At 38.3% G+C, this 115,343-nt stretch carries 123 protein-coding genes, 1 pseudogene and 2 other annotated features (1 of these 126 running past the window's edge); of the genes and pseudogenes, 18 read left to right on the forward strand and 106 right to left on the reverse strand.

Annotated elements, in window-relative coordinates:
• Positions 1-226 precede the first annotated feature (226 nt).
• Positions 227-886, forward strand: a complete 660-nt coding sequence (locus tag ACIQLB_RS13205) for a hypothetical protein (RefSeq protein ID WP_400726307.1) — start codon at positions 227-229, stop codon at positions 884-886.
• Between the two features lie 907 nt (positions 887-1,793).
• Here the strand turns inward: ACIQLB_RS13205 and ACIQLB_RS13210 are convergent.
• Entirely contained in the window at positions 1,794-2,468 is a 675-nt protein-coding gene (locus ACIQLB_RS13210) for a KinB-signaling pathway activation protein (protein WP_400726310.1), read from the reverse strand.
• A gap of 153 nt (positions 2,469-2,621) precedes the next feature.
• On the opposite strand from ACIQLB_RS13210, the gene gerD reads away from it, so the two are divergent.
• A complete protein-coding gene (gene gerD / locus ACIQLB_RS13215) occupies positions 2,622-3,254 on the forward strand; it encodes a spore germination lipoprotein GerD (protein WP_400726313.1) in 633 nt (210 codons plus the stop codon).
• Between the two features lie 56 nt (positions 3,255-3,310).
• Here gerD and ACIQLB_RS13220 read toward each other — a convergent pair whose 3' ends face one another.
• From ACIQLB_RS13220 to ACIQLB_RS13590, 75 genes and pseudogenes are all read right to left on the reverse strand, one after another.
• Positions 3,311-4,363, reverse strand: coding sequence for a P-loop NTPase (locus ACIQLB_RS13220; RefSeq protein ID WP_400726316.1), 1,053 nt, complete (start codon positions 4,361-4,363; stop codon positions 3,311-3,313).
• 71 nt (positions 4,364-4,434) lie between these two features.
• Positions 4,435-5,148 carry an N-acetylmuramoyl-L-alanine amidase gene (locus tag ACIQLB_RS13225; RefSeq protein ID WP_400726319.1) on the reverse strand — a complete coding sequence of 238 codons (714 nt, stop codon included), beginning with the start codon at positions 5,146-5,148 and terminating at the stop codon, positions 4,435-4,437.
• A gap of 179 nt (positions 5,149-5,327) precedes the next feature.
• Positions 5,328-6,278, reverse strand: coding sequence for a DUF4822 domain-containing protein (locus ACIQLB_RS13230; protein WP_400726322.1), 951 nt, complete (start codon positions 6,276-6,278; stop codon positions 5,328-5,330).
• Between the two features lie 223 nt (positions 6,279-6,501).
• Positions 6,502-6,894: a 30S ribosomal protein S9 gene (gene rpsI, locus ACIQLB_RS13235; RefSeq protein WP_004233744.1), complete on the reverse strand. Its 393-nt coding sequence runs from the start codon at positions 6,892-6,894 to the stop codon at positions 6,502-6,504.
• Between the two features lie 25 nt (positions 6,895-6,919).
• Positions 6,920-7,357, reverse strand: coding sequence for a 50S ribosomal protein L13 (rplM, locus tag ACIQLB_RS13240; RefSeq protein ID WP_049662886.1), 438 nt, complete (start codon positions 7,355-7,357; stop codon positions 6,920-6,922).
• A 302-nt stretch (positions 7,358-7,659) separates the two neighbouring features.
• Complete coding sequence (gene truA / locus ACIQLB_RS13245) at positions 7,660-8,400, reverse strand: tRNA pseudouridine(38-40) synthase TruA (RefSeq protein ID WP_400726327.1); 741 nt, start codon at positions 8,398-8,400, stop codon at positions 7,660-7,662.
• A gap of 15 nt (positions 8,401-8,415) precedes the next feature.
• A complete protein-coding gene (locus tag ACIQLB_RS13250; protein WP_400726330.1) occupies positions 8,416-9,213 on the reverse strand; it encodes an energy-coupling factor transporter transmembrane component T family protein in 798 nt (265 codons plus the stop codon).
• Positions 9,210-10,082, reverse strand: coding sequence for an energy-coupling factor ABC transporter ATP-binding protein (locus tag ACIQLB_RS13255; protein WP_400726332.1), 873 nt, complete (start codon positions 10,080-10,082; stop codon positions 9,210-9,212). The genes ACIQLB_RS13250 and ACIQLB_RS13255 overlap by 4 nt, the downstream gene beginning before the upstream one ends.
• Complete coding sequence (locus tag ACIQLB_RS13260) at positions 10,058-10,903, reverse strand: energy-coupling factor ABC transporter ATP-binding protein (protein ID WP_400726335.1); 846 nt, start codon at positions 10,901-10,903, stop codon at positions 10,058-10,060. The genes ACIQLB_RS13255 and ACIQLB_RS13260 overlap by 25 nt, the downstream gene beginning before the upstream one ends.
• A gap of 513 nt (positions 10,904-11,416) precedes the next feature.
• On the reverse strand, positions 11,417-11,797 hold the full coding sequence (rplQ, locus tag ACIQLB_RS13265) for a 50S ribosomal protein L17 (RefSeq protein ID WP_012296051.1): 381 nt from the start codon (positions 11,795-11,797) through the stop codon (positions 11,417-11,419).
• Between the two features lie 56 nt (positions 11,798-11,853).
• The gene (locus ACIQLB_RS13270) at positions 11,854-12,798 is read right to left on the reverse strand and encodes a DNA-directed RNA polymerase subunit alpha (RefSeq protein WP_004233733.1); all 945 of its coding nucleotides are present in this window, start codon (positions 12,796-12,798) and stop codon (positions 11,854-11,856) included.
• 139 nt (positions 12,799-12,937) lie between these two features.
• Positions 12,938-13,327, reverse strand: coding sequence for a 30S ribosomal protein S11 (rpsK, locus tag ACIQLB_RS13275; RefSeq protein ID WP_049662876.1), 390 nt, complete (start codon positions 13,325-13,327; stop codon positions 12,938-12,940).
• 25 nt (positions 13,328-13,352) lie between these two features.
• Positions 13,353-13,718 carry a 30S ribosomal protein S13 gene (gene rpsM, locus ACIQLB_RS13280; RefSeq protein WP_049662875.1) on the reverse strand — a complete coding sequence of 122 codons (366 nt, stop codon included), beginning with the start codon at positions 13,716-13,718 and terminating at the stop codon, positions 13,353-13,355.
• A gap of 24 nt (positions 13,719-13,742) precedes the next feature.
• Positions 13,743-13,856 (reverse strand): 50S ribosomal protein L36, encoded by a 114-nt coding sequence (gene rpmJ, locus ACIQLB_RS13285; RefSeq protein ID WP_000868344.1) that lies wholly within the window; start codon positions 13,854-13,856, stop codon positions 13,743-13,745.
• Positions 13,857-13,893: 37 nt separating this feature from the next.
• A complete protein-coding gene (gene infA / locus ACIQLB_RS13290; protein ID WP_004233690.1) occupies positions 13,894-14,112 on the reverse strand; it encodes a translation initiation factor IF-1 in 219 nt (72 codons plus the stop codon).
• Between the two features lie 86 nt (positions 14,113-14,198).
• A pseudogene (locus ACIQLB_RS13295) lies at positions 14,199-14,276 on the reverse strand (type I methionyl aminopeptidase); the annotation flags it as partial.
• 250 nt (positions 14,277-14,526) lie between these two features.
• Positions 14,527-15,180 carry an adenylate kinase gene (locus ACIQLB_RS13300; protein WP_400726345.1) on the reverse strand — a complete coding sequence of 218 codons (654 nt, stop codon included), beginning with the start codon at positions 15,178-15,180 and terminating at the stop codon, positions 14,527-14,529.
• Positions 15,181-15,250: 70 nt separating this feature from the next.
• A complete protein-coding gene (gene secY / locus ACIQLB_RS13305) occupies positions 15,251-16,546 on the reverse strand; it encodes a preprotein translocase subunit SecY (protein WP_400726348.1) in 1,296 nt (431 codons plus the stop codon).
• Positions 16,546-16,986 (reverse strand): 50S ribosomal protein L15, encoded by a 441-nt coding sequence (gene rplO, locus ACIQLB_RS13310; RefSeq protein WP_010860592.1) that lies wholly within the window; start codon positions 16,984-16,986, stop codon positions 16,546-16,548. Before rplO ends, secY begins: the two co-directional genes overlap by 1 nt.
• Before the next feature lie 34 nt (positions 16,987-17,020).
• Positions 17,021-17,203: a 50S ribosomal protein L30 gene (rpmD, locus tag ACIQLB_RS13315; protein ID WP_323654726.1), complete on the reverse strand. Its 183-nt coding sequence runs from the start codon at positions 17,201-17,203 to the stop codon at positions 17,021-17,023.
• A gap of 13 nt (positions 17,204-17,216) precedes the next feature.
• Positions 17,217-17,720 (reverse strand): 30S ribosomal protein S5, encoded by a 504-nt coding sequence (rpsE, locus tag ACIQLB_RS13320; RefSeq protein ID WP_049662867.1) that lies wholly within the window; start codon positions 17,718-17,720, stop codon positions 17,217-17,219.
• A 21-nt stretch (positions 17,721-17,741) separates the two neighbouring features.
• Complete coding sequence (rplR, locus tag ACIQLB_RS13325) at positions 17,742-18,101, reverse strand: 50S ribosomal protein L18 (RefSeq protein ID WP_400726352.1); 360 nt, start codon at positions 18,099-18,101, stop codon at positions 17,742-17,744.
• 32 nt (positions 18,102-18,133) lie between these two features.
• Positions 18,134-18,673, reverse strand: coding sequence for a 50S ribosomal protein L6 (rplF, locus tag ACIQLB_RS13330; protein ID WP_400726355.1), 540 nt, complete (start codon positions 18,671-18,673; stop codon positions 18,134-18,136).
• A gap of 30 nt (positions 18,674-18,703) precedes the next feature.
• Entirely contained in the window at positions 18,704-19,102 is a 399-nt protein-coding gene (gene rpsH, locus ACIQLB_RS13335; protein ID WP_370043874.1) for a 30S ribosomal protein S8, read from the reverse strand.
• A gap of 29 nt (positions 19,103-19,131) precedes the next feature.
• Positions 19,132-19,317: a type Z 30S ribosomal protein S14 gene (locus tag ACIQLB_RS13340; protein WP_004233656.1), complete on the reverse strand. Its 186-nt coding sequence runs from the start codon at positions 19,315-19,317 to the stop codon at positions 19,132-19,134.
• Positions 19,318-19,338: 21 nt separating this feature from the next.
• Positions 19,339-19,878 (reverse strand): 50S ribosomal protein L5, encoded by a 540-nt coding sequence (rplE, locus tag ACIQLB_RS13345; protein ID WP_008181719.1) that lies wholly within the window; start codon positions 19,876-19,878, stop codon positions 19,339-19,341.
• Between the two features lie 27 nt (positions 19,879-19,905).
• Entirely contained in the window at positions 19,906-20,214 is a 309-nt protein-coding gene (rplX, locus tag ACIQLB_RS13350) for a 50S ribosomal protein L24 (RefSeq protein ID WP_053596063.1), read from the reverse strand.
• A gap of 35 nt (positions 20,215-20,249) precedes the next feature.
• Positions 20,250-20,618, reverse strand: a complete 369-nt coding sequence (rplN, locus tag ACIQLB_RS13355) for a 50S ribosomal protein L14 (RefSeq protein WP_376074144.1) — start codon at positions 20,616-20,618, stop codon at positions 20,250-20,252.
• Positions 20,619-20,661: 43 nt separating this feature from the next.
• On the reverse strand, positions 20,662-20,925 hold the full coding sequence (rpsQ, locus tag ACIQLB_RS13360) for a 30S ribosomal protein S17 (RefSeq protein ID WP_049662854.1): 264 nt from the start codon (positions 20,923-20,925) through the stop codon (positions 20,662-20,664).
• A gap of 18 nt (positions 20,926-20,943) precedes the next feature.
• Positions 20,944-21,144 (reverse strand): 50S ribosomal protein L29, encoded by a 201-nt coding sequence (rpmC, locus tag ACIQLB_RS13365; RefSeq protein WP_049662852.1) that lies wholly within the window; start codon positions 21,142-21,144, stop codon positions 20,944-20,946.
• Positions 21,134-21,568, reverse strand: a complete 435-nt coding sequence (gene rplP, locus ACIQLB_RS13370) for a 50S ribosomal protein L16 (RefSeq protein ID WP_010860599.1) — start codon at positions 21,566-21,568, stop codon at positions 21,134-21,136. The genes rpmC and rplP overlap by 11 nt, the downstream gene beginning before the upstream one ends.
• 1 nt (position 21,569) lies before the next feature.
• Positions 21,570-22,223, reverse strand: coding sequence for a 30S ribosomal protein S3 (gene rpsC, locus ACIQLB_RS13375; RefSeq protein ID WP_049662850.1), 654 nt, complete (start codon positions 22,221-22,223; stop codon positions 21,570-21,572).
• 3 nt (positions 22,224-22,226) lie between these two features.
• Entirely contained in the window at positions 22,227-22,571 is a 345-nt protein-coding gene (gene rplV, locus ACIQLB_RS13380; RefSeq protein WP_004233639.1) for a 50S ribosomal protein L22, read from the reverse strand.
• A 22-nt stretch (positions 22,572-22,593) separates the two neighbouring features.
• Positions 22,594-22,872 (reverse strand): 30S ribosomal protein S19, encoded by a 279-nt coding sequence (rpsS, locus tag ACIQLB_RS13385; protein WP_049662848.1) that lies wholly within the window; start codon positions 22,870-22,872, stop codon positions 22,594-22,596.
• A gap of 60 nt (positions 22,873-22,932) precedes the next feature.
• Complete coding sequence (gene rplB / locus ACIQLB_RS13390) at positions 22,933-23,763, reverse strand: 50S ribosomal protein L2 (RefSeq protein WP_049662846.1); 831 nt, start codon at positions 23,761-23,763, stop codon at positions 22,933-22,935.
• A gap of 47 nt (positions 23,764-23,810) precedes the next feature.
• Complete coding sequence (gene rplW, locus ACIQLB_RS13395) at positions 23,811-24,095, reverse strand: 50S ribosomal protein L23 (RefSeq protein ID WP_370043879.1); 285 nt, start codon at positions 24,093-24,095, stop codon at positions 23,811-23,813.
• Positions 24,095-24,718, reverse strand: coding sequence for a 50S ribosomal protein L4 (rplD, locus tag ACIQLB_RS13400; RefSeq protein ID WP_376074146.1), 624 nt, complete (start codon positions 24,716-24,718; stop codon positions 24,095-24,097). The genes rplW and rplD overlap by 1 nt, the downstream gene beginning before the upstream one ends.
• Before the next feature lie 26 nt (positions 24,719-24,744).
• Complete coding sequence (gene rplC, locus ACIQLB_RS13405; protein ID WP_400726369.1) at positions 24,745-25,374, reverse strand: 50S ribosomal protein L3; 630 nt, start codon at positions 25,372-25,374, stop codon at positions 24,745-24,747.
• A gap of 45 nt (positions 25,375-25,419) precedes the next feature.
• Positions 25,420-25,728, reverse strand: coding sequence for a 30S ribosomal protein S10 (gene rpsJ, locus ACIQLB_RS13410; protein ID WP_004233624.1), 309 nt, complete (start codon positions 25,726-25,728; stop codon positions 25,420-25,422).
• Between the two features lie 381 nt (positions 25,729-26,109).
• Positions 26,110-27,426 carry a Na+/H+ antiporter family protein gene (locus ACIQLB_RS13415; RefSeq protein WP_400726373.1) on the reverse strand — a complete coding sequence of 439 codons (1,317 nt, stop codon included), beginning with the start codon at positions 27,424-27,426 and terminating at the stop codon, positions 26,110-26,112.
• Between the two features lie 166 nt (positions 27,427-27,592).
• Positions 27,593-29,560, reverse strand: coding sequence for an FtsX-like permease family protein (locus ACIQLB_RS13420; RefSeq protein WP_400726376.1), 1,968 nt, complete (start codon positions 29,558-29,560; stop codon positions 27,593-27,595).
• Positions 29,550-30,311: an ABC transporter ATP-binding protein gene (locus ACIQLB_RS13425; protein WP_400726379.1), complete on the reverse strand. Its 762-nt coding sequence runs from the start codon at positions 30,309-30,311 to the stop codon at positions 29,550-29,552. Before ACIQLB_RS13425 ends, ACIQLB_RS13420 begins: the two co-directional genes overlap by 11 nt.
• A gap of 96 nt (positions 30,312-30,407) precedes the next feature.
• Positions 30,408-31,424 carry a sensor histidine kinase gene (locus tag ACIQLB_RS13430; RefSeq protein WP_400726719.1) on the reverse strand — a complete coding sequence of 339 codons (1,017 nt, stop codon included), beginning with the start codon at positions 31,422-31,424 and terminating at the stop codon, positions 30,408-30,410.
• Between the two features lie 6 nt (positions 31,425-31,430).
• Positions 31,431-32,114: a response regulator gene (locus tag ACIQLB_RS13435; RefSeq protein WP_400726722.1), complete on the reverse strand. Its 684-nt coding sequence runs from the start codon at positions 32,112-32,114 to the stop codon at positions 31,431-31,433.
• A gap of 405 nt (positions 32,115-32,519) precedes the next feature.
• The gene (gene tuf / locus ACIQLB_RS13440) at positions 32,520-33,707 is read right to left on the reverse strand and encodes an elongation factor Tu (protein WP_053482817.1); all 1,188 of its coding nucleotides are present in this window, start codon (positions 33,705-33,707) and stop codon (positions 32,520-32,522) included.
• Between the two features lie 139 nt (positions 33,708-33,846).
• Positions 33,847-35,925: an elongation factor G gene (gene fusA, locus ACIQLB_RS13445; protein ID WP_400726383.1), complete on the reverse strand. Its 2,079-nt coding sequence runs from the start codon at positions 35,923-35,925 to the stop codon at positions 33,847-33,849.
• A 42-nt stretch (positions 35,926-35,967) separates the two neighbouring features.
• A complete protein-coding gene (rpsG, locus tag ACIQLB_RS13450; RefSeq protein ID WP_036123710.1) occupies positions 35,968-36,438 on the reverse strand; it encodes a 30S ribosomal protein S7 in 471 nt (156 codons plus the stop codon).
• A 148-nt stretch (positions 36,439-36,586) separates the two neighbouring features.
• The gene (rpsL, locus tag ACIQLB_RS13455; protein ID WP_400726388.1) at positions 36,587-37,006 is read right to left on the reverse strand and encodes a 30S ribosomal protein S12; all 420 of its coding nucleotides are present in this window, start codon (positions 37,004-37,006) and stop codon (positions 36,587-36,589) included.
• A gap of 98 nt (positions 37,007-37,104) precedes the next feature.
• A complete protein-coding gene (locus ACIQLB_RS13460) occupies positions 37,105-37,353 on the reverse strand; it encodes a ribosomal L7Ae/L30e/S12e/Gadd45 family protein (RefSeq protein WP_053482819.1) in 249 nt (82 codons plus the stop codon).
• Between the two features lie 138 nt (positions 37,354-37,491).
• Positions 37,492-41,178, reverse strand: coding sequence for a DNA-directed RNA polymerase subunit beta' (gene rpoC, locus ACIQLB_RS13465; protein ID WP_400726391.1), 3,687 nt, complete (start codon positions 41,176-41,178; stop codon positions 37,492-37,494).
• Positions 41,179-41,385: 207 nt separating this feature from the next.
• Positions 41,386-44,961 carry a DNA-directed RNA polymerase subunit beta gene (gene rpoB / locus ACIQLB_RS13470; protein WP_400726394.1) on the reverse strand — a complete coding sequence of 1,192 codons (3,576 nt, stop codon included), beginning with the start codon at positions 44,959-44,961 and terminating at the stop codon, positions 41,386-41,388.
• 242 nt (positions 44,962-45,203) lie between these two features.
• On the reverse strand, positions 45,204-45,806 hold the full coding sequence (locus ACIQLB_RS13475; RefSeq protein WP_400726397.1) for a class I SAM-dependent methyltransferase: 603 nt from the start codon (positions 45,804-45,806) through the stop codon (positions 45,204-45,206).
• Between the two features lie 76 nt (positions 45,807-45,882).
• A complete protein-coding gene (rplL, locus tag ACIQLB_RS13480) occupies positions 45,883-46,242 on the reverse strand; it encodes a 50S ribosomal protein L7/L12 (protein WP_400726400.1) in 360 nt (119 codons plus the stop codon).
• Positions 46,243-46,314: 72 nt separating this feature from the next.
• Positions 46,315-46,815 (reverse strand): 50S ribosomal protein L10, encoded by a 501-nt coding sequence (gene rplJ, locus ACIQLB_RS13485; RefSeq protein WP_134022296.1) that lies wholly within the window; start codon positions 46,813-46,815, stop codon positions 46,315-46,317.
• Between the two features lie 32 nt (positions 46,816-46,847).
• Positions 46,848-46,994 (reverse strand) — a sequence feature (ribosomal protein L10 leader region).
• A 61-nt stretch (positions 46,995-47,055) separates the two neighbouring features.
• Positions 47,056-47,754, reverse strand: a complete 699-nt coding sequence (gene rplA / locus ACIQLB_RS13490) for a 50S ribosomal protein L1 (RefSeq protein WP_400726404.1) — start codon at positions 47,752-47,754, stop codon at positions 47,056-47,058.
• Between the two features lie 119 nt (positions 47,755-47,873).
• On the reverse strand, positions 47,874-48,299 hold the full coding sequence (rplK, locus tag ACIQLB_RS13495) for a 50S ribosomal protein L11 (protein WP_004233593.1): 426 nt from the start codon (positions 48,297-48,299) through the stop codon (positions 47,874-47,876).
• A 226-nt stretch (positions 48,300-48,525) separates the two neighbouring features.
• Positions 48,526-49,059: a transcription termination/antitermination protein NusG gene (nusG, locus tag ACIQLB_RS13500; RefSeq protein WP_049662801.1), complete on the reverse strand. Its 534-nt coding sequence runs from the start codon at positions 49,057-49,059 to the stop codon at positions 48,526-48,528.
• Positions 49,060-49,438: 379 nt separating this feature from the next.
• The gene (secE, locus tag ACIQLB_RS13505; protein WP_053596042.1) at positions 49,439-49,624 is read right to left on the reverse strand and encodes a preprotein translocase subunit SecE; all 186 of its coding nucleotides are present in this window, start codon (positions 49,622-49,624) and stop codon (positions 49,439-49,441) included.
• A 48-nt stretch (positions 49,625-49,672) separates the two neighbouring features.
• Complete coding sequence (gene rpmG / locus ACIQLB_RS13510) at positions 49,673-49,819, reverse strand: 50S ribosomal protein L33 (RefSeq protein ID WP_082337404.1); 147 nt, start codon at positions 49,817-49,819, stop codon at positions 49,673-49,675.
• A gap of 76 nt (positions 49,820-49,895) precedes the next feature.
• Positions 49,896-50,543, reverse strand: coding sequence for an RNA polymerase sporulation sigma factor SigH (sigH, locus tag ACIQLB_RS13515; RefSeq protein WP_053482827.1), 648 nt, complete (start codon positions 50,541-50,543; stop codon positions 49,896-49,898).
• A 68-nt stretch (positions 50,544-50,611) separates the two neighbouring features.
• A complete protein-coding gene (locus ACIQLB_RS13520) occupies positions 50,612-51,124 on the reverse strand; it encodes an NYN domain-containing protein (protein WP_400726725.1) in 513 nt (170 codons plus the stop codon).
• A gap of 2 nt (positions 51,125-51,126) precedes the next feature.
• A complete protein-coding gene (rlmB, locus tag ACIQLB_RS13525) occupies positions 51,127-51,879 on the reverse strand; it encodes a 23S rRNA (guanosine(2251)-2'-O)-methyltransferase RlmB (protein WP_400726411.1) in 753 nt (250 codons plus the stop codon).
• Entirely contained in the window at positions 51,879-52,298 is a 420-nt protein-coding gene (locus ACIQLB_RS13530) for a Mini-ribonuclease 3 (RefSeq protein WP_400726414.1), read from the reverse strand. Before ACIQLB_RS13530 ends, rlmB begins: the two co-directional genes overlap by 1 nt.
• Before the next feature lie 5 nt (positions 52,299-52,303).
• A complete protein-coding gene (gene cysS, locus ACIQLB_RS13535) occupies positions 52,304-53,704 on the reverse strand; it encodes a cysteine--tRNA ligase (RefSeq protein ID WP_400726417.1) in 1,401 nt (466 codons plus the stop codon).
• Positions 53,701-54,351 (reverse strand): serine O-acetyltransferase EpsC, encoded by a 651-nt coding sequence (epsC, locus tag ACIQLB_RS13540; RefSeq protein ID WP_400726420.1) that lies wholly within the window; start codon positions 54,349-54,351, stop codon positions 53,701-53,703. Before epsC ends, cysS begins: the two co-directional genes overlap by 4 nt.
• Before the next feature lie 199 nt (positions 54,352-54,550).
• Positions 54,551-54,769: a binding site (T-box leader), on the reverse strand.
• Between the two features lie 50 nt (positions 54,770-54,819).
• A complete protein-coding gene (gene gltX, locus ACIQLB_RS13545; protein ID WP_400726423.1) occupies positions 54,820-56,280 on the reverse strand; it encodes a glutamate--tRNA ligase in 1,461 nt (486 codons plus the stop codon).
• 91 nt (positions 56,281-56,371) lie between these two features.
• Positions 56,372-56,848 (reverse strand): 2-C-methyl-D-erythritol 2,4-cyclodiphosphate synthase, encoded by a 477-nt coding sequence (gene ispF / locus ACIQLB_RS13550; protein ID WP_370044013.1) that lies wholly within the window; start codon positions 56,846-56,848, stop codon positions 56,372-56,374.
• Positions 56,849-57,124: 276 nt separating this feature from the next.
• The gene (gene ispD / locus ACIQLB_RS13555; protein ID WP_400726729.1) at positions 57,125-57,817 is read right to left on the reverse strand and encodes a 2-C-methyl-D-erythritol 4-phosphate cytidylyltransferase; all 693 of its coding nucleotides are present in this window, start codon (positions 57,815-57,817) and stop codon (positions 57,125-57,127) included.
• A gap of 12 nt (positions 57,818-57,829) precedes the next feature.
• A complete protein-coding gene (locus ACIQLB_RS13560) occupies positions 57,830-58,915 on the reverse strand; it encodes a PIN/TRAM domain-containing protein (RefSeq protein ID WP_400726426.1) in 1,086 nt (361 codons plus the stop codon).
• Between the two features lie 527 nt (positions 58,916-59,442).
• The gene (radA, locus tag ACIQLB_RS13565; RefSeq protein ID WP_400726429.1) at positions 59,443-60,819 is read right to left on the reverse strand and encodes a DNA repair protein RadA; all 1,377 of its coding nucleotides are present in this window, start codon (positions 60,817-60,819) and stop codon (positions 59,443-59,445) included.
• Between the two features lie 480 nt (positions 60,820-61,299).
• Positions 61,300-63,744, reverse strand: a complete 2,445-nt coding sequence (locus tag ACIQLB_RS13570) for an ATP-dependent Clp protease ATP-binding subunit (RefSeq protein WP_400726432.1) — start codon at positions 63,742-63,744, stop codon at positions 61,300-61,302.
• Complete coding sequence (mcsB, locus tag ACIQLB_RS13575; protein ID WP_400726434.1) at positions 63,734-64,843, reverse strand: protein-arginine kinase McsB; 1,110 nt, start codon at positions 64,841-64,843, stop codon at positions 63,734-63,736. Before mcsB ends, ACIQLB_RS13570 begins: the two co-directional genes overlap by 11 nt.
• The gene (locus ACIQLB_RS13580) at positions 64,840-65,388 is read right to left on the reverse strand and encodes a UvrB/UvrC motif-containing protein (protein ID WP_370043903.1); all 549 of its coding nucleotides are present in this window, start codon (positions 65,386-65,388) and stop codon (positions 64,840-64,842) included. The genes mcsB and ACIQLB_RS13580 overlap by 4 nt, the downstream gene beginning before the upstream one ends.
• 14 nt (positions 65,389-65,402) lie before the next feature.
• The gene (locus ACIQLB_RS13585; RefSeq protein WP_053482840.1) at positions 65,403-65,873 is read right to left on the reverse strand and encodes a CtsR family transcriptional regulator; all 471 of its coding nucleotides are present in this window, start codon (positions 65,871-65,873) and stop codon (positions 65,403-65,405) included.
• Between the two features lie 282 nt (positions 65,874-66,155).
• Positions 66,156-66,461 carry a magnetosome magnetite crystal formation protein family gene (locus ACIQLB_RS13590; protein WP_400726439.1) on the reverse strand — a complete coding sequence of 102 codons (306 nt, stop codon included), beginning with the start codon at positions 66,459-66,461 and terminating at the stop codon, positions 66,156-66,158.
• Between the two features lie 120 nt (positions 66,462-66,581).
• Between ACIQLB_RS13590 and ACIQLB_RS13595 the strand changes: the two genes are divergently transcribed.
• Positions 66,582-67,265, forward strand: a complete 684-nt coding sequence (locus ACIQLB_RS13595; protein ID WP_400726442.1) for a class I SAM-dependent methyltransferase — start codon at positions 66,582-66,584, stop codon at positions 67,263-67,265.
• A 54-nt stretch (positions 67,266-67,319) separates the two neighbouring features.
• The gene (gene corA / locus ACIQLB_RS13600; RefSeq protein WP_400726445.1) at positions 67,320-68,279 is read left to right on the forward strand and encodes a magnesium/cobalt transporter CorA; all 960 of its coding nucleotides are present in this window, start codon (positions 67,320-67,322) and stop codon (positions 68,277-68,279) included.
• 126 nt (positions 68,280-68,405) lie between these two features.
• Here corA and ACIQLB_RS13605 read toward each other — a convergent pair whose 3' ends face one another.
• Complete coding sequence (locus tag ACIQLB_RS13605; protein WP_400726448.1) at positions 68,406-68,615, reverse strand: hypothetical protein; 210 nt, start codon at positions 68,613-68,615, stop codon at positions 68,406-68,408.
• A 296-nt stretch (positions 68,616-68,911) separates the two neighbouring features.
• On the opposite strand from ACIQLB_RS13605, the gene ACIQLB_RS13610 reads away from it, so the two are divergent.
• Positions 68,912-70,222 (forward strand): protoglobin domain-containing protein, encoded by a 1,311-nt coding sequence (locus ACIQLB_RS13610; protein ID WP_400726451.1) that lies wholly within the window; start codon positions 68,912-68,914, stop codon positions 70,220-70,222.
• Between the two features lie 48 nt (positions 70,223-70,270).
• Here ACIQLB_RS13610 and ACIQLB_RS13615 read toward each other — a convergent pair whose 3' ends face one another.
• From ACIQLB_RS13615 to adh, 5 genes are all read right to left on the reverse strand, one after another.
• A complete protein-coding gene (locus ACIQLB_RS13615; RefSeq protein WP_400726454.1) occupies positions 70,271-70,750 on the reverse strand; it encodes an acyl-CoA thioesterase in 480 nt (159 codons plus the stop codon).
• A 67-nt stretch (positions 70,751-70,817) separates the two neighbouring features.
• Positions 70,818-72,245 (reverse strand): aldehyde dehydrogenase family protein, encoded by a 1,428-nt coding sequence (locus tag ACIQLB_RS13620; protein ID WP_400726457.1) that lies wholly within the window; start codon positions 72,243-72,245, stop codon positions 70,818-70,820.
• Between the two features lie 42 nt (positions 72,246-72,287).
• Positions 72,288-73,247 carry a DUF4003 family protein gene (locus ACIQLB_RS13625; RefSeq protein ID WP_400726460.1) on the reverse strand — a complete coding sequence of 320 codons (960 nt, stop codon included), beginning with the start codon at positions 73,245-73,247 and terminating at the stop codon, positions 72,288-72,290.
• Positions 73,248-73,449: 202 nt separating this feature from the next.
• Positions 73,450-73,809, reverse strand: a complete 360-nt coding sequence (locus tag ACIQLB_RS13630) for a DUF779 domain-containing protein (RefSeq protein ID WP_370043911.1) — start codon at positions 73,807-73,809, stop codon at positions 73,450-73,452.
• Between the two features lie 21 nt (positions 73,810-73,830).
• A complete protein-coding gene (adh, locus tag ACIQLB_RS13635; protein WP_400726463.1) occupies positions 73,831-75,351 on the reverse strand; it encodes an aldehyde dehydrogenase in 1,521 nt (506 codons plus the stop codon).
• A 358-nt stretch (positions 75,352-75,709) separates the two neighbouring features.
• On the opposite strand from adh, the gene rluF reads away from it, so the two are divergent.
• Positions 75,710-76,411 (forward strand): 23S rRNA pseudouridine(2604) synthase RluF, encoded by a 702-nt coding sequence (gene rluF, locus ACIQLB_RS13640; protein WP_400726466.1) that lies wholly within the window; start codon positions 75,710-75,712, stop codon positions 76,409-76,411.
• 22 nt (positions 76,412-76,433) lie between these two features.
• On the forward strand, positions 76,434-77,153 hold the full coding sequence (locus tag ACIQLB_RS13645; RefSeq protein ID WP_400726469.1) for a DUF6904 family protein: 720 nt from the start codon (positions 76,434-76,436) through the stop codon (positions 77,151-77,153).
• A 103-nt stretch (positions 77,154-77,256) separates the two neighbouring features.
• On the opposite strand, the gene ACIQLB_RS13650 is transcribed toward ACIQLB_RS13645, so the two are convergent.
• From ACIQLB_RS13650 to ACIQLB_RS13710, 13 genes are all read right to left on the reverse strand, one after another.
• On the reverse strand, positions 77,257-77,751 hold the full coding sequence (locus tag ACIQLB_RS13650) for a cupin domain-containing protein (protein ID WP_400726472.1): 495 nt from the start codon (positions 77,749-77,751) through the stop codon (positions 77,257-77,259).
• Between the two features lie 127 nt (positions 77,752-77,878).
• Positions 77,879-78,583 (reverse strand): ABC transporter ATP-binding protein, encoded by a 705-nt coding sequence (locus ACIQLB_RS13655; protein ID WP_400726475.1) that lies wholly within the window; start codon positions 78,581-78,583, stop codon positions 77,879-77,881.
• Positions 78,583-79,362, reverse strand: a complete 780-nt coding sequence (locus ACIQLB_RS13660; RefSeq protein ID WP_400726478.1) for an ABC transporter ATP-binding protein — start codon at positions 79,360-79,362, stop codon at positions 78,583-78,585. Before ACIQLB_RS13660 ends, ACIQLB_RS13655 begins: the two co-directional genes overlap by 1 nt.
• Entirely contained in the window at positions 79,362-80,297 is a 936-nt protein-coding gene (locus tag ACIQLB_RS13665; protein WP_400726481.1) for a branched-chain amino acid ABC transporter permease, read from the reverse strand. The genes ACIQLB_RS13660 and ACIQLB_RS13665 overlap by 1 nt, the downstream gene beginning before the upstream one ends.
• 13 nt (positions 80,298-80,310) lie before the next feature.
• Positions 80,311-81,186, reverse strand: a complete 876-nt coding sequence (locus tag ACIQLB_RS13670; RefSeq protein ID WP_400726484.1) for a branched-chain amino acid ABC transporter permease — start codon at positions 81,184-81,186, stop codon at positions 80,311-80,313.
• A 357-nt stretch (positions 81,187-81,543) separates the two neighbouring features.
• Positions 81,544-82,767 carry an ABC transporter substrate-binding protein gene (locus ACIQLB_RS13675; protein WP_400726487.1) on the reverse strand — a complete coding sequence of 408 codons (1,224 nt, stop codon included), beginning with the start codon at positions 82,765-82,767 and terminating at the stop codon, positions 81,544-81,546.
• Positions 82,768-83,259: 492 nt separating this feature from the next.
• Positions 83,260-83,862, reverse strand: coding sequence for a class I SAM-dependent methyltransferase (locus ACIQLB_RS13680; protein ID WP_400726490.1), 603 nt, complete (start codon positions 83,860-83,862; stop codon positions 83,260-83,262).
• Positions 83,863-83,950: 88 nt separating this feature from the next.
• Positions 83,951-85,732 (reverse strand): CotH kinase family protein, encoded by a 1,782-nt coding sequence (locus tag ACIQLB_RS13685; protein ID WP_400726493.1) that lies wholly within the window; start codon positions 85,730-85,732, stop codon positions 83,951-83,953.
• Between the two features lie 46 nt (positions 85,733-85,778).
• Complete coding sequence (locus ACIQLB_RS13690) at positions 85,779-86,462, reverse strand: DUF4956 domain-containing protein (protein ID WP_400726496.1); 684 nt, start codon at positions 86,460-86,462, stop codon at positions 85,779-85,781.
• 14 nt (positions 86,463-86,476) lie between these two features.
• Positions 86,477-87,178, reverse strand: coding sequence for a polyphosphate polymerase domain-containing protein (locus ACIQLB_RS13695; protein WP_400726499.1), 702 nt, complete (start codon positions 87,176-87,178; stop codon positions 86,477-86,479).
• A gap of 12 nt (positions 87,179-87,190) precedes the next feature.
• Positions 87,191-88,054: a peptidylprolyl isomerase gene (locus tag ACIQLB_RS13700; RefSeq protein WP_400726502.1), complete on the reverse strand. Its 864-nt coding sequence runs from the start codon at positions 88,052-88,054 to the stop codon at positions 87,191-87,193.
• Between the two features lie 126 nt (positions 88,055-88,180).
• Entirely contained in the window at positions 88,181-89,608 is a 1,428-nt protein-coding gene (locus ACIQLB_RS13705; RefSeq protein WP_400726505.1) for a HAMP domain-containing sensor histidine kinase, read from the reverse strand.
• Positions 89,592-90,278: a response regulator transcription factor gene (locus ACIQLB_RS13710; RefSeq protein ID WP_400726508.1), complete on the reverse strand. Its 687-nt coding sequence runs from the start codon at positions 90,276-90,278 to the stop codon at positions 89,592-89,594. The genes ACIQLB_RS13705 and ACIQLB_RS13710 overlap by 17 nt, the downstream gene beginning before the upstream one ends.
• Before the next feature lie 273 nt (positions 90,279-90,551).
• Here ACIQLB_RS13710 and ACIQLB_RS13715 point away from each other — a divergent pair, with 273 nt between their 5' ends.
• Positions 90,552-90,887, forward strand: a complete 336-nt coding sequence (locus ACIQLB_RS13715; protein ID WP_053482858.1) for a heme oxygenase — start codon at positions 90,552-90,554, stop codon at positions 90,885-90,887.
• Between the two features lie 116 nt (positions 90,888-91,003).
• Here the strand turns inward: ACIQLB_RS13715 and ACIQLB_RS13720 are convergent, their stop codons facing one another.
• Positions 91,004-92,023: a YeiH family protein gene (locus ACIQLB_RS13720; protein ID WP_400726512.1), complete on the reverse strand. Its 1,020-nt coding sequence runs from the start codon at positions 92,021-92,023 to the stop codon at positions 91,004-91,006.
• Between the two features lie 113 nt (positions 92,024-92,136).
• Between ACIQLB_RS13720 and ACIQLB_RS13725 the strand changes: the two genes are divergently transcribed.
• Complete coding sequence (locus tag ACIQLB_RS13725) at positions 92,137-93,018, forward strand: LysR family transcriptional regulator (RefSeq protein WP_400726515.1); 882 nt, start codon at positions 92,137-92,139, stop codon at positions 93,016-93,018.
• Between the two features lie 20 nt (positions 93,019-93,038).
• Here ACIQLB_RS13725 and ACIQLB_RS13730 read toward each other — a convergent pair whose 3' ends face one another.
• Complete coding sequence (locus ACIQLB_RS13730) at positions 93,039-93,959, reverse strand: LysR family transcriptional regulator (RefSeq protein WP_400726518.1); 921 nt, start codon at positions 93,957-93,959, stop codon at positions 93,039-93,041.
• A 124-nt stretch (positions 93,960-94,083) separates the two neighbouring features.
• On the opposite strand from ACIQLB_RS13730, the gene ACIQLB_RS13735 reads away from it, so the two are divergent.
• Together ACIQLB_RS13735 and helD are read left to right on the forward strand one after the other, a co-directional pair.
• Positions 94,084-95,274, forward strand: a complete 1,191-nt coding sequence (locus ACIQLB_RS13735) for a coenzyme F420-0:L-glutamate ligase (RefSeq protein WP_400726521.1) — start codon at positions 94,084-94,086, stop codon at positions 95,272-95,274.
• Positions 95,275-96,552: 1,278 nt separating this feature from the next.
• Positions 96,553-98,859, forward strand: coding sequence for an RNA polymerase recycling motor HelD (gene helD, locus ACIQLB_RS13740; RefSeq protein WP_400726524.1), 2,307 nt, complete (start codon positions 96,553-96,555; stop codon positions 98,857-98,859).
• A 62-nt stretch (positions 98,860-98,921) separates the two neighbouring features.
• Here the strand turns inward: helD and ACIQLB_RS13745 are convergent, their stop codons facing one another.
• The 5 genes from ACIQLB_RS13745 to ACIQLB_RS13765 form a co-directional block, all read right to left on the reverse strand.
• On the reverse strand, positions 98,922-99,677 hold the full coding sequence (locus tag ACIQLB_RS13745) for an amino acid ABC transporter ATP-binding protein (RefSeq protein ID WP_387084875.1): 756 nt from the start codon (positions 99,675-99,677) through the stop codon (positions 98,922-98,924).
• Positions 99,678-99,690: 13 nt separating this feature from the next.
• Positions 99,691-100,392, reverse strand: coding sequence for an amino acid ABC transporter permease (locus ACIQLB_RS13750; RefSeq protein ID WP_370043935.1), 702 nt, complete (start codon positions 100,390-100,392; stop codon positions 99,691-99,693).
• 12 nt (positions 100,393-100,404) lie between these two features.
• Complete coding sequence (locus ACIQLB_RS13755) at positions 100,405-101,112, reverse strand: amino acid ABC transporter permease (protein ID WP_400726529.1); 708 nt, start codon at positions 101,110-101,112, stop codon at positions 100,405-100,407.
• Positions 101,113-101,250: 138 nt separating this feature from the next.
• Entirely contained in the window at positions 101,251-102,120 is an 870-nt protein-coding gene (locus ACIQLB_RS13760; protein ID WP_400726531.1) for a transporter substrate-binding domain-containing protein, read from the reverse strand.
• A gap of 13 nt (positions 102,121-102,133) precedes the next feature.
• Positions 102,134-103,297, reverse strand: a complete 1,164-nt coding sequence (locus ACIQLB_RS13765) for an acyl-CoA dehydrogenase family protein (protein WP_400726534.1) — start codon at positions 103,295-103,297, stop codon at positions 102,134-102,136.
• A 269-nt stretch (positions 103,298-103,566) separates the two neighbouring features.
• On the opposite strand from ACIQLB_RS13765, the gene ACIQLB_RS13770 reads away from it, so the two are divergent.
• A complete protein-coding gene (locus ACIQLB_RS13770) occupies positions 103,567-104,313 on the forward strand; it encodes a hypothetical protein (RefSeq protein WP_400726536.1) in 747 nt (248 codons plus the stop codon).
• 99 nt (positions 104,314-104,412) lie between these two features.
• On the opposite strand, the gene ACIQLB_RS13775 is transcribed toward ACIQLB_RS13770, so the two are convergent.
• Complete coding sequence (locus tag ACIQLB_RS13775) at positions 104,413-104,787, reverse strand: VOC family protein (RefSeq protein ID WP_400726539.1); 375 nt, start codon at positions 104,785-104,787, stop codon at positions 104,413-104,415.
• 479 nt (positions 104,788-105,266) lie between these two features.
• Here ACIQLB_RS13775 and ACIQLB_RS13780 point away from each other — a divergent pair, with 479 nt between their 5' ends.
• A complete protein-coding gene (locus ACIQLB_RS13780; RefSeq protein WP_400726541.1) occupies positions 105,267-107,216 on the forward strand; it encodes a methyl-accepting chemotaxis protein in 1,950 nt (649 codons plus the stop codon).
• A 56-nt stretch (positions 107,217-107,272) separates the two neighbouring features.
• On the opposite strand, the gene ACIQLB_RS13785 is transcribed toward ACIQLB_RS13780, so the two are convergent.
• On the reverse strand, positions 107,273-107,692 hold the full coding sequence (locus ACIQLB_RS13785) for a VOC family protein (RefSeq protein WP_400726544.1): 420 nt from the start codon (positions 107,690-107,692) through the stop codon (positions 107,273-107,275).
• Positions 107,693-108,311: 619 nt separating this feature from the next.
• On the opposite strand from ACIQLB_RS13785, the gene guaC reads away from it, so the two are divergent.
• Positions 108,312-109,295: a GMP reductase gene (gene guaC / locus ACIQLB_RS13790; RefSeq protein ID WP_400726547.1), complete on the forward strand. Its 984-nt coding sequence runs from the start codon at positions 108,312-108,314 to the stop codon at positions 109,293-109,295.
• A gap of 415 nt (positions 109,296-109,710) precedes the next feature.
• Positions 109,711-111,447, forward strand: a complete 1,737-nt coding sequence (locus ACIQLB_RS13795; protein WP_400726550.1) for a methyl-accepting chemotaxis protein — start codon at positions 109,711-109,713, stop codon at positions 111,445-111,447.
• Positions 111,448-111,603: 156 nt separating this feature from the next.
• Here the strand turns inward: ACIQLB_RS13795 and ACIQLB_RS13800 are convergent, their stop codons facing one another.
• On the reverse strand, positions 111,604-111,828 hold the full coding sequence (locus tag ACIQLB_RS13800) for a phosphate-starvation-inducible protein PsiE (protein ID WP_400726553.1): 225 nt from the start codon (positions 111,826-111,828) through the stop codon (positions 111,604-111,606).
• A 236-nt stretch (positions 111,829-112,064) separates the two neighbouring features.
• Here ACIQLB_RS13800 and psiE point away from each other — a divergent pair, with 236 nt between their 5' ends.
• Entirely contained in the window at positions 112,065-112,520 is a 456-nt protein-coding gene (gene psiE / locus ACIQLB_RS13805) for a phosphate-starvation-inducible protein PsiE (protein ID WP_400726556.1), read from the forward strand.
• A 142-nt stretch (positions 112,521-112,662) separates the two neighbouring features.
• On the opposite strand, the gene ACIQLB_RS13810 is transcribed toward psiE, so the two are convergent.
• Complete coding sequence (locus ACIQLB_RS13810) at positions 112,663-112,824, reverse strand: hypothetical protein (protein WP_400726559.1); 162 nt, start codon at positions 112,822-112,824, stop codon at positions 112,663-112,665.
• Positions 112,825-113,251: 427 nt separating this feature from the next.
• Between ACIQLB_RS13810 and ACIQLB_RS13815 the strand changes: the two genes are divergently transcribed.
• On the forward strand, positions 113,252-114,259 hold the full coding sequence (locus ACIQLB_RS13815) for an HAAS signaling domain-containing protein (RefSeq protein ID WP_400726561.1): 1,008 nt from the start codon (positions 113,252-113,254) through the stop codon (positions 114,257-114,259).
• A 266-nt stretch (positions 114,260-114,525) separates the two neighbouring features.
• Positions 114,526-115,343, forward strand: partial view of a M14 family metallopeptidase gene (locus ACIQLB_RS13820; protein ID WP_400726564.1) — the 5' portion only. The gene runs 373 nt beyond the window's last position; only the first 818 of its 1,191 coding nucleotides appear in the window; it begins with the start codon at positions 114,526-114,528; its stop codon lies off the right edge, out of view.

A 115,343-nucleotide genomic window follows, 5' to 3' on the forward strand; every position in this document is an offset into this window, starting at 1 on the left:
TTGATGTCCAAAATTTTGTTTCGTTCACCAACTCAAGGTTAGCTACTAAAAACTTTATTGATTACGTTTTGCTTGTTCAGTTTTCAAGGTTCATTTTTTCGTTTACTGCGTCACCTCTTGGCGACTTATACATAATAACATCGATTATTCATGAAAGTCAACATTAAATCATAAGTTTTTTTAAGAACTTTATTTTTTCGTTTAAAAATATAGAAACGAGGTTGTTATGATGGTTCGTAAAACGTTGATTTCACTGATTTTTATCGTAATACTGTTTGTCTTTATAAAGCCGATAAATTCTACTATGATTTCTGTATTTAACATCGCTGATGCTCCAGCAGTTGTAACAAAAGGACATTATGGTACATCACTTATTGTCGAAATTTCTTTCTCTGATGAAACCCTGTTGGACTGGCTTAAAACTGTAAAAGAACCTTATCCGCTTCTTTTGTTAGATGCTGCATGGATTGAACGTTCACCCGAGCACCTAAAAGTCATTCAAGAACGAAAACTACCTAGAGGATTATTAGGGCCAGAGGATTCCGTGGATAAGCCAATTGATTTTGCCGTTGTTCAAAAAGATATTAATACTTACGAAAAGCATTTTCAAGAAACCCCACTTTGGTTTGCAACACGAAATCACCAGTATTCGCAGGATTTACAAAATAACTTATTTCAACAGCAGATGAATATACTTTCTCCCTCTCTAATCTGGAAAGGTGAAAAAACACCTAAATTACAAAAGGGAGATTTTGTTTTTATGTCTTTACACCAAAATAATAAAATCCCGATTAAAGAGCTGAATACATTTCTACAACAAAATAAATTTATGTCGATTGAGGAAAATATATTCGGTTATAAAGTTCAAACTAAAAAATCACCATAAAGTGAAACTTTAATCCGTGGGGATTTTCTTCATCCCCACGGATTATTAGTCTTCACCAATCGGGCTTTTACGGGCAGTTAACCTCCCATAATTTTTTGCTTCCGGTTAAATCTCAAGGTTGTACCGATGCTTCTCTTTCGGTACACAATTACTGCCCGTTAATGCGGGGTAAAGTGAAACTTTAATCAGTGGGGTTTTCTTCATCCCCACTGATTATTAGTCTTCACCAATCGGGCTTTTACGGGCAGTTAACCTCCCATAATTTTTTGCTTCCGATTAAATCTCAAGGTTGTACCGATGCTTCTCTTTCGGTACACAATTACTGCCCGTTAATGCGGGGTAAAGTGAAACTTTAATCAGTGGGGTTTTCCTCATCCCCACGGATTATTAGTCTTCACCAATCGGGCTTTTACGGGCAGTTAACCTCCCATAATTTTTTGCTTCCGATTAAATTTCAAGGTTGTACCGATGCTTCTCTTTCGGTACACAATTACTGCCCGTTAATGCGGGGTAAAGTGAAACTTTAATCAGTGGGGATTTTCTTCATCCCCACTGATTATTAGTCTTCACCAATCGGGCTTTTACGGGCAGTTAACCTCCCATAATTTTTTGCTTCCGATTAAATCTCAAGGTTGTACCGATGCTTCTCTTTCGGTACACAATTACTGCCCGTTAATGCGGGGTAAAGTGAAACTTTAATCAGTGGGGATTTTCTTCATCCCCACGGATTATTAGTCTTCACCAATCGGGTTTTACGGGTAGTTGATCTTCCACCTATCTTCTTTACTTTCGCTAAATTTTACGGCAGGAGTCTTGTACCTGACGCTTCTCTTTCGGTAATTACTGCCCGTTAATGCGGTATAACAAAGAAGTTGCCCCCAACTAATAGAGGCAACTTCTTTTGTTATTATGCATTTTTAGCTTGTTCACGACGCGCTTTGCGGCGTGCTTCTAATCTTTGACGATCTTCTTCGGATTTTGCATTATATTTTGGTAATACTAATAATTGATAAGCATTTACAGCGAGTAACGGGAAGAGTAGTAATGCAACATACTCGTTAATATTTTCATCGCGACCCATTAATGCAATTGTCCATTCCAGAGTTGTAACGACAATCATAAAAAATATAGCGGAAATGAAAACATGTTTTTTTCCTGTTAATTTTACTTTTTGAGCGGCTGTTGCTATAGCACCTAATAGTAATACAATTAACAAGCCAACATAGAATAACCAGCTTTGTCCATCTTTTACACCTGGTATAAAGCGGAAGAATATAATATCAAAAATAGTAAAAGCAATTAATAATAGCTGTACCCAATTCCATAGTGTAAGTGTTCTAAAAATATTAACCCCTACTTGATGAAGCGTTAAATAAGCAAAAAAGCCTGCTTGTGCAATAACACTCATTGTAAATCCTAAGAAAACCATCCATAAAAGCCCGGCAAAAAATTCACCCCAGTGACCATTTGTTATATATGGCTGGAAGAAGTCCCATCGAATAAATAAACTGCAAATTCCGTTGACTGCGCCACCAACGAGCATTGCAAAGAAGAAAAACTTTGCCCAATTTCGTATCGTCACAACTAAAAGTCCCCCAATTTCTCAATATATATCTGTACTTATTTTAACAATGCATTGTTAAAAAAGCTATTTCTCATCGTAACCAATACATAAAGTCATCATAAATGTGAACAATAATTGAAAGAGTCTATTTATAGAAAGGACTGATGATTGATGCGAAAATTCATCTTACTGCTAATTCTAATGCTGTTTCTTTCTGCCTGTTCACAAGAAAAAGCCTCTACCATGTCCTATGAAGAAATAAAAAAAATAATGATCGACTCTTTACAAACCGAGGATGGTAAAAAGGCGCTGCGAAAGCTTTTAGAGGAACCAAGTTTCCGTGAATTATTAGTTTTGGAGCATGATGAAGTGAAGAAGGCTACTGAGACTACCTTGCTTTCCAAAGAAGCAGAAGACTTTTGGAAGAAAACGTTCGAAGATCCAAAATTCAAGGAAACCGTAGCTAAAAGTATGCAGAAGCAACAACAGGATATTATGAAGGAATTAATAAAAGACCCCTCTTTCCAAAAAGATATGGAGGCTTTCTTCGGTCAGCCAGATATGCAAAAGCAGTTAGAGACTATTCTAAAATCCTCCAATATGAGAAAACAAATGGAGGAAGTCGTCAAGGAAACGATTGAAAGTCCGCTTATGCAAACAAAATGGCAGGAGCTTATTAGGAAGAGCGGCGGCGAGACAGGTAAAACTGGTGGTGAGAAAAAAGAAGCTGGCGGCGGGAAAAAGGAAGCTGGCGGTGGTTCTGGTGGCGGAGGCTCAGACTCGGAGCAATCAAGCTCACAATAACCCTTTATATTTAAAAACGGATTTCCTCCATTGTTTGAGGAAATCCGTTTTCATTATTAATTTAATTTATTGATGATGTTCGTCGCGATGTCTAAATAGATTTGTCCTGTTGTGTGTTTTTCAGCATAAACAGAAGGTGCAAAATCTTCTTCTGACCAGTCAGGCTGACCAAGAGGAATTTGACCAAGTAGCTCTGTACGTAGTTCTTCTGCTAACTTTGGACCTCCACCTTGACCGAATACGAATTCACGGTCACCTGATTTCGATTCATACCATGCCATGTTTTCAATAACACCTAAAATCTCATGGTCTGTTTGTAAAGCCATTGCACCTGCACGAGCTGCAACAAACGCTGCCGTTGGATGCGGTGTTGTTACGACGATTTCTTTTGACGAAGGAAGCATTTGGTGAATATCTAATGCAACGTCACCTGTACCTGGTGGTAAATCCAATAGTAGATAGTCTAGCTCACCCCATTCTACATCACGGAAGAACTGATCTAACACTTTACCTAACATTGGTCCACGCCATACAATTGGTGCATTATTTTCAACAAAGAAGCCCATTGAAATCATTTTCACACCTAAACGATCAACAGGAAAAATTCGATTGTCTACCACTTTGGGCATATCTGTAACACCCATCATATCAGGCACACTGAACCCATAAATATCAGCATCAATCAAGCCAACCTTCTTACCTAAACGCGCTAATGCAACAGCTAAGTTAACTGATACTGTAGATTTCCCTACACCGCCTTTACCAGAGGCAATTGAAATAACTTGTACTGTGCTAAGTGGAGATAAAATATCTTGTGCCTCAGCCTCAGTTGCTACGCCACGGAAGCTCTGTAGTTTTTCTGTTGACAGCTCTTCGAAACGAATACCAACTGTATTTGCACCCGCTTCCTTCAATACTTCAACAATTTTCATTTGTAGCTGTAATTGTTCAGGTGTATTTGTTTTAGCAATCGCAATTTTTACACTGACGTGATTCTTCTCTTCTTTTATCGCTACGTTTGTAATACCGTCTGTTTCTGCAAATGATTTATGTAAAAATGGATCTTGTAGTTGTCCTAGTATTTCTCGTACTTGTTGTTCAGTTATCACGACGAACACTCCCCTTATATTATCTCAATGTTAGTATATCATAATGGCTTGATTTACGTTGTGTAGTTGCTCTATTCAATTTTAGCTAATAAATACTCTTCTATACCTTCAACAATAGCATCTCCCATTTTTTCTTGGTATTTCTTATCGGTTAATAGTGCGCGTTCCTCTTCATTACTTATAAACCCTGTTTCTACTAGTGCAGCAGGTACCTCAGCTTTTTTCAGTAAATAAATTTGTTTTATAGACATTGCTTCCCGGTCTGTATTTTTCAAATTAGTGCGAATGGAATCTTGAATGCTCTTTGCTAATAATTCACTTTCAGCATGTCCTTCTTTATGATAAAACACCTGTGCACCACGCCACTTTGTTTCAGGAATGGCATTTGCATGAATTGTAATAAAAAGATCCGGTTTTTCTTTTTCTACTATGTCTTTTCTTAAAAAGATGTCCTGCTTCTTTCGTTCTCTCAATGTTCCAAACTTTTCTGACGACGCGTGCTCATCAATAACATCTCCATCTTTTGTTCGAGTCATTACAACTGTTGCGCCTTTTTTCTTTAATTGCTTCTCCACATGCTGAGCAATTGCAAGTGTAATATCCTTTTCAATTACTTCGCCCTTTGAAGCACCTCCATCCTGACCTCCGTGTCCCGCATCAATGACAATTTTTACGCCACCAAGTGGGTCCGGTAAGAAGAAGTTACGGTTCGAAGCATTCGTTTCATATGCCACGACCACTATACTCATTAGCATAATTACTCCTAGTGCAAGCCAGCGCTTCACCCATATCCACCACCCTTTTACAGATAGTGTACGAAGTTAGTGATTGAACTATGCCAGAAAGTAAAAAAAACTCTCAAGTATTAAAGTTGAGAGTTTGAACTTGTAATGGAAGACACTTTTTTAGTAATGCTAAAACGGCATTAATCCATTAACAATACAAGGACTAATGCCGTTAATTTTTATTTTAGTGTAAATTCTGGTTTAAAGTTGCCTTTATAAGGTTCATGCTCAACGAATATTGTTATATCCTTACCGTCTTTATCTTTACCAGTTCTGATATATGTGAATTTCTTATTATTTAGCTCAGTAATTTCGAGTACAGCACCATATTTATTTTCACCAATCGAAACATGAGCTCTTAATTTATTCCCATCGATCACATTAAAGTATCCATAGTCGCCACGACTTTTACCTGTTTCAGGATTGAAAAATTCATATTTATTCGTATTAGCATCATATTTCGCAATGCTAATAAAATTTGTATTATATTGTGTTACATCATTTTTGTTTGCATCTAATACAACCGTTCCTTGCCACAGCGTACCAGCTAAAATTTTGTCTCCATCCACGTCCTTAACAATAGGGCCTGTAGACTGATTTAATTTTTTATCTGGTGCTGTAAATGTTAGGTGTTTTTCCTTATAAGGAGTATGCTCAACGAATACCTCTACATCGCTACCATTTGCATCTTTCCCCACTCGTTTATAAGTAAACATATTATTTGTTAGCTTAGTAATATCCACGACTTCTTGGTAATTTTTCGTTTCTGAGATCAATATTCTATGCTTTCCGTCATTCGTAATAAAGAAAATTCCTTTATCGTCGATGCTTCCAGCTGTATTTGGATCGAAGAATTCATAGCGTCCTGAATCATCATCATATTTCGCAAGGCCCATTAAATTTGAATTCTCTGCTGTTAAATCTTTATTGTTTTTATCGTAAACTTTTGTAGCTTGCCAATCTGTACTACTGAGAATTTTGGCATTCGCTTGACCTTTTGTTATTTCTACCTGTCTTTGATCTGCATTATTTCCTGTTTTTACTTCCTCAGTTTTTTTCACGTCAGTTTTATTTTGACATGCACCAAGAAGTGCCATTGCTGCAAGTGATAATATTAATAACCTTTTCATATATTGACCTCCATTTTCAGAATAAACAACCTAAAAGTAGTATCAGCCATATCTATGTAAAATACACATCACAATTGCTACTTCAAGACAATAACATTGCTTCAGGATATCTTGAAATCCTTGAACGTGAAGTATCAAGAACTAAAGTGTAGCATTTTCCAAATAAAAAACCCTTTCTCGAAAATTCGAGAAAGGGCTTGAAAACGTTGATATAACAACGATATTAACGTTTTGAGAACTGAGGTGCACGACGAGCGCCGCGTAGACCTGGTTTTTTACGTTCTTTCATGCGTGAATCACGAGTAAGTAATCCAGCAGATTTTAATGCAGCACGGAAATCTGGGTCTACTTGAAGTAGAGCACGAGCGATACCGTGACGTACTGCACCAGCTTGACCAGTGTATCCACCACCGTTAACGTTTACGTGGATATCATAGCTTCCTGTAGTTTCAGTAGCTACTAATGGTTGTTTAATTACTTCACGTAATGCAGCGAATGGTACGTATTCTTCGATTTCACGTTTGTTGATAACAATTTTACCTGTACCTGGTACTAAACGTACGCGAGCTACAGAGCTTTTACGGCGACCAGTGCCGATGTATTGAACTTGTGCCAAAGTAATATCCTCCTCTTAATTTATATTATCCGCGAAGCTCGTATGCTTCTGGTTTTTGTGCAGCATGTGGATGCTCTGTTCCAGTGTAAACATTAAGTTTAGTGAACATTTTGCGACCTAAAGAGTTTTTAGGAAGCATCCCTTTAATTGCTAATTCGATCATTCTTGTTGGGTACTTATCTAGCATTTCACCAGCAGTACGAGTTTTTAAACCACCCGCAAATTGAGTATGGTGACGGTAAAGTTTACCCTCTAATTTGTTACCAGTTAAATGGATTTTGTCAGCGTTGATGATGATTACGTGATCACCTGTGTCAACGTTTGGTGTGAATGTTGGTTTATGTTTACCACGTAAGATAGCAGCTACTTCAGAAGCTAAACGTCCAAGAGTTTGGCCTTCTGCATCAACTACTAGCCATTTACGGTCTACTTCGTGACCTTTAGCCATGAATGTTGTACGCATGTATATATCCTCCTAATCAATTCGATTACCGTTATTTTTCATTAGACTACACTATAAGTTTTCGGGGCTTATTTGTGGTGGTAATGAAAATACCATCTGTTATCATATAATGAATGACTTTTAAAGTCAAGCAATTTCAATAAACACCTGGAGAAGTTGTTCAGATTCATTTCTTGGTTAAATTAGGGCTTTTATTAGCCTTCATTTTTAATATAATGTTATTTCGTTTCAAGATTTCTATAACATTCGCGGGCACAATTCAAAATCCGGACGCAATTACAACGCTATGGTGACGAACCCTTTTAATAGAATACTTTCTCAAGATACAGACCTTGAGGAGGTGCAGTTTTACCTGCTTTATCGCGATTCATAGATTTAACGACTAACTCCATGTTCTCAATGTCACGGCGTCCTATACCAACTTCCCACAGTGTGCCTGCAATAATACGAACCATGTTATATAAGAAGCCATTTCCTTCAATCACCATATGAAGCTCTTCACCATACCATTCAAATTGTAGTGAAGTTACTGTCCGTACCTTATCTTTGACACTTGTATTGGCTGCACAAAAGCATGAAAAATCATGGGTACCGATAATAGCTTTTGCTGCCTCCTGCATTGCCTCAACATTTGGTTTCACACCATTTGTCTCTACAGTGTAATGTCTGCGGAATGGACTCTGTACAGGCTCACATGACCATATATATCGGTACCGCTTCCCTGTTACACTGTAGCGCGCATGAAAGTCTACAGCAACTTCTTCAATCAACATTACCCGAATATCTCTTGGCAGTTGAACATTCAATGCCTTCATGTATTTATCTACTGGAATCGCGAGTGGTGAATCAAAATGCAATGTTTGACCTGTTGCATGCACCCTTGCATCTGTACGTCCACTAGCTGTTACCTTTATCTTTTCCCCTTTATGCATAATGGCTAGAACACGCTCAAGCTCTGCCTGTACTGTGCGTTCTCCAGGCTGTACTTGATAGCCAGAAAATTGCGTTCCATCATAACTTATAATTGCTTTTAATCGTCGCATAAAGCTTACTCCTTTTTAACTTCTATAGAAGAATAGTAAAGCGGCCATCGCTACTAAAAACACAAGGGAAAATGTATCACTCATATCCCACTTTAGCTTGCGATACCTTGTACGCCCTTCGCCTCCACGGTAACCTCTTACTTCCATAGCTGTTGCTAAGTCCTCAGCTCGTTTAAAAGCACTTACAAAGAGAGGTACCAGTAATGGCACAACCGCTTTAATACGATCCTTTATTGGTCCAGAAGATAAATCCGAACCACGTGCCATTTGTGCTTTCATAATTTTATCTGTCTCATCCATTAACGTTGGTATAAAGCGCAATGAAATAGACATCATCAGAGCTAACTCATGTACAGGTACTTTCACCGCTTTTAATGGATTTAGCAGTACTTCAATGCCATCGGTAATGGAAATCGGTGACGTTGTAAGCGTTAAGATAGATGTCATAAACACTAGAACTAGGAAACGTATCGAAATAAATATCCCTTGTCGGATACCTTCCTCATAGATAGTGATAAACTTCCACTCAAATACTGGGGCACCTTCTTTCGTCATAAATATATGAATCAAGAAGGTAAATGCCATTAAAAAAAGTACTGGCTTTAGACCATTAATTAAAAAATACAGACGAATACGTGATACTAGCACAATGAGTAAGGTAAAAGCCAATAGCAAGGCATATGTCACTATGTTGTTTGCTAAAAAAACAATAATAATGAATGCAAACACAAATATAAGCTTTGATCGTGGATCGAGCTTATGAACTGGAGAATCCCCTGGAAGGAAGCGCCCAAATATCATTTTCTCCATCATGACTGTCCACGCCCCTCTCTTAGCACTCGAGCAATTTCAGTGGCCAGCTCTTCTTCGGTTAAGCATATCTTTGAGAAGGTTTTGTTTATCATTTTTTCGATTTTTTGTTGAAAGCGTACGATACGAGGTGGTTCTAAGCGGAAATTTTTTAATGTCTCTACATCTTTGAAAATTTCTTGTGGTATGCCACTTAGTACATTTTTTCCTTCATGCATAATGACAATATTGTCTGCATAACGAGCTGCGTCCTCCATACTGTGCGTAACGAGTATCGTCGTTAGGCCACGTTCCTTGTGTAGCTTATAAAACATATCCATAATCTCTTTCTGACCGCGTGGATCAAGCCCTGCAGTTGGTTCATCTAAAACAATAACTTCAGGTTCCATCGCTAAAACGCCAGCGATTGCTACCCTGCGCATTTGTCCACCCGATAAATCAAAAGGTGATTTTTCAAGTACGTTCTCTGGTAAGCCTACTAAGCCTACAAGCTCTTTTGCTCGCGCTTCAGCTTCTTGCTCTGATACACCAAAGTTCATAGGACCAAACATGATATCCTTTAATACGGTTTCTTCAAATAGCTGATGCTCCGGGAATTGAAATACAATACCTACCTTTTGACGTACAGCCTTCAAATTCTTCGCCTTTTTTCCAGCTACAACAATGCGATCTCCAATATGTACTTCCCCAGAAGTTGGTCTTAGAAGTGCATTAAAATGCTGAAGAATTGTCGATTTACCGGAACCGGTATGTCCGATAATTGCCTGATACGTATGTGAAGGAATTTCAAAATCCACATCGAATAATGCACGTTTTTCAAAAGGTGTACCTTGTGAATAGGCATAGCTTACTTGTTGAAGTTTGATGTCCATAAATCATTCACCAACTCTTCTTCTGTCATATGTTGCCCCATTAACGGAACACCTTCCTTTTGCAATAACTTTGATAACTTCATGGCAAATGGCAAGTCTAGCCCAAACTCAACTAACTTGTCCCCAAGTGCAAAAATTTCAGCAGGTGTACCCTCAGCAAATTTCTGTCCATCATTCATAAAGAGTACACGATCTGCCAGCATGGCTTCCTCTAAATCATGCGTAATAGATATTACCGTTAACCCTGTTTCAGCACGCAAAGTTTGAACTGTTTGTAATACCTCAGCACGCCCCTGGGGATCTAGCATAGACGTTGCCTCATCTAAAATAAGGAGCTTGGGTTTCATCGCAAGTGCACCTGCAATCGCAACACGCTGCTTTTGCCCGCCTGATAAATGATGTGGCTCATGATCTAAAAAATCACTCATTTTTACTTGTTCGAGTGCTGCATGTACACGTTCTACCATCTCTTCAAACGGTACTCCGTTATTTTCAAGAGCAAAAGCAACATCATCCTGCACTGTCGCTCCAACAAATTGATTGTCTGGATTTTGAAAAACCATGCCCATCTGTGAGCGGCTTGCCCATAAGTTTTCTTCACTTAATGGTTCACGTAATATACGTACATCGCCCTGTTGGGGGTAAAGCAAACCATTCATAAGCTTTGCAATAGTGGATTTACCGGAACCGTTATGGCCAACAATGGCAATCCATTCCCCTTCCTGTACCGCAAAGCTTACATTTTCAACAGCATTGCGATTTTCTTTTTCTTCTGGTGTATATGAAAATGTCACATTATTTAATGATAAAATTTCTGGCATTTCTAGAACTCCTCTCTACATGCTCAGCTCTACTAACTAACTTACACTTTTTTATGTATGAATTCTACTACAATAAGTATGTCGATAAAAGAAAAGTGCTAAAATCACTTTTCATATATTTCACTTGAAATATATAGGGATAAATATAATTTATAGGTTATTTTTTCAAGAATACATCAAATATTGGAGTGAGGCACCCCAAACATTCTGGCGAGCGCTATTATAAAACGAGTATATAAAAAAAAGCACCACTAAATTGGCGCTATCATACTTCCTTAAAAAATAAAAAAGCGCGCACCTCATTCGATAGAAATGCGCTAGTCGTTACATTTTCAAGAAACACGGGTGCTCAAGCCCTTGTTCCCTCTGAATGAGGTGCGGAGAGCTAAACGAGACGCCACACAACAGTGTCCGCTCATCATAACGCTCAGCTTAATTATTTGTCGTATAAATCATTTTATAAAGAAAGAGGGTGGTGATTCCACCCTCTTCACCACTTGTCTTCTCTTATGATTAAACTAATTCAATCACAACAACAGGTGCACCGTCACCACGACGAGGACCTACTTTAAGAATACGAGTGTAACCACCTTGACGTTCTGCATAACGTGGTGCAACATCATCAAATAACTTTTGAAGTGCAAATGATGTTGTTTCGTTACCTTCTGCATCTGTAGTTGTTACTAGTTCACGACGGATGAATGCAGCAGCTTGACGGCGTGCATGTAAATCTCCGCGTTTACCTAAAGTAATCATTTTTTCAACAGCTTTACGTACTTCTTTAGCGCGAGCCTCAGTAGTTTCGATACGCTCGTTGATGATTAAATCAGTAGCTAAGTCACGTAACATCGCTTTACGTTGAGAACTTGTACGACCAAGTTTTCTGTAACCCATGGATGTTTCCCTCCTTTATAAAGAATATCTGATCTTATAAGTTTTGTTTAAATCGCTTAGTCTTCTTTGCGTAATCCTAAACCAAGCTCTTCTAACTTCGCTTTTACTTCTTCTAATGACTTACGTCCAAGGTTACGAACTTTCATCATGTCGTCTTCTGACTTATTCGCAAGTTCTAGTACTGTGTTAATACCAGCGCGTTTTAAGCAGTTATAAGAACGAACAGAAAGATCAAGTTCTTCGATAGTCATCTCTAAAACTTTTTCTTTTTGATCTTCTTCTTTTTCGACCATGATTTCAGCAGTTTGTGCCTCATCTGTCATGCCCACGAAGATGTTTAGATGCTCGGTTAAAATTTTTGCTCCGAGCGAAATCGCCTCTTTCGGACCGATGCTACCATCTGTCCACACATCAAGAGAAAGTTTATCGTAGTCAGAAGACTGACCTACACGAGTATTTTCCACTTGGAAATTGACGCGTGATACTGGAGTGTAAATAGAGTCGATCGGGATCACGCCGATAGGAAGATCCTCACGTTTGTTTTGATCAGCAGGAGTGTAACCACGGCCGCGTTGAGCGTACATACGCATACGTAAATGACCGTTTTTAGCGATTGTTGCAATATATAGATCCGGGTTTAAAATTTCTACATCACTGTCATGTGTAATGTCAGCAGCTGTAACTGTACCATCGCCTTTTACATCAATCTCAATAACTTTTTCTTCGTCAGAGTAGATTTTAAGAGCTAGTTTTTTCACGTTCAAAATAATTGAAGCTACATCCTCTACAACGCCTTCTACAGTTGAGAATTCGTGAAGAACACCGTCAATTTGAATTGAAGTGACAGCAGCTCCTGGTAATGAAGACAGAAGGATACGACGTAAAGAATTACCCAAAGTGTTTCCATATCCGCGTTCAAGCGGTTCTACAACAAACTTTCCATATTTGGAATCTTCGCTGATCTCCACCGTTTCAATCTTTGGTTTTTCAATTTCGATCATTTTATTTACCCTCCTTCAAAACATCGAATGTATAGGTTCTTTCCATCATAGATTCGATCGTCATTGACGTATCGTTTATTATCTGCACAAGACAGTCTGTACAAAAAATGATGTTCTCATACAATATGAGACGCACCCATTACACGCGACGACGTTTTGGCGGACGGCAACCATTATGAGGAACTGGAGTAACGTCTTTAATAGCAGTTACATCTAAACCAGCAGCTTGAAGTGCACGAATTGCAGCTTCACGACCTGCACCAGGACCTTTAACAGTTACTTCCAACGTTTTCAGACCATGTTCAAGGGATGCTTTAGCAGCAGTTTCTGCAGCCATTTGAGCAGCGAATGGTGTAGATTTACGTGAACCACGGAAACCAAGAGAACCAGCACTTGACCAAGATACAGCGTTACCTTGCATATCTGTAATCGTTACGATTGTATTGTTAAATGTAGAACGAATGTGTGCGATACCAGATTCGATATTCTTTTTCACACGACGTTTACGAGTTTGTTGTTTACGAGCCATGTTAAGAAGGAACCTCCTTTACTTATTATTTTTTCTTGTTCGCAACTGTTTTACGAGGACCTTTACGCGTACGCGCATTGTTCTTCGTATTTTGACCACGAACAGGTAAACCACGACGGTGACGGATACCACGGAATGAACCGATTTCCATCAGACGTTTAATATTTAATGAAGTTTCGCGACGTAAGTCACCTTCAAGTTTGTATGAGTCTAATTGTTCACGGATTTTGTTTAACTCATCTTCAGTTAAGTCGCGTACGCGTGTATCTTCTGAAATACCTGCGTCAGCTAATACTTTCTGAGCTGTAGTTTTACCAATACCGTAAATGTAAGTTAATGAAATTACCACGCGTTTGTCGCGAGGAATATCAACACCAGCAATACGTGCCATGTACGTTGTGCACCTCCTTTGGAATTATCCTTGTTTTTGTTTGTGTTTAGGATTTTCACAGATTACCATTACTTTACCGCGTCGGCGAATTACTTTACATTTTTCGCAGATCGGTTTCACAGATGGTCTCACTTTCATCTAACCTAACCTCCTTAGTAGTCCGGAGCGCAAAAGATTATTTAAAACGGTATGTGATACGACCGCGAGTTAAATCATAAGGAGATAACTCGATAGTAACCTTATCTCCAGGTAGAATGCGGATAAAGTGCATACGAATCTTACCAGATACGTGTGCTAAAATCACATGTCCATTTTCTAATTCTACCTTAAACATCGCGTTTGGCAAAGTCTCAACAACTGTTCCTTCGACTTCAATTACATCATCTTTCGCCATCTACTCTGTCTCCTCTCTATATGCAAATTAAAGTTCTCATCGTTACATCAAACGGATATCTGCTGCAACTATAGAAGCAACCTCGTTTCAACATATGTTTGGATTGTATGAGAGATGTTTGAAAGACGCTCGTCTGGTTTCGCTTCACACAATCCACGGAATATACAGAACCATTAAGGGCACTGAACCTCCCATGTTTACACGAATACCGGAATGTCTTTGATGAGATATTCATACCCGTTACACAGATGCTTCCACGAAACCCATTATACTCTTCCAAAAGTAATGTTGCACTTTTTAAAAGAAATATATACCGGGCACAATATGCTTTTGCAACTCTCAAAAAAAATTATGTTTCGGTGTTGCTCCCGCATGCCTCCCGCGGAAGCAGTATTCTGCGCCCGGAGCCGGGTATCAGCTGCGGCTGCCCTGTAATAGAGCATCAAGATCAGCAAACACTTTGTTAATATCCTGCTGTCCATCAATATTTGTTAACACACTTTTTACTTCATAGTAGTCAAGTAAAGGTTGTGCTTGTTTCATATTTACTTCCAGACGGTTTGCAACCGTTTCAGGATTATCATCCGCTCGTGTATAAAGCTCGCCACCATCTTTATCACATTTTCCTTCCTCAGCTGGAGGATTGAAAATTAGATGATAAGAGGTACCACAAGTTTTACAAATACGACGACCTGATAGACGAGCAACTAGCTCATCTTTTTCAACTTGGATGTTAATTGTATGTTCAATAGCTTTACTAAGATCAGCAAGAATGCTGTCTAAAGCTTCAGCTTGAGGAACAGTACGTGGGAATCCATCTAATAAGAAGCCCTTTTCACAATCAGGTTTAGCAAGTCGTTCACGAACAATACCAATCGTTACTTCATCAGGTACTAGAGCACCTTGATCCATAAACGATTTAGCCTGTAAGCCTAGTTCTGTACCATCTTTAATAGCAGCACGGAACATATCGCCTGTAGAAATATGAGGAATCGCGTACTTCTCAACAATTTTATCTGCCTGTGTACCTTTACCAGCACCTGGCAGACCCATTAAAACGATATTCATACGGAAATAGTCCTCCCACAAAAGGTTTGCTGATTTCAGGAAACGATAGAACGTTCCCTAAAAACCAACATTACTTCATAAAGCCTTTGTAGTGACGTTTAACAAGTTGAGATTCTAGCTGTTTCATCGTTTCGAGCGCTACGCCGACTACGATAATAATACTAGTACCACCGATCTGCACTGTGGCAGGTAGATTCATAAAGTTCATGATAATCATCGGCATTACTGCAATAACAGTTAAGAAAATCGCACCGACAAATGTCAGACGATATAACACGCTTGTTAAATACGTTTGAGTACTTTCACCCGGACGAATACCCGGAATGTAAGCACCTTGCTTTTTCAAGTTATCTGCCACATTTTCTGGATTCACTTGTACGAATGCATAGAAATATGTGAACGCGACGATCAATACAATGTAAATAATCATCCCAACAGGATTAGTGTAATTAAACGTGTGTTCAATGAATGTTGATACAGGACCATCACCAAAGAATGGAGCTAATACACGTGGTGTTGTCAGAAACGCTGATGCAAAGATTACCGGAATAACCCCTGCAGCATTTACTTTTAACGGTAAATGCGTTTGTTGACTACCTGTTTGTTGGTTGCGTCCAGTAACTCGTTTGGCATATTGAATTGGAATTTTACGTAGTGCTTGTTGCACGTAGATAACTCCAACAACAACTGCAAGCATAACTAAAACAAGCAATCCAAGAATTACTAGATTGATAAATAGTTTATCACCAGCACCCTCGATTTGCTGTGCATAGATTTGGTTAATGGCATTCGGTAATGCCGCAGTAATACCTGCGAAAATTACAATCGAAATACCATTCCCAACGCCATGTGCAGTAATTTGTTCAGCAAGCCATACTAGGAATGCTGTACCCGCTGTTAATACAATCGAAATTGTAACATAAGTTAAAATTCCCTCTTCTTTAATCAATGATCCGCCATACATTCTATTAAAGCCAAATGACATTGCAAATGATTGGATAAAGGCAAGAATAATTGTAAAGTAACGAGTAAATTGAGCAAGTTTTCGTCTTCCGACTTCACCTTGCTTTGCCCACTCAGCAAATTTCGGTACTACGTCCATTTGCAATAACTGAACAATGATTGAAGCAGTGATGTAAGGCATAATTCCCATCGCAAAGATAGAGAAGTTCTTTAAAGCACCACCGCCAAAAGTATTCAGGAAACCAACGAGATTGAACTCATCAGTTGCCTTTAATACATTAGCGTCAACGTTTGGTACTGGTACGAACGTACCAATACGGAAAACGATTAACATTAAAAGAGTAAAAATGATTTTATTTCGTATATCTCGAACACGCATAAAGTTAGAGATCGTCTGAAACATTAAATCACCTCAGTAGTTCCGCCGGCATTTTCAATTGCTTCTTTAGCCGAAGCTGAGAATTTATGAGCTTTTACTGTAAGCTTTTTGTTAAGAGTTCCGTTTCCAAGAACTTTAATTCCAGCTTTTTCATTGCTCACTAAACCTGTTTCAAGTAATAATGCAGTTGTTACCTCTGCACCATCTTCAAAACGGTTTAATGTGTCAAGATTAACGATCGCGTACTCTTTACGGTTAATGTTAGTAAAGCCGCGTTTCGGTAAACGACGGAATAAAGGGTTTTGACCACCTTCGAATCCTGGGCGTACACCGCCGCCAGAACGAGAGTTTTGACCTTTATGACCTCTACCTGCAGTTTTACCGTTACCAGAACCGATACCGCGACCTACGCGGTTACGTACTTTACGGGAACCTTCTGCTGGTTTTAACTCATGAAGTTTCATATTGGATGGCACCTCCTTGTTCGTTAATTAAAAATTAGTTTTCTTTTACAGTAACTAAGTGAGCTACTACATCAATCATACCGCGAGTTGCTGCATTGTCAGCTTTCTCAACAGTTTGGTTTAATTTACGTAAACCTAGAGCTTCAACAGTTTTGCGTTGTGCTGGTTTAGAACCAATCACAGATTTTGTAAGGGTGATTTCTAATTTGTTAGCCATTATCTTTCCCCCCTTATCCTAATATTTCTTCCACTGATTTACCACGTAATTTAGCTACGTCCTCTACGCGTTTTAATTCAGTTAAACCTTGAACAGTTGCACGCACCATATTGATTGGTGTGTTAGTTCCAAGAGATTTTGAAAGAATATCAGTAATACCAGCAAGTTCTAGTACGGCACGTACTGGACCACCAGCGATAACCCCTGTACCAGGAGCAGCAGGTTTAATTAGGATTTCTCCTGCACCAAAGCGACCTTGCACTAAGTGTGGAGTTGTTCCACCTACGCGTGGCACTTCGATTAAGTTTTTCTTCGCATCTTCAACAGCTTTACGGATAGCATCTGGCACCTCTTGAGCTTTACCAGTACCGAATCCAACGTGACCGTTTTTATCGCCAACAACAACTAATGCTGTGAAGCGGAAGCGACGTCCACCTTTAACAACTTTAGCAACACGGTTAATAGTAACTACGCGTTCTTCAAGTTCTCCAAGTTTGTTTGCGTCAATTCGACTCATGAAATGTGTCCCTCCTTTTTATTAAAATTCTAAACCGTTCTCACGTGCAGCTTCAGCTAAAGCTTTTACACGTCCATGATATAAGTAACCACCACGGTCAAATACTACAGCAGTAATATTTTTTTCCGTAGCGCGTTTTGCGATTGTTTCACCGACTTTAGTTGCAGCATCAACATTGCTACCAGCAGCTTCAAAAGCATTTTCTTGAGAAGATGCGCTAACAATTGTTACGCCTGCTACGTCATCGATAAGTTGAGCGTAAATGTTCTTGTTTGAACGGAATACGTTTAAGCGTGGACGCTCAGCAGTACCCGAAATTTTAGAACGTACGCGTGCATGACGTTTTTTACGAACCTGATTTTTATCTTGTTTCGTAATCACAAGGGTCACTCCTTTCTAATGCTTAGGCAGCATTATTTACCTGTTTTACCTTCTTTACGACGAACATATTCGCCTTCATAACGGATCCCTTTACCTTTGTAAGGCTCTGGTGGACGCACGTCACGGATGTTAGATGCAAGAGCACCAACGCGTTCTTTGCTAATACCTTTAACGATGATCTTAGTGTTAGAAGGAACTTCAACTTCTAGACCATCTTCAGGTGTGAACTCAACTGGATGTGAATAACCTACGTTAAGAACAAGTTTTTTACCTTGTAATTGCGCACGGTAACCTACACCGATTAGTTCTAATGATTTTTCGAAACCTACAGAAACACCAGTAACCATGTTCGCTAATAGCGCACGAGTTGTACCGTGGTTTGTGCGGTGTTCTTTTGAGTCAGAAGGACGAGATACAGAAATCGCATTACCTTCTTGCTCAATTTTCATATCTTGGTGGAAAGAACGAACAAGTTCGCCCTTAGGACCTTTAACGGTAACTGAGTTGTCAGCTGCAACAGTAACAGTTACGTTAGCTGGTACCTCGATAATTTTTTTACCTACACGAGACATTTAGTTGCACCTCCATTCATTTATTGCTAATTACCAAACGTATGCTAAAACTTCGCCGCCAACTTGTTTAGCGCGAGCTTCTTTATCTGTTAATAAACCTTGTGAAGATGACACTAAAGCGATACCAAGACCGTTCAGTACTTTAGGCACTTCATTTGTTTTTGCATATACTCGTAGACCAGGTTTAGAAATACGTTTTAAGCCAGTGATAACGCGCTCGTTATCTTTACCATATTTTAAGAAAATACGGATAATACCTTGCTTGTTGTCTTCCACGTATTCTACGTCACGTACGAAACCTTCACGCTTTAAAATTTCAGCGATTTCTTTTTTCACGTTGGAAGCTGGTACTTCTAACTTCTCGTGACGAACCATGTTCGCATTACGAATGCGAGTAAGCATATCTGCAATCGGATCAGTCATTGTCATTACATTTACCTCCTTCCCAAATTAGGGGATTACCAGCTGGCTTTTTTCACGCCAGGAATTTGTCCCTTATATGCAAGTTCTCGGAAACAAATACGGCAAAGTTTAAATTTACGATATACAGAGTGTGGACGGCCACAGCGTTCACAACGTGTATATTCTTGCACTTTAAACTTTTGCTTACGTTGTTGTTTAACGATCATAGATTTTTTAGCCACGTTTTCGCCCTCCTTGTTTAATTACTTTTGGAACGGCATACCGAATTGTGTCAATAACTCGCGAGCTTCTTCATCAGAATTCGCTGTCGTTACGATCACGATGTCCATACCGCGTACTTTTGAAACTTTATCGTAATCGATTTCTGGGAAAATTAATTGCTCTTTAACACCTAAAGTGTAGTTACCGCGACCATCGAATGCTTTTTTAGAAACACCACGGAAGTCACGTACACGTGGTAGTGAAATTGAGATTAATTTATCCAAGAATTCATACATACGCTCACCGCGTAATGTAACTTTAGCACCGATAGGCATACCTTCACGTAGACGGAAACCAGCGATCGATTTTTTCGCTTTAGTTACAACTGGTTTTTGACCAGTGATAATTGTTAATTCTTCTACAGCTGCATCTAATGCTTTTGAGTTTTGAACTGCATCACCAACACCCATGTTGATAACGATTTTGTCAACTTTCGGCAATTGCATAACTGATTTATATCCAAACTTGCTCATAAGAGCAGGAGAAACTTCATTTAAATATTTTTCTTTTAGGCGGCTCATTTGTGTACCTCCCTTCTTTTATAGAAATTAGTCGATTACTGCACCTGATTTTTTTGCAACACGAACTTTTTTACCGTTTTCGATTTTATAACCTACACGAGTCGGCTCGCCAGATTTAGGATCGATTAGCATTACGTTCGAAACGTGAATTGCAGCCTCTTGGCTTACAATTCCACCTTGTGGATTCAATTGGTTAGGTTTTACGTGTTTTTTCACGATGTTTACACCTTCAACAAGAACGCGATCTTGTTTAGGGTAAGAAGCAAGGATAACGCCTTCTTTGCCTTTGTCCTTACCAGTGATAACCTTAACCTTGTCACCTTTTTTTACATGCATGCTGTCGCACCTCCTTGATTGGCACTATCATGAAATTAAAGAACTTCTGGAGCTAGAGAAACGATTTTCATGAAGTTGCTGTCACGTAATTCACGTGCAACAGGTCCGAAAATACGAGTTCCGCGTGGTGATTTATCATCACGAATAATTACACAAGCATTTTCATCAAATTTGATGTACGTACCATCTTTACGACGTACGCCTGATTTAGTACGAACGATAACAGCTTTAACAACGTCACCCTTCTTAACAACGCCACCTGGTGTTGCTTTCTTAACTGTACAAACAACGACATCACCGATGTTAGCAGTTTTACGGCCAGAGCCACCAAGGACTTTAATTGTAAGAACTTCACGTGCACCTGAGTTGTCAGCAACTTTCATACGACTTTCTTGTTGGATCACTTAGGTTACCTCCCTTCGGAAATTGGTTGTTCCGAAATAGTTATTAAATAATAACCGCTTTTTCTACAACTTCAACTAGACGGAAACGTTTAGTAGCTGATAGCGGGCGAGTTTCCATGATACGTACGATATCACCGATTTTCGCTGTGTTTAACTCATCATGAGTCTTAAACTTTTTAGAGTATTTTACACGTTTACCATAAAGCTTGTGCTTTTTGTGAGTTTCAACTAAAACAGAAATAGTTTTGTCCATTTTATCTGAAACAACGCGGCCCGTGTAAACTTTGCGTTGATTACGCTCAGTCATACTTGAAAACCTCCTTTATCAGTTATTTGCACTGATTTCTCTTTCACGAATAACAGTTTTCATACGCGCGATTGCTTTACGCACTTCACGAATACGAGCTGTGTTTTCTAATTGACCAGTCGCCAATTGGAAGCGAAGGTTGAAAAGCTCTTCTTTCAGTGATTTCACTTTCAATTCTAATTCAGAAGTGGCAAGGTCACGGATTTCATTAGCTTTCATTAGATTCACCACCAGTTTCTTGACGTTTTACGATCTTACATTTAACAGGAAGCTTATGTGATGCTAAACGAAGTGCTTCACGTGCGATCTCTTCAGATACACCAGCGATTTCGAACATTACTTTTCCTGGTTTTACTACTGCAACCCAACCTTCAGGAGAACCTTTACCAGAACCCATGCGGACTTCTAGAGGTTTTTTAGTGTAAGGTTTGTGCGGGAAGATTTTAATCCAAACTTTACCGCCACGTTTCATGTAACGAGTCATCGCGATACGTGCAGATTCGATTTGACGGTTAGTAATCCAACTAGCTGTTTGAGCTTGTAAGCCCCATTCGCCGAAAGATACTTCTTTACCGCCTTTCGCTTCGCCACGCATGTTTCCGCGGTGTTCACGACGGTATTTTACGCGTTTAGGCAATAACATATTATTTGCCTCCTTCCACAGATTTCTTCGTAGGAAGAACTTCACCACGGTAGATCCATACTTTAACGCCTAATTTACCGTAAGTAGTGTCAGCTTCTGCGTGTGCATAGTCGATGTCAGCACGTAGAGTATGAAGTGGAACAGTTCCTTCACTATAGTGTTCAGCACGCGCGATATCAGCGCCACCTAAACGACCAGATACTTGTGTTTTAATTCCTTTTGCACCAGCACGAATTGTGCGTTGGATCGCTTGCTTTTGCGCACGACGGAATGATACACGGTTTTCTAATTGACGAGCGATGTTTTCAGCTACTAGACGAGCGTCAAGATCAGCACGTTTGATTTCGATAATGTTGATGTGTACACGTTTACCAGTTAAATCGCTAAGGTATTTACGAAGATTCTCAACTTCAGAACCACCTTTACCGATTACCATACCTGGTTTCGCAGTGTGAATTGTAATGTTTACACGGTTTGCAGCGCGTTCGATTTCTACTTTAGAAACAGAAGCGTCTTTAAGAGCCGTTTCAATATATTTACGCACTTTGATGTCTTCGTGAAGTAGAGTTGCATAGTCTTTTTCAGCGTACCATTTTGACTCCCAGTCACGAATAATACCAACGCGCAGTCCTATTGGATGTACTTTTTGACCCATGGATTAACCCTCCTTCTTCTCAGATACCACTAGAGTAATGTGGCTTGTGCGTTTGTTAATTGCGCTTGCACGTCCTTGTGCACGTGGACGGAAACGTTTTAATGTTGGACCTTCATCAACGAATACTTCAGAAACTACTAAAGAGTTGATGTCAAGATCGTAGTTATGCTCAGCGTTAGCAACTGCAGATTTTAATACTTTTTCAACGACTGGAGACGCCGCTTTTGGAGTATGACGTAAAATTGCAACTGCCTCACCAACTTGCTTGCCTCGAATTAAGTCTACAACTAGACGGACTTTACGAGGAGCAATGCGAACAGTACGAGCGATAGCTTTAGCTTGTGTCATTAGGATTTACCTCCTCTCAAAATTAGCGTCTTGTTTTCTTGTCGTCTGCACCGTGACCTTTGTAAGCACGTGTTGGTGCAAACTCACCAAGTTTGTGGCCTACCATATCTTCAGTTACGTATACAGGAACGTGTTTACGTCCATCATAAACAGCAATCGTTAAACCGATGAAAGTCGGGAAAATTGTAGAACGGCGAGACCAAGTTTTGATAACTTGTTTTTTCTCAGAAGCCTCTTGCGCTTCCACTTTTTTCATTAAGTGGTCATCAACAAAAGGTCCTTTTTTCAAGCTGCGACCCATGTAGGAACCTCCCTTCGTGATTCCACCACGGCTCTCACATAGAACCGTAGTTTAACCACATTATTTTTTACGACTACGGATGATGAATTTATCCGATTTGTTTTTCTTCTTGCGAGTTTTGTAACCAAGTGCTGGTTTACCCCAAGGAGTCATTGGTGATTTACGTCCGATTGGAGAACGTCCTTCACCACCACCGTGTGGGTGATCGTTAGGGTTCATTACAGAACCACGAACTGTTGGGCGTTTACCTAACCAACGGCTACGACCTGCTTTACCGATGTGTACTAGTTCGTGTTGTTCGTTACCAACTTGACCGATTGTAGCGCGGCAAGTAGCTAACACTAAACGTACTTCACCAGATTGTAGACGAACGATTACGTATTTGTCTTCACGACCAAGTACTTGTGCAGAAGTACCAGCAGAACGTACTAATTGTCCACCTTTACCAGGTTTTAACTCGATGTTATGGATTGTAGTACCCATTGGAATGTTTGCTAATGGTAATGTGTTACCTACTTTAATATCAGCATCTGGACCAGATACGATTGTTTGACCAACCTCTAGACCTTTAGGTGCTAAGATGTAAGCTTTTGCTCCATCAGCGTAGTTGATTAATGCGATATTCGCAGAACGGTTTGGATCATATTCAATAGTAGCAACTTTAGCCGGAATGCCATCTTTTACACGTTTGAAATCGATAACACGGTATTGCTTCTTATGTCCACCGCCATGATGACGAACAGTGATTTTACCTTGGTTGTTACGACCAGCTTTGCGTTTAGTTGGTTCAAGCAATGATTTCTCAGGCTTGTTAGTTGTAATTTCCGCAAAGTCTAAAGACGTCATATTACGACGACCATTAGAGGTAGGTTTATACTTTTTAATCGCCATTGTGTTTCCCTCCTTCTTGATTGTTCAAATCATAAATCCATAATGGATTACACTTCGAATAATTCGATTTCTTTGCTATCAGCAGTTAATTTAACAATCGCTTTACGACGTTTGTTAGTGTAACCACCATAACGGCCAACGCGTTTGAATTTACCTTTGTAGTTAAGAACGTTTACTTTCTCAACTGTTACACCAAAGATTTCTTCTACAGCGTCTTTTACTTGAGTTTTGTTAGCGCGAGTGTCTACTTCGAAAGTATACTTTTTCTCTGCCATAAGTTCTGAAGAACGCTCAGTAATGACCGGACGTTTTAAAATATCACGTGCTTCCATTATCCAAGCACCTCCTCAACTTTTTCTACTGCAGATTTCGTGAATACAACTTTATCATGACCTAATAGATCAAGAACGTTGATTCCATTTGCAGTTAAAACTGTTACACCAGGGATGTTACGAGCAGATAATGCTACGTTTTCATCTAGGTCAGCAGTTACGAATAAAGATTTTTTCTCTAAAGAAAGATCTTTAAGGATTTTTGTGAATTCTTTTGTTTTTGGTGCTGCTAGTGAAAGAGCATCAAGAACTAAGAAGTTCTGTTCTACAACTTTAGCTGATAAAGCAGATTTAAGAGCTAAGCGACGAACTTTTTTAGGTAATTTGTAAGAATAGCTACGTGGAGTTGGGCCGAATACGACACCACCGCCGCGCCATTGTGGAGAACGGATAGAACCTTGACGAGCACGACCAGTTCCTTTTTGACGCCATGGTTTACGACCACCACCAGCAACTTCAGAACGGTTTTTAACCTTATGATTACCTTGACGAAGAGAAGCGCGTTGTGCCACTACAGCGTCGAATAATACTGCTTCATTTGGCTCGATTCCGAAAATCGCATCGTTTAATTCGATTTCACCAACTGAAGCACCTGTTTGACTAAGTATAGATACTTTTGTCATTCCTGTTTCCTCCTTTCCTTAGGTGATTACTTAGCTTTAATTGCAGTTTTAACTGTAACTAGAGCTTTTTTAGAACCAGGAACATTACCTTTAACAAGTAGTAAGTTACGTTCCGCATCAACTTTCACGATTTCTAAGTTTTGGATTGTAACTACAGTGCCACCCATTTGACCAGGTAATTTCTTTTGTTTGAATACGCGGTTCGGAGCAACTGGACCCATTGAACCAGGACGACGGTGGTAACGAGAACCGTGGGCCATAGGACCACGAGATTGACCATGGCGTTTAATTACACCTTGGAAACCTTTACCTTTAGTAACACCTGTTACATCAATTACATCGCCTTCTGCGAAAATTTCCACTTTGACTTCTTGACCAACTTCGTATTCTCCCACGTTTACGTTGCGGAATTCACGAATGAAGCGCTTAGGAGCAGTGTTCGCTTTTGCTACGTGACCTTGTTCTGGTTTGTTAGAAAGCTTAACACGCTTGTCTTCGAAACCAACTTGGATCGCTTCGTAGCCGTCTGTTTCAACAGTTTTCTTTTGAAGCACTACGTTTGAAGCAGCTTCGATAACTGTTACCGGAATTAAATCACCGTTTTCAGCGAAAACTTGTGTCATACCAATTTTTCTACCTAAGATTCCTTTAGCCATTTGTCACACCTCCTGTAAGTTTTAAAAAAGTTATATTTTTTACCATTAAAGTTTGATTTCGATATCAACGCCAGATGGTAAATCAAGTTTCATTAACGCATCAACAGTTTGTGGTGTTGGGTTAACGATATCGATCAGACGTTTATGCGTACGCATTTCGAATTGTTCACGAGAATCTTTGTACTTGTGAACAGCACGAAGAATTGTGTACACAGACTTCTCAGTTGGAAGTGGAATCGGACCTGATACACTTGCACCTGAACGTTTTGCAGTTTCCACAATTTTTTCAGCAGACTGATCTAAAATACGGTGATCATACGCTTTTAAACGAATACGAATCTTTTGTTTTGCCATTATTTTCCCTCCTTCTCGCCTATTTTCTAGACATTCTCCACGAAAATTCTCCAACACACCGCCATGGCAAAGCGGCCGGGTGTGTCGGCAACCTCTCGTTTCATCGCAGTCAAAGACCAACATTCAACATTATACACAATAAAAAAAGAATAAGCAAGTCTTTTCGCTAAATTCTTTTAAATGTTGCAGATATTCTTGTACTACTATTATTCACTCATTTTTTTCGCTTATCTAAGCCGTTTATTAGTATATAAAATTTCAATAGACTTTGCAACACATAAGGCTGTTATATCAACGTTTTCGGACATTTCTAACAATTTAGCGATACCAATATGTAAAAAAAGCAGTCTCTACTATTTAGAAACCGCTCTTACTATTACTTTATAAGAAGAACACACATGCAATCCAGCCAAATATAATAAGTGGAATGTTAATAAAAATAAACGTGGGCACACATGTATCCCAAATGTGATTATGCTGTCCATCTACATTTAAACCTGCAGTTGGTCCAAGAGTAGAATCTGAAGCAGGAGAACCTGCATCACCTAAAGCACCTGCTGTACCTATTAGACAAATAATAGCCAAAGGGCTCATTCCTAATCCTTGTGCAAGAGGAACAAATAAGGTCGCAATGATAGGTACTGTCGCAAAGGAAGATCCGATTCCCATCGTCACAATTAAACCAATGACCAACATAATCAATATAGCTAGACTCTTATTTCCTTGAAGAATTGTTAAAGAGTTTGAAATTAAGCTATCTACATGACCCGTAGCTTTAATAACAGATGCAAAACCATTTGCAGCGATCATAACAAAACCAATAAAGGCCATCATCTTCATTCCCTCTGAAAGAATCTCATCTGCCTCTTTCCATTTAAGTGCACCAGTAAAATACATCATCATAATTCCTGCAAAAGCACCTACAATCATCGAATCCGTATAAATTTGTGCACATAGAGAGACAATTAAAGCCACAGTCGTAGAAAAAATAACGAACTTACTGACATGAACATTTAAAGACTCTGTCTCAACATCATTATTTTGATATTGTCGAGGTTTTCGATATACGAAAAAGGCTACACATAATCCAATTAACATCCCCAGAACGGGTATAGCCATCGCTACTGGTACATCACGTGAAGATGCTTCCATACCTGCCTTGATTACTTGAGTAGAAACGATATCTTGGAAAATAGCTCCGAAGCCAGCAGGTACAAAACTATACGTGCCTATTAAACCAACGGCAATTAATGTAGCGATAATTCGTCGGTCTACCTCTAGCATATTTAAAACCTTTAAAATAGGAGGGATCAATAATGGGATAAAGGCTATATGAATTGGAATTGCGTTTTGTGAGAAAATAGACATCATAAAAATCAGTAGGAAAATTAAAACCTTCACTAAACCTTTTCGATTACTTGTACCGTTTTTATTTAATATCTTTAATATCCCTGCAATCATTAATTCAGGAATTCCCGTTTTTGAAATGGCAATAGCGAAACCACCAAGCAATCCATAACTTAAAGCAATCGTTGCGCCTGCTCCTAATCCTTCTGTAAATGATTGTACAGTTGCCTCAATACCCATGCCGCTTGTTAGACCACCTGCAAAGGCCCCTAATACAAGAGAAAGAACCACATTGATACGGAGCAAGCTTAATATTAACATGACAGCTACTGCCACAATTACTGCGTTCATTTCAACACTTCGCTTTCGTACACTAGATTACTAACACACTAAACTTTAATCGTCTAATAGTTGAAAGTCAAGATGTTTTTATGCCCCTATAATAATTTTCCAAATTTAAATGACACGAAAAAACAGTATGATCTTAAATAACCATACTGTTTTAGATTTCTTCCTATTATAATGATTCACGAATGACTTTTTTATAATAACCAACAGAAAGCACAGCGAAAATAGCATATAACGCTATATAGCAGGTCATAGCAATCCATAATGGTGCGGTTAACTCTGAGCCAAATAAAAACCAACCTGACTTAACAGCAAAGTAACTATGAAGCAGCCCTATTATTAATGGAACACCAAAATTAAAGGCTTGTTTCATATAGATACCTTTCATAATATCTTTTTCAGCGAAGCCAATCTTTCTTAATATCGTATAAGAACCTCGCTCCTCTTCAGCCTCAGACATTTGCTTAAAGTATAAAATACTACCGGTTGTCATTAAAAATGCTAAACCTAAAAATGCTGCGGTAAATATTGTAATTCCTAATGTTTCAATATTCCCCTTTCGTTCTTCTTCATAGGATTGTATAAAGTTTGAATAATTTTCGCCATTTGATTGCATATATAAACTCTCGGCTAAAGCTAAGTCACTTTTATTCTTTAAATTAATAGAAGTTTGTTTGTGCCATTCAGAAGTGCTTGAATGAGTAGCTAATTTTTCAAACAATGCATCAGGGATTACGAAAATTGGCCCCCCAGGCCCAGAAGTTACAGTGCCACTTATAATACTTTCATGTTGAACATCTTTTACATGAAGCGTCTCTTCCATAGTTTCCTCTGGACCTCCTGTAGTGACAACTACATCACGATCCTTTTCAAGCGGAAACATCTCTGCCATATAACCACCATAGTTTGTTAATATAACATCATTATCCGAAACGGCAGCTTCGGGAACTATTTGTTGATAATCAGAAAGTGGCATTGTATAAATGATTCCTTCTAAACCAAAAAGGGGATTATCCTCATTTTGCTGACTTTCAGATAATAATTGTGTAAACGAAGCTGAAACACTCTGTAATCGGAAATCTCTTTTATCAAAAGCAATATTATTCTCTTCCAGCTTCTTTAAAAACTCCTGACCATGTTCTTCAAGTAATACATAATCACCAGGTACTTGGCTATATGCTGACGATTCTGATGAATAATACGAAATATAAGCTAAGGTTGTAACCCCAAGTGAAACACCCGTTAAAACCGTAATAAGCGTTAAGGATTTCGCATTACCCTTCATACGATGCATAATCGGTGTTAATGCTAATACATCACGGACCGTTAGATGCCCACTTTTCTTAAGACGAATTGAATTCATAATAAATGCTACAGAGAAACGGAAAACAAGGAACGTTCCGCCAATGGTAGTGGCTAAAATAATCATCATATTAAGCGGTAAATTACCCTGAGAGTTAATATCGAAGAGCTTCGTTGATGCATAGTAGCCATATGCAATTAGTACAAGCCCCAAAAAACCAATGAACATTTGTAATGGGCTGAAACGTTTTACGCGCTCATCGGCTTGCTTGGAAGCACTGAATAATGATAGTAATGATACGCGGTAAATCATCCAAGCCATTTGTACAAGTACAATAACTAGTAGAATGGCAAATACTACGATAGACTGCTGTAATGCCTCTGTACTAAATGTCATCGTCACAAGTGCCTCTTTTTCGAGTACCCGCAGTAATATCATTGCAAATAAGCGCGAACTAAAGAACCCTGCAAGCATCCCTAAAACGATTGCTCCTACAAATAAGAGGATACTTTCTACCGCTAATAAGCGTATGATAAGCCCCTTTGTCATCCCTATTAGCTGATACAAGCCTATTTCCTTACTGCGACGCTTCATAAACAGATGGTTGGCATATAGGACGAAAAACAAGACAATAAAGTACAGCATATATGTTGCCGCAGCAAATCCTGCTTTGGCCGTACCGCTCTTGTCTACTGTAGCCAACACTTCAGCATTATTTTGCAATGTCACAAAAGAAAAATATAAAGTAACACTAAAAATAAGTGCGAAAAAATATAAATAATAATGCTTCATATTTTTCTTCATACTGCGTAACACGAGCTTACTAAGACTCATAGCCGTCACCGCCTAGCACACTTTGCGTATGCATGATTTCTTGGAAAAATGCCTGTCTCGTTTTATCTCCTTTATATAGCTCACTATAAATAAGTCCGTCCTTCAAAAATAAAACACGAGTACAAAAACTCGCTGCTACTGCATCATGCGTAACCATCATAATCGTTGCTTTTTTTGACTCATTAATACTTTGTAGATTTTTTAAAAGTGCAGTGGCTGATTTTGAATCAAGTGCGCCTGTTGGTTCATCAGCAAACACAAGTGAAGGATTTGTAATTAGTGCCCGAGCCGCTGATGTACGTTGCTTTTGACCACCTGATATTTCGTTTGGATATTTATTTAAAATCTCAGTAATACCTAATAAATGTGTAAGCTCCTTTACACGGGTCTCTGCAACAGCCTTTGGTAGCCTACCAATAGCTAATGGTAGTAGAATGTTTTCTTTCACCGTTAGTGTATCTAATAAATTATAGTCTTGGAATATGAATCCCAATTGTTCACGACGGAAATTAGCTAACGCCTTCTCCTTCATACCACGTAAGTTTTGACCATTTATTTCAATAACACCTTCTGTTGCAAAGTCAATCGAACACAGAACATTTAAGAGTGTTGTCTTCCCAGAGCCTGAAGGTCCCATAATGCCAACAAATTCACCTTGATTCACTTCTAAATCAATACCCTTTAAAACCTCTTGGGCTGTTGATTTTTTACCATATACTTTTTTTACTTTACGACCAATTAAAACCGCCACTTGTAAACGCCCCTTTCTATAGTTCAAGTGTACCCTGTCTATGTCGCCAATTCGTGCGTTTTACATGACAATATAAAAAGGTAGGTGACAATTTCGTCATCTACCTGTTAGTTTGACATATTCATTTTGTAATGGAAAACGTAATGTAAATATCGAACCTTCACCCACACTAGATTGGGCAGTAATACGAACGCCAATTTTCTGCGCCACATTATGTGCTAAGTATAGACCCATACCTGTTGATTGTGCAGACTCTCTTCCGGCTGTCCCAGTATACGATTTATGAAAAATTCGTGGTAGATCCTCCTGACGAATACCCATACCTGCATCTTTTATATGTAATAGTGTTGCTCCAGTAGCATCTACTTCAGTAAATATCAATACCTCTGAATTTGCAGGACTATATTTGATCGCATTGGACAGAATTTGTCGGATGATAAAGGCTAGCCATTTTCCATCCGTCATCACTGTCTCTGTTAACTCTTCAACATCGAAACCGATACCTTTTTCAATACACCATGCCTGCATAGCTCTTATTTCCTTATAGACCACAGTCTTTAGCTCGATCTCTGTCAGATAATTATCTTTTTCAATAGAAGCTAAACGTGTTTGGTGTAGCTGCTGATCAACCAATAAATGCAGTCTTAACCACTCAGTCTCTAATTTACGGCGTAGCGTCAAATCTTCTATGTGATCCAGCATTAAATTAATTGAAGTTAGAGGTGCCTTTACTTCATGAACCCACGCTAGAAGTTCATCCGAATATTCCTGCAGCTGTACCTTTGCTTGATTTAACTTTGTGTTATTATCATAAAAAACATCTTCAACTTTCGTAAGATATGCAGTTTGAAAAGGTGATAACGCCAAATTTTTGCTATGCACTTCATCAAGTTGGCTTTCCACATTTCCCAGGAAATCATTTAGCTGTCTTACTTCTACTACATAACGCCAAATTATAAAGATCATAAAACTAATAAGCACGCTAATATTCATATACCAAATAGATATCCCCTCTAATCCAGCATCTAAAGAAAATAAAACATTGATAATAACCATGATAAAAACAAAAAAGCCTATCCATACGAGGCGTTCTCTTAAAAATAAAATTAACATTGTCACTCACGTCCCTTGTGTTACAGCCATATAACCAAGTCCCTTTTTAGTTAAAATCACTTCTTGTAAACCTATATCCTCAAGCTTTGTACGTAATCGGTTAACATTTACTGACAATGTATTATCATTAACAAAGCGCTCATCATCCCATAACTTTCTCATTAAATCATCTCTAGAAACTATTTGATCAGCCTTCTCCACTAAAATGCGTAAAATAAAGAGTTCATTTTTAGTTAACGAAGCAAGGTTACCCTCATACATAATCTCACTGCGTGCATAGTCAATAACTGCACCATTAAACCGTGTGACATCCATTGATTCTTCTATATAATCATAGGTACGGCGTAAAATGGCTTGTACCTTTGCTAGTAATACCTCCATATGGAAAGGCTTTTGTACAAAGTCATCTGCACCCATTTGCATTGCCATTACCATATCCATTGGGTGGTCTCGGGAAGATAGAAAGAGAATGGGCACCTTTGAGATATGACGTATTTCACGACACCAATGAAAGCCATCATATGCCGGAAGTTGAATGTCAATCAATACAAGCTGTGGCTTTTGTTCAATAAAATCATCCATCACCTTTTGAAAATCTTTAGGGCCTACAACTTGAAGCGACCATTGTGCAAAACGTGTCTGAATCATTTCGAAAATTGATGGATCATCTTCAATCAGCAATATCTTCATCTCCATTTGCAAATTCTCCTTTCATGAAATGATTATATGTATTAAATAAGTTCATCAAATACTTTCCGTTCCCACTGAGTGTTTTCCTGGAGGCGCCAAGCCTTCACTCCAATAAACTTATATATGGCATGCGTTTTATCAAATGCTATCCCCACATTTTTACTATTAAAAAGGAATGCGATTACACACTCTACATGCTTCACTAGCTTTCATCCCTAGCAGTTCATAGAAAAAATTCTATTCTCACTTTTACCATGTTAAGATATTTTTGTTTTTTGGTATTCCATCTATTATGTATACATAAAATAATCTAATTAAGGTTACAAGCCTTTTCTTATTTTAACATAAAAAACCAATCTGTAAGCGTCCCTACAGATTGGTTTGAAAAATTAGCTTGCGCTAAAATTATTTTTGGATAGAAGCAACTACGCCAGCGCCTACAGTACGGCCACCCTCACGGATAGAGAATTTAGTACCTTCTTCAAGAGCGATTGGAGCGATAAGTTCTACTGTCATTTCGATGTTATCGCCAGGCATTACCATTTCAACGCCTTCTGGTAAGTTACAGATACCTGTTACGTCAGTTGTACGGAAGTAGAACTGAGGACGGTAGTTAGAGAAGAATGGAGTATGACGGCCACCCTCTTCTTTTGATAAAACATAAACTTCAGCTTTGAAGTTAGTGTGTGGAGTGATTGAGCCTGGTTTAGCTAATACTTGACCACGTTGGATTTCTTCACGAGCTACACCACGAAGTAAAGCACCGATGTTGTCACCAGCTTCAGCATAGTCTAATAATTTACGGAACATTTCTACACCAGTTACAGTTGTAGATTTAGCTTCTTCAGTGATACCGATGATTTCAACAACGTCACCAACTTTAACTTGACCACGTTCAACACGGCCAGTTGCAACTGTACCACGACCAGTGATAGAGAATACGTCCTCGATTGGCATCATGAATGGTTTGTCAGTTTGACGTTCTGGAGTTGGGATGTAAGAATCTACAGCGTCCATTAATTCAATGATTTTTTCTTCCCATTCTGCTTCGCCTTCAAGAGCTTTAAGAGCAGAACCTTTGATTACAGGAAGATCATCACCTGGGAAGTCATATTCAGATAGTAGGTCACGGATTTCCATTTCTACTAATTCTAATAATTCTTCGTCGTCTACCATATCACATTTGTTCATGAATACTACTAAGTATGGAACACCTACTTGACGAGATAAAAGGATGTGTTCACGAGTTTGTGGCATTGGGCCGTCAGCAGCAGATACTACTAAGATACCGCCGTCCATTTGTGCAGCACCAGTGATCATGTTTTTAACATAGTCAGCGTGTCCTGGGCAGTCAACGTGTGCATAGTGACGAGTATCAGTTTCGTATTCTACGTGAGAAGTATTGATTGTGATACCACGTTCTTTTTCTTCTGGAGCGTTATCGATATCAGCGTATGATTTAGCTTCCCCACCCATTTTTTTAGAAAGAACTGTTGCGATAGCAGCAGTTAAAGTTGTTTTACCATGGTCAACGTGTCCGATTGTACCAATGTTAGCATGCGTTTTTGAACGGTCGAATTTTTCTTTAGCCATTAGAGATTGCCTCCTCAAAATTATATGTTTATATTTTTTTAAAATTTATAGAATGATTGCTGATGGCGAACGGGCCCATCCACCATCCCACAATCATAGCTTACAAATTAGTTATACTTTATGCAAGATGAAAATACAATTATTCACCTTTATTTTTTTTGATGATTTCAGCAGCAATTGATTTTGGAACTTCTTCATAATGATCGAATGTCATTGAGAATACACCACGACCTTGCGTTGCTGAACGAAGAGTTGTTGCATAACCAAACATTTCCGCTAAAGGAACCATTGCACGAACAACTTGAGAGTTACCGCGAGCTTCCATACCCTCTACGCGTCCGCGACGAGAAGTAATGTTACCCATGATATCACCAAGGTATTCTTCTGGAATTACAACTTCTACTTTCATCATTGGTTCTAAAATAACTGCATCACATTGCTTCGATGCTTCTTTAAGAGCCATAGATGCAGCAATTTTGAACGCCATCTCATTCGAGTCAACGTCATGGTAAGAACCGAATACTAATTTCGCTTTAATGTCGATTAGTGGGTAACCAGCTACTACACCGCGATCAAGAGAGTCACGAAGACCAGCTTCTACTGCAGGAATGTATTCACGAGGTACTACACCACCAACGATAGCGTTTTCGAATTCAAAGCCTTTACCTTCTTCATTTGGAGAGAACTCAATCGTTACGTCTCCGTATTGTCCACGACCACCAGATTGGCGAGTGAATTTACCTTGAACTTTTGCAGAGCTACGGAATGTTTCACGGTAAGATACCATTGGAGCACCTACGTTAGCTTCTACTTTAAATTCACGGCGCATACGGTCAACTAAGATATCAAGGTGAAGCTCACCCATACCTGAGATGATTGTTTGACCAGTTTCTGTGTCAGTGTGAGCACGGAAAGTTGGATCCTCTTCTTGAAGTTTTTGTAAAGCTTGACCCATTTTATCTTGGTCAGCTTTTGATTTTGGTTCTACAGAAAGAGAAATTACTGGCTCAGGGAACTCCATTGACTCAAGAATAACTAGGTTTTTCTCGTCACATAGAGTATCACCAGTAGTAGTATCTTTAAGACCTACTGCCGCTGCGATGTCCCCAGCAAATACTTTAGAAATCTCTTCACGAGAGTTTGCGTGCATTTGTAGGATACGGCCTACGCGTTCACGTTTACCTTTAGAAGAGTTTTGTACGTATGAACCTGATTCTAAAGTTCCAGAATACACACGGAAGAAAGTTAATTTACCTACGAATGGGTCAGTCATAACTTTGAATGCTAGAGCTGAGAATGGCTCTTCATCTGAAGAATGACGTTCTAATTCTTCGTCACCATCAACATCAGTACCTTTGATTGCTGGTACATCTAATGGAGATGGTAAGTAATCGATAACTGCATTTAACATTGGGCGTACGCCTTTGTGTTTGAATGCTGTACCACAGATTACTGGGTAAAATTCTACTGCGATCGTAGCACGACGGATAGCCGCTTTAAGTTCAGCAACAGAAATTTCTTCGCCTTCTAAATATTTTTCCATGATTTCTTCATCAACACTTGCAACAGCATCGATTAATTTTTCACGGTATTCTTCAGCTTGTGCGCGGTGTTCTTCAGGAATTTCGCCTTCAGTCACTGCTGTACCTTTTTCGTCGCCGTAGAAAGTAGCTTTCATTTCAACTAAGTCAATGATTGCCGAGAACTGATCTTCAGCTCCGATAGGTAATTGGATAGGATGAGCGTTTGCTTGTAAACGTTCGTGTAGAGTTCCTACAGAATATAGGAAATCTGCTCCTGTTTTATCCATTTTGTTAATGAACACGATACGTGGTACGCCATAAGTTGTAGCTTGACGCCATACTGTTTCAGTTTGAGGTTCAACACCAGATTGAGCATCAAGAACTGTTACAGCACCATCAAGTACGCGTAGTGAACGTTCAACTTCTACAGTGAAGTCTACGTGTCCAGGAGTATCGATGATGTTTACACGGTTGCCGTTCCATTGAGCTGTTGTCGCAGCAGAAGTGATTGTGATACCACGTTCTTGCTCTTGTTCCATCCAGTCCATTTGAGAAGCGCCTTCGTGAGTTTCACCAATTTTGTGAATCTTACCTGTGTAATAAAGGATACGCTCAGTAGTTGTTGTTTTACCAGCATCAATGTGAGCCATGATCCCAATATTACGAGTATTCTCTAGTGAGAATTCGCGTTTCATAAGGTATTTCTCCTTCCATATTGGGCTTATGCGATGTTTAGATTACCAACGGTAGTGAGCGAATGCTTTGTTCGCTTCTGCCATTTTGTGCATATCTTCACGCTTTTTAACTGATGCACCAGTGTTGTTAGAAGCATCAAGGATTTCGTTAGCTAAACGCTCTTCCATAGTTTTTTCACCACGAAGACGAGCATAGTTAACTAGGTAACGAAGACCTAAAGTTGTACGACGTTCTGGACGTACTTCTACTGGCACTTGGTAGTTAGAACCACCAACACGGCGAGCGCGTACTTCAAGAACTGGCATTACGTTATTTAGAGCAGCTTCAAATACTTCAATTGGATTTTCACCAGAACGTTCTTTAACAAGTTCGAACGCACCGTATAAAATCTTTTGAGAAGTACCTCTTTTACCATCAACCATCATTTTATTAATTAAACGAGTTACTAGTTTTGAACTATAAATTGGATCTGGTAACACGTCACGTTTGGAAACAGGACCTTTACGAGGCATGTGTTTTCCTCCTTTCGAATAGTTATCGATTTATTTTATAAGAATTGCCTTGTCATATTTGTCGCGAAAATTCCCAATCTGCTAGCGAGATTAGAAATTTGCGACAACTACTTAGGCTCATTATTAAGCAACGCTCAATAATGTTAAATTATTTTTTTTCTTTAGGGCGTTTTGTTCCGTATTTAGAACGTGATTGTAAACGACCGTTTACACCAGCTGTATCAAGAGCTCCACGTACGATATGGTAACGAACACCCGCTAAGTCTTTTACGCGTCCGCCACGGATAAGAACAACACTGTGCTCTTGTAAGTTGTGGCCTTCACCTGGGATATAAGCTGTAACCTCGATTTGGTTAGTTAAACGTACACGAGCGTATTTACGTAACGCTGAGTTTGGTTTACGAGGTGTCATTGTACCTACACGAGTACAAACTCCGCGTTTTTGTGGAGATTTAACATCAGTTAAAGATTTTTTAAATGAGTTATATCCTTTGTTTAACGCAGGTGATTTTGATTTCGTGTTTTTAGATTGACGAGGCTTACGTACTAATTGGTTAATTGTAGGCATCGGTATTTCCTCCCTTCATTTATTCCTTGTTAATACCACACATCCAGGTGGTTCATTTTTTGGGTAAAAACAAAGTCTTTGTGTTTAATACACAAAAACTACTCTACAGTAATCGCAACTACTGCAGCTCCAACATGGATTCCACAGGCCTTGCCCAGTTCCTTTTTCGACTCAACAAGAATAACTGGTATACCGATTTCTCTCGCGAAAGATATGGCCGAATCGGTTACCCAATTGTCTGTATCGAGTGCCACAAAAAGTTCTTTCACTGAACCGGCTCGCATTGCTTTTACTGCTTGCTTTGTACCTATGATTGTTTGACTATCCCTTACTCTATCATAAGACATTTTCATATCCTCCGAAGTACAGACAGTTAACTATCAACCTTCAATATATTATCATTACCAATTTCGACTGTCAACTAATATCTTTAAAAAGCCCGAAGAGATGATAAAAATACATCTCTTCGGCACTTATTTTAATGATTATTCAGCAGAAACTAGGTTTTCTGTGTCAAGCTCATCTTTTTCAATACGGATTTGACGGTAACGTTGCATACCAGTACCTGCAGGAACAAGTTTACCGATAATTACGTTTTCCTTCAGACCAAGAAGTTCATCACGTTTTCCTTTAATAGCAGCATCCGTTAACACACGAGTTGTTTCTTGGAATGATGCAGCGGATAAGAATGATTCTGTTTCAAGAGACGCTTTTGTAATACCTAGGATAACAGGACGACAAGTTGCAGGGTTTTTGCCATTTAACACAGCATCTGCATTTGCTTCTGAGAATTGGTGAATATCTAGTAATGAGCCTGGTAATAATTCTGTATCACCAGCTTCAATTACACGTACTTTACGAAGCATTTGGCGAACCATTACCTCGATATGTTTGTCTCCAATTTCTACCCCTTGCATACGGTATACTTTTTGTACTTCTTTTAACAGGTATTCTTGAACTGTTGAAACGTCTTTAACTTTTAACAATTGTTTTGGATCGATAGAACCTTCTGTTAATACTTGACCACGTTCTACAAAGTCGCCTTCTTGTACTTTTAGACGAGCATTGTAAGGTGCTGCGTATTTACGTGTTTCTACTTCACCTTCAATTGTAATCTCTTTTAGACCTTCGCGGATTTCAGTGATGTCTGAAACAGTACCTGCGATATCAGTAATAACTGATTGACCTTTAGGATTACGTGCTTCAAAAATCTCTTGGATACGTGGAAGACCTTGTGTAATATCATCCCCGGCAACCCCACCTGTATGGAATGTACGCATTGTTAATTGTGTACCTGGTTCACCGATTGATTGAGCCGCAATAATACCAACTGCTTCTCCAACTTCAACCTCTTCACCTGTTGCTAAGTTCATGCCGTAACATTTTTTACATACACCATGTTTTGTATTACATGTGAATGCTGAACGGATTGTTACTTCTTCAATACCTAGCTCTATAATGATACGAGCAATATCTTGGTCGATTAATCCGTCTTTTTCTAAAATCACTTCACTTGTTTCTGGATGATAGATTGTTTTCTTCGTATGACGACCGATAATACGTTCATCTAACGCTTCAATTTGTTCTGTACCTTCCATTAACGCACCAATTGTTAAACCACGGTCAGTTCCACAGTCATCCTCACGAACGATAACATCTTGTGCTACGTCAACAAGACGACGTGTTAAGTAACCTGAATCGGCAGTTTTTAGGGCTGTATCGGCAAGACCTTTACGAGCACCGTGAGTTGAGATGAAGTACTCTAATACCGTTAAACCTTCACGGAATGAAGATTTAATTGGAAGTTCGATGATACGACCAGCCGGGTTGGCCATCAGACCACGCATACCTGCTAACTGTGTAAAGTTAGATGCGTTACCACGGGCACCTGAGTCAGACATCATAAAGATTGGGTTTGTTTTCTCAAGCGACTTCATCAGCTTCGATTGAATTTCATCTTTCGCAGCACTCCAGCTTGAGATAACGCGATCATAACGCTCATCTTCCGTGATGAAACCACGACGGAATTGCGCTTGAACTTTATCTACTTTTTCTTGAGCTACCGCTAAAATTTCGCCTTTGTCTGGTAATACGACGATGTCAGATACACCTACAGTGATACCAGCACGTGTTGAATATTTGAATCCTAGGTTCTTCATGCGGTCAAGCATTTTAGATGTTTCAGTGATGTGGAAACGTTTAAATACTTCAGCAATGATATTACCTAAGAATTTTTTACGGAATGGGTTTACAACTGGTACCGATGCAAAGTGTTTGCTCAGTACAGCTGTGCGTTGTGCATCAACTTTACCTTTTTCATCAAGTCCATTATAAGCAGCATCTGCCTCAAGCTCTTTTAACGTTTCTTCATCAATTGTTAACTTAGCAAAGTACTTGTCTGGTGTTTCTTGCTCTAAGTTGAAATCAGTTGGCTCATTAATGTATGGGAATGATTTCGGCAAGATTTCGTTAAAGATTACTTTACCAACAGTCGTTAATAGGAACATATTATTTTGTTCCTCAGTAAATGTTGGGTTATTTAACGAACTTGCTTTAATCGCAATACGAGTATGCAAGTGAACATTACCTGTATCATATGCAATTAATACTTCGTTTGGTCCATAGAAAATTGTTCCTTCGCCGCGAGCTGTTTCACGCTCAAGTGTTAAGTAGTAGTTACCTAATACCATATCTTGAGATGGTGTTACAACTGGTTTACCGTCTTTCGGGTTCAGGATATTTTGTGCAGCAAGCATTAGAAGACGAGCTTCTGCTTGTGCTTCCGCTGATAATGGTACGTGAACCGCCATTTGGTCACCATCGAAGTCAGCGTTATAAGCTGTACATACTAATGGGTGAAGACGAATAGCACGACCCTCAACTAGTGTTGGTTCAAACGCTTGAATACCAAGACGGTGAAGCGTAGGTGCACGGTTTAGTAATACTGGATGCTCACGAATTACATCTTCTAAAACGTCCCATACATCGTTGTTTAAACGCTCGATTTTACGTTTAGCAGATTTAATATTATGAGCAAGGCCACGTTCTACTAACTCTTTCATTACGAAAGGCTTGAATAGCTCAATTGCCATTTCTTTTGGTAGACCGCATTGGTACATTTTTAAGTTTGGACCTACTACGATAACCGAACGACCAGAATAGTCAACACGTTTACCAAGTAAGTTTTGACGGAAACGACCTTGTTTACCTTTCAGCATATGTGAAAGTGATTTTAATGGACGGTTACCAGGACCTGTTACAGGACGACCACGACGACCGTTGTCAATTAATGCATCAACAGCTTCTTGTAACATACGTTTTTCGTTTTGTACGATGATACTTGGAGCACCAAGGTCTAGTAAACGTTTTAAACGGTTATTACGGTTGATTACACGACGATATAAATCGTTTAAGTCAGAAGTTGCAAAACGTCCACCATCTAATTGCACCATCGGACGAAGCTCTGGTGGAATTACTGGTAGTACATCTAAAATCATCCATTCAGGAGAGTTACCTGAGTTACGGAATGATTCAACAACTTCAAGACGTTTAATGGCACGTGTACGACGTTGACCTTGTGCTGATTTCAACTCTTCTTTTAAAGAATGAGTTTCATCTTCAAGATCAATTCTGCCTAGCAATTTCTTAATTGCTTCCGCACCCATAGCTGCTTCGAATGTGTTTCCGAATTTTTCGCGATATGCACGGTACTCTTTTTCAGAAAGAAGTTGCTTACTTTCTAAGTTTGTAGCACCTGGCTCGATTACAACGTAAGATGCAAAGTAAATTACTTCCTCTAGTGCACGTGGGGACATATCTAAAATAAGGCCCATACGGCTAGGAATACCTTTGAAGTACCAGATATGAGAAACTGGTGCTGCTAATTCGATGTGGCCCATGCGTTCACGACGAACTTTAGCGCGTGTTACTTCAACACCACAACGATCACAAACTACGCCTTTGTAACGTACACGTTTGTATTTACCACAATGACACTCCCAGTCCTTAGTTGGACCGAAAATACGCTCACAGAATAAACCATCTTTTTCTGGTTTTAATGTACGATAGTTAATTGTTTCAGGTTTTTTAACTTCACCGTATGACCAAGAACGAATCTTGTCAGGAGAAGCTAAACCGATTTTCATATATTCAAATTCATTAACGTCTATCAAGGAGCCTACCTCCCTCTAGTATAGGTCTTTATAAAGACTCTTTACGCAGCTCGATAATCGTTTGCAAGAATCATGTTTCTTTAGCAAAAGATTAAAAATAGAATGATTTATTGAAAGAAAAAGCCGGACAGGGCGTTAAATCCTGCCCGACTAATTTGAAAAATAACTTTGACCGTGTTCACAAAGAATGCGAATTAACGTTTTCCATTATTCAAAAGACTCTACTGGCTCTTCTTCTGTTTCTGGCTTTGGTGCAATGTTAAGTGCGTCAGCTGGTTGAAGATCTTCTTCTTCGTCTAAGTCGCGAAGCTCTACCTCTTCATCATTGATCGTTAACATTTTCACATCCATACCAAGAGATTGAAGCTCTTTAATCAATACTTTGAATGATTCAGGAACGCCTGGCTCTGGTACACTTTCACCTTTAACGATTGCTTCGTACGTCTTCACACGACCAACAACATCATCGGATTTAACTGTTAAGATTTCTTGAAGTGTATAGGCAGCACCGTATGCTTCAAGTGCCCATACCTCCATCTCACCAAAACGTTGTCCACCGAACTGTGCTTTACCACCAAGTGGCTGTTGAGTAACAAGTGAGTAAGGACCAGTTGAACGTGCGTGAAGTTTATCATCAACCATGTGAGCAAGTTTGATCATGTACATGATCCCTACTGATACACGGTTATCGAATGGTTCACCTGAACGCCCATCATACAGAGTTGTTTTACCATCACGGTTCATGCCTGCTTCTTCCATTGTTTCCCAAACATCTTCCTCGTTGGCACCATCAAATACTGGAGTTGCCATATGAACGCCTAGGGAACGAGAAGCCATACCTAAGTGTAATTCTAAAACTTGTCCGATGTTCATACGAGAAGGTACGCCAAGTGGGTTTAACATGATATCAACAGGAGTACCGTCTGGCATGAATGGCATATCCTCTTCCGGTAAGATACGAGAGATAACCCCTTTGTTACCATGACGTCCGGCCATTTTGTCCCCTACGCGAATTTTACGTTTTTGAACAATGTAAGCACGAACTAATTGGTTAACACCTGGTGGCAACTCATCGCCATCTTCACGGTTAAATACTTTCACGTCAAGAATAATACCACCAGCACCATGTGGTACACGTAATGAAGTATCACGAACTTCACGAGCTTTTTCACCGAAGATAGCATGTAATAGGCGTTCTTCAGCAGTTAATTCTGTAACGCCTTTAGGTGTTACTTTACCTACAAGAATGTCACCATCACGGACTTCTGCACCGATGCGGATAATACCACGTTCGTCTAAGTTACGAAGCGCATCTTCCCCAACGTTTGGAATATCACGAGTGATTTCTTCAGGTCCTAATTTTGTATCACGAGACTCTGATTCATATTCTTCAATATGAACAGATGTATAAACATCGTCTTTTACAAGGCGTTCACTCATGATAACAGCATCCTCATAGTTAAAGCCGTTCCAAGTCATGAACGCAACAAGTACGTTACGACCAAGAGCAAGTTCACCATTTTCCATAGATGGACCATCTGCTAAAATGTCACGAGGTTTCACACGTTCGCCAACTTTTACAAGTGGACGTTGGTTGTATGAAGTACCTTGGTTAGAACGAATGAATTTTTGTAATTTATATTTTGTTAAATCGCCTTTAACCTCTTTACCGTCAACGACTTCAATGCGGCGAACACGGATAGAGCGAGCTTCAACGTGCTCAACAATACCATCATATTTCGCTACTACAGCCGCACCTGAGTCACGCGCATCAACGTGTTCCATACCAGTACCAACGAATGGTGCTTCTGGGTTAAGAAGAGGAACTGCTTGACGTTGCATGTTGGCACCCATAAGTGCACGGTTCGAGTCATCGTTTTCTAAGAACGGGATACATGCAGTCGCAGCTGACACTACTTGTTTAGGAGATACGTCCATGTAGTCCATTTGCGATTTATTAAATACTGTATTATCCCCACGGAAACGACCTACTACTTCTTCTTTAGCAAATGTACCATCAGGATTTAATAGTGAGTTCGCTTGTGCTACATAGTAGTTATCTTCTTCATCAGCTGTTAAATAATCAATTTGATCCGTTACTTTACCTGTTTCATGGTCAATACGACGATAAGGTGTTTCAATGAATCCAAATTTATTTACTTTGGCAAATGAAGATAATGAGTTGATTAAACCAATGTTTGGACCCTCTGGTGTCTCGATTGGACACATACGACCATAGTGAGAATAGTGAACGTCACGTACTTCGAAACCAGCACGCTCACGTGTTAAACCACCAGGTCCTAATGCAGATAGACGACGCTTATGCGTTAACTCTGCCAATGGGTTTGTTTGGTCCATGAATTGTGATAATTGAGAGCTACCAAAGAACTCTTTAATTGACGCAATCACCGGACGAATATTAATTAATTGCTGTGGTACGATAGCAGCTGTATCGTTAATAGACATACGCTCACGTACTACACGTTCCATACGAGATAAACCGATACGGAATTGGTTTTGTAAAAGCTCACCAACAGAGCGTAGACGACGGTTACCTAAATGGTCAATATCATCTGTTGCCCCTACTTGGTAAAGTAAGTTAAAGAAATAACTTACTGAAGATAATACGTCAGCAGGCGTAACATTCTTCACTTCTTCATCGATGTAAGCATTACTAATAATATTAATTTCTTTTTGCGCTTCATCTTTCGGTGCATAAATTTTAATAGACTGGATTGTTACGTCATCTTCAAGCACTCCACCTACTTGTGATAAAGTGCGGTAACCGATACCTTTTGATGTATCTTCTAGATACGGTAAGATTTTATCTAAAGTACGGCGGTCAAGAACTGTACCCTTCTCTACTAAAATTTCGCCTGTCTCTGGGTCTACAAGCGTTTCAGCAATCGTTTGGTTAAATAAACGATTTTTGATATGAAGCTTTTTATTCATTTTATAGCGACCAACATTCGCTAAATCATAGCGTTTTGCATCGAAGAAACGAGAGTATAATAAACTCTTCGCACTTTCAACTGTTGGTGGCTCACCTGGACGTAAACGTTCATAGATTTCTAAAAGTGCTTTTTCAGTACTTTCAGAGTTATCCTTTTCTAACGTATTACGTAAATATTCGTTATCACCGATAATATCGATAATCTCTTGGTCTGAACCGAAGCCTAACGCACGAAGTAACACAGTTACTGGTAGCTTACGAGTACGGTCAATACGCACGTAAACTACATCTTTCGCGTCAGTTTCATATTCTAACCATGCACCACGGTTCGGAATAACTGTCGCTCCGAAACCTTTCTTACCGTTTTTATCAGTTTTATCATGGAAATACACACTTGGTGAACGAACTAATTGTGAAACGATAACACGTTCAGCACCATTGATAATGAACGTACCTGTCTCTGTCATTAATGGGAAGTCACCCATGAAGACATCCTGTTCCTTCACTTCGTCTGTTTCTTTGTTGTAAAGACGTACTTTCACACGTAATGGAGCTGCGTAAGTAACATCTCGCTCTTTACACTCATCAACATCATATTTAGGATCTCCTAATGAATAATCGATGAATTCTAATGAAAGATTACCTGTAAAGTCCTCGATCGGCGAAATGTCACGGAACATTTCACGTAAACCTTCTTCAAGGAACCACTCGTAAGACGCCGTTTGAATCTCAATCAGATTTGGAAGCTCAAGCACCTCGTTAATACGCGCAAAGCTTCTACGCTGGCGGTGTTGTCCATACTGAACTAGTTGACCTGTCAACTCATTCACCCCTCAATAAAGCGATATTAGGTCTTTGCAAAATCCTACAAATAGTGTATGATTTCGAAAGACAAAAAGAAAACGAGTCTTCAAAAAGATCTCATTTTCGGTTAACTAAACTTATCTTGGCAAGTATACCCACATTATAACAATCATATTCAAAAAGGGCATACGACCTCAAAATAATATTTTTGCATTGTATCATGTTATCATAGCCGATTTGTCAAGTCAATAATTTATGCATATTTCACTTATTTTTTCGCACGTACTATCCAGTACCCTTTTTTCTTCTCCACAACATCGACTTCAGAAAATTTTTCTTCTAAGTAACTTACCGTTGATGGTGCACCCTGCTTCTTCTGTATTACTACCCACAGCTCACCAGATGACACTAACTGATCATAAGCTCCATCGTAAAAGCGGAAAATTGTTTCCTTTCCTGCGCGAATTGGAGGATTGGTTAAAATAGCTGCGGCGTTTACATCATTGTCAACCATCGATAGTCCGTCACTCACAAATATCCGTACATTTTGAACACCGTTTACTTGCGCATTTTTTTGCGAGAGTGTAACAGCACGTTCATTGATATCCATCATAAAAACGGTACGGTCTGGGTTTGTTTTGGCAATCGATAATCCGATTGGTCCGTACCCACACCCCACATCAAAAATCGCACCATCAATATCAGGCATTTGAAAAGCATCTATTAAAACACGGGATCCAAAATCTACTTCGCTTTTACTAAATACACCTGCATCCGTTTCAAAGGAAAACGTATGCCCTAACAACTTGAATGTCCAGTGACGAGGTTTACTCTCAGTTTGAGGCTTACTCGTATAATAGTGATCTGACATTTTCACGCCTCCTCAGAATGAAGAAAAAAGCTCGCCACAATGACGAGCTTTCCTTTTGTTTAAAAGTAACGCGAGATTACTTAACTTCTACAGATGCGCCAACTTCTTCAAGTTTAGCTTTGATTTGTTCAGCTTCATCTTTAGATACGCCTTCTTTAAGAGCTTTAGGAGCGTTATCTACTACTTCTTTAGCTTCTTTAAGACCTAAACCAGTGATTTCACGAACCGCTTTGATCACTTTGATTTTTTCAGCACCAGCTGATGCTAATACTACGTCAAACTCAGTTTTTTCTTCAGCTGCAGCAGCACCGCCAGCAACTACTGCTACAGGAGCAGCAGCTGTTACACCGAATTCTTCTTCGATAGCTTTTACTAAATCGTTTAATTCAAGAACCGTCATAGCTTTGATAGCTTCTAAGATTTGCTCTTTATTCATTATAATTTCCTCCTAATTGGATAATGTTTTATTGTTGCGGATCATGCCGCAGAAGTTATAGTGCGTACGAAATTACGCGCCTTGTTCTTCTTTTTGTTCTGCAACAGCTTTTGTTGCAAGTGCGAAGTTGCGCACTGGAGCTTGAAGTACAGATAAAAGCATAGAAAGAAGACCTTCGCGTGATGGAAGTTCTGCAAGTGCTTTAACATCTTCAACAGAAGAGATTGTACCTTCAATAATACCTGCTTTAATTTCTAAAGCTTCGTTTTTCTTAGCGAACTCGTTGATGATTTTAGCTGGAGCTACAACATCTTCATTTGAGAACGCAATTGCGTTAGGACCAACTAATACGTCATTGATTCCTTCAAGACCAACAGCTTCAGTAGCACGACGTGTTAAAGTGTTTTTGTAAACTTTGAACTCAACGCCAGCTTCACGAAGTTGTTTACGAAGTTCAGTTACTTGCGCAACGTTAAGACCACGGTAATCCACAACTACTACAGAAGCAGCATTTTGGAATTTCTCAGTAATCTCTTGAACTTGTGCTTGTTTGTTTTCGATAACTTTGCTCATGATGACACCTCCTATTAGAATGGGTCATTTATACCGACAAAAGAAAAGCCTCTGGGTCAAATAGACACAGAGGCTGAAAGTCATCATCTTTAAAATAAGAATCCGAATTCCGCTGTCCTCGGTAGGATCATTAAGTGACAAGTCACTCCTACTGTCTACGGTACAAATGGATGATTCACAACAGCAACCATCTTATCATAGATAGACAGTGCCGTCAACAGATTTACATAAAAACTTTAATTACTTTACTACTACGCTTGAAGCGTCAACTTTAAGAGCTGGACCCATTGTAGTTGTAACGTTTACAGATTTCATGTAAGTACCTTTAGCTGCAGCAGGTTTAGCTTTTTGCACTACATCAAATACAGTTAAGAAGTTTTCTACTAATTTTTCTGTAGAGAAAGAAACTTTACCGATAGGTGCGTGGATGATACCAGCTTTATCAGCACGGTATTCTACTTTACCAGCTTTAATTTCTGCGATAGCTTTTGTTACATCGAAAGTAACTGTACCAGTTTTAGGGTTTGGCATTAAACCTTTAGGTCCTAATACACGACCAAGTTTACCAACTTCACCCATCATGTCAGGAGTTGCAACGATTACATCGAAATCGAACCAACCTTGTTGGATTTTTTGGATGTATTCTGCATCGCCTACATAGTCAGCACCAGCTGCTTCAGCTTCTTTAAGTTTTTCACCTTTAGCGAATACTAATACGCGTTGAGTTTTACCAGTACCGTTTGGTAACACTACTGCACCACGGATTTGTTGGTCGTTTTTACGAGTATCGATTCCTAGACGGAAAGCAACTTCTACAGTAGCATCGAAGTTCACTGTGCTAGTTTTTTGAGCAAGTTCGATTGCTTCTTGAGCACCATATAGTGCGTTACGGTCGATTAATTTTGCTGCATCTTGCAGTTTTTTACCTTTTTTAGCCATTATATAATTCCTCCTTGATTGTGGTTATAGCGGATTTTACCTCCCACGAATAAAGGTTGCGCGTTCACAAAGAAACTCCGCAACCTTCCAAAAAACAAATACATCATCAAGTAATGGGATTAGTCTTCGATAACAATACCCATGCTTCGTGCAGTACCTTCAACCATTAACATAGCAGCTTCTACTGAAGCAGCGTTAAGGTCTGGCATTTTAGTTTCAGCGATTTCGCGAACTTTATCACGTTTAACCGTTGCCACTTTTTTACGATTTGGTTCACCAGATCCAGATTGGATACCAGCTGCTACTTTAAGTAGTACCGCTGCAGGTGGAGTTTTTGTAATGAAAGTGAATGAACGATCTTCGAATACTGAAATTTCAACTGGAATAATAAGACCAGCTTGGTCTGCAGTACGCGCATTGAATTCTTTACAGAATCCCATGATGTTCACACCCGCTTGACCTAATGCAGGACCAACCGGTGGTGCTGGGTTTGCTTTACCAGCAGGGATTTGAAGTTTAACAACTTTAATAACTTTTTTAGCCACGAGACACACCTCCTTAAGTCCGTGATGTGGTAATTGGGTTGCCCCTCCCACTCAATATCTGTCTGTCAGCTAAGTGCCGATAACATTAAAATTATCAATACAGACGTCAAACCAAAGTATGACAATCTGACCTAGAAATGATACCACTTTTAATTTTTTTAAGCAAGTGGTAATTAATAAAATCTGCGACATACGTCTTATACATATGTCACTTTAGTTACTAGAACTACATTTTTTGTATTTGCTCAAAATCTAGTTCCATAATTGTTTCGCGACCAAACATATCGACAGAAACTTTCACTTTTCCTTTTTCAGTATCAATTTCTTCAACACGTCCTTGGAAGTGAGCAAAAGGCCCTTCTAATACTTCTACTGCTTCTCCAACAGAAATATCAATCTCGACAATTTTATCAGTCATTCCCATTTGCTGAAGTAGACGATCCGCTTCTTCAGGTAACAAAGGTGTTGGCTTTGCACCACCACCAGATGAACCGATAAAGCCAGTTACACCTGGCGTATTACGTACAACATACCACGAATCATCTGTCATAATTAGCTCTACTAAAACATAACCAGGGAAAACTTTACGCATCATAGTACGCTTTTTCCCATCCTTCATTTCTGTTTCTTCATGTTCAGGTACAATAACACGGAAAATCTTATCTTGCATACCCATTGTTTCTACACGTTTCTCTAGGTTTGCTTTTACACGGTTCTCATATCCTGAATACGTATGAACAACATACCAATTTTTCTCCATAACTACTAGGACTTTTCGTCCGTCCCTCCCTTACAAATAAAAGTGAAAATGAATCTAATGCTAAGTGCATTCTTTACTCTTTTCACAAACTGCTTATTAGAAAAACATAGCTTCCGCTAATAGCTAGCGAAAGCCCGATGATATATACCAAATCTAGCATAGTCATCTATTGCTACCCTCATACTATCCCTAGTAGCATACTTACCATATTGAGAATATTTTATTGCTGTTCATTTCTTCAATTTCGCCTTGGCGTAATTGTTGCTGACGCTTCGCTTTCGCACAAAAAACATTTGCTGAATGAAGATAAAACAAACGAAAAAACCCGTTTATTGTAATGACGGGCTATTTCAGAAGTATTAACATGCTATTTACTAAATTATAACTCTAAATACCAGCGGAATAATGATGAAATGCCTAAGTCTACTAACACAAAAAATAAAGCCATAATTACAACAGTTGAAATTACAACGACTGTATATTTCGTCAGTTCTTTACTTTTTGGCCAGCTTGTTTTGCGCATTTCCGACATTACATTGCTGAAAAAGCCTTTAATCTTGCCCATTCTAGCCTAACCTCCGAATCAATCATATCTGTCTATTTACAAATTATTTTATAGCGTTTGTTTATGCACTGTATGTTCATTGCAATGCGAGCAAAATTTCTTTAATTCGAGGCGTACGGTTGAATCTCCCTTAGCTGGAAACGTATAATTTCTCGATCCGCATTTTTCGCAATTTAGAACGACTTTTTTTGCCATATAATCACCTTTTCGGCTCTTTGTCTTTTCCAGACTAACACCTATATTTGTCAATGTCAATAAAGGCATACAACCGCTAAGACATTTCTTCGAGAACTAAATGTCGCTCTAATTTACGCTTTACTCGTTGTAAAGCATTGTCAATAGACTTCACATGACGATCTAATTTCGCGGAAATTTCATGATAAGACTGTCCATCTAAGTAAAGAGCTAACACTTGTAGCTCCAATTCACTTAAAATCTCACCCATCTTTTCTTCTAAGTAGTCAAATTCTTCTCTATGAATCATTAATTCTTCCGGATCATCCATAATAGCACCGGTTAACACATCCATTAATGTACGATCTGACTCCTCATCAAAAATAGGCTTGTCCAAAGAAACGTAAGAATTTAGTGGTATATGCTTTTGTCTTGTAGCTGTTTTAATAGCCGTAATAATCTGTCTTGTAATACATAGTTCAGCAAAAGCTCGAAAAGAGGCAAGCTTATCTCCCTTAAAATCGCGAATGGCTTTATATAAACCAATCATGCCCTCCTGGACAATGTCTTCCTTATCTGCACCAATTAAAAAATAAGATCTAGCCTTCGCTCTCACTAACAAACGGTATTTCGTAATTAAATAATCCAACGCATCTGTATTACCTTGATGCACCATTTCAATAAGTTCTTCATCATTGAATCGTTCAAAATCTTGTGTCACTTGTACAATACTATTTTTAAACATGGTATCACCTCAGCCACAACAGATAATTAGGAACAGTATAACTGAATTGGAAAATATGCGTCAATCAATCATTTCAAACCACGCCGCCATTTTTCGAAGGCCAAAGCAACTTCGGGCTTTAGCTCTATGCGAGAAGGCGGCTTGCTATCCTGTTTTCGTTTCACATCATGAGAAATTTTATGCTGGATAATACCCATCTCAATTTCTAGCTCTCTTGCCGATTTTCGCAGAGCACCATTACCAAAAATAACATTTTGCTCTGCCATATCAGAGGTTGCTACGTGAATCTGTACATTTCTAGCTTTTAGTTCGTGCGTCATTTTTTCAATACGTTCATCTGCTGTTTCGTTTTTCCGTGTATAAATGATTTCGACATCATTTTCTAAATAAGTTTGCTCCACACCCGGTACAAGGTGTGCGTCAAAAACTATAATTACGCGCCACCCGATAGCTGCCTTATACTCAGCCATAAGCTCAATTAATCTTCTACGGGCATCTTCAAAATTTGTATCTCGTAATGGCCGTAGCTCTTTCCAAGCTCCTATCATATTATAGCCATCAACAAGCAAAATGTCGTTCATTGTCAATCATTCGCTTCTTGACGTTTACGATACACTTCGTACATTAAGAGTGCAGCAGCTACCGATGCATTTAATGATGTGACATGCCCAACCATCGGTAAATGATATAAAAAGTCACATTTCTCTTTTAATAAGCGGCTCATTCCTTTGCCCTCACTACCAATAATAATCGCAAGCGGCAATGTTGCATCCATTTTACGATAGTCTGCAGAACCTTTGGCATCTGTACCTGCAATCCATACCCCTCGTTCTTTTAGCTCATCTACCATCTGCGCTAGGTTATTTACACGCACAACAGGTACATGCTCAATCGCTCCAGTTGATGCCTTTGCCACTACAGCTGTCAAACTCACAGATCGGCGCTTCGGAATAATAATACCGTGCGCACCTATTGCATCAGCAGTTCGCATAATAGAGCCTAGATTATGCGGATCCTCTAGCTCATCCAAAATTAAGAAGAATGGATCTTCTTGTTTTTTTGCCGCCGCAGCAAATAAATCCTCTAGCTCTGCATATCTATATGCTGCAACAGAGGCAACTATTCCTTGGTGATTGGCATCTGATAATTGATCCACCTTTTTTTTCGGGACAAATTGAACGATGACTCCACGTTCTCGTGCTAAATCTAGAAGTTCATTAACCCCTGACTTTTTCACACCTTCTGCAATCCATACTTTATTCATATCGCGGCCTGAACGAAGTGCTTCTAACACTGGGTTTTTACCGGCAATAATTTCACCATTTTGCTCTGCCATTAATTCGACACTCCTTGCGATTCCTCGATTATTTGAATAGCGTATGCAATGATTGCATAAACGCGTTCTAATTCATTTAATAAATATAAACTACCAAGCACAGCCTCAAAGCCTGAGCTATTACGGTATGTTTGAACATCTGTATTTTTTGGCACAGAGCCGGATTTGGCATTGCGTCCACGACGGAACACAGCCAACTCCTCCTCTGTTAAAAAGCCTTCATCCATCATTCGATGTACAATCATAGATTGCGCTTTCGCTGATACGTAACGTGTCGCTTCTCTATGAAGTGTATTAGGTTTGACACGGCCGGCACGTAGCAAATGCTCTCGAATCTTTTGTTCTAACACCGCGTCTCCCATATAGGCTAACGCTAATGCATTCAATTGCTTAACATCTTCGTTGCGGAGTTTATCCAAGTTACTTACCCTCGTTTCCATCTAGTTCCTTGTCGCGTATCTTCTAAAATGATACCTTGCGCTTGCAAATGGTCACGAATTTCATCTGAACGAGCAAAATCACGATTTTTTCGCGCTTCTACACGTTCCTGCAAAAGTGCTTCAATTTCTTCATCTAATAACTCTTCTTCTTTTGCGAATTCAATACCTAAGACGTCACCTAACACCTCAAAAGTTTCAGTAAAACTCAATAATACTTTTTCATCAGTATTCGTTTCATTTAAATAAATATTGGCGATACGTGCTAATTCAAATAATACAGAAATAGCATTAGCTGTATTAAAGTCATCATCCATTGCTTCTTCAAATTGAGCTTTTTGTTCAGCAATTTTTTCAAGCCATTCTTCTGAGTGATCGCCTAAGCTCGCCGTTGCTGTTAAACGGTGTTTCACATTGTTGTAGGCAGTACGAATTCGTTCTAACCCATTTGCGGCTGCATCTACTAAATCCTTTGCAAAGTTAATCGGATGACGATAGTGCACAGAAAGCATAAAGAAGCGTAAAACTTGTGGGTCAATTTGTTTACGAATATCATTAACGAGTATAAAATTACCAAGGGATTTGGACATTTTTTCATTATCAATATTAATATACCCATTGTGCATCCAATAACGCGCAAATGTTTTATCATTATGAGCCTCAGATTGTGCAATTTCATTTTCATGATGCGGGAATGTTAAATCTTGCCCACCAGCATGAATATCAATAGTATCTCCTAGATGCTCACGTGCCATTACTGAGCATTCAATATGCCAACCTGGACGTCCTTTGCCCCAAGGACTTTCCCAGTAAATTTCACCTGGCTTCACAGCTTTCCAAAGAGCGAAATCTAACGCATCATCTTTTTTCTCGCCTGCTTCTATACGAGCACCAATTTTTAAATCATCCACCGATTGGTGAGATAATTTACCGTAACCATTAAATTTACGAGTTCGATAATACACATCACCAGCTGACTCATAAGCATAGCCTTTATCGATTAAAACTTGAATGAATTGAATGATATCATCCATATGCTCTGTGACGCGTGGATGTACATCTGCTTTCTTGCAGCCTAGCGCTGTAACATCTTCAAAGTACGCGGCAATAAAGCGCTCCGTCAATTCATGAACTTCTTCTCCAAGTTCATTAGCAGCCTTAATAATTTTGTCGTCAACATCTGTGAAATTTGAAACAAATTTCACATCATAGCCTTTGTATTGGAAATAACGACGCACTGTATCGTAGACAATTACAGGACGTGAATTCCCAATATGAATGTAGTTATAAACTGTCGGGCCACAAACGTATATTTTAACTTTGCCTTCTTCCAGCGGTACGAAAGTTTCCTTTTGTCGTGTTAATGAGTTGAAAATTTGAATACTCATTGTGTTTCTCTCTCCTTTTGTAAGCGTTCGATTTCCTGATGCAATGCTGCAATCTGCTTCTCGAAAGCTTGACAACGTTCTTCTACAGGGTCAGGTATATTTTGATGGTCTAGTTTTTTCTCTAGACGAACTCCATCCTTAATCACTATTTTACCAGGAATACCGACAACTGTAGCATTTGGTGGCACTTCTTTTAAAACAACTGAGCCTGCACCAATTTTACTATTTTCACCAATAGTAATAGAACCTAAAACTTTTGCACCTGTTGCAACTAGTACATTATCCTCTAATGTCGGATGGCGTTTTCCCTTTTCTTTTCCTGTACCACCTAAAGTTACACCTTGATACAACGTTACATTATCACCAATCTCACATGTTTCACCAATGACAACGCCCATCCCATGGTCAATAAAGAAACGTCGACCAATTTTCGCTCCCGGATGAATTTCAATTCCAGTAAAGAAGCGACTAATTTGTGAAATGGTACGGGCTATAAAATAAAAACGCTTTTTAAAGAACCAATGGGCAACTCGATGTGACCAAGTAGCGTGCAGACCTGAGTATGTTAGTATAACTTCGAATACACTACGCGCTGCTGGATCATTCTCAAAAATTGTTTCTACATCTTCCTTCATTCTTTTAAACACAAAAGCTCCCCCTTTTCATTTTGATCTGCTTTGACCCTTTGAAAATTCCATACAAATCAACTGCATCCCTGGCCTTTGAAATACTATAGCTGACGTTGATTTCACCGCAGAGTAGTCGAGCAGAATTCGGCGCATCCATCGCTTCAAGTCACATGTCCGAAAAATAAAAAAGCGCCCCTATCATCCCTAAAAAAGGAATGACAGAGACGCTAAATATGCGCGGTTCCACTCTGATTGAAGGCGAAAGCCTTCCACTCTGGACGTTCTGTAACGGGAACGAATCGATAAAGCCTACTTTTTGTTCAGCTCTATGCTCAAAGGTGCATTTCAGTTTTGCCTAGGCTCAGACCACTTTCAGCCGGTGATGGTCCTCTCTTTAGAGCATGCGTCACTTACTTCTCCTTATCAACGCTTTCTCAATTTAAATTCATTTTACAACGAACCAATAAATTGTCAATCATTTTCTACTTATTGCGCGAATTTTTCTACACGATCAATTGTTTTCTGTTTGCCAATTAAGCAAATCGCGTTAGGAAGTTCTGGACCATGCGTTTCACCCGTCGTTACAACACGAATTGGCATAAATAGATTTTTACCTTTGTGACCTGTTTCTTTTTGAACAGCTTTAATAGCCGCTTTGACAGTATCAGGCGTAAATTCCTCTAAACCTTCAAGCTGTGCTTTAAATGCAGCCATTACCTCAGGTACTTGCTCACCAGCTAAAACTGCTTTTGCTTCTTCATCATATTCAATATGATCGTTAAAGAATAGGCGAGATAGTTCTACAATTTCAGAACCAAAGCTCATTTGATCATGATAAAGTGCGATTAAATCTGTAGCCCATGCACGTTCTTCTTCTGTTAACTCTTCTGGTAATAAATCAGCTTTTTGTAAGTGTGGTAAAGATAATACCACTACTTCTTCTAAAGATAGTTTTTTAATGTACTGGTTATTCATCCAAGTAAGCTTTTGTTTATCGAACATAGATGGTGATTTTGAAAGACGTTTTTCGTCAAAGAGTTTAATAAATTCTTCTTTTGAGAAAATCTCTTCTTCCCCTTCAGGAGACCAGCCAAGTAATGCGAAGAAGTTGAACATCGCTTCAGGTAGGTAGCCTAAATCTTTATATTGTGTGACGAATTGAATAATTGATTCATCACGTTTTGATAATTTTTTACGGTTTTCATTAATGATTAATGTCATATGACCAAAGCGTGGATATTCCCAGCCGAATGCATCAAAAATCATCATTTGTTTTGGTGTATTCGATAAATGCTCTTCACCACGGAAAACATGCGAAATTTCCATAAAGTGATCATCTAGCACTACCGCATAGTTATACGTTGGGATACCGTTTGCTTTAACAAGAACCCAGTCACCAATATCTTTTGATTCAAATGCTACTTGTCCACGTACTAAATCTTCAAATTCATATGTTACATTTTCAGGTACGCGCATACGAATTGTATATGGTTCACCAGCAGCTTCTTTAGCCGCAACTTCCTCTGCTGATAAATGACGACAAGTACCATCATAAGTTGGAGCTGCAACACCTCGAGCTTTTTGTTCTTCACGAGACGCTTCTAATTTCTCAGAAGAACAGAAGCATTTGTAAGCTAAACCTTGCTCTAATAGCTTTTCAGCGTGCTCTTTATAAATATCAAGACGCTCCATTTGACGATAAGGTGCATATGGTCCACCAATATCGATCGACTCATCATATTCAATACCTAACCATTTTAAGTTATCTAGCTGAGATGCTTCTCCGCCCTCTACATTACGCTCAATATCTGTATCCTCAATACGTACAATGAATTTACCGTTATGATGTTTTGCATATAAATAGTTAAATAACGCTGTACGCGCTCCACCGATATGTAAGAAACCAGTAGGGGATGGCGCGTAACGAACACGAACTTCTTTCGCCATAATTAAAAGCCTCCTAATTTTTCGATCAAAAAATTGACTTTGTTCATTTTACCACTCTGTTACAGGAAATAAAAGCGCTGAGAGCCTGCTTTTATTTCTTAATCAATAGGATTGTCGCCATAGCAGCAATCCCTTCCTCGCGACCCGTAAAACCTAAACGCTCAGTTGTTGTTGCTTTAACATTCACTTGAGAAGGCTCTGCATGAAGCAATTCAGCAATTCGATTTTGCATTTGTTCAATATATGGCGCCATTTTCGGACGTTGTGCCATAATCGTACAATCCACATTACCTAAAACATAGCCCTTATCCTCAACAATCTTCCAGATATGCTCTAATAATTTCGCTGAATCGGCATCCTTGAACGCGGGATCTGTATCTGGGAAATGACGACCGATATCTCCCTCACCAATAGCCCCTAACGCTGCATCTGTTACAGTGTGTAATAAAACATCTGCATCTGAATGTCCCACTAACCCTTTTTCATGAGGAATTGTTATACCTCCAATAATTAATGGACGCCCTTCTTCAAATGCATGCACGTCAAATCCTTGTCCCACTCGAAACATATGATTTTGAGACTGTCTAATAAGATAAATAATATCCACCAACTGAAGCTCATTTACTTCAAAAAATACGCAGACTTAAAAAGCTTCTATTCAGCTTATAAGGCAGTCTCATTCACCTTCCTTCACTTTTATATTTACTCTATATTATACCCTCACATTTTAACATATTTCCTAGGAAATTGAGTTGGTAGTGAACAGTACTCTGAATTAATATTCGAGATAAATGTAAAATCTCATCAGCAAATTATAATGCTGATGAGATTTTTTAGTTTGCTATCATAATGTTTTCAAAGCACGTTTACGCAATATCGCTTCGCCGAAGACTAAATCCTCTTGCGTCGTCATCTTGACATTCTCATAGCTGCTTTCCACAATATGCACCTCATGACCGAGACGTTCAACAAGCATTGCTTCATCTGTGCCAAGGAAGCCTACCTTCTCAGCTACATCCTCTGCCTCTACAATCAAATTAAATTGAAATGCTTGTGGCGTTTGAATCATCCATAAACTTTCTCGATCAATAGTCTCTTCAATAACACCATTGCGTACTTTTTTCATCGTATCCTTCGCACGAACTCCCGCAATCGCAGCACCAAATTTATGCGCACTTTGTACAAGATTCGCAATAATGTCATGCATAATAAATGGACGTGCAGCATCATGCACAAGCACAATATCGACCTGCTTCATTTCTTTCATGCACGAATGGACGGAATGCTGTCGCTCTGCACCACCATCAGGTAAACCCTTAACTTTAGTAATTCCATACCTCTCTAGCATTTCTTGAATAAATACACGCTCTTCTGGCTTAACAGCAAGCCAAATACCAGTGCACTGGCTATCCTGTTCAAATACCTCCAGCGTGTGTATGAGGATCGGTTTTTCTAAAAGATTTAAAAATAACTTATTTTGCCCTGCACCCATTCGCTTTCCGCTTCCCGCAGCAGGCAACACTACTTCATATTGCACATTTCCCACTTCCTAGTCATCCTTTGGTTTAGCAAAAATCATACGACCTGCTGATGTTTGAAGAACACTTGTTACGGTTACCGTAATTGCCTGTCCTATATAGCTACGTCCACCTTCAACAACGATCATTGTGCCATCATCTAAATAAGCAACCCCTTGATTATGCTCTTTGCCATCTTTAATGACCATCACTTGCATATCCTCACCTGGAATAACGACAGGCTTTACTGCATTTGCTAAATCATTGATGTTTAGCACTTTAACGTGGTGAAGCTCACAAACTTTGTTAAGGTTAAAGTCGTTTGTAACAATTTGTGTATCGTTACCCCTTTTCTTTGCAAGACGTACCAGCTTTAAGTCAACCTCTTGCACATCCTCAAAGTCCTCTTCAGTAATCTCAACCTTCGTCGTACGCTCATCTTGTAATTTCTTTAAAATATCTAAACCACGACGACCTCTTGTACGCTTTAATGTATCCGAAGAATCAGCAATATGCTGGAGCTCAGTAAGGACAAATTGGGGTACAACTAGTGTACCTTCTATAAAGCCGGTTTCAGAAATATCTGCAATACGGCCATCAATAATAACACTAGTATCTAACAGTTTATAGTTTCCTCGTGCTTCTTGTGGCTCTACACCTTCCGTTAATTTTTTCTTCGTATTGTTACCACGTAATGTAAATAGCTGGATTAATTCATCTCGCTTTTTAAAGCCTACACGGAACCCTAAATATCCAAGCACAAATGACAGTATAATTGGTAAAACCTTTGTAAATTTCGGTAAATCAATACTATCAATTGCAAACCCTAAGAAATAAGCAACGATTAGCCCGATAATAAGTCCCAGTGTACCAAATAATAAATCTCCAACAGGTACTTTAAATAGCACCTCTTCCATCCAACTAATAAGCCTTACGAAATAATCTGAAAAGGCAAACGATAGTGTAAACAGTAAAAGCGCTCCTAAAGCTACTGATACGTAGGGATTATCAAGCCAAGGATTAGATGATAAATGAAGCAATTCGTATAATGGCGGTAAGAAAACAAGGCCTAATGCTCCTCCAATCAGTAAAAAAGCAATTTGAACAAATTTTTTCATAAACTGTCACCTCCCATTTTTAATATATAATTATACATAGTTTACTGTAGAAAATCTTTTATGAACCCATCAAAGTATCGTTAAATTCTCTTCTTGTGATCGATCATTTCGATTCTAATGACAGAGAAAACCCATTACTGAAATCCTTCACACAAAAATTAGCATCGCTCTTTGGCATCCGCTTGGCATTAAACAAACTCTTTCACAGATATTATTTTAGACGCCATTTCCCCTCTTTGAGTTTCCTACCTCTTATCTATGAATTCCAAAAGCTAAATCTCTACTCTTGCAAATCAATTATGCCTCGGCATAATTGTGTCCGGAATCGGCTTTGTGCATGCAAAAAATCCTTTCCGATTTCCGTGATATCCGCCGGAGGCTTTGGGCCAACAGATGTTTTTGTAGATAAATTGCCACAGGACGTGGCGTTCTTAAACTGAGTTCCTTTATTTCAGCGTATGTTTGTATACCCGCTGAAATAAGTTAAAAGTGCATGTTAGAACATTGTCCAACATGCACAAGCTTATTTATAGCTCTCTAAAGCAAGCATTCAATGCATCCTTTATCGTTTCCACACCAACTATCTCAATACCTTGTGGGAAATCCCATCCACCGATATTCGAAGCCGGTATGAAGGCCCGTTTAAATCCGAGCTTTGCTGCTTCAATCACACGTTGTTCAATACGAGATACACGACGCACCTCGCCTGTCAAACCTACTTCCCCAATTAAGCAGTCCGTTGCTCTGACAGCTTGATCCTTAAAACTTGAAACGATGCTTGTTAACACCGCTAAATCAATTGCAGGCTCATCAAGCTTCACACCGCCAGCAACTTTAATATATGCATCCTGTGCCTGTAGCATGAGGCCCATTCGCTTTTCAAGGACTGCCATAAGCAGCTGCACACGATTTTGATCGACACCCGTTGCCATTCGTTTTGGATAATTAAAGCTTGTTGGTGTTACAAGCGACTGAATTTCAACTAGAATTGGCCGTGTACCCTCCATCGAGGCTACAATCGTTGACCCTGCCGCCCCCTGTGAACGCTCCTGTAAAAACAACTCAGAGGGGTTTAACACTTCCTTTAAGCCCCCTTGAAGCATTTCAAAGATAGCTATTTCGTTCGTAGAGCCAAAGCGGTTTTTTTGGCTGCGTAAAATACGGTGATTATGATGTCGTTCTCCTTCAAAATACAATACCGTATCAACCATATGCTCCAAAATACGTGGCCCTGCAATTTGTCCCTCTTTTGTTACATGTCCCACTAAAAAAATTGCAATTCCCTTTGTTTTTGCAATTCGCATAAGTTCTGCGGTACATTCACGCACTTGTGATACACTACCAGGTGCACTCGTTACCTCTGGATGAAAAACAGTTTGAATAGAATCGACAATAACGAACTTTGGCTGCACATCGTCAATAGTCTGATTTAAAAACTCTAAATTCGTCTCAGAATATATATATAGCTCCTGTGATACCACTCCTAAACGTTCTGCACGTAGCTTTGTTTGACGGATAGATTCCTCACCAGAAATATAGAGCACACGATGTCCCTTATTCGATAGCAACGCAGATACTTGTAATAATAACGTCGACTTCCCAATCCCAGGATCTCCCCCAATTAACACAAGAGAACCCGGCACGATGCCGCCACCTAACACTCGGTTAAGCTCACCCATTTCTGTTGCCACTCGTGATTCCTCAGCAGCTTCAATCTGCATAATAGGGAGAGCCTTTTGGGTAACCGTAGCAGAATGTTGGAATGCCCCACGTGGCCCTTTGGCAACGACCTCCACCTCTTCAACCATCTTATTCCATTCTCCACACCCTGGGCATCTTCCCATCCATTTCGCAGATTCATAGCCACAGCCCGAGCATACAAATTTCGTTTTTTTCTTCGCCAAAATGCCTTCACCTCGAATATTTGTTCTTATATTTATTATTGTACATAAAAAAAGACAGCTTGGCACTTAAAGCCTTGCTGTCTTAATCAATTATGCCTCGGCAAATTGCGTCCGGAATCGGCTTTGTGCTTAGGCCTGCACGAGGGCCGACACGATGTCGGTCATTTCGGTAATGCCACAGGACGTGGCATTATTACCGATGCAGGTCAGTTAGCCGTTATCGCATGGATGCGATGATCTTAGACTAACGTCCTCAAAGAACTCCTTTCCGATTCCGTGACATCCGCCGGAGGCTTTAGGCCAACACGATGTTGGTCACTCAGGCGTTTTCACAGGATGTGAAGGTCTTAGCCTGAGTTCCTCTATTTCAGCGGGTATTTGGACACCCACTGAAAAGCAGCTTAAATCCTCATTCATCTCACCACCTATAGAGGTGGGAGACTTTTGCTGAAAAAAGTTAAATCGCATGCTGTGGAAGAATTATTTAGAAGTAGAAACTCCCTCTTTTTTCTTCACAACAAACTCATCATTCACGTAATCAATGATAACTTGGTTGCCCTTCTCTACATTGCCTTTTAGTAGTTCTTCCGATAAACGGTCTTCTACTTGTTTTTGCAATGCACGACGTAGTGGACGAGCACCGTATTGAGGATCGTAGCCTTCCTCTGCAATTTTCTCAAGAGCCGAATCCGTTAACTCTAACGAAATGTCTTGCTCTTTCAGACGTTTTGTTAATGCATTCGCCATCATTGCTACGATTTCTTTTAAATGTTCTTTTTCTAGTGAGTGGAAAACGATCATTTCGTCGATACGGTTTAAGAATTCTGGGCGGAATGCTTTTTTCAATTCCTCCAGCATAGTACCCTTCATATCTTTATACTTCGTATCAGTACTACCTACATTGAAACCAAGGTTTTTACGATATTTTAAAGCATCTGCACCAACGTTTGATGTCATAATAACAACCGTGTTGCGGAAATCTACCACTCGACCTTTAGAATCTGTTAAACGACCATCTTCAAGGACTTGAAGTAAGATATTGAAAACATCTGGATGAGCCTTCTCAATTTCATCTAGTAATACTACTGAATACGGTTTACGACGAACTTTTTCTGTTAGTTGACCGCCATCATCAAAGCCTACATAGCCTGGAGGTGAACCAACTAAACGTGAAGTCGAATGTTTTTCCATGTACTCAGACATATCAACGCGAATCATTGCGTCCTCATCGCCAAACATAACCTCAGCTAATGCTCTAGCAAGCTCTGTTTTACCAACACCTGTAGGACCTAAGAAAATAAATGAACCAATTGGTCGTTTCGGATCTTTCAAGCCAGCTCTTGCACGACGAATTGCGCGAGAAATCGCCTCCACTGCTTCTCCTTGACCTACAACTCGTTTGTGTAACTCTTCTTCAAGCTGTAATAACTTAGAAGATTCTTCTGAAGCAATTTTTGATACTGGAATTCCAGTCCACATAGATACTACCGCTGCTACATCATCCACAGTAACTTTTGATTCGGCTTTACCTTGTTCTTCCTTCCAATTTTTTCTCGTAGTTTCAATTTCATCTTTTAGCTTTTGCTCTGTATCTCTTAATGACGCTGCCTTTTCAAATTCTTGACCTGAAACAGCTGCATTCTTTTCAGAGCGCACATTTTCAAGCTTATCTTCAAGTGCCTTTAAGTTTGGTGGCACTGCGAATGAGCGTAAGCGTACTTTAGAACCCGCCTCATCGATTAAGTCAATCGCCTTATCTGGTAAGAAACGATCAGAAATATATCGGTCACTCATTTTTGCTGCCGCTTCAATTGCTTCATCTGTAATTTTCACACGGTGATGTGCTTCATAACGATCACGTAAGCCTTGAATAATTAGAATCGCTTCTTCTACAGTTGGCTCATCAACTTGAATTGGTTGGAAACGGCGTTCTAATGCCGCATCCTTCTCAATATATTTGCGATACTCATCTAGTGTCGTTGCACCAATACATTGAAGTTCGCCACGTGCTAAAGATGGTTTTAAAATATTTGACGCATCAATTGCACCTTCTGCACCACCTGCACCGATCAATGTATGCAATTCATCGATAAATAAAATAACATTTCCTGCTTGGCGAATTTCATCCATTACTTTTTTCAAGCGATCCTCAAACTCACCACGATATTTTGTTCCAGCGACAACTGTCCCCATATCAAGTGTCATAACACGTTTATCACGAAGAATTTCTGGCACTTCATTATTAATAATTTGCTGTGCTAAACCTTCAGCAATAGCTGTTTTACCAACACCTGGCTCCCCTATTAATACAGGGTTATTTTTTGTACGGCGGGATAGAACCTCGATAACACGTGTAATTTCCTTGCTTCGACCAATGACCGGATCTAGAGTGCCTTCACGAGCAATTTGCGTTAAATCACGCGCAAGGCTATCTAATGTTGGTGTATTGGCAGCCTGTGCAGCTTGTTGACCAGATTGAGCATTATCGTTATTGCCTAATAACAATAGCACTTGCTGACGAGCTTTATTCAATCCGACACCAGCATTATTTAATACACGGGCCGCTATACCTTCACCTTCACGAATAAGCGCTAGTAGTAAATGCTCTGTGCCGATATAGGAATGACCTAATTTACGTGATTCATCGACTGATAGTTCTATTACTTTTTTAGCTCGAGGTGTGTAATGGACTATTGGACCAACATCCTCTTTACCTTTCCCTACAAGCTCTTCAATACCTGCTTCAATCATTTGAGGACTAATATCAATTGCTTCTAATGCTTTTGCAGCAATACCGCCACCTTCACGGATAAGCCCTAATAGAATATGCTCTGTTCCAATTGATTCGTGTTTCCAACGAATTGCCTCTTCTTGTGCAAGCTGTAATACTTTTTGCGCGCGTTGTGTAAAACGATTAAACATCAAATGAATCCTCTCCTTTTCCCCGAATAATAGGCTTACTCATATTTTCTCGAGATAGTGCCTCACGAAGCATTTCAGCTCGTACGCGATCTCGCTCAGCAGGTGGCAAAACGTCCCCTGCATAATTCTGTAAAAATCCAGGCTGCATACTGACTACACATTCGTTTAATTTGGTCGCTTTAATACCTTCAATTAACTGTAAATCTACCCCTAAACGAACATTGGATAGACAGGTAGCAGCTTCTTCACTCGTTAAAATTCGAGCATGTGTTAAAGTACCTAAAGCACGGTACACACGGTCTTCTAAGGCTAGTTCTGCTTTTTCCATTAACTTACTTCTTGCATGCCGTTCTTTTTGAATTATTTTTTCAGCAACACTTTGGATGTCCGCTAAAATTTCATCCTCTGTTTTACCTAGTGTAATCTGATTTGACACTTGGTAAACATTCCCTATATTTTCGCTACCCTCTCCATAAATTCCTCTTACCGTCATTCCTAATCGCGTCATTGCATTCATGATTTGATTCATCTGGCCCGTAAGTGTAAGGGCTGGCAGGTGCATCATGACGGATGCTCGCAAACCAGTACCAATATTTGTCGGGCAACTTGTTAAATAACCAAATGTATCTCGAAATGCATAAGGCAAAGCTTTCTCTAAGGCACGATCTATTTTATTAGCCTGCTCGTAAGCCTTTTGAAGTTGAAAACTCGCCGTCATACATTGAATGCGTAAATGATCTTCTTCGTTCACCATTATGCTAGTTGATTCGTCATCAGATAAGAGCATGGAACCATCTCGCTCTTTCTTTGCAAGCTGAGGACTAATTAAATGTTTTTCTACAAGTATTTGACGCTGTAAAGACGTTAAATCTTTAATAGCAAAATATGAATAATTTTCTCGAAGTTCTGTACTGTCCTTTATTGCATGTGTAACTGCCTGTTCCACCTGTAATGCTTCATCCTCTGTAAAGGCTAATGGAAAACGATAACCATCTAAATTTCGAGCAAGGCGGATGCGTGTACTAATGACAATATCTGAATAATCGTCCTCCACACTCATCCACATTGGTGTAGCACGCTCTAAAAACGGTTCAATCATCACGACACATCACCACCTTCAAATTGTAGCTGCTTTTCAAGTTCCCTCACTTCATCACGAAGCTTAGCTGCCTCTTCAAATTGTTCTTCATCTACAGCAATCCTCATACGTTTACGAATATCTTCAATTTGCTTTTTGATGACATGAACATTATTTCGAGCACCGGGCATTTTCCCTATATGTTGAGGACCAGCCTGTATACGGTTAAAGAGCTTCGGTAAGTGCTCGCTAAAGGTGTCATAGCAGCTAGGGCATCCAAATTTACCTTCTTTTAAAAACTGTTTATACGTAAATCCACATTGTGGACATGTTTGCGGTTGTGGTTGTGCTTGTTGTTTTTCACCCACTTTTTGTTGCTGCCATGTAGGTGATCCAAACCAATTTGATAATAGCTGTTGAATAGATATTGGCTCTTGCTTAAATTCAGCATGAAATGGATGGAACTGCGAGGCGCAGACGTCACAATAATGGTGCTCCACCTTTTGACCACTTTGAACTTGTGTTACGGTAACTGTTGCATTACGCTGCTTACAATGTTCGCATATCATTTCCATCACCTCTTTTATTTTTGCTGTTCATATTTAATGGTTGTTAGCATCGCTCTTAAAATTTTGGCTCGAATGTTATCCCTTAACGGGAGTTGTAAATCGATAGTTGAGCGATCAACTGCTGCTAACATTATTTTCGCTTCTCGCTTTGAAATTACCTGCTCATCAATTAGTCGATAAACTAAATCTTCTGCCATTGTTTGCGATGCCCCACCGTCTATTTGCCTGAGGACATCATCGATTAGATCAATTTGTGAATTCGCGCGGACACGTAAAATTCGAATGTATCCACCACCACCACGTTTGCTTTCAACAAGGTACCCTCGTTCGGCAGTAAATCTTGTATTAATTACATAATTTATTTGTGAGGGCACGCATTGAAATTTATCTGCAATTTCACTACGTTTTATTTCAATATGCCCTTCTCCACCTAATTCAAGCACTTGCTTTAAGTAGCCTTCTATGATGTCTGATATATTACGCATTTTAGGAATACACCTCGCTTACTCCACTGACTTTGACTATCTTTGACTTTCTTTGAGTATATTATACAAAACGCTTGAAAATAATTGCAATTAATCCGCACACAGAAAAAAATAATCAATAATGCCGAGGCATACTTGCGTCCGGAATCGGCTTTGTGCGAAAGCGCAGTTAAGAACTCCTTTCCGATTTCCGTGACATCCGCCCTTAGCTATAAGATACCCTTTTCAGCAATAGAAAAAACGCAAGCATATGCAACTAGCATATACTTGCGTCTATAAAAATTATACCCAACGGCCAACAATTGGATAACGCCAAGACTCATCAGATAGAGCCTTCACAATACCGATAATTGGCGCAATAAAATACATAATGCCAAATACGATCAAGAACGGTATACCAATGAGTAGGAAGCTGAAAATACCCGAAATTGTAAGTAACACTATCATCACAACTTGAAACAATAAAGCTTGCACGGAAATACTCTTTACCTCTTCATCCGAGCCAATTAAGAAAAATATAATTGGTACTAACCATGGCGCAAAAAACGCACTTGCGTGTATGATTACCTTAGACCATTTAGTTTCCATTTATATCAACCCTTCCATTTAATTTTTTGTTTTATGTACTACTATTTACGGTACTTAGCCTTAAATAGTTTCAAATTTAAATTGGATTTAAAAATCTTTTTGAAAGGCATGTGATAATTGATGGAATTTAATAACACACTTGCAAACGAATACGAAAAAGGTATTCGTCGTACGCTACCTAGCTACGATGCCATGCTACGTTTAACACAAACCTTTTATCAATCTACATTACATGAGAAAGCTGAATTTTTAGTAGTTGGCTCCGGAAGCGGCAATGAAATTTTACAGCTCGCTGAGAAAAGACCTCATTGGTCATTTGTTGGCATAGATCCGTCAGAAGCGATGCTACACATAGCTAGCGATCGTTTAAAATCTCTACCTAATAATATTTCTTTATATCAAGGAACTATACTTGATACTCAGCTACCTGCAGTGAAGTTTGATGCAGCAAGCTGTGTATTAGTGCTTCATTTTATACAAGATGATCAAGAGAAGCTTGCAACATTAAAAGAAATAGCGAATAATTTAAAGCCCGGTGCCCCATTTGTCCTCGTCTCAAAATACGGGCAACCTGGTTCCTTAGAAACTGAGCTACAATTTGATTTATGGCGTGCTTATTGGCTACAGCATACAAAGCTATCACCATCAGACGTAGCGGAAATGGAGAAATCCATACGTTCTCTTTCATTTATGCGTGAAGAGGACATTTTATCACTATTACAGCAGGCAGGCTTTACAAAACCATCTAGGTTCTTTGCTACTACTTTGTTTGGCGGTTGGATATGTTTTAAAGAAAATATCTAGTGAAGATATATACACACCTGTTAGGATAGAATGAGCAGAATTGAGGTGAATGCTGTGATACGCACAATTGGAATTACAAAAGACCAAAAGCTTATAAAGGAATTTCCGCTTGAAGATATACACAAAAACGAATTTGAATGGTACTGGGTCGATTTTAATTGCCCGACCGATGAGGAAGAACTACTGTTAGATACATTTTTTCATTTCCATCCACTCGCTATAGAAGATTGTTTAATGCGTTTACAGCGGCCAAAGCTCGATTTTTATGATGATTTCCATTTCTTTGTTATCCAAAGAGTTAACGAAGAATTAACAGCTGAGGAAGTAAACATTTTTGTTTCTAATAAATTTATTGTCACATTTCATAAAAACATAGCACCGGAAATAGATCGAGTACAAATGATGTTAGAAAAGCAGCCAAAGAATTGGGAACGCGGCACAGTATATTTAACATACCAGGTAATCGATAAAATCGTTGATAGCTATTTCCCCCTTGTTTATAAGATTGAGGATCATTTAAATGCACTAGAAGATGAGCTTACCTATCAAAGTAACCCCAATGCTATGAAAGTTGTGTTTGAATTCCGTAGTGATTTGCTTGATCTACGACGCACCATTTTACCAATGCGTGATCTATTATATCGTATCCTTAACTCTTACCGATTTTCACTTAAGAAATCAGAACGAGCTTATTTCGGAGATATTTACGATCATCTGCTTAAACTCACCGAAATGATCGAATCCAATCGTGAGCTCACTGCTGATATGCGTGATAGCTATATGGCGATGAGCTCTAGTCGCATGAATGGCATCATGATGACCTTAACAATTGTTTCAACAATCTTTATTCCTCTAACATTTATTGCCGGTGTTTATGGAATGAATTTTGACTATATGCCAGAGCTACACGAAAAATATAGCTACTTTATTGTACTTGCAATTATGATTCTTATCGTTTTATTTATGTTGGGCGTCTTTAAACTTAAAGGATGGTTCGGTTTATTTAAATCTTAAAAGTGATGTTGCTATCACAATTCCTTTGGGACCAACGTCACAGATGAAGCCAAGCATTCCACCAATTATTCTTTTGTCCACAAGCTGAAGGCACCTTAGAGATTTTTCTAAGGTGCCTTTTCACTGTCAGTAAGGACCGCGATCATCAATTTTATGTTCGCCTTGCTGTGGAAATAAAAAGTATGCGAGTACCCCAGATACTAATGTTGCACAGATAGTAATTAATAGTTGATCTAAGTCTGGTACTTCAGCATAGTAGTTTCGTAACATGTAAACCGATCCAATTGCTACAATTACCATAACCGGAATGACAAATTTGAAACGCTTTTTCTCCATATAATACCTCCTCAAAGCTATTGTTACGTTCAACCTAAACAGTTCGTATTTTACAGGTTTCCTATTTCAAATTCAATTTACCTATTACCTTTTTAATAGTCTATTTCATGACTTTTAATCGACAATCATCTATAATACCTATAAAAAAATAAAGGAATAAACTAAAATTTTAACCAAATTTACTACAAAAAATAGTAGAATAGACTAAATACCATATATTTCGAAAAATCAACAAACTAAGCAATTCGATTTTTTATATACTTACTATGCATTTATAAAGAATGGAGCAAACAACAATGAGTTGGTTTACAAAAAAGAACGATTCTAGCTACTCAATTACATTAGCACCTGAAAATTATAAGAACAATGTACAATTGGATTTATCAAACCATCCCAGACTTCGAAAACAGTTGCAGCTTTTAGATTTAACAATTGAGGATTTAGCCATCATTAAACAACTACAGCCTTTAGCTAAAGATTTAGTTCCAGAAATGGTGGATCAATTTTATGCTGCCATTAGTTTGAGCCAAGATTTGTTAGATGTTATAAACAGAACGTCACAAATCGATCGTTTAAAAGTTACTTTACATAAGCATCTAAGTGATATTTTCGAAAGTCATATTAATAACTCTTATATCGATGAACGGAAGGCAATTGCCGAAACCCATGTTCGAATTGGTCTACAATCGAAGTGGTATATCGCCTCATTCCAGTCATTAACAACTACATTTACACGCTTTACAAATGAGTTAGACATATCGAAACATGATGCAATACGTGCTATCAATGCCTTCTGCAAAATCATTAACTTCGAGCAGCAGCTTGTAATCGAAGCCTATGAAAAAGAAGAGGAACGCATTCGCTCAGCAGCTGATGACACAAAACATGCACTTGTTACTACCATTCAAAAAACGGCAGAGGAACTCAATGGGATTAGCGAAGAAACAGCTGCTTCTTTATTAGTCATTTCTTCTCAAACGGACGATATCGCAGTAGCTACTAAGCAAGGCTTAACCTTCGTTGCTGATACACAGGAAAAATCCAGACGTGGACAGCAGCAGCTACAAGATCAAAATGATTTAATACAGGTTATTTTGCAAAGTGTAAACAGTCTCGAAGTTACGATGAACCAGTTACGTACATCTTCTCAAAAAATATCAGAAATTGTAGGGTTAGTTACAGGAATTGCCGATCAAACTAACTTATTAGCACTGAATGCTTCTATCGAGGCAGCCCGTGCAGGTGAGCATGGTAAAGGTTTTGCTGTTGTAGCAGAGGAAGTCCGTAAGCTTGCAGAAGAAACAAAAAATGCTGTACAAAATGTTTCTCATCTCATTAAAGAAACAGAAAGTAATATTACAACAATGTCGAATTCAGTTATTAACGTTGATCAAAAGATTCAACATAGCGTAGATACACAAAACAGTTTATCTAAATCATTTAATGATATCGCCGATGCTGTTTCTGGAATTCAACAGCAGTATGTAAATACATCAAGAGATATTTCAGCAATCTCTAACTTGATTACTGAACTGTCACAAGGGGCTACACTAGTTTCCTCTTCTTCCGATTCACTTATTAATGTGGTAAATGAGTTGAAAATGTAAGCGTAAAAAAGGGAAACTGACAGTATACGTCAATTTCCCTTTTTATTTTTAATGCGGTAATTCCCGTTTTTGTTTACGATGTTCTCTTCTTGCAGGGCCGGTTTCAAACAGACGTTTTTCAGCATCTGTTTCAGGAAAAATTGCAGGAACTGGCTTAGGTTTTCCGTCATCATCTACTGCAACCATCGTTACAAAGGATTCTGTCGTTAATTTTTCCTCACGAGTTTCAATGTTTCGTGAAATAACTCGAACGTAAACTTCCATTGAAGAACGCCCCGTTGACGAAACAATACTTTCAATTTCTAAAATATCCCCTACATGTGCTGCCGATAAAAAATCAACCGAATCAATAGAGGCTGTAACTACATGCCCTTTTGCATGCTTCATTGCTGTAATAGCAGCAATTTCATCAATATAAGCTAACACTCTTCCACCGAAAATGGAGTTGTGATTATTTGTATCTGGCGGTAATACGAGACGCGTTTGAACAGTACGTGACTGACCCATCGGTATTGCGTTGTTTGTCATAGTTCTTGCAACTTCCCTTCATGAATGTTCTTTCGTCATCGTATCGCAGAAAAAGAGCTGATGCAAATTAGAACGATTTCTTCATCGTAATAAATTTCATATCTGTCATTTCCTCAATTGCCCACTTAATACCTTCGCGTCCGTAGCCACTCATTTTCACGCCACCGTATGGCATATTATCAACCCTAAATGTCGGAATATCATTAATAATAACAGCACCTGCCTGTATTTCATCTGCTGCACGTAATGCATCTTGTAACACATTCGTATAAATTCCAGCATTTAAGCCAAGTTCCGACTCATTCACTAGTCGAATAGCGTCGTCTAATGTTTCATATGAAACAATTGAGACGATTGGCGCGAATGTTTCCTGACAAACAATTTTCATATCCGCCGTCACATTCGTCATAACAGTTGGCGTTAAAGTACGTTCCGTAAATGTTCCTCCTGTTGCAACTACTGCACCTTGTGACTTTGCCTCCTCAATCCATTGACGAATACGTTCAACTTCTTTTGGATTAATCATTGCACTAACATCCGTATTTGTATCTAGTGGATCACCTACCACTAATTTCTCTGTCTCAGCTACAAACGCCTTTGTAAATTCATCAATAATAGAGGAGTGTACATAAATACGTTGTAAGGAGATACAAACTTGTCCAGCAAAATTAAAGGCACCTCCGACACAACGTGAAATAATTTTATCAAATGGTGTCGATGGCTCAACAATTACTGCAGCATTGGAACCAAGCTCCAAAGTGACTTTACGCAAGCCTACTTTTTCTTTAATGCTCAATCCAACCTTACCACTTCCCGTGAATGTCACCTTTTTCACAAGCGGGTGGGTCACAAGTGTATCACTTAACTCTCCACCACTACCTGTAATAATTTGAAGCACGCCATTAGGTAACCCCGCTTTTTGGAAAATTTCCGCCATCACGATCGAACTTAATGGTGTTTGCGTCGCTGGCTTTAAGACAACTGTGTTTCCGACCGCAAAAGCCGGACCTAATTTATGTGCCACTAAATTAAATGGAAAATTAAATGGTGCAATGGCTGAAATTACACCTAGAGGTTCTCGTTTTGTCCAGCCAATACGATCCCCTGCCCCGGGTGCAGCATCCATCGGTACCATTTCACCCTTTGCTTGCTTAGCTCCCTCCGCAGCAAATTGATAGGTTGCTATTGTGCGTTCTATTTCAATTAAACCTGCTGATATTGGCTTACTTGCCTCTAAAGCCAAGATTTCAGCTAATTCCTCTTTACGCTGGCGCATAATGTCAACCACTTTATATAATATTTCGGCACGCTCGTAGGCTGTTGTTTTTTTAAACGTTTGGAATGCCTCCTGTGCACCTTCTATTGCTTGCTCAACGTCAGAAATTGACGCCTTAGCTACCTTTGCAATAGCCTCACCACTATAAGGTGATTTCAACTCATATGTTGCCATTGCGTTCTGCCACTGGCCATTAATCCAAAGTTTTGTTTCCTTCATCCTTCAAAAGCACCTCCAATAATCAAGTTCTTCTTTATTTTATCACGAAGTGCTTGCTACAGCTGCTGCACTAACTGCCGCGAACATTGCTGCTTGCTGTGAATGAATCAATAATTCAATAGATGACATGATCGTCATTGATAAGGATTGTTGCACCTGCGCCATATTATAAATTGCGATTTGTATGGCCATAAATAACACAAATTCACGATGCCATTTTAACATTTTCATACCCTTTAACTCATGATATAAATCAACAATCTGTTGAAGCTGTACTTGATTTACTTCGAGGATTGCTAAAAAGCCAAGTAATGGATAGTGCATCGTCTGAACCTTTACATCCTGATTTTTTAATGTGTCACGGATTGTCACAACATTTGGCACTAGCTTATTATCATATTGAGGTGATAAGAAAGTCAGTACTTGCGATAGCCATTGAAGCTCATTACCCGCATTAAAATTATACGTACGTAATTCTTTATAATAACGATTCATTGTTTCCGCACGTAGCTCAACATTATCAGATGGGCTACTTAACAATACTGCATAAGGAATATCATCGTATGACGTTAAAAACTTATGATGTTTACGGATTGCATCAAATAATGCACGTGCTGCCTGTGCATGTGCACGTTTCTCACTTTCCTCTTCCGTTAAAAACTGTGCACCAATAAAACTAAAGTTCCCACTTCTAAATTTTGCTTCCTTCATTACGTTAACGTTGGTCAGCAAATTTTTTACTGCTTGTTCTGTATCCTCTTGCTCCATCAAATTTGCAGCAATATTATAACCTACCGTTGTTCTTAACGGAGATGTCCATGACGTTTGCTTTTTCATTTCTTGTAATACTTCTTTATATTTAACAGAATCAAAAGGTTTTCCAGATGCCACATATTTGCTAGCAATGGCTAACACAATTTTACGATCTACCGTCCGACCAGCAGCCTTTGAGACATCCTCCACCGTATTTGTAAACCGATTTTCAATCATAACAAAGTCCATGTTTAACACGCTCCTTTTCCATATTTACGTAAAAAAAACAAAAAAGGATTCATCCATTTTGACTTATCGCCATAACGTAAGGTTGATTACGATTATTTTGATATTACGTAACTCTCCAAATCATATAGCCTTACATATACTTTTTCAGAAAAATGAACATAGAAAAACAGCGGCAAAGTTTTTGCCGCTGCCCATAAAAGCTTTAAATTAAACCTAATTCTTTTAACTCCTCTGTTGAAAAGGCTCTTGACCTTGTTAAGAATCGTTTACCTTCAACGCCTTCAAGTGAAAACATACCACCTCTACCATCGACAACGTCCAAGATTATTTGTGTATGCTTCCAATAGTCATATTGATTTTTATGCATATAGAAGGGAGCACCACCAATCTCTCCTAGGCGAACATCTTGATCACCTAATAGTAAGTCGCCCTCGGGATAACACATTGGCGAAGAGCCGTCGCAGCATCCACCTGATTGATGAAATATTACGGGTCCATGCTTTTCTTTCAATAATTCGATTAGTGCTAGCGCTTCTTCTGTTGCTATAACACGCTCGACCACGCTCATGCACCTCCCTATTGATTAGAAGAAACCAAGTTTGTTTTCGCTGTAGCTAACTAATAGGTTTTTCGTTTGTTGATAGTGAGCTAACATCATCTTATGGTTTTCACGACCAACACCCGACATTTTATAGCCACCGAATGCTGCATGTGCAGGATAAGCATGGTAGCAGTTTGTCCAAACACGTCCTGCTTGAATACCACGACCGAAGCGATAAGCTGTATTCATATCACGTGTCCATACACCTGCACCTAGACCGTATAATGTGTCATTTGCAATTTCCAAAGCTTCTTCTTTTGTTTTGAATGTTGTTACAGCAACAACTGGCCCGAAAATTTCTTCTTGGAAAATACGCATTTTATTGTGTCCTTTGAAGACAGTTGGCTTAATGTAGTAACCATTTTCAAAGCCTGATCCTACATTATTTTTCTCTCCTCCAATTAGACATTCGGCACCTTCTTGCTTACCAATATCTAAGTAAGAAAGGATTTTTTCCATTTGCTCACTTGAAGCTTGCGCACCCATCATCGTATTCGGATCAAGTGGATTCCCAACTTTAATCGCTTCAACACGCTGTAGGACACGCTCCATAAATTTATCGTAAATAGATTCTTGAATTAATGCACGAGAAGGACATGTACATACTTCACCTTGATTTAGGGCGAATAATACAAAGCCCTCAACTGCTTTATCTAAAAAGGCATCATCTTCATCCATAATATCTTCAAAGAATATATTTGGTGACTTGCCGCCCAATTCTAATGTAACTGGAATAAGGTTTTGTGAAGCATATTGCATAATTAAGCGACCTGTCGTTGTCTCACCAGTAAAGGCAATTTTACCGATGCGTGGATTCGATGCTAGTGGCTTCCCTGCCTCTAAGCCAAAGCCATTGACAACATTTAGTACACCTGCTGGCAATAAATCTTCTATTAATTCAACGAGCACCATAATCGAAGTTGGTGTTTGCTCTGCAGGTTTTAACACTACACAGTTTCCAGCTGCAAGTGCAGGTGCTAACTTCCAAACAGCCATTAATAACGGGAAGTTCCAAGGGATAATTTGACCTACTACCCCGATTGGCTCATGGAAATGATAAGCGACTGTATCATTATCGATTTGGCTTACCGCGCCTTCTTGTGCACGTAAAGCCCCCGCAAAATAACGGAAATGATCAATTGCAAGAGGGATATCTGCATTTAATGTCTCACGTACCGCTTTTCCGTTATCCCATGTTTCGGCAACGGCTAACTTCTCTAAGTTTTGTTCGATGCGATCCGCAATTTTAAGTAAAATGTTTGCACGCTCTGTTGCGGATGTTTTTCCCCATGCATCTTTTGCGGCATGTGCTGCATCAAGTGCATGTTCAATATCCTCAGCAGTAGAACGAGCTACTTGTGTAAAAACTTGTCCAGTAACAGGTGTAACATTATCAAAGTATTGTCCTTTCACTGGAGGCGTCCATTCCCCACCAATGTAATTATCATATTTCTCCTTGAATTGAACTACCGATCCTTCAGTGTTTGGCAATGCATAAACCATTTTACTTCTCCCCTTTACACAAAATAATGAGTAAATTATCTACAAATATCGTCATTTTTTATCGAAATAACGATATTTTCATAGACACCCTCTTACTCAATATATTGTCAGAAATGAAAAATAATTTCAACTTTTTTAAATATTTTTCAGATTAATACTAAAATCTATAAAAGTAGGTTGGTATGAACGCACATAGAACGAAGTATGAGCGAAGAGGAGACTCATGAAAAACGTTATCCAGGAGTGGATTGTATAGGCTGTGGCGAAGAGCTATTTTTGCTAGAAAAGCTTCTAGGATTCACGGTGTGACCAACTATAATGTATACTTAAAAATAATATAAATGTATAGGAGAACAGTATGCGCATTAATAAATATTTGAGTGAAACAGGCATCGTATCTCGTCGCGGTGCGGATAAATGGGTAGAAGAAGGTAAAGTAACAATTAATGGTGAACTTGCTACAGTCGGCAGTCAAGTTGAGGCTGGTGATCTGGTTTGTGTTGATGGAAAAGAGGTAAAAAAAGAAGAACAGCTCGTATATATTGCCTTAAACAAACCAGTAGGAATTACAAGCACAACTGAACGTCATATAAAAGGAAATGTCGTTGATTTTGTCAATCACCCTCTTCGCATTTTCCATATTGGACGACTAGATAAAGAGTCAGAAGGGCTATTATTACTGACAAATGATGGTGACGTCGTCAATAAAATTTTACGTGCAGAAAACCATCATGAAAAAGAATATATCGTGCAAGTTGATAAACCTATTACGGAGCAATTTATTAAAAAAATGGGGGCTGGTGTAGATATTTTAGATACTACAACCCTACCTTGTTATGTTGAAAAAATATCTGATAAAGTCTTTAAAATCGTTTTAGAGCAAGGTTTAAATCGTCAAATACGTCGTATGTGTTCGGCACTTGACTACTCCGTTAAACGTCTACAACGCATTCGTATTATGAATATAAAGCTTGGCAATTTAAAAGTTGGACAATGGCGCGACTTAACAGATAAAGAACGAACAGAACTATTCAGACTACTTAAATACACACCAAAATAAAGCACTTTAAGGGGATAGAACTATGCTGTCAATTCAAAGTACTGAGCAGTTAACAGGTGCACGTATTAGCGGTGATTTTTGGGATATAGATGAGCTTATTAATGCCATTTACAAAATAACTGGTGATGAAAACAAGTATTATGATTATCAAGGGGCACGCCTTCGCATTCTTAGTGTTTGTTATAATCTACGCCAAGCTGCCAGGGGGGAGCACCAACTTGAGTTTGTTAGCAATGGGCTCAATAAAAGTGTTCTGACACAGCATGAACTAATTTTCCCAAACAAAAATGTTTATTTCGCAGCAGAGGTTCTTTGGCCAGAGCTGATTTTTACTGCTATCGCATTAAATGACTTCATTCGCCTACATCAGGAGCTAATTGATTCTTCTGATTGGCATATTGACGTTGCCGCCGTTCGTAAATTCCAGGCAGCGGTTGCTGATTGTTTAGAGCAGGAGCTTAATGAGGAAGAATACTTAGTATTTTTAAGAATGCTACACACTAAAAGTCCATTAACATTCCGTTATGCAACACAGTATGTAGATGTTCTGAACTTAGAGTATATCCAACTAAGTTTAGAAGAACGTAAAGCTCATTTAGCAGCATTTGCTCTCCGATTAATGTTAGAAGACGATGAGTATGTAATGCTAAAATCACAACTCCTGGAAGCGGCGATTACTACAAAAAAATCGTTACATGAAATTGAAATTAAAGCTAATTATCCTGAAACTATTTTGTGGTAAATAGGAAGAGCCGTCTCAACTAATTTTGAGACGGCTACTTTTCTTTTAATCAATTATGCCTTAGCATAATTGCGTCCGAGGCTTTAACTTATCCTGAAATAAGTTAAATCTTCATATAAGCCATTTTTCGAATAACTTCCTCGTGCTGTGGATAGTCTGCTAGAAGCTCATCTTGTGTAAATAATTCGAAGTCTTCAAAATCAAAGCCTGGTGCAACCATACAGCCTACTAAACTAAATGTACCTACATCCTCTACGGATGAACCAAATATAGTATTTTTCGGTACTGCTATTTGTGGTACTTCTCCTGCCTCAACATTTAATCCAAGCTTCTTCGCCTCATATGTACCATCTGGGAAAATCATATGGACTGTTAGCGGACTACCAGCATGATAATACCAAAGCTCGTCCGATTTCAAACGATGCAAATGCGATCTTTCCTGAGAACGAAGTAAGAAATAAATACTCGTATAAATTGGTCTCTGTACATCCCTTACAGCCATATCCTCAGATGCTCTAAATGAGGATACATAATATCCTCCCTCTGGATGCTCTGCTAAATTTAATTTTTCAATAAAATATTGTGCTGAATACTTCATAAAACATCACTCCTTTCGTCCACATTACCAAATAATAAACGACGAATGCTACTGCTATCTGTTATTTTCAAGCATCTATCTATAATAAAAAAAGGCATCTCACCTTTCGAGATGCCTTCATCTTTTATTAACCACCTAAATAAGCTGCCTTTACTTGTTCACTCTCTTGAAGCTCTTTTGCTGTACCGGATAATACTATACGTCCCGTTTCAAGTACGTACGCACGATTTGCTACTGATAAGGCCATATTCGCATTTTGCTCAACAAGCAATACGGTTGTACCCTCTTTATTGACTTGCTTAATAATATTAAAAATATTTTTTACCATGAGTGGCGCAAGTCCCATTGAAGGTTCATCCATTAATAACAATTTCGGTTTTGCCATTAATGCTCGCCCCATCGCTAGCATCTGTTGCTCACCACCAGATAATGTACCTGATTGCTGTTTACGACGCTCTAAAAGGCGTGGGAATAATTCATACACATGATCCAGATCTTTTTTGATGCCAGCTTTATCATTTCGAAGATATGCCCCTAGCTCTAAGTTTTCTTCAACGGACATATTGGCAAAAACACGGCGTCCCTCTGGAACATGTGAAATGCCTGATTTTACGATTGTCTGTGCAGCCTTCCCTGCGATAGAGAAGCCTTCATATTCAATGATGCCACCCTTTGGTTTTAATAAACCTGACAATGTTTTTAATAATGTACTTTTACCAGCACCGTTTGCACCGATTAACGTTACGATTTCACCCTCATTTACTTCTAAAGAGAGGCCCTTTAATGCTTGAATGTTACCGTAAAATACATCTATATTTTGTACTTTTAACATTAGCTGATAACCTCCTCGCCAAGGTAAGCTTCAATTACCTTTGGATTGTTGCGAATTTCTTCTGGTGTCCCATCAGCGATTAATTGACCGTGATCGAGCACGTATATACGTTCACAAATCCCCATAACTAAGCTCATATCATGCTCAATCAGAAGAATTGTTAAGCCAAATTCTTTACGAATAAACGCTATTAATTCCATTAAATCATGCGTCTCCTGTGGGTTCATCCCTGCTGCTGGCTCATCTAATAAAAGCAGCTTAGGATTCGCAGCTAGAGCGCGAGCAATTTCTAAACGGCGTTGCATCCCGTAAGGTAAATTTTTCGCAAGCTCATCCTTATAAATATCTAAGCCAAAGATCTTTAGAAACGCAATAGATTGATGCTCCATTTCTGCCTCACCTTTAAAATGGTTCGGTAAGCGGAAAATAGAAGACCACATGGAATGCTTTGCAAGTGAATGGTTCGCTACCTTAACATTATCTAAAACAGATAGCTCTTTAAATAAACGAATATTTTGGAATGTACGGCTAATACCTTTTTGTGTTACTTGATAGGGTGCAAGCCCGTTCAACTTTGTACCGTCAAATGTAATTGTGCCTTCAGTTGGCTTATACACTCCGGTAAGCATGTTAAAACTTGTTGTTTTACCAGCACCATTAGGCCCTATAAGACCCACTAGTTCTCCTGGATTTAGGTACATATTAACGCCCTGTACCGCCTTTAAACCACCGAATTGAATGCCCATGTTTTCAACATTGATAAGAAGGTTTCCAGTCATTATTTTGTACCTCCTTTTTTACCAAACTTAAATAAATCCGTAACTTCTTTAGTTCCCATCAAGCCTGTTGGACGGTATAGCATTACGACTATTAATACTAAACTGTAAATAATCATACGTGTTTCTGGGAAGTTTGCTAGATATGCTGAGACTAATGTTAAGAAAACCGCAGCTATGACAGATCCTGAAAGACTTCCTAAGCCACCAAGAACTACATAGATTAAAATATCAAATGATTTTAAGAAACCGAAAGTTGTCGGTTGAATAATGTAAAAGTTATGTGCAAAAATGGCCCCTGCAAGACCAGCAAAGAAGGAACCAATTGCGAAAGCTACAACTTTATAGTAGGTTGTATTAATACCCATTGCATCTGCCGCAATTTCGTCCTCACGAATCGAGATACATGCGCGTCCATGACGAGAATTCGTAAAGTTCGAGATGACTAAAATTGTTAGAACAACACCTATGAATGCATAAGTCCAATTAGATAAATATTCAACCTGCATCCCTGCTGCGCCACCAACATAATCCGTATTTAAAAAGATAATTCGTATAATTTCCGCAAAACCTAGCGTTGCAATTGCTAAATAGTCACCCTTTAAACGTAACGTCGGGATACCTACAATTAAACCGGCTACTGCTGCTGCCAGTGCCCCTAAGAAAATAGCTAATGGGAACGGAAGCATTAACTTAGTTGTAATAATGGCAGAAATATATGCCCCTACCGCTAGGAAGCCGGCATGCCCAATCGAGAACTGACCAGTAATCCCAATAACAATGTGCAAGCTGACCGCAAGCATGATGTTAATACACATTGTAATCAACATATTTTGATAGTAAATATCGAGAATGTTCGTTGAAATAAGCACCTGAACGACTGCATAGATGACTAGCGCTAATACGGCATAGCCCCAGAAAACTTTAGACTTTTTCATAATCACCGCTCACCTACACTTTCTCACGGGCATTTTTACCAAAGATACCCGATGGTCTGAAGATTAAAATTAAAATTAAAATTACGAATGCCGCTGCATCACGCCATAGAGAGAAACCAAGTGCACTTACTAATGATTCCACAACACCTAGCAACATACCACCAACCATAGCACCAGGAATAATACCAATACCGCCAAGTACTGCCGCGATGAATGCTTTAACCCCTGGAATAACACCCATTAATGGATCGATTTTTGTATAGTAAACACCAAAGATAACGCCTGCTGCACCAGCTAGAGCAGAACCAATTGCGAATGTCGCTGAAATTGTATTATCTACATTAATGCCCATTAAACGTGCGGCATCGGCATCATGAGAAACCGCACGCATCGCTTTCCCGATTTTTGTTTTATGTACGATGAATTGTAAAAGAACCATCAGTACAATTGTGACAGATAAAATTAATATTGATGTGCTACTGATTTGAACACCGAAAACATCAAATGATTTATTAGTAATGACTTCAGGATATGCTGCCGGTTGCGCACCTCTGAAGAAAATAGTAGTATACTCGATTAATAGTGATACACCGATTGCAGTAATTAAAGCCGCAATACGCGTGGCATTTCGCAAACGCTTATACGCAATACGTTCAATTAAAACACCAAAGATTGCACAGACCGCCATCGCCAATAATAGTGCTGGAAAGAAGCCAAGCTCCCACTTAGCAATTGCGTAAAAGCCAATAAATGACCCAATCATGAAGACATCGCCGTGGGCAAAGTTAATCAGCTTAATAATCCCGTATACCATCGTATACCCTAACGCTATTAATGCGTAGATACTACCTAGTGAAATACCATTCACAAGCTGTTGTATCCATTCCATGAGCGTTCACTCCTTTTTATTTTTTGAAAAGTGCAAAAATAGGACTTACTTCTACATGTTATTATTGAAAATAGAGTAAATTGTGTCCTCTTAAAAATTTTTTATGTGGTCTATCAATTTCGCCTTGGCGTAATTGCGTCCGAAGGCTTTGGGCCAACATGATGTTGGTCACTCAGGCGTTTTCACAGGATGTGAAGTTCTTAGCCTGAGTTCCTCTATTTCAGTAGGTGTTTGGACACTGTTAAGGAACCATAACCGCATTCATCTCACCACCTTCAATGGTGGGAATCTTCACTGAATGAAGATAAAACATAAAAGGGAAGGCGTGTTTACCCGCCTCCCCTTGCTTAGAAAACATTAAGGATTAACTTTAGAGTTGAACACTTGTTTACCGTCTTTAAATTCAAGAACTGTTGCTGTTTTAATTGGGTTATGATTTTTGTCAACCGAGAAAGTACCTGTTACTAAAGAAAGATCTTTTGTGTCAGCTAAAGCATTTTTAATAGCTTCCCCATCCGTAGAGCCTGCGCGCTTAATAGCATCAGCAATGTAGTAAATTGTGTCATAGCCAAGTGCATTGAATGCATCTGGTGCTTTATCATTGTTCGCTGCTTTAAATGCCTTTACAAAGTCTTGAATTTTTTGATCTGGGTCTTCTGCAGAGTAGTGGTTGGTAATGTACGTGTTATTTAGAGCTTTCGCACCAGCTAGCTCTACTAATGTTGGCGAATCCCAACCGTCAGCCCCCATCAGTGGTACATCGATTCCCATTTCACGCGCTTGTTTAACAATTAAACCGACCTCTTCATAGTATCCTGGGATAAAAATAAAGTCAGGCTTCTCTCCTTTAATACTCGTTAATTGTGTACGGAAATCAGCATCCTTCGCTACATACGCTTCTTCCTTTACAACTTTCCCGCCATTTTTTGTTATTGTTTCTTTAAATGATTTTGCTAAACCTTTTGCATAATCAGATGCGTTGTCCGCAAAAATAGCTACATTTTTAGCTTTCAATTCATTAGAAGCGAAGTTTGCTGCTACAATCCCTTGGAATGGATCGATGAAACAAGTACGGAATGCATACTCATTAATGCTACCGTTATCATTCACTGTAATGTTTGGAGCAGTACCAGAACCAGTAACGATTGGGATTTTATTTTTATTCGCAATTTGAACAGTAGCAACTGTATTACCAGAAGTTGCCGGTGCTAGCATTGCTACTACTTTATCTTGCGTTGCTAGTTTAAGAGCTGCTGCAGTAGCCTCTGAGTTTTCAGACTTGTTATCTACTTTAATAAGCTCAATTTTTTTACCGTCGATTCCGCCCTTATCGTTAATTTCTTTCACTGCAAGGTCTGCACCTACACCAATCGAAGAACCATAGGAAGCTACGTTACCTGAAAGCTCTAAGTTTGCACCGATTTTAATAGTATCACCGTCAGAAGAACCGCCACCGCCTGATGATGATCCTCCTCCTGAACTTGAACTATCTCCGTTACCACAGCCAGCAAGAACGCCTGCAAGTAGTGAAGATGCAACTAGAAGTGAGCCAAACTTTTTAAGCTTTTTATTCTCTCTCATAATTTTATTCCCCCTGAGTTTTTTCAAATGTTAGATATTTCTGATAATTATAAACAATAAACGGCATTTCCTCAATAACAAAAATAACCAAAATAATAATTTATAACTACCTATAACTAAATCAATATATTATTCAATTAAACCTTTTACATTGTAAAACATTCTTTATATTTAGTCTAGAGTGATTTTTCTGTATAATTAGTAATTTAAGAATTATCTATTAATTTAAGATAAATATTATTATAAACCTATCATTTTCGATTATTTTTTTACGATAAAATCTCGTTACAAGAAGTCCGTTTTTCGAAAATTACTAGTTCTAGGATATAAGGCACTAAAACGTTCTCGGGAAGTATTAATTTGGAATTACTAATAACTATTTATTCCCAGGGAAATAAAGTAACATCCGATCATAGTAAGATTATTTTTTCTAATTTGTCTTAGTTTTTAAATCTTATTAAAAAAACTTAGAGCTGTATTATTTCTACAGCTCTAAGCTTTTTTCAATGCAAACACACAGAGGCGTTCGTTAATATTTGTTTCATTTTCAAGATGAACCTCATGGATTAATTCAAAAGGCGTCCCATGATGTAAAAACTGTAAATAATCATAGGGTGGGTAATATAAAATAATATGAATTTCACGCATATGCTGTTCATAAGACTTCCATATATTATGAATAACTGTACGAAAAATATGGATTGAAAACGGATTAAAAAAAAAGAAAACCGTGTCACCTGGTTGAATAGCATAGTCCTCCGCTATTGAATGAATAAAGGAAATCGGAGCTTGAGCACTCTTTTTTTGAAGATAGTCCCTTTTATTATTCTCAGCCTCTGCATAAAAGCCCGCATCCATTTCTACCCCAATTGTCGGAATATGAAATTTATGTTGTACATAAATAGGGACTCTCCCTTTTCCACATCCCATATCGATAAACACTGGATTCTCAGGCATCTCATACTCTGAAAATAATTGTTCTAATCCGGCATATGGTGTTGGCTCATAACGATGGTAGTGAGCTAATTTAGGAAACCCATATTGTTCACCGACCGTATTAATATGTAAAAGCTTATCAAATTGTTGTTCATTCATATTAGTAGACTCCTCAAAAGAGATTGCTTTATTTTAGCATGACGAAAAGTAAAAACCATACCCAAAAGTTTTGGATATGGTTACTTTTTTAACGACCTCTACGCTTAAATTTTAAAACAAAGAGCAGTGCAACTATTAACAAGACAAAGCAAACTGCCGCTGTAAAAATTGTATCTTTATCGATAACAGTTCCTTGCTTTAGTTGCTCATTGCCTTGGTTAGGCCACATAGGTCCTCCATTTTGGTCAGGTCGTTGCATTGGACCACCACCATTTGGTCTTTCTCCCTGCTTATCACCTTTTTGATTAAATGGAGGGGCTTGTGAAAGATCAAAATCCTCTGGCATTTGATTCGGATCAAAGCCATCTGGTCTTTGCATCGGATTATTCATGTCACCCATTTCGTCTGGATTAGACATTTCCATATTCCCTTGTGTTGTTGCTTCCACCACAATTTCCCCTGACAGCTGCTTTAAAATAGATTCGGAGCGTTTCTTAGCAAATTCAGGGAGACTTTTTTCCCCTTCTACCGCTTCTATAAACTGTTCTGTTGTAGAGAATTTCGTAGGGTCTGCTTCCACATACGTTGTTAATAGCAATGCTAATTGTTTGGTAATGTTTTGTACGTAATCTTCTGTTAAGTAATTAGTTGCTATCTCTTCCAAATAACCTTCATATTTAGCACGATACTCTTCATTGGAAAGTAAGGCGTTTAACAGTGGCCGCTCCTCTAACGTTGTGCCAGATACAGGTGTAGTCACACTAAAGTTAATAGCACTATCTTCCATCAGATTACCTGACATTCCAAGTCCCATATTGAGTCCACCTTGATTCCGGTCAGCATTTGACTGTTGCCGTTTACCATTATTCGGAGAATCATTTATCTGTGCATCATTAGGTACTTTCATATCGGCATTGTCTTGGATTTTATTGTTGCCACCCATTCTACCACCAACACCAAAGCCTCCAAACGACATATTAAAATCCCAAGGTATAATCGAAAACACACCATTTTTCTCATACAAATAGTAATTGTGTTTCATAGTTCCCTGATAACTATCAAGATTTACGAGTGCTGTGTTCACAGCAAAATAACGCAGCATTTCATCGACAGCAATATATTTTTCGATATTGTCGCCATTATTGATGACTTCAATCATGTCAATGAATTTTGATTGATCGACATTGCCTTCGTTCGTTTTTAAACCAATTCCCGTATAATCAGCAATATCATCACTAATATATTTTAAATCACTGCCTGTCCCATCTGGCTTAAACAAAAATCCATCATTAGAGCCGTAGTTATTTGCCAGGAATGTTTCATCCACTGTTTCTACCCCTAAAAATAAACCTCGATCCTCACCATTCACTGTGACATACATATATGAATGAGCGGGTGTAGGTAATCCCATTTGTTCCATGAGCTCATAAGAAATATATTCTCGCATTAATGTTGTATCACTGAAATTATTGTTTAAATTTAATTTTTTCAAGCCATATAAGCTTTGTGTATCATCGTAATAATCGAAATCTATTTTTAAGCTATATCGATCCGAGTCGCTATTTACAACCGAGTTCAGTGATGAACTTCCTTTTGTACGAACAGCTACATTCTCTATTCTCTTGCCATTTACCGTGATATTAGCTTGCTTCAACTCCTTATCTGCTGCACTTTCTAGCATGTCAGTCCAATCTTCCTCGGCTATTTCAATATCTACCGTTGTTACTTTATTTTTATTAAACACAATAGTCTCATAGGAAAACTCGTTATTTTTTGTTTCAATGCCTGCGTTTGGAAGCACAGCAAGTACAACAACAAAGAGGAATAGCAGAATTGCCATACTTATATAGACAACTCTTGTTTTAATCATTATCTGCACCTCTCTTCATAGTTAGAAAACTCCTCTAGAGTGGCTACTAAGCAGTGAAATTACCATCATAACTAAGCATTACTGCTGATTTTACTCCAGGTACTTTTGTAAGATTGTCCATCAATTTTGTATCATTTTGTTTAACACGAATTTCATAGGTTGTTTCGATTTCAACATTCGACATAATAGATTTTGATTTTAAAGCGAATTTTTTAGACTGCGCCGCAATAATACGCTCCACTTCCTCACAAGCATAATCTTCTTCAAATTTAACAATTAATAAATATGGATTTTCCACAGTAATTTTGTTCACTAACACGAGTAGTACGAGACCAATTAGAACGGCACCGATTATAACAAGTGGTATAAATCCTGCACCACAAAGAATCCCAGAAACTATTGCCCAGAAAATATATACTAAATCCATAGGATCTTTAATAGGTGTACGGAAACGTACGATCGATAACGCACCAACCATACCGAGCGATAACAGCACATTTGAACTTATTCCCATAATCACTAGTGCTGTTGCCATTGTCATAATGAGCAGCGAAATATTGAAGGAATGAGAGTAAATCACTCCGTTAAAGGTTTTCTTGTAAACAGCGTAAATAAACAGCCCCACAAAGAACGCTACAACTAACCCTATCATTGAATCTATTAATGAAAATGATGTTGTTTTCTCTAAAAAGCTGGATTTAAAAATATCACTAAATTTTGTAGTATCCATTGTTTAATTCTCCTTTATACGTACATACGACTAAGCTGATATTTCGAATATGCCTCAGCACGTGTATCTACTGATTGTAATAAGTACTTAATAATATCCGGCAAGTACTCATCATATTTCACTTCTAAAATAACTAAGTTTGGCTCAAGTACATCAACCATCGGCAGTTTCGGATTAAACATATCTGTATTACGTAAGCTGGACTGTACTTTACTATCAAATGTGACACGCACATTTCCAAAGGGATAGATGTAAGCCTCACGCTCGTAATCGACAACTGTCATTGGTTTCAATTGGTTATACTTCATGTCCTTATATAAATCTTGAATTAACGCTCGTTTGTCTTCCTCCATCCAAGCGATAGCCCCACCACGCATTTTTTCATATTCCTTTTGAGATATGGCACATTTCGTTTTAAAGGTTAAATTATTTCGTTTACTTTTTCGCTCCAAATTAATAGTCGTAGTGGATTTACCATAAATTCGTACTCGATATTTATCTCGATTGATATAACCCTCTTTTTTTTCATTTAGAACTTTGTTTTCAAAATTATCAAAGTATGTGCTGCGAATTAAATATTTACCATTTATCTCAGCATGCTTGTCCCGCTGCATCACATGCTGTAACTTAGTTTTTAGTAATGCATAGTCCGGATAGGAGATAGCCTGTTTAATCTCCTTTCGACCGTTAGGGTTAAATGAAGTAAGATTAGGCATATAGTTCACTCCCTACATTTTTTCAATTTTGTATTGCTCTTGTTTTTCAGCTAACCAAGACGTGTATTCTTCATTTATGCGTTCTTCAAGCACAGTCTCATAGACTTCATCTTTTACATCCTCGAATACAGCCTCTTCTGCAGGTACTTTTTCGGTTACTTTAATGATGTGATAACCTTCTGAGGTTTGAACAATGTCACTGATGCTCCCTTTTTCAAGGTCAAATGTAGCTTCCTCAAATTTCTCATCCATTTGTCCTCGACTGATATAGCCTATTTCCCCGCCATTCTCATTCGTTGATGTATCAATTGAATATGTTTTTGCTAGCTCCGCAAAATCATCACCAGCTTTTACTTTTGCTAGCACGTCCTTTGCTGTTTCCTCATCCTCCAATAAAATATGACTAGCTACAATCTCTTCCTTTTGTCCATAGCTATCCTTATTGTTTTCAAAATATTGAGCTACTTCCTCATCTGATATGTCAATGCTTGCAGCAATTACATTTTTCGTAAGCTGATACATACGGATATTATCCTTTACACTTTGCTCTGTCAGTCCGTTTTCCTCTAGTGTCGTTTGTAACAATTCCTTTCCTCCATACGACTCCGCTAAATTCTCATATTCTTCTTGAATAGAGTCTTCAGATACAGAAACACCCACTTTCTTCGCCTCTAGCTCAACTATTTTATTGGTAATTAGTGTATCTAGTACCTCTGTACCGTATTGTTCACGCAATGCGTCATCTAATTCTGTTTGTAAAATCTTTTCACCATCAACCTTCGCCACATAATCGCCGCTCTCACCACAACCGGCTAGTAGTATTAATAATGCAGCTGGTAAGGCCATCTTTCGGAAAAACCTTCTGTTTCCGGTCATCCTTAATCCCGTCCTTTCTTTTGGTTTCTCGTTTACAATGCTTACTATAAAGGCCTAATGTGTCAGTCAGATGTCAGCTTTACATTTCCTTCAAAATATCTTTACAAAAAAAGACTACTACGCCTTTTAGAGCGTAGTAGCCTTTTTTAGTGTTATTTCAAAGCATGTTCCTGATGAATTACTGTCAAGTAGTCGTAAATCACCGCCTATAGATTGCGCCATCATTTTACTAAGTGATAATCCTAAGCCTAAGCCACGGACCGCATATTTTTTATTTTCTCCTCTATAAAAACGTTCAAAGATAAATGCCTGATCTTCCTGAGGAATACCATGTCCTGTGTCCTTTACAGTAATGAAGACAGCATCCTTTTTTTCCACCAGCGCAATGATAACGATCCCTTCCTGCATCGCCTGCTTTGCATTCGTCAATAAATTAGTAACTATTTGCTGTATACGTACAACATCTGCCTGAACATCAACAGATTGTGCAAGGAAATCCATTTGTATTTTTACATTTTCGTCATCCTGCATTACTTCCCATTGTGCTACAGCATCACGTACTAACTGATTAACATTCAATGTTTCAATCTTTACTGGGATTGCATCTACCGCAAAATGATTAAAAGCTAGCAAATCACCAACCATCGTTTTCATTTTCGTCGTTTCTACTAATGCCATTTGAATAAATTCACTAGCATCCTGACCTGTAACGACTCCATCTTTTACTGCCTGCAATAATCCACTAATTGACGTAACGGGTGTTTTTAGCTCGTGGGTGACGCCTGCTAATAATTCTGTTCGAGTCTTTTCTAATTGTTCTAGCTTATTTGCCATTTCCTTAAAGGAAGTAACGAGCTCATAAATTTCTTCTTCCCTAATATTTTGAGGCAAATCAACTGTATAGTTTCCTTCTTGCACTTGCTTTGCGGCTTCGGCAACTTGTTTTATTGGGTGTGCTAAACGTTTTGATAAAGAATAAATAGCACCCCACCCCAATACAGCAAGTGCCCCAATAAGTAATGCCAGTAGCCCGTATGCTTGGTTAACCTTCGTTAAATTCGCCTTTTTCTCTAAGACTAGCACCCAGCCAACTTCCTTATTGTCCCTTTTAAGTTTTCTTTTTACGACATATTGAACTAACTCTTGTCCCTTACTCGTTACAGTTATTTTCTTTGTCCCTTCTTCTCCATCCAGTAAATTGGCAACATTCTTTTCACTCCCTGGAGGCATCGGTCGATTGCTACTTACTATATTGCCTGCCGTATCTACAACATATAAAACGGGATCAATTTCTCGCATAGTAGATCGCTCACGGTTACCAATAAAACCTGGAATACCAATCATAGGTCCATTATTTTGGCCAGAAGTATCTGTTAGGCGAAATACAGTCTCGTCTGCTATAAATTCCATCATCTCTAGTCGATTTTGAAACGTCGTATGTCGAATCCATGCTGCAGAAATAAAAGAGATAATAACTAGACCTACAAAGAGAGTTAATAAATAGCGGCTTGTCCAATAGTTGCGTAAAGATATTCGCTTATTTTTTTTGAACACTTAGCTGATACCCCAATCCACGTAGTGTCTTTATTTCTCCCTCTTCCTCATTCCATTCCTTAAGTACCCTTCTTAGTCGCTTCACTGCTAAATCCACCGCTCTATCACTACCTTCATACTCCCAGCCCCAAACTTGATCTATAAGTTGATCACGTGTAAATGTTTGGTTTGGATGTTCAGCCAAAAATAAAAGTACAGATAAATCTCTAGGCGTTAAGATGATTTCTTCTCCCTTAAGCAGCACTCGATGGGCTTTCATATCAATCTCTAGACCGCCAAAACGTTTTATTTCTGAAGATTCATGGCTTCTTTTAGCGCGCCTTAAAACTGCCTTTACTCTTGCCACTACCTCATCAGCTATAAATGGCTTTGCAATATAATCGTCTGCTCCTTGATCGAAACCCTCTAATCGATAATTTACATCGCCTAATGCCGTTAGCATGATCACTGGACAAGAGCTAACTTCTCTAATTTCCTTTAAAACTAACCAACCGTTTTTTTCTGGTAACATAATATCAAGTAATACTAAATCAGGCTGAACCTCTTGAAATATATCCAATGCCTGACTACCATTAAAACATTGCATAACATCGTAGCCTACTTTTTTCAAATATGCCTTCAAAACTTGGCTTATCGCAAATTCGTCTTCTACTACTAATATTTTTGCCATGCTCTTTCACCTCGTCACCAGTTCATTCGTATTTTCATTATATCATCGGATTATGTCAGTAAAATGTCAGGGCCAAATGAGTCTGTTCATCCTTAAAGTGGCGTATATTTCTTTATTTAGGTCTTGGTTCATACAATTTAAATTCGAGCTATTTGCAATTTACATTGCTCTTCTATTGACAATGTCTTCCTAGGCGAATTATCATTGATTGCGAATGATAATCATTGATAATTCATTCGTATAGTTAACTAAAAAATGATTAGGGGGGAAAGCATGATTATTGTTACAAATCGTATTCAAGTAAAACCCGGCTTTGCTGCAAAAATGGCACCGAACTTCACAAAGCCAGGACCTCTACAGCAATTTGAGGGCTTCCATAAAGTGGAGGTATTAGTTTCAACTGATGATCCGACTTATGACGAAATGAGCGTCAATATGTATTGGGAGTCTAAGGAACATTTCCAAGCTTGGCGTAACAGCGATGCATTCGCTGCAGCTCATCACCGTCCTGGACAAGGCTCTGAGGGTGGAAAACCTGAAAACAGTCCAATGATTGGTAGCAAAATAGTTATAGCTGAATTAGCTTCTTCAATTGAAGCATCACGCTAATTTTCGATTTGTATACCATAACTCCACTATTTTTAGGGTAGTGGGATAAAACTAAAACATCTTCTGATTCTATCTAAAAAAATCCTGCATTTTTAAAAATGCAGGATTTTTTTGAATTATTGCATGAATATAACTAAAACATAGCCAAGTATTGATAAACAAACTGAACCGATAAGTCCTGCAATAAATGCCTTTACGCCTAATTGTTTAAAGGTTTTTATGTCTACATTTAAACCTAGTCCAGCCATCGCCATCCCAATTAAAATATAAGCGATATTTACAAATGCTTGCGCTACATTAGCTGGTACAATCCCTAACGAATTAATAGCACTCATCGCTAATAATCCAAGAATAAACCACGGGATTATCGACAGTGAAAATCCTTCTTTTTCCTGCCCCTTTTCATTTCTCCGATATAGAATACCAATGACAATAGCTACGGGTACAAGCAATGCGACACGTGTTAGCTTAACAATAACCGCCATATCAATGGCTTCATTTCCACCTGCTGAAGCTGCTGCAATAACATGAGCAATTTCATGTAAAGTGCCTCCCGCAAAAATACCATATTCAGTAGGAGTTAAGTTAAATATTGAGTACAACACTGTGTAGACTAATGTGAATACAGTCCCTAGTAATGCGACTATCGCTGCGCCCACTGCCGTTTCTTTTTCATTTGCTTTAATTTGAGGAGCAATAGCAACAACAGCTGCCGCTCCACAAATAGCTGTGCCACAAGCTGTTAATATGCCTAGCTTCTTATCAACATGAAATACCTTCGTTAAGCCATATACAACCACTAAAGCAAATACCAGATTAATAAATGCAATAAGAAAGACACTCGCTCCAGCATTGTAAATATCCGCTAAATTCAAACGCATACCAAGGAAAATAATGCCGATGCGTAATAATTTTTTACTTGAAAATGTTATGCCTGTTTGCCAAGAATCCTGCACCTTGAAGGTAGCTCTCCAAGCCATACCTAATATAATTGCAATGACAAGCTGCCCTAATATTGAGAAAAACGGAAATGTCGAAATATACTTTGCTACTAAGGCAATAATGAGTGTCAACAATATCCCCTTCATAAAGGCTGGGGTTAGGAAACTTTTTAACCTATGTTGGCCATTATCCATGTTGTTCACTTCTTTCATCCTTGATAATTATTACTTTATTAAAAAGTTAATCATCAGTAAAATACATATATATAATCGTAATCATTAATATTTCTAATGATAGGAGTGGTGATATGCAATTTGATGCTTTAAAAACGTTTATCACACTGGTGGAGGTCAATAATTTTACGAAAGCCTCCGAAATACTTCATATTTCACAGCCAAGTGTCAGTTTACACATTAAAAACTTAGAGCAAGAATTTCAAACGACCTTATTTATCCGTTCACCAAAATCTGTACAAATCACACCGACTGGAGAAATTTTATATAAACGAGCTAAGCAAATAATGGCAATTGCCGAGGCAGCAAAGGAAGATATTTTAACCTATCATCATGAAATTCAAGGTACACTTGTAATTGGCGCTAGCTTTACAATTGGCGAATATATATTGCCTCCTATCATAGCGAGCTTGCAGCAGCAATTCCCTCAGCTAGAGCTTCAAGTTATTATTGGCAATACGAAAGAAATCATTCAATATACAAAATTGTTACAAGTCGATATCGGTCTTATTGAAGGACAGGCACACGACCATGAACTTATTATAAAACCGTTTATGCAAGATGAGTTATTTATTGTCAGTGCGAGTAATCACCCTCTTGCAAAGGAGGCATTTATTACGGTTCCGGACTTACAGCAGCAAAATTGGGTTGCACGTGAAGAAGGCTCTGGCACACGTTATTATTTAGATCATTTATTTAGAGCAAACGGACTTCAAGTAGGTTCACTTCTTACTATTAGTAGTAATCAAGGCGTGAAGGAAAGCGTTATACAGGGGCTTGGACTTTCATTACTGTCTGCTAGTGTCATTGAGCGTGAATTAAAAAATGACGATATAAAAATCTTACCTCTCGAGGAACAGCATTTTATACGAACATTTTCTTATTTGTACTCACCTACGATGAAAAACAAACGCAATGTTGACATTCTTATAGAGGCACTATTAAAAAAAGCTTAGCGGATTACTTGTCGCTAAGCTCATTTTATAATTCTTGAATTTAGACGTTTACGCCCCTGCTTTTTCTCAATAATCTCTACAAATTTCAATGCTGCTCGAGATAAAGGCACACTTTTCAAATAACACATGCCAATGCTTCGTGTTGGAATACTTTCTGTTAATGTTAGCTCATATAAAAGTCCTCGCTGCAAATAATCCTTAGAAAATTCTTTCGTTACACAAGCAATCCCTAAATTACTACGTGCAAATTCCAGTACTAAATCATGCGAACCAAGCTCAAACTCAGGTTCAATGTGGATTCCTCTTGTAAATAAATAATCTCCTACGTACTTTCTTGAATTTGATTTTTTCTCTAAAAATATAAGTGGAAACTTTAACAAGTCCTCAAAGCTTATGCTTTTTGACGCTAACGTTTTATACTTCTCACCACATACAAAAATATCTTGAACCTCTGTGCAAGCGGTTAACTGTAATGTCGAATCTTCTATAGGAAAATTGCAAAGTCCTATATCAACCTCACCAGATTTAATAAAATTACAAATTTCCAAAGTTGTTCCATTTAACATTTGCAATTTGATATTTGGATACATTGTATGAAACGCCTCTAGATAAGGCATTAAAAAGAAACGAGAAATAGTGTCCCCTACACCAATTTTCAACTGACCTGTTGTTAAATTTTTGAATTCTAGCAGCTTCTCCTCACCAGCATCTAAAAGGCCTAATGCTGAATTTGTATACTCATATAAAAGTTTACCCTCAGTTGTTAACGTCACCCCTTTAGGTGTGCGATTAAAGAGACGTGTACCTAGCTCCTTTTCTAATTGCATCATGGCTTGGCTAACAGCTGGTTGAGTCATATATAAATCTTTAGCCGCACTTGAAAAGCTATTATTTTTGGCAACAATACTAAAAACGCGATATAAATCTAATTTCCCTATCATATAAGCACCTCTTATAGCTATTATACGAACTATTAATTTTACTTATATCACTAAAGGAGCGTATAGTAAAACTATATTGGTTTTATTTAACATACATTTACCTATTTAATAAGGAGAGATTATTTTGGAACGTGTAGTTGGTACAGTAGTAAGAGGTCTTCGTGGTCCTATTATTAACGAAGGCGATAATATTGAGCAAATCGTTGTTGATACAGTATTAAATGCAGCAAAGACTGAAGGTTATTCCATTGAAGATCGTGACATTGTCACAGTAACAGAATCTGTCGTAGCGCGTGCACAAGGTAACTATGCATCTATTGATGATATCGCAGCTGACGTAGCTGCTAAATTTGGTGACGATACTGTTGGTGTTATTTTTCCAATTCTAAGCCGTAATCGTTTCGCTAACTGCTTACGTGGTATTGCTAAAGGCGTAAAAAAAGTTGTTCTTATGCTTAGCTATCCATCTGATGAAGTTGGAAATCACCTAGTTGATATCGATGAGCTAGATGTAAAAGGAATCAATCCTTGGACAGATACTTTAACTGAGGTTGAATTCCGTGAGCATTTCGGCTATAAAAAACATACATTTACAGGTGTAGATTATATTGAATATTATAAAGAACTAATCGAAGCTGAAGGCGCTTCTTGTGAAGTGATTTTTTCAAATAACCCAAAAACAATTTTAGATTATACGAAGAGTATTTTAACTTGTGATATTCATACACGCTTACGCACAAAACGTATTTTAATGGCAAATGGCGCTGAAAAAGTATACAGTCTTGATAATATTTTATCTGAATCTAATAATGGTTCTGGCTTTAATGCGGAGTATGGTCTACTTGGTTCAAATAAAGCTACTGAAGATAGCGTAAAATTATTCCCACATACTTGCCAACCGATTGTTGACGGCATCCAAGCAAAAATCAAAGAAGCTACTGGTAAAACAGTTGAAGTAATGGTTTATGGTGATGGTGCATTCAAGGATCCAGTAGGTAAAATTTGGGAGTTGGCTGACCCAGTTGTTTCACCTGCTTTCACTGCTGGATTAGATGGCACGCCAAACGAAGTAAAACTAAAATACTTAGCAGATAACGATTTTGCAGATCTTCGCGGCGAAGAATTAAAAGCAGCAATTTCTGAGTATATCCAAAACAAAGATGAAGATTTGACTGGGAAAATGGCTGCTCAAGGTACAACACCTCGTCGTTTAACAGACCTAATTGGCTCTCTTTCAGACTTAACTTCAGGCTCAGGTGACAAAGGAACACCAATGATTTATATTCAAGGTTATTTCGATAACTACACAAAGTAATTTTCAAAAAAGTGCGAGCTGGTTGCTCGCACTTTTTCTATCGAAAGATTCATTATAGTTTAATTCACCGTAACATCTTCTTTATTTTCTCTTCATCAAAAATGCCTCGATATAATACAGGCACCGTTTCAATTCCTAGTTTAGTTGCATAATGTACTGTTTTCTTTCATATATTTATAAAAAGCTCCTCATATTTGGGCCGGCTCTGGATTAGTGAAATAAATTGGTCTTTTGAGATTTCATACAGGCTGCTTCATGTACATTATGAACCTCTTCAACCCCCTCCCCCAATATCGGAAACTCTATATCCCCTCTCATTTTTCCCATTATTACTTTCGGAACTCTTCCTTTTTTGTTGTTTTTTTGTTATACAACAAAAAATATAATATCAAAATAATAATATACAACTTCCATATAACACAACAATTTACCTAGCCCAAATCCCTGCATTCCTGTTCAATATTTGTCGCACCAACAATAACAAATTGACCTTCAGACACATTCAAACGCTCACACAAAACACGGGATACCATTCGCGATTTCTACCTTGTAGCGTCACCAAATATTTCTTGACAAATGGCATCACTTGAAAGAATAAGCGCATTTTCGCTTTTTTGCTAACCCCTTAAAAAACGCGCTCTTATCACTTCCGGATAACCGAACCGTAAAAACCACCTTCATTTCTTCATCCCCTTTCAAGTGTCTATTTCATTTATAAAAATATATTCTCTTGTTAGCGATTAACTCCCAGTCTTCTTATTCATCAAAAATTAACCATCAGCTTAGTTTTAAAGTACTGAGATTAATTTTTGAGGTTCGAGGGTTAAAATGATGTAAGTTAGATATGACATTTGCTAAAACGTATACCATGAATATAAGTTGATTGGAGTGGAGGCTGGGTGATTCCTTAGGGATCAGCGTTACAGATGAGACCTTAGAGCGAGCAAATAAGATAACGCCTTCGTAGCAACATCATGCTGTTGCTACGCTTTCGCGCAAAAAACATCTGTTGGCCCAAGTGCCCAGTCGGAAAGGAAATCAACCTCACATTATGATAAAAAAAGTCACATGCTTAAGAGGGAAGAAATTAGAAATCAGGCTATAAAAAGGGCCGTTCCAACTTTTGTGGAACCGCCCTTTTTATTAAAAAATTGATTTTCTTTTATAAATTTATTATATCATAAATTTGCCAAAATTACTAGACTATACTTATTTCTGAACTAGCTGTATGATAAATTTCCCGATTCAAAATCCATATTGAAAGGAATGTGAGTAACATTGGAAAAGCAATATGAATGGACAGAAGAAAAACAGTATCTTGCTCTTTGTTTAAACACAGTTGATCATAAAAAAGAGGAGTTATTACAAAAAGAAAAGGCTGTTAAAGACAATGTTTTAGCGTTAAAGAAAACCTTTTGGGACGACGTTAGAGTGAATTTAGATACGCCTGAGGATATAGACGAAACCTTTTATGCTATCAAACAACAGGCCGAGCTCTTATCTGATTCCCAGCATGCTCAGCAACGTGTCATCAAAGATGTAAAAATTTATGACCGTTTACTGCAATCACCCTATTTCGCTCGCATTGATTTTTTACAGGATGATCATAACGAACCTTTAAAGATTTATATCGGTGTAGCAACCTTAATGGATGAAGAGAATGAAAACATACTAATTTACGATTGGCGAGCCCCTATATCAAGTATGTATTATGATTACACCCCTGGCCCCGCTACTTATGAAACGGCGACTGACGAAATTCAAGGTGAGATGCTTTTAAAACGGCAATTTATCATTAAAAATGGCCAATTACAATCGATGTTTAATACAGGTTTAACGATCGGTGATGACTTATTACTCGATATTCTCGCTCAAAATGCAAACGAACATATTCGTAGCATCGTAGCAACGATTCAAGCTGAGCAAAATAAAATTATTCGACATGTCAACACGCCTTATCTCATCGTAGAGGGTGTCGCAGGTAGTGGAAAAACGGCTGTTGCTCTCCAACGTGTTGCTTATTTGTTGTATCATTATCGAGACCAAATTACCGCAGATCAAATTTTATTGATTACACCTAATCAGCTCTTTAATCAATATGTTCATACCGTTTTACCGGATCTAGGTGAAGATAATATGCAGCAATTAACCTTCTCCGAATATGCAACAAAACGTTTAGGTCGACAGTTCCAATTGGAATATCCTTATGAGCAATTAGAGTCACTTTTAACAGAGCAAGATGACTCACTCTACCAAACGAAGCTTACGATTATTTCTTTTAAAGCTAGTCTCCAATATCGAGAATTGATGGACAAATATATTGAGCACCTTGCAAATGAAGGATTCCTGTTTAAAAATATTGTTTTTCGCGGAGAAAGAATTATTACAGCTCAAGAAATCGCTGAGTACTTTTATTCGTTCAACGCCACAATGCCTATCCCAAATCGACTGCAGTTAGTGAAAGAATGGTTATTACAACAATTATCGAAAATTGAAAAAGCAGAACGGGCGAAAGAGTGGGTAGAAGAAGCTAGTGAACTTTTAGACATTGAAGAGTATACAAAAACCTATAGCGAGCTTTTACATGAAGGTCGATTTTCAGAAAACTCCTTTGATGATTTTGAGCAAGAGCGCAAGAAACTAGCCATCCAAATTGTTAAAAAACAGTTCAAGCCACTTCGTCAATCTGTGAAACAATTAAAGTTTGTTCACACGTTAGGCATTTATCGTCAATTATTTGATATAAACAATACTATACATCAGCAATTACAGAACTTTTTGCCCGACCAATGGGAAGAAATCTGTCAGCATACACTCCCTAATTTAGCAAAGCGTATTATTTCGTATGAAGATGCTGCTCCATTTTTATACTTACAGGATAAAATAGAAGGTCAACGAACAAATACGATGATTCGTCATGTTTTAATCGATGAAGCACAAGACTATTCTCCATTTCAGCTATTTGTATTACAACAATTATTCCCACGTGCACGTATGACTATATTGGGCGATGGCCATCAAACCATCCATCCTCATACCTTTAAAAACCCTTCACTGCTAACACCACAATTGTATGGTGAACAAGCAGAAAAAATGATATTAACGAAAAGTTATCGCTCAACAAAACAAATTATTCACCTTACTTCGAAGATTTTACATGAAGACGCCAAAGTGGAAGCATTTAATCGAACTGGTCCCGAACCGACTATCACGATTGTTCCAAATGAAATAGATTTAATTGAACAACTTGTCGAAAAGATTAACAGCTTGTCCCTAAAGTTCGAAACAATTGCAGTCATCTGTAAAACAGAGCAAGAATGTACAATGGTTTTTGAGCAAATGAAAGACCACGTAGATCTTCAACTCATTACCCATCATACAACTCAATTTAAAAAGGGCATTTTACTGTTACCTGCTTATATGGCAAAAGGAATTGAATTTGATGCTGTCTTGCTATACAATGCTTCCGCAGCTAATTATTCTAGAGAAACAGAACGTAATTATTTCTACACAGCTTGTACACGAGCTATGCACGAATTGCATGTCTATTCCATTAACGAATTAACACATTTTTTAGTGCTTTAATTACAAAGAGAGAATCTGCATGCTTCAATTAAAGGCTTGCAGATTCTCTTCTTTTATCATCTTTAAATGTAATACGTATAATCCTCTGGAATAACACGTTTTAAGAATTTCTTCGTGCGCTCCTCTTTCGGATTAACAAATATATCATGAGGACTTCCTTCCTCTACAACGACACCGCCGTCCATAAAAATCACTCGGTTTGCTACGTCTTTTGCAAAGCCCATTTCATGTGTGACCACAAGCATTGTTGTTCCTTCTGCTGCAATGTTCTTCATAACCTGAAGGACTTCTCCTACTAGCTCTGGGTCAAGTGCAGAAGTCGGTTCATCAAATAAAATAATATCAGGATTTAATGCTACTGCTCGTGCAATACCAACTCGCTGCTGCTGACCTCCAGACAATTGGCTCGGATAGGCATCATATTTTTCTGATAAGCCTACTTTATCAAGCGCCTTTTTGCCAATTTCAATCGCTTCTGCCTTTGGAATTTTACGTCCTATAATAAGCCCTTCTGTCACATTTTCTAGCGCTGTTTTATTCGTGAAAAGATTATAGTTTTGAAATACAAAGGCTACACGTTGACGAATGGAATGGACGTCCTTCTTCTTCACATTTTGAAAATCTACTTGGATATCGCCAAATGTCGCATGTCCTTGGTCAGCTTTCTCTAAAAAGTTAATGCAACGTAATAATGTTGTTTTTCCTGAGCCGCTAGGACCTAAAATAACAACAACATCACCTTTATCAATAGCTAAATCGACACCCTTTAAAATTTCATTGTCACCAAATGACTTATGGATATTTTTAATTTCTAACATACTCGTTCACCCCTTAGGCTTTTGCCACTTTGAATTTACTTAAATGTTTTTCATATCGTTTAAAAATGTATTCGACCGTACTACATAAAATTAAGTACACAATGAAAATATCAATATATGCTTCTACGTAATTGTAGCCAACATTTGCAGCTACCTTAGCCTTTAATGTAATTTCAGGTAAGGACATTGCATAGCCTAAAGATGTCGCTTTAATGAGATTGACTGTAGCCGTACAAATATTTGGCATAGCTACTACTAAAGCCTGCGGAATAATAATACGGCGATAAGCTTGAAATGTTGATAAGCCTACTGCATGAGCAGCCTCTAGCTGACCTTTTTCAATCGTACTTAAAGCAGAACGAAATACCTCTATTAAAATGGCCGTTGTACTAAATGCGAAGACGATAAATGCATACCAAATCGGATTGATTTTATAAATATCATAGGCAATATTATATTTTTCAAAAATCATTTTAAGTAGTAATGGGATACTACTATAAATAATAAAGATTTGAATGATTATAGGTGTACCTCGGACAAAGGAGACATAAATTTTTGCTATATGGTGGATCACTGGGATTTTATTGACCCGTGTTAGTGCTAGTAGAAAGCCAAGTGGTAGAGCAACAAGCATAGCAACAATTGTCACAAGGAGTGCGATAGGTACACCTGATAATGCAACAAAAAATGTTTCTACTAAAAATTGATAATTCATGGTTACGCCTCCTTACGTTGTTTCTAATGTCTTTTTCCCCTTACCAAAGAACTTTTCTAGCATAGCGAAGAATTTTTCAATAATAATCGACAGCACCCAATAAACAATCGCTAAAGCAATATATATTTCTAATGCATGTGCATTAATATTACTTGCGATAATTAAATTTGCCTTTCCAACAATATCAATTAAGCCGATTGTATAAGCGAGCGCCCCTTCTTGTAATAACGCAATCATTCCATTCCCAAAGTTCGGTAAAGCGATAACGAGTGCCTGTGGAAAAATAATACGTCGATAGGCCTGGAATGGCGTTAATCCCACACTAACAGCCGCTTCAAATTGCCCTTTATTAATGGCTAAATAGGCAGAACGAATAACCTCTGACATAATCGCCGCAAACTGTAAAGTGAACGTTACGACTACAAAAATGGCTGTTGCGATTGAATGAAGATTTATGCCGAAGTTTTCCGCTAACGCTGGAACACCATAATATACGAGGAATAATAAGACGATAGATGGTGTACAGCGCATAATCGTAGTATATAAATTAGCTAATGTTTGCAGTAATTTTATTGAACTTAACTTGGCAGCCGCTAATAGTAAGCCAAATATTGTGCCTAGTACAATGGAAGACCCTGCAATTAAGAAGGTAACTTTTAAAAACGGCAATAATACAGGAATTGAGTTCCAAATGTATGATGCATCAAAATACTTCTCCATTTCCTCACCAACTTTTATATAATTCTCTTTGTATTAATAAAGACTGCTGAGTATACTGACTCAACAGCCTTTTATTTGGGTGTAGCTACTAACACTTTCTCTTCGAAAGAAGAGTCTTCTTTGATCAGCTACCGCCTATTAGCGCTTCACAGTTTCTAACACTTCAAATAAATCACGACCGTAAAACTTAGTGCTTAATTCATTTGTTTTCTTTTGCTCTTTAATTTTTGCTATAGCTTTATCGTAAGCATCTGCAAATTCTTGTTCCTTTTTATTGAACAACGGCCATGTTTTAATAACGGCAAATTCGTTGTAAACTACGTCATCCTTTAAATTATGATATGGGCCATCTTCTGCTAAAACTTGTTGTTTAAATGGACCTTCAATCATCACACCACCATCGACACGTTTTTCATTTACCCATTGCACGGCATCGACAGTGAACGCATCTCCAGCCTGTAATTTCACTTTATTGTCTGGGTTGGCTTTATTGTATTCATCAATAATTGTGTATTGAGCATTATTCGCAGCGATTGGTGCTAATGAATAACCTTTTTTCGCAAAGTCAGCTAATGTTTTTACACCCTCATCTTCTTTACGTAATACTAAGCCAGCACTACTTAAGCCTAAAAATTCTTTAGGGAAAATAAACTTTTCTGTACGTTCTTGCGTAAAGAATGCATTTTTTATTCCTACTTGATATTTCCCTTGCTCAACACCAATTAGTAAATCATCACTAGTTGTCCCTACAAATTCAAACTTATAGTCAGGTAACATCTCATCCACTAGCTTCATAACTTCCACATCGTAGCCTGTTGGGTTTCCGTTATCATCAATATAACTAATAGGCTTAGACGCCTGATCAAATGCAACCTTCACTGTACGTACTTTCGCACCATCTTCTGAGTCTTTATCTGAAGCTTCACCTGAATTACAGCCTGCTAAAATAGCAAGTGAAGCCAACCCGATTGCTGCTAGTTGAAAAATCTTTTTCTTTTGTTTAAACATATATCATTTCCCCTTATTCATTCGATTTTTGCTGTTCAATTGCGGCATTTGCCAATTTTATAATTGTCATATCATCCATCGGTGGATTATGAAGCCCTGCGCGAACATTTCGATAGTAGCGCTGCAATGGATTTGTTAACTGTAGACTTTTCGCACCTACTACACGCATTGCCTTATCGACGATTTCGATAGCCAAGTTTGTTACGGTATGCTTAGCAACTGCCATTTCATTTGCTAAAAGCTCACGTCTAGCTGGGTCATCATAAGCCTCGGCAACCCCATACAGTACAAAGCGTGCTTGATGTAACTTCAATTCAATATCGCCTAGAAGCTGCTGCACATTTGGTAATGTACTAATGGGAGCATTCAAGCTATTAGGTTGATGATGATTTGCAAAATGCAATGCATAATCACGAGCTGCCTGCGCAATACCTAAGTATGTTGCTGGTATATGTAGAATCCAACCATTTATCTTGCCACCACTTGGTTGACTCGGTAACTCTACTAAATGATTTGAAGGGACCATTACATCCTTTAAAACTAGGTCGTGGCTACTTGTGCCTCGCATTGCAGACATTTCCCAGTTTTCTTCAATTGAAAGCCCTTGAGCATCTTTATGAATAAGGAAGAAACCAATTTGATTTTTTTCCTCAATCCACGCTGATGTTAAGAAGTAATCTAGCACCGGTGAGGCTGTCGTAAAGATTTTGCGTCCGTTTAAGAGCCACCCTTCCTGTTTTGAAACAGCATTTGTTCCTGGTCGCCCTCCACGTGTTGGACTCCCAGTTGCCGCTTCACTTACAGCCCTGTTTATAATGGCACCGTTCTTTATTTCCTGGGCAAAAGAACTTAGCATATCGTCTGCCCATAGCTTTTCCACATATAGTTCGCCTACAACACCTAATGTCCATCCTAGTGAGAGTGAAGCATTCTCGTCATAGCTTGCTAACGTTTCTTGAACGAGTACCATATCATAGACTGATAATCCTTCACCGCCATATTCTTTCGGTAAAGTTAGTTTTGGATAACCAATTTGCAAAAGTAGTTTATGTGCTTCGAATGGAAAACGAGATTCTTCATCTACCTCTTTAGCCTCAGCCTTGATTGACTCAGAAATAGATGCTAGCTGATCTAGCCAATACTGCTGCTGCTTTGTTTTAATAAATAAATTCTTCAAAAAAATCTCCTTCTTCCCAAAATGTATAAAACATATATATTTACTAAGAATTAATGTTGTAAAAAAATCTCTACCCACTTTTTAGTAGAGAGAGGATGGTTGGTACTGAATTTTCTGATTCGTTGACATTTATCATACTTTTCGCATTTAAAAATGTCAATGGGTTAATTATAAGTTTTTTTATAAGTTTTATATTCATTACTAAAACGCCTTCTTTTCACAAAGCCACGTTTACAACATATGCTAAAACTAAAGAAAGAGGTGCATGTATGACTAATAATATGAATCCATCTTTGAATAATATGGCTATTTCGCCTATAATCCCTCAGGTTATTCAAACGAAATTTGGAGATATTAATGGGGATGGCTTACTTGAAACTGTTCTTTTGATGGGGACTAAAACTCCAGATAGCCCTTTGTGGAAAAACCTAACGCTTGCTATTTTTTACGGACAATCGCACCAATTCGAAAAAATAATGTTAAAACAAAGCGTCGGCTATAACCCAACTATATTTTTAGGTGACTTTACCGGCAATCATCTAGAAGATATTTTAGCCATTTCTGACACAGGAGGTAGCGGAGGTATTATCAACGGTGAAATATTTGCCTCAATAAACGGTAAAATACGCTCAATTTTTGATGCAGAATCGTTTAATAATAAACTAAAGTACAGCGTTAATTACCAAAATCAATATAAAGTAGCCGTTCGAAGCATGAATCCAAAAAAGCAATACATCATCGATTTACAATACAAGGGTCCGGATTATTTAGCGGAAATTTATAATAAAGACGGTACACTAAAGCAGCCTATTGAAGGATGGGTGGATCCAATCAGCGGATTATACCCAGTAGACTATGAACGTGATGGAATATATGAGATTTTAGCTTATCAGGCTATAGCAGGAAGATTTCATGCCGATGGATTAGGTTATGTAGAAAATATTTTGAAATGGGATGGCCATGAATTTAAAGTTGACCGTCAAACTGTAGGGATTTTTGGAGAAGATTTACAGTAAATTGCAACGCAATTATTAGAAAAAATCTGCCCGATTTCCGTACAGAACAATCGAAATCGGACAGATTCGAACTTGCTTTTTCTACTGATAGGACAAGGTTTATTTCTCTACTAATGCAAAATAATTATTTTCGTGATCAGCAAAATTAAAAACCCTACCCATTGGCATCATTACTAAATCTCCTACTTTAACGCCCTTTGCTTGAAAATCCTGATATAAATTTTCTATATGATCTGCATAAAACATAATAGAAGGTGTTCCTAAATTTAACTCCGGCTGCATTTTTGCAATGATTTCTTTATTGTGAAGAACTAAGGTAGTTTGAGCTTCTTTAGTTGGAGCAATTTCAATCCAACGTACTCCGCCCTCTTCCTGGTCAGCAACTACTACAAATCCAATTTTTTCTGTCCAAAACTTTACGGCAGTATCCTGATCATTTACATATAACATTACCTGTCCAATTTGTCGAATCATGAAACAATTCCCTCCTCTTTTGAGCATTAGTATACATCAAAATGTAGCTTTATATGTCATATCTAACGGTTATCGTTTTAACTTCTTTCAGCGGATGTCACAGAATCGGAAAGGAGTTCATAAAGGATGTTAGCCTAAGCACAAAGCCGATTCCGGACGCATTGTTTATCTGTAGCGAAAGCAAAGCGACAGTTACAATTATGCCGAGGTATAATTGATTATAAGTTGAGGATATCTACAATTAATGAACAGTTATTACAAAGTACTTAACTTTTATTTTATTTTTGATAAAATGAGCCTAGTTGTCTATTATTTACCTTAATCGGCAAAGTGTATACTTTTCACCATAACATAGGGTGTCTATTATCCGGTGAGTCTCTTAAGATAATAAGAGGTTGGTCACAAAGGCGTTATTACATCCTCAATTTTCGGTGATAAGACAAAGTATAAAATACTAAATTATAGTGAGGATAATTCAAGTGAAACAACTAAGTTTAAGGAAAAAGCTCATTTTTTCATTTTTAGCAATGCTTCTCATCCCAACACTGTTAATTGGAATTGTGTCTTACCAAAGTGCTGGAAAGCAAATTTCGAAAGAACAACAAGCAAGCACAACCGAGAGTGTGCGCATGCTTAATACGAATATTACCAACACGATTGAGCCAAAAGTGAAGGACGTTCAATATTTTTCAAAAAAGCTCAATCAATCTTATTTACAAGAAGGCAAAAATACAGAACTTAAATCGCTTTTCCACGAATACATGAACATGCATCCAGAGGTGGAACTGATTTATATCGGAACTTCTGATGGCAGACTACTGGATGAGCCTGCTCAAAAATACCCTAGTGGGTTTGACCCTCGTACGAGACCTTGGTATAAGCATGCTTTAGATAGCAAAAACCAAATATCTATTACGGCTCCATACATTACACAGACTACAGGTGATATCGTTCTTACGATTACTCAAGCTTTACCAGATGGCTCTGGGGTAATAGGGTTAGATTTAAATATATCTACACTAAGTACCATCACGAATGATATACGCATTGGAGAAACTGGCTTTGCTTCACTTTTAGATAGCAATAAAATCTATATCGCCCAACCAGATAAAGAAAGTGGTGCTGAAGCAACAGAAAGTTATATTACTAAAATCTATGAACAAGATAGCGGTAGCATTATAGAAAAAGATCGTCAGCTACAATTTGTTACAAATAAGCTAACAGGCTGGAAAGTTGTTGGTACAATGTTTACTGCCGAGGCTGCTAATGCCGCTGCTTCGACCTTTAATATCAACTTATTAATCATCGCTATTTCTATTATTGTTGGCATTATTTTTATGCTATTCATGATAAAATCGATCGTTAATCCGATCAATCGACTTAAACAAAGCGCTATAAAAATTAGTGAGGGCGATTTAACAGCGTTTATTGACATTCATACTAAAGACGAGATTGGACAGCTTGGGGAAGCCTTTATCGCCATGAAGACTAACTTAAAAGAACTTATTCGTAACGTTGATCAAAGCTCCCAACACGTACAGACTTCGGCGCATGGATTATCTGCGAATGCCGAACAAAATATAGCTGCTTCAGAGCAAGTTACTAACGCTATGCAACAAGTTGCTATCAGTACAGAAAAACAAACAACAGGCATTGACCAAAATGCTGTTTCTATTGAGGAAATCGCAAAAGGAGTCGTCGAGGTCGCTGATAGTTCTATGCAGGTTTCAGATTTATCTAGCCATGCTATAAACTTGGCCGAAGAAGGCGGCCAAGCAGTCAAACAAACTGTTAATCAAATGATTTCTATTCATGAATCTGTGACACAATCAGATACGATGATTAAATCCCTTTATGATCGAACAAAAGAAATTGGTTCTATTTTAGAAATTATTAGTGCTATTTCAGATCAAACAAATCTGCTTGCCCTTAATGCTGCTATTGAGGCAGCGCGAGCTGGAGAGCATGGGAAAGGCTTTGCAGTAGTCGCTGATGAAGTGCGTAAGTTAGCAGAGCAATCCCATCAATCAGCAGAGCAAATTTCTGCACTCATTACTGGCATTCAGCAAGAAACGGCTAAATCTGTTCAAACAATGATTAAGGCTTCAACAGATGTCCAGGATGGTTTGCAGCTAACAGAAGATGCAAGCAAAAAATTTGCAAACATTATTAAGAGTCTACACGATATTGCCCCGAAAATGGAGGATATATCTGCATCTGCTCAGGAGATGTCAGCAGTAGTCGAAGAAGTTTCTGCAACTGCTATCGAGCTAACTGATCATGCTAAATTAAATGCAGCCGCGTCAGAGGAAGTTGCCGCTTCAACTGAACAAACATTAAACTCGATGCAGGAAATGGCTACGGCCGCAAAAGTACTTCTCGATATGGCTGATGAATTACAAAGCTATGTGAATCGTTTTAAATACTAAAAAGAAAAGCACGATGTTAATGGAGATTTCCCTAACATCGTGCTTCAATATTAACTTTATTTATTTTCCTCATAACTAAACTGCCATTCGATACCGAATTTATCAGTAAGTGAGCCATAACATTTACTCCAAAACGTTTCTTGAAGCTCCATTTTAACCTTGCCACCTTCTTTAAGACCGTCAAAAGCTTTTCGCATCTCAGCCTCGTCGTCTGAGACTACGGCTAACGTAATATTGTTTCCAATCGTGAATGGGTTGCCTGGAAATGTATCAGAGAACATTACAGTGCTGCCAAAAATCGAAAGTCGCGTATGCATCACAAGATCTTTTGCTTCCTCCGGTAATTGATAACTTGGATTTTGTGGTGAATCTCCAAATGTCATAATTTCAGGTTTGTTCGTATTAAAAACTTTCTCATAAAAAGATACAGCCTCTCGACAATTTCCATTTAAAATTAAGTAAACCTCTACTGCCATTTCCAACACTCCCTTTGTCATTTTTCGAAACAATTCTATTTTACATGGATAACAAATAATAATACAAATCTTAGATAAACCGATCAAAAAACGGCTCATCACCATAACGTGTGGTTGATTTCCGTTCCGGCTGGGCGCTTTCCTGGGGGCGTCGGGGCAACAGGATGTTGGTCACGAAGGCGTTATCACAGGATGGGATGGTTTTAGCCTTCGTTCCTCTATCGCTTATCCCCAAGGAGTCGCCTAGTCTCCACTTCAATCAACTTATTCACATGGCATGCGTTTTAACAAATGACATCCGCAACTTTTGGTGAAGAGCCTAAAAAACTACTTTTCCTCTTTTGAAAAAAATCATAATATTAGTTATTTCCCCTACATAAGTTGTGAAATTTTTTCTTAATACTTTTAGCTTTTTAAACAATACGCTTAATCCTACTTTTAACCCTAAAACGGAAAAATGGTATATCTTTATGTTTCGCTTAATTCCTGTTCTTTCCTGCTATTTTTTTATTTATTTAGATAAAAACTTTGACATTTACTCGAAAATAATGTAAATTACCAAATGACGAACGATTTAAATTAAAAATTAAAAAATATTCGTATTTTAGGAGTGTTTATAATGGATAACGTATTTGACTATGAAGATATTCAACTAATTCCCGCAAAATGTATTGTAGAAAGTCGCTCAGAATGTGATACTTCAGTAACTTTAGGCGGTCATACATTCAAACTTCCTGTTGTACCGGCAAACATGCAAACAATTATCGATGAAAGTCTTGCTGTGAAGTTTGCTGAAAACGGTTACTTTTATATCATGCACCGTTTTAAGCCTGAGACACGTATCGATTTCATCAAAGATCTGCAAGGCCGTGGATTAATCTCATCAATTAGCGTTGGTGTAAAAGATGAAGAATACGCATTTATTGAAGAATTAGCAGCTGCAAATTTAGTGCCAGATTTTATTACTATCGATATTGCACATGGTCATTCAAATGCTGTCATTCGTATGATTCAACATATCAAAAAACATTTACCAAATAGCTTTGTTATTGCTGGTAATGTGGGTACACCTGAAGCAGTACGTGAACTTGAAAACGCTGGTGCCGATGCAACAAAAGTTGGTATTGGACCAGGTAAAGTATGTATTACTAAAATCAAAACTGGTTTTGGTACAGGTGGTTGGCAGCTAGCTGCACTACGCTGGTGTGCAAAAGCTGCAACGAAGCCAATTATCGCTGATGGTGGTATTCGAACACATGGTGATATTGCAAAATCTGTTCGCTTTGGTGCTTCAATGGTGATGATTGGATCATTATTTGCAGGCCATGAAGAGTCACCTGGCAATACAATCGAAGTCGACGGTAAAACTGTGAAGGAATACTTCGGATCTGCTTCTGAATTCCAAAAAGGCGAACGTAAAAATGTTGAAGGTAAAAAGATGTATGTTGAACATAAAGGCAGCATCAAAGATACTTTAGTTGAAATGCAGCAAGACCTTCAATCATCTATTTCTTATGCAGGTGGCAATAAACTAGAGTCCATTCGAAATGTAGATTATGTAATTGTAAAAAACTCTATTTTTAATGGAGATAAAGTATACTAAAAACTAGGGAAACCCAAACAAGAATGACGTAACTTCTTGTTTGGGTTTTATTTAATTGATTCCGCTTTTCCACTAGCAATTTGGGGTGTTATATAGGGTCGAGAGTATCGAGTGTTGGTGGTCAGTTTCTTCAGGGAATCAGGGCAATTTTGGCTCTTGGCGGAGCAATTCTTTGAGGTGCCCGAGTGGTTCCGACTCTCACCCGATCACTTCTTCATGCTTCCCGAGCATGTTCATCTTCTCCCATTCGGTGTATTTCTACCTCTAACCAACTACAACCAGACCATTAAAAAACTGGACATATCCTCTGTTTGTTTTCAGAATTTTCTATTTTATTAGAAAATTTTATATTATAATTAAACTATTAGTAAGTTTACAATACTCTTGTAAGCAAGAAAGAACGGAGGTTTTGCCTATGATCAAATCATCAGTCCGCAACAAACTTGTCCTTCTAGCTATTATTGTCATTTTGATTCCCACAGCACTGGTCGGAGCAGTCAATTACTTTTTGGCAAAAAATGAAATTGATGAGGTCGGTCGACAAAGTCTTAGAAATGGTACATTAGGCATTATTGAATTAATTGCTCAATTGGATGAGGAGGTTCAACAAGGGAAACTTACGCTAGAAGAAGCCCAGGAACGCGCCCGAACACAGATAGTTGGCCATAAACTTAAAGATAATAAAAGATCCATTGATAACCCTGTTAAATACGGTGAAAACTTCTACTTTTATGCATTTAAAGATGACGGAACAGTGGAAACTCACCCATCTCTTGAAGGACAAAATATCTCCGACTTACAAACCAGTGACGGTCGTTATTTTGTACGCGAAATGATCGATGAGGCAAATGCAGACGGTGGATATGTCCGATATGATTGGGCGTTACCTTCAAACCCTGATGTAGTGGCTCCTAAAATTACCTATGTAGCCAAGGACAAGCATTGGGGATGGATTATAGCTGCTGGTACCTATGAAATGGATTTTAATGCAGGCACTAAAAAGATCCTTTACTACTCACTTGCTATGACTGCTTTTGCAACAATCATTGGTGTAACACTATATTGGTTCTTCTCAGGTAAGATGACTTCATACATACGCCGAATTATGGTGATGACTTCAGATATTGCAAAAGGAAAATTAACTGGTGAAGACATCCCGATTACGACAAAAGATGAATTAGGAGTACTCGCTAGCAATGTTAATAATATGAAACATAGCTTACATGAAATGGTTCATAATACGAAAGAAAGTGCCACTCAAATGAGAGTTTCTTCAGAAATGCTTAGCGCCATTACAGAAGAAACGACTGCTTCAGCAGATGAAATTCATCAAGCCATTACAGAAATATCTAAAGGGGCCGTTATTCAAGCTGAAGAAGCCGAAATGGCGAGTAGTATGGTTGAAGAATTGTCGTCACTCATCTCAAATGCAACTGAAAAATACGAAGATATTACTGAAAATATGAATGCTATTCATACATCTCAGGAAAACGGCAGACAAAAAATAGAAGTATTACAGCAAAACTCGAATGAATTTACGAATGTCATCGAAGAGCTGAGAGCAAATTTCTCAAGTTTAACCGGCCAAATGGAAGAAATTCATCATGTAGTACAAACAATCACGTCCATTTCTGAACAGACTAATCTTCTAGCTTTAAATGCAAGTATTGAAGCCGCACGTGCAGGGGAACATGGGAAAGGCTTTGCTGTAGTAGCAGAAGAAGTACGTAATTTATCGGAGGATACAAATGAAGCTACTAACCGCGTGAGGAACTTATTAAAGCGTATCGAAATAGATGCAGCCAATTCAGATTCAAAGATGATGCACACGCTCCAGCTTTCGCAGGGACAGGCTATTTCGATTAACGAAGTAAAACATGCATTTACTATATTAGTAGATTCTATACAAGATATTACAGAGCACCTTGTTTCCCTCGATCAAGGTATGCATGAAATGGATGAAAATCGTTTAATCGTTATTAATGCCATTAATGAAATAGCTAGCGTGGCGACACAATCAGCAGCAGCCACTGAACAAATTAATGCTTCGATTGATGAACAAAAGTCAGCAGTCACATCTATTATGCACTCTTCGGTAGAGCTACACACAGAAGCCGAGCGCATGCATAATTTAGTCGATCGTTTTACGTGATGTACTACTTTACCAAAAATTTAAGATCCCTTATAAAATAGGTTTACAGCCAATTATAAGGGATCGTTATATTTTTATAAGTATGAATGTATTCAATATGTACCTTTTTAACAAAAGAAAAAATGCTACCAATTAAGCGTAGCATTTCCCTTAAAATTATAGCTTATTAATAACAGCGTGGATTGTTTCTTTTAATTCTGCATCATGATCAGAAAGGTCTACAAGGTTTGCTACACGCTCACGTAATACTGGACGTTCAATTACAAGCTTTTCATCTAGAACTTGTACTAGTAATTCGATAACAAGACGATCACGTACGTTTAATGCTTCTTCTAAACGCTCTGGTGTAATTTTTGCATCTGCTTTTGCTGCTTTAGCCATTTTAAAAACCCCTTTTAAATTTTATATTCATGCACATCTATTTTAGCATACCGCTAATTTATTTTGAAAACTTTCTTTCATGAATATATACCAAAACTTTACAAATAAGCACTACTACATTTACGATAAAATGTTATATTCAAACCATAAAAGGATGACGATCAACCATATGACTTGTGTTCTCTATTTAGTTTTTCATATTCACTTAGGACGATTTACAAGATTGGAGGAATTCGATGAATCAAAAGAACTCGACTTATTTACAATTAATAAAGGCTGTACCGCAATCTTTACAATTGTTTCTAAATGTTTGTCTTGTACTTTTAGCGCTCATTTTATCCTTCTTACTTTGCAAAGAACTCATCCAATTCCTTAAAATTTTAATATTCAACAACGATGGCGGAGACTATAAACTTTTTCTCGCTAATATTCTTATTTTCTTTTTGTATTTTGAATTTATCACTATGATTATTAAATATTTTAAAGAGAATTATCATTTTCCACTACGGTACTTTATATATATAGGGATTACGGCCATGATTCGATTAATTATCGTAGAACATGACCATCCCATCAACACCTTAATTTATTCACTTATTATTTTAATATTAATTATAAGCTATTTTATTATTAACATTACGCCGCTGGAACGACCTGTTCGCTCATCACTTTTTATGAAAAAAGAACAATAGCTTTATACGGTGAAATTGCTTTATTACAATAAGCTATTTATTCTCAGGCTATCTTTTCTTGTTTATGAAGGAAATTAAGGTTCATTTCAAAATCATGGAGTCGCATACCCGCAACTAGTTTGCTATCTTCCCATAGCCCATACTAATGAAGGGATGCATCATTGTTTTGATTGTGTATAAAGAGTGCCTTTAGCTGCTCTTTTGTTGGCTGTAAACTGCCCATCCTTCCTGGATAAGCCCCCACCACAATATCAACAAAATGTATAAAATCTTCTTCCTTCAATAATTTTTCAACGAGTTTCATATACATCCCCATCCTACACTAAATTTATGTAAGGCACGCTCTTTTCATAATTTTTTTCACATTAATTTCAGCCCTTGATAATAACATATATTACCACACGCAAATAATACTGTCTGTTGACAGTATTAAACCCTGAGGTGATTAAGGTGAGCTCCTTATTAGATGTATAAACAAAATGAATTACGAGGTGGAACATAAGTGCATATTGTTTTGCATACACCGTTTAGTTGCTATACCCTTATTCAGCGTCTTGAGCAAGTCGGCAGTAACAATGAACTGAGTACACTATTCTCGTTGGCTCGTTGATTAGGGCATAAAAGTGGGATACAACTAAAGATAAATCTTAGAAATACAATGTGTTGAGCACACATATGGCTCAACCAAAAAAGGAATGGACTGCATGAATTATTGAAGGGAGACGGAAAGAGTGAATCTGATTGATGCATATATTCATGAAGTAACTAGAAGGATAAGCAAAGATAAGCGTGATAAAACCAGCCTAGAACTAAAATCTACAATTGAAGATATGTTACCTGAAGATTATTCAGAATCAGATATAAAGGAAGTTCTTAAAAAGCTTGGAAATCCTGTAGAAGTCGCAGCAAGCTACCAAGAAACACCACGATTTTTAATCGGTCCAAAAGTGTTTGATACTTATATTAGGACAATAAAATTAGTTGTTCCTTGGGCGATTATTATTACAGTTATTGTACAGATGATAGAAAGTATTGTGCTTTATAGCGGAGAAGGTGCTCTCCTGTCTGCTATTATTAAAACGATTTCTATAACTATCGCTAATATTATTTCAGTAATCATCTACGTACTGTTCTGGATTACAGTTGCTTTCATTGTCATTGAACGATCTGGAGGAAATAATATTCGAATCCCCCTTATAAAATATCATCCAACATGGACACCTGATGATTTAGCAAAAGTTAAAATCATCCCTAAAGAAAAAAATATTTCACTGAATGATAATATTTTCAGTTTCTTAGGCATTGCTATTTTCGCCTTTGTCTATTTCAATGCTAATCGCCTTTTAGGCATCTATACGTCTCACAATAAAGGTGGCTTAAAATTTGTTATGCCTATATTCAATCAAGATGTCTTACTGTCCTTCGCTCCAATCGTTTTATTTTGTATCGCTTTAAGTGTAGCTTTAACATTATGGAAATTGAAGGCTGGTCAATGGACAATGTTAATCGCCGTAGGTAATGCACTTCTTCAATGCACAGGGATCATTGTTTTTATCCTCATGGCTATTCACCCTGATCTCATACACAGTCCCGCTGTACCTTATATCGCGGCAATTACGGAAACGACCTCTGCTAAGATTTTGTTTGCTATAGACCGAATATTATTCGTAAGCATTGCTATTGCCATCATCGCAAATGCATTTGATATTTATAGTGGCTTTAAAAAGGCTAAAATTTGAAGAGAAATATAGTTTTGAGAGCTGACTCTTTCTTGTTGGCTCTTTACTCATTCATATATTTTTATCACCTACTAAAAACGTTTAAGATATTCCCTCAAATTGATCAAAATATCGTTATTCCCCAATGTTTTGTATAATAATATAGTTGAAATACATTCATAAATAATCTGCACTAATGCAAACAGAATAAGTCCCATATTCTTTTCATATATATTTAATATTGGCAAATTTTGCTGAGGCATAATTGATATTAAGGAGAGAACAATGTGGATATTTACGTAAGACCAGGAGATTCTCTTTGGCATTTTAGTGAAGTGTTTAAAATACCTCGTCAACTAATTATAGATTCGAACCGAAATATTAAACCTTCATTTTTAAAGGTTGGACAACGCATCCGAATTCCGGGGTTTGTAACAGTCAATTATCAAATAAAGCTAGGAGATACCTTTTGGCAAATAGCCCAAAGCAGAAATCTACCATTAGTAGCCATCTTGCTTGTCAATCCTGGTCTTAATCCAAATCAATTACAAATTGGACAGACAATTCGCATTCCGCAACGAATCACATGGAGGCTCGTCAATGGTAAACAAAATTATACTTATACTACCATGATGAATGATATCAAAAAACTACTCGATGCTTATCCATTTCTGCAAAGCTCCACGATGGGACATTCTGTTTTACAGTATGAAATTCCAGAGCTTCTAATCGGAAACGGAACTAAGCGTGTACATTATAACGGCTCCTTTCATGCGAATGAATGGATTACAACTCCGATTATTTTAACTTTTATAAACGACTATCTACTCTCTCTCACCAATCAAAGTACTATTCGCGGTTTATCTTCACTCCCACTTTACCAGCAAACAATCCTTTCTATCGTTCCGATGGTCAATCCCGATGGTGTCGATTTAGTATTACAAGGACCACCTAATGACGAAGTATTAAGAAATCAACTTCTTACTTGGAATAACGGTAGCACTGATTTCTCTGGTTGGAAGGCCAATATACATGGTGTCGATTTGAACGACCAGTTCCCTGCTAAATGGGAGCTTGAAAGTGCACGAAATCCGAGTACACCTGG

This window comes from Lysinibacillus sp. NPDC092081, from assembly GCF_044755845.1.
Lineage (GTDB): Bacteria > Bacillota > Bacilli > Bacillales_A > Planococcaceae > Lysinibacillus.

What these genes read in the sequence shown, in the direction of transcription:
- ACIQLB_RS13205 (WP_400726307.1), top strand. Translation starts at nt 227, where the DNA reads ATGATGGTTCGTAAAACGTTGATTTCACTGATTTTTATCGTAATACTG.
- gerD (WP_400726313.1), top strand. Translation starts at nt 2,622, where the DNA reads ATGCGAAAATTCATCTTACTGCTAATTCTAATGCTGTTTCTTTCTGCC.
- ACIQLB_RS13230 (WP_400726322.1), bottom strand. Translation starts at nt 6,278, where the DNA reads ATGAAAAGGTTATTAATATTATCACTTGCAGCAATGGCACTTCTTGGT.
- rplM (WP_049662886.1), bottom strand. Translation starts at nt 7,357, where the DNA reads ATGCGTACAACATTCATGGCTAAAGGTCACGAAGTAGACCGTAAATGG.
- truA (WP_400726327.1), bottom strand. Translation starts at nt 8,400, where the DNA reads ATGCGACGATTAAAAGCAATTATAAGTTATGATGGAACGCAATTTTCT.
- ACIQLB_RS13250 (WP_400726330.1), bottom strand. Translation starts at nt 9,213, where the DNA reads ATGATGGAGAAAATGATATTTGGGCGCTTCCTTCCAGGGGATTCTCCA.
- ACIQLB_RS13255 (WP_400726332.1), bottom strand. Translation starts at nt 10,082, where the DNA reads ATGGACATCAAACTTCAACAAGTAAGCTATGCCTATTCACAAGGTACA.
- ACIQLB_RS13260 (WP_400726335.1), bottom strand. Translation starts at nt 10,903, where the DNA reads ATGCCAGAAATTTTATCATTAAATAATGTGACATTTTCATATACACCA.
- rplQ (WP_012296051.1), bottom strand. Translation starts at nt 11,797, where the DNA reads ATGGGTTACAGAAAACTTGGTCGTACAAGTTCTCAACGTAAAGCGATG.
- ACIQLB_RS13270 (WP_004233733.1), bottom strand. Translation starts at nt 12,798, where the DNA reads ATGATCGAAATTGAAAAACCAAAGATTGAAACGGTGGAGATCAGCGAA.
- rpsK (WP_049662876.1), bottom strand. Translation starts at nt 13,327, where the DNA reads ATGGCTCGTAAACAACAAACTCGTAAACGTCGTGTGAAAAAGAATATC.
- rpsM (WP_049662875.1), bottom strand. Translation starts at nt 13,718, where the DNA reads ATGGCACGTATTGCTGGTGTTGATATTCCTCGCGACAAACGCGTGGTA.
- rpmJ (WP_000868344.1), bottom strand. Translation starts at nt 13,856, where the DNA reads ATGAAAGTGAGACCATCTGTGAAACCGATCTGCGAAAAATGTAAAGTA.
- infA (WP_004233690.1), bottom strand. Translation starts at nt 14,112, where the DNA reads ATGGCGAAAGATGATGTAATTGAAGTCGAAGGAACAGTTGTTGAGACT.
- ACIQLB_RS13300 (WP_400726345.1), bottom strand. Translation starts at nt 15,180, where the DNA reads ATGAATATCGTTTTAATGGGTCTGCCAGGTGCTGGTAAAGGTACACAG.
- secY (WP_400726348.1), bottom strand. Translation starts at nt 16,546, where the DNA reads ATGTTTCAGACGATCTCTAACTTTATGCGTGTTCGAGATATACGAAAT.
- rplO (WP_010860592.1), bottom strand. Translation starts at nt 16,986, where the DNA reads ATGAAACTTCATGAGTTAAAACCAGCAGAAGGTTCCCGTAAAGTACGT.
- rpmD (WP_323654726.1), bottom strand. Translation starts at nt 17,203, where the DNA reads ATGGCTAACAAATTAGAAATCACCCTTACAAAATCTGTGATTGGTTCT.
- rpsE (WP_049662867.1), bottom strand. Translation starts at nt 17,720, where the DNA reads ATGAGTCGAATTGACGCAAACAAACTTGGAGAACTTGAAGAACGCGTA.
- rplF (WP_400726355.1), bottom strand. Translation starts at nt 18,673, where the DNA reads ATGTCTCGTGTAGGTAAAAAAATTATCGAGGTACCAGCTAACGTAACT.
- rpsH (WP_370043874.1), bottom strand. Translation starts at nt 19,102, where the DNA reads ATGACAATGACTGATCCGATTGCAGATATGCTTACTCGCATTCGTAAT.
- rplE (WP_008181719.1), bottom strand. Translation starts at nt 19,878, where the DNA reads ATGAGCCGCCTAAAAGAAAAATATTTAAATGAAGTTTCTCCTGCTCTT.
- rplX (WP_053596063.1), bottom strand. Translation starts at nt 20,214, where the DNA reads ATGCATGTAAAAAAAGGTGACAAGGTTAAGGTTATCACTGGTAAGGAC.
- rpsQ (WP_049662854.1), bottom strand. Translation starts at nt 20,925, where the DNA reads ATGACTGAGCGTAATCAACGCAAAGTTTACACGGGCCGCGTTGTTTCA.
- rpmC (WP_049662852.1), bottom strand. Translation starts at nt 21,144, where the DNA reads ATGAAAGCTAATGAAATCCGTGACCTTGCCACTTCTGAATTAGAATTG.
- rplP (WP_010860599.1), bottom strand. Translation starts at nt 21,568, where the DNA reads ATGTTATTGCCTAAACGCGTAAAATACCGTCGTGAACACCGCGGAAAC.
- rpsC (WP_049662850.1), bottom strand. Translation starts at nt 22,223, where the DNA reads ATGGGTCAAAAAGTACATCCAATAGGACTGCGCGTTGGTATTATTCGT.
- rplV (WP_004233639.1), bottom strand. Translation starts at nt 22,571, where the DNA reads ATGACACAAGCTAAAGCTATCGCTCGTACTGTTCGCATTGCTCCTCGT.
- rpsS (WP_049662848.1), bottom strand. Translation starts at nt 22,872, where the DNA reads ATGGGTCGCAGCTTGAAAAAAGGACCTTTTGTTGATGACCACTTAATG.
- rplB (WP_049662846.1), bottom strand. Translation starts at nt 23,763, where the DNA reads ATGGCGATTAAAAAGTATAAACCTACCTCTAATGGTCGTCGTAATATG.
- rplW (WP_370043879.1), bottom strand. Translation starts at nt 24,095, where the DNA reads ATGGAAGCACGTGATATTTTAAAACGTCCGGTCATTACTGAGCGTTCT.
- rplD (WP_376074146.1), bottom strand. Translation starts at nt 24,718, where the DNA reads ATGACAAAAGTATCTATACTTAGTCAAACAGGTGCTTCAGTTGGTGAA.
- rplC (WP_400726369.1), bottom strand. Translation starts at nt 25,374, where the DNA reads ATGGCTAAAGGAATCTTAGGTAGAAAAATTGGTATGACACAAGTTTTC.
- rpsJ (WP_004233624.1), bottom strand. Translation starts at nt 25,728, where the DNA reads ATGGCAAAACAAAAGATTCGTATTCGTTTAAAAGCGTATGATCACCGT.
- ACIQLB_RS13415 (WP_400726373.1), bottom strand. Translation starts at nt 27,426, where the DNA reads ATGAACGCAGTAATTGTGGCAGTAGCTGTCATGTTAATATTAAGCTTG.
- ACIQLB_RS13420 (WP_400726376.1), bottom strand. Translation starts at nt 29,560, where the DNA reads ATGAGTCTTAGTAAGCTCGTGTTACGCAGTATGAAGAAAAATATGAAG.
- ACIQLB_RS13430 (WP_400726719.1), bottom strand. Translation starts at nt 31,424, where the DNA reads ATGTTAATTTTATTTTTAAGAGAACGCCTCGTATGGATAGGCTTTTTT.
- ACIQLB_RS13435 (WP_400726722.1), bottom strand. Translation starts at nt 32,114, where the DNA reads ATGAAGATATTGCTGATTGAAGATGATCCATCAATTTTCGAAATGATT.
- tuf (WP_053482817.1), bottom strand. Translation starts at nt 33,707, where the DNA reads ATGGCTAAAGAAAAATTCGACCGTTCAAAAACGCATGCTAACATTGGT.
- fusA (WP_400726383.1), bottom strand. Translation starts at nt 35,925, where the DNA reads ATGAAACGCGAATTCTCACTAGAGAATACTCGTAATATTGGGATCATG.
- rpsG (WP_036123710.1), bottom strand. Translation starts at nt 36,438, where the DNA reads ATGCCTCGTAAAGGTCCTGTTTCCAAACGTGACGTGTTACCAGATCCA.
- rpsL (WP_400726388.1), bottom strand. Translation starts at nt 37,006, where the DNA reads ATGCCTACAATTAACCAATTAGTACGTAAGCCTCGTCAATCTAAAAAC.
- ACIQLB_RS13460 (WP_053482819.1), bottom strand. Translation starts at nt 37,353, where the DNA reads ATGTCTTATGATAGAGTAAGGGATAGTCAAACAATCATAGGTACAAAG.
- ACIQLB_RS13475 (WP_400726397.1), bottom strand. Translation starts at nt 45,806, where the DNA reads ATGTCAGATCACTATTATACGAGTAAGCCTCAAACTGAGAGTAAACCT.
- rplL (WP_400726400.1), bottom strand. Translation starts at nt 46,242, where the DNA reads ATGAATAAAGAGCAAATCTTAGAAGCTATCAAAGCTATGACGGTTCTT.
- rplJ (WP_134022296.1), bottom strand. Translation starts at nt 46,815, where the DNA reads ATGAGCAAAGTTATCGAAAACAAACAAGCACAAGTTCAAGAGATTACT.
- rplA (WP_400726404.1), bottom strand. Translation starts at nt 47,754, where the DNA reads ATGGCTAAAAAAGGTAAAAAACTGCAAGATGCAGCAAAATTAATCGAC.
- nusG (WP_049662801.1), bottom strand. Translation starts at nt 49,059, where the DNA reads ATGGAGAAAAATTGGTATGTTGTTCATACGTATTCAGGATATGAGAAC.
- secE (WP_053596042.1), bottom strand. Translation starts at nt 49,624, where the DNA reads ATGGGCAAGATTAAAGGCTTTTTCAGCAATGTAATGTCGGAAATGCGC.
- rpmG (WP_082337404.1), bottom strand. Translation starts at nt 49,819, where the DNA reads ATGGCAAAAAAAGTCGTTCTAAATTGCGAAAAATGCGGATCGAGAAAT.
- sigH (WP_053482827.1), bottom strand. Translation starts at nt 50,543, where the DNA reads ATGTTTAAAAATAGTATTGTACAAGTGACACAAGATTTTGAACGATTC.
- ACIQLB_RS13520 (WP_400726725.1), bottom strand. Translation starts at nt 51,124, where the DNA reads ATGAACGACATTTTGCTTGTTGATGGCTATAATATGATAGGAGCTTGG.
- rlmB (WP_400726411.1), bottom strand. Translation starts at nt 51,879, where the DNA reads ATGGCAGAGCAAAATGGTGAAATTATTGCCGGTAAAAACCCAGTGTTA.
- cysS (WP_400726417.1), bottom strand. Translation starts at nt 53,704, where the DNA reads ATGAGTATTCAAATTTTCAACTCATTAACACGACAAAAGGAAACTTTC.
- gltX (WP_400726423.1), bottom strand. Translation starts at nt 56,280, where the DNA reads ATGGCGAAAGAAGTTCGTGTTCGTTACGCGCCATCCCCTACTGGTTTC.
- ispF (WP_370044013.1), bottom strand. Translation starts at nt 56,848, where the DNA reads ATGTTTCGAGTGGGACAAGGATTTGACGTGCATGCATTTGAAGAAGGG.
- ACIQLB_RS13560 (WP_400726426.1), bottom strand. Translation starts at nt 58,915, where the DNA reads ATGAAAAAATTTGTTCAAATTGCTTTTTTACTGATTGGAGGAGCATTA.
- ACIQLB_RS13580 (WP_370043903.1), bottom strand. Translation starts at nt 65,388, where the DNA reads ATGATATGCGAACATTGTAAGCAGCGTAATGCAACAGTTACCGTAACA.
- ACIQLB_RS13585 (WP_053482840.1), bottom strand. Translation starts at nt 65,873, where the DNA reads ATGCGTAATATATCAGACATCATAGAAGGCTACTTAAAGCAAGTGCTT.
- ACIQLB_RS13590 (WP_400726439.1), bottom strand. Translation starts at nt 66,461, where the DNA reads ATGGAAACTAAATGGTCTAAGGTAATCATACACGCAAGTGCGTTTTTT.
- ACIQLB_RS13595 (WP_400726442.1), top strand. Translation starts at nt 66,582, where the DNA reads ATGGAATTTAATAACACACTTGCAAACGAATACGAAAAAGGTATTCGT.
- ACIQLB_RS13605 (WP_400726448.1), bottom strand. Translation starts at nt 68,615, where the DNA reads ATGGAGAAAAAGCGTTTCAAATTTGTCATTCCGGTTATGGTAATTGTA.
- ACIQLB_RS13610 (WP_400726451.1), top strand. Translation starts at nt 68,912, where the DNA reads ATGAGTTGGTTTACAAAAAAGAACGATTCTAGCTACTCAATTACATTA.
- ACIQLB_RS13615 (WP_400726454.1), bottom strand. Translation starts at nt 70,750, where the DNA reads ATGACAAACAACGCAATACCGATGGGTCAGTCACGTACTGTTCAAACG.
- ACIQLB_RS13620 (WP_400726457.1), bottom strand. Translation starts at nt 72,245, where the DNA reads ATGAAGGAAACAAAACTTTGGATTAATGGCCAGTGGCAGAACGCAATG.
- ACIQLB_RS13625 (WP_400726460.1), bottom strand. Translation starts at nt 73,247, where the DNA reads ATGGACTTTGTTATGATTGAAAATCGGTTTACAAATACGGTGGAGGAT.
- adh (WP_400726463.1), bottom strand. Translation starts at nt 75,351, where the DNA reads ATGGTTTATGCATTGCCAAACACTGAAGGATCGGTAGTTCAATTCAAG.
- rluF (WP_400726466.1), top strand. Translation starts at nt 75,710, where the DNA reads ATGCGCATTAATAAATATTTGAGTGAAACAGGCATCGTATCTCGTCGC.
- ACIQLB_RS13645 (WP_400726469.1), top strand. Translation starts at nt 76,434, where the DNA reads ATGCTGTCAATTCAAAGTACTGAGCAGTTAACAGGTGCACGTATTAGC.
- ACIQLB_RS13650 (WP_400726472.1), bottom strand. Translation starts at nt 77,751, where the DNA reads ATGAAGTATTCAGCACAATATTTTATTGAAAAATTAAATTTAGCAGAG.
- ACIQLB_RS13655 (WP_400726475.1), bottom strand. Translation starts at nt 78,583, where the DNA reads ATGTTAAAAGTACAAAATATAGATGTATTTTACGGTAACATTCAAGCA.
- ACIQLB_RS13660 (WP_400726478.1), bottom strand. Translation starts at nt 79,362, where the DNA reads ATGACTGGAAACCTTCTTATCAATGTTGAAAACATGGGCATTCAATTC.
- ACIQLB_RS13665 (WP_400726481.1), bottom strand. Translation starts at nt 80,297, where the DNA reads ATGAAAAAGTCTAAAGTTTTCTGGGGCTATGCCGTATTAGCGCTAGTC.
- ACIQLB_RS13670 (WP_400726484.1), bottom strand. Translation starts at nt 81,186, where the DNA reads ATGGAATGGATACAACAGCTTGTGAATGGTATTTCACTAGGTAGTATC.
- ACIQLB_RS13675 (WP_400726487.1), bottom strand. Translation starts at nt 82,767, where the DNA reads ATGAGAGAGAATAAAAAGCTTAAAAAGTTTGGCTCACTTCTAGTTGCA.
- ACIQLB_RS13680 (WP_400726490.1), bottom strand. Translation starts at nt 83,862, where the DNA reads ATGAATGAACAACAATTTGATAAGCTTTTACATATTAATACGGTCGGT.
- ACIQLB_RS13685 (WP_400726493.1), bottom strand. Translation starts at nt 85,732, where the DNA reads ATGATTAAAACAAGAGTTGTCTATATAAGTATGGCAATTCTGCTATTC.
- ACIQLB_RS13690 (WP_400726496.1), bottom strand. Translation starts at nt 86,462, where the DNA reads ATGGATACTACAAAATTTAGTGATATTTTTAAATCCAGCTTTTTAGAG.
- ACIQLB_RS13695 (WP_400726499.1), bottom strand. Translation starts at nt 87,178, where the DNA reads ATGCCTAATCTTACTTCATTTAACCCTAACGGTCGAAAGGAGATTAAA.
- ACIQLB_RS13700 (WP_400726502.1), bottom strand. Translation starts at nt 88,054, where the DNA reads ATGACCGGAAACAGAAGGTTTTTCCGAAAGATGGCCTTACCAGCTGCA.
- ACIQLB_RS13710 (WP_400726508.1), bottom strand. Translation starts at nt 90,278, where the DNA reads ATGGCAAAAATATTAGTAGTAGAAGACGAATTTGCGATAAGCCAAGTT.
- ACIQLB_RS13715 (WP_053482858.1), top strand. Translation starts at nt 90,552, where the DNA reads ATGATTATTGTTACAAATCGTATTCAAGTAAAACCCGGCTTTGCTGCA.
- ACIQLB_RS13720 (WP_400726512.1), bottom strand. Translation starts at nt 92,023, where the DNA reads ATGGATAATGGCCAACATAGGTTAAAAAGTTTCCTAACCCCAGCCTTT.
- ACIQLB_RS13725 (WP_400726515.1), top strand. Translation starts at nt 92,137, where the DNA reads ATGCAATTTGATGCTTTAAAAACGTTTATCACACTGGTGGAGGTCAAT.
- ACIQLB_RS13730 (WP_400726518.1), bottom strand. Translation starts at nt 93,959, where the DNA reads ATGATAGGGAAATTAGATTTATATCGCGTTTTTAGTATTGTTGCCAAA.
- ACIQLB_RS13745 (WP_387084875.1), bottom strand. Translation starts at nt 99,677, where the DNA reads ATGTTAGAAATTAAAAATATCCATAAGTCATTTGGTGACAATGAAATT.
- ACIQLB_RS13750 (WP_370043935.1), bottom strand. Translation starts at nt 100,392, where the DNA reads ATGAATTATCAATTTTTAGTAGAAACATTTTTTGTTGCATTATCAGGT.
- ACIQLB_RS13755 (WP_400726529.1), bottom strand. Translation starts at nt 101,112, where the DNA reads ATGGAGAAGTATTTTGATGCATCATACATTTGGAACTCAATTCCTGTA.
- ACIQLB_RS13760 (WP_400726531.1), bottom strand. Translation starts at nt 102,120, where the DNA reads ATGTTTAAACAAAAGAAAAAGATTTTTCAACTAGCAGCAATCGGGTTG.
- ACIQLB_RS13770 (WP_400726536.1), top strand. Translation starts at nt 103,567, where the DNA reads ATGACTAATAATATGAATCCATCTTTGAATAATATGGCTATTTCGCCT.
- ACIQLB_RS13775 (WP_400726539.1), bottom strand. Translation starts at nt 104,787, where the DNA reads ATGATTCGACAAATTGGACAGGTAATGTTATATGTAAATGATCAGGAT.
- ACIQLB_RS13785 (WP_400726544.1), bottom strand. Translation starts at nt 107,692, where the DNA reads ATGGCAGTAGAGGTTTACTTAATTTTAAATGGAAATTGTCGAGAGGCT.
- guaC (WP_400726547.1), top strand. Translation starts at nt 108,312, where the DNA reads ATGGATAACGTATTTGACTATGAAGATATTCAACTAATTCCCGCAAAA.
- ACIQLB_RS13795 (WP_400726550.1), top strand. Translation starts at nt 109,711, where the DNA reads ATGATCAAATCATCAGTCCGCAACAAACTTGTCCTTCTAGCTATTATT.
- ACIQLB_RS13800 (WP_400726553.1), bottom strand. Translation starts at nt 111,828, where the DNA reads ATGGCTAAAGCAGCAAAAGCAGATGCAAAAATTACACCAGAGCGTTTA.
- psiE (WP_400726556.1), top strand. Translation starts at nt 112,065, where the DNA reads ATGAATCAAAAGAACTCGACTTATTTACAATTAATAAAGGCTGTACCG.
- ACIQLB_RS13810 (WP_400726559.1), bottom strand. Translation starts at nt 112,824, where the DNA reads ATGAAACTCGTTGAAAAATTATTGAAGGAAGAAGATTTTATACATTTT.